Here is a 115,343-nt window from a genome sequence, read left to right on the forward strand (position 1 = left end):
TGCTGCTGTTGCTGCTGTTGCTGCTGTTGCTGCTGTTGCTGCTGTTGCTGCTGTTGCTGCTGTTGCTGCTGTTGCTTCAGTTTCTCCTCTACAACCGACAGGTTCTTTTTCGCAGCTTCAAAGTCAGGTTTTTCTTGAATTACGTTTTTATAGAGCTCTGCCGCATCCTCAAGTTGTCCGTTCTTAGCAAGTGCGTTTGCCAAGTTGTAACGGCCATCAAGGCTTGGATTATTGGAGAAGGCTTCAATCGCGCTTTCGTAATCTCCAGCTTGGTAGCTTGCTGCACCTTTCCAGTTAGGATCAGTGAAGGTACTTTGGGCTTTTTCGTATTCACCTTTTTGATAAAGCTGTTCACCTTGTTGGTTCTGATTCAAGAACGCATTCGCTTCTGCTTTCGGTGTCCAACTCATCGGTAGTACGGTCGCTACCAATACCCAAATCATGCCGCGTCGGAAGAGTAGGGCAGCAGGAATCAACAGCAGAGGTAGCAACCAGAAACCACCGTTCAAGCGAGAGTCGGTTTTCACATCTTCACTTTGCTTGGCAGCAAGGTTGTTACTCGCGTTATTAGTAAACGCGGCAATGTTCTCGACATCACGGTTATTGTGTTGAATTGGCACAAATAATCCGCCGGTCTCTTTGGCTAACTTCTGTAAGTTTTTCAGGTTAGTCTTCGCTACCACTGTGTTGCCTTGTCGACTCTTCATTAAAGAACCATCCGGAAGAGCAATTGGTGCGCCAGTTGATGTGCCGATAGCAAGTACTGACACACGAATGTCTTTACCGCTTAATAACTTTAATGAGCGAGATAGTTCGGAGTCATCCAAATCATCTGCCAGCACGACGATGTCACCTTGATTTACGCCCGCTTGAGTAAACTGACCAAGCGCGGTTTCAATCGCTGATGGTAAGTTGGAGCCTTGATACGGCATTAACTCAGGAGACAAGTTTTCGATGATGCCAGCGAGTGTGCTGGAGTCAGTCGTCAGTGGGCTTAACGTATAAGCATCGCCCGCGTACGCGACCAAACCTGTTGAGCCTTCTTTCCATTTCGGCAGTAAATCCAACGCTTTATAGCGGGTTTGTGACAGGCGATTTGGCTTCACATCCGTTGCGTACATCGAGCGCGACATATCCAGAACTAACACTCGGTTTTGGTTTAGTTCAAAGCTTGGGCGTGTGTTGGATTGCCAACTTGGGCTTGCTAAAGCGATACAAGCGATTGCCCATGCTAACCCCCAAATGGCGAAGTAGTGTTTAGTCTTCACTGAGTGACCAAGCATTTTTGCCAAATGAGGCGCAATCAACGATGACTTTTTGGTTCTGTATTGGCTGTTAACCGCGAGGACGACAGGAATGACGAGCAAACCCAACAACCAACAAGGATTTAGGAAAGTAAACTCAGCCATGTTTTCTCCTTAGAACAAACAGGAACACGGAAAGCACAAGGGCAGCGCCTAGTGGGTAAGGGAACCATTCCGACTGAGGACGCCAAGTTTGCGTATCGGTTGAAACTGGCTCTAGTTGATTAATGGTGTCGTAGATCGTTTCAAGTTCTTTAGCATCACGCGCTCGGAAGTATTTACCACCTGTCATCTCTGCAATCTTGGTCAGCGTTTGCTCATCAAGGTCTGAGGCGGTATTGACTTTGCGAGTCATGAAGAAGTCTTTCACCATCATTTCACCAGCGCCCACTCCTACGGTGTAGATGGTTGCGTTGTATTTTTTAGCGATTTCAGCGGCTTCAAGCGGATCAAGTACACCAGCAGTATTGCTACCATCACTGAGCAAGATCATCACACGTTGTGGTGCGTCACTGTCTACAAAGGTTTTAGTGCCTAAGCCGATACCATCACCAATCGCGGTGCGCTGACCAACCAAGCCAATGACGGTTTGATTGATCTGTTGCATCACGGTTTTACGGTCAGCGGTTAGCGGCGTTTGTAGATAAGCATGATCACCAAATAGAACCACACCTAAGCGGTCGCCTTGGCGTTTTTCTACGAAATCAGATAAGACTCTTTTAACGGCGGTTAGACGGTCTATGTATTCACCGTTGTCGTTCATGTCTTCTTTCTGCATAGAGCCAGATAAGTCGACCACTAACATCATGTCGCGGTATTTCGGTTGGAACTCAACCGGATCGCCATACCAAACCGGGCGAGCACATGCGACAACCAACAGAGCCCATACGCCAATAGACAGGAATTTTTGTACGACCTGTTTTGGTTTGTTGCTGTGTGTATTGTCTGGCAGGTACGCCAGCTTAATTTCAGCTTGCTGAGTCTCTTCAGGGAAGAACTTATAAATCAGCCAAGGTAGGGGCAGTAACAATAATGCCCACCACCAGACAAACTCAATGTTCAACCACTGAGAGAGGCTCGAAACGAGAGTTGCCTCAGTCACGAGTTTTTGCCTTTTTCTTTGGTGGCAATGCGGTTTCAATCCAGAAAGCGCAATCATCAATTAATGCTTGATGTTGCTCTTGATCAGACTTTTGATACAGCGCCGCTTGCCACTGTTGTTGTTTATCGACAAATCGAGTTTCTTTAGTGTAACTATCAAGAAACTCGTACCAAGCAGAGCCTGTTAATGGCGCGATTTCTTCACGAGGGAAGTAACTCAAAGCCGCTTGGCGAAGAACCTCTAATGCAGAAGACGGTGTGTGTGGTGTGATCGGATTGGTCAACAGTTTCAATGCGGTCTTCTTGGCCACAAGACGCTTTGTACGCCATCTTAAGTACAGTACGACGATTAAGATGGAGAGAATTACACCGCCCAGAACAGCCCACCATCCCCAAGCAAGTGGGAACCAATCTGGTGCATTTGGCAGGATTAAAGGTTCAAGGTTTAGGCTTTGATTATTCGTTGTCATTATTATTACTACTGCTTGAATGATTTGTATGTTGTTGCTTTGATTAGCTTAACTGCTGAACCAACGGTAACCCGCTCGACAGACTGTTAAATGGAATTGCCATCGAATGACACTGCTGTTTAATGGCTTGTTGATGTTTAACGAAGTGAGACTCCAACTCCTGGCGCTGTCCTTTCGAACCGAAATTAAACCACTGACTTCGATGACCATCGGATGCTTTCGCTTGGCCTCGGAAGTCGGTTTCGCCTCGCTCAAGAGGATCATAAAACTGCACTGCACGAATGCTGTTGTGTTGCTTTAACCGACGCAGTTGAACCAGTTCTTTCTCCTCCACTTGAGCAAAGTCGCTCAGCAGAATAAGCTCACTGCCTTTCGGCGTCAGGTTGTGTAGCGTTTCAATTGCGCTCATGTAAGGCAACGTGCGTGTGCTGTCAGCTTGTTGATTTGTAAGCAATTGATTGTGAGTATTCACTATCGCGTCAAGAATTCTCAGCCCTTGCTTTTGAAGAGAAGAAGGGCGGAACTCAATACACTGAGAGCCATCATCAATCACCGCGCCGATACGGTCTTTCTTGGCTAATGTCAGCCAAATCAAGACGCTAGCGAAATGCGCCAGTTGAACCGACTTCAATACATATTGCGATCCAAAGTGCATGCTTGGGCTCAAGTCGATGTACAAGATCACCGCTTGCTCTTTGTCTTCAGCAAACAACTTTGTGTGCGCTTTTCCCGTTCGAGCCGTGACTCGCCAATCGATGCTGCGAATGTCATCACCCGCTTGGTATTGGCGCACTTCCATGAAGTCCATACCACGACCTTTTTGACGGCTGGTATGGTTACCGCTCATTTGCGACCAAATACTCTGTGCTGGTGGCAGCCAACGAACCGATTGAGTGCGATATTGAAGCAGCTCTTCAAGGGTTAATGTCACCCCATTCGCATGAGGTGGCAATGCATATGATGCAGACATGTCACCTACCTACGTTATGCGCTACCTACAAGGTTAAGAAGCTTGTCGATAACCTGATTTGCTGTAATGCCTTCTGCCTGAGCGTGGTAGCTAAGCAGCAGACGATGGCGTAGCACAGGGTAAGCCATGGCTTGAACATCTTCTGGTGAGACAAAGTCACGACCTGCCAGCCACGCATGAGCGCGAGCACAACGGTCAAGCGCAATCGTCGCACGTGGACTCACACCCATAGATAGCCACTTCGCAAGCTCTGAGTCGTAATCGCTTGGCTGTCGAGTCGCCATCACAAGACGAACGATGTATTGCTCGATTGCGTCTGCCATGTGGATGTTGAGCACTTCTTTGCGTGCAGTGAAGATGTCTTCTTGGCTCAAGCTTGGGCGTTCAATCGTCGCTTCGCCTTTTGCCTCACCACGGTTGATGCGCAAGATTGCCAGTTCATGCTCTGCATCTGGGTAATCTACATCAAGGTGCAACAAGAAGCGGTCAAGCTGTGCTTCTGGTAGTGGGTAAGTTCCCTCTTGCTCGATTGGGTTTTGCGTCGCCATCACCAAGAATAGCTCTGGCAGTGCGTATGTGTTTCGTCCTGCGGTCACTTGCTTCTCAGCCATTGCTTCAAGCATTGCGGCTTGCACTTTAGCTGGCGCACGGTTGATCTCATCAGCAAGGATCAGTGAGTTGAAAATAGGACCAGACTGGAAGGTAAATTCGCCAGTTTCTGGACGGAAGATATCTGTACCCGTCAAGTCCGCTGGCAGTAAGTCTGGTGTGAACTGAATACGGTGGAAATCACCCTCTACACAATCCGATAGAGATTTCACCGCACGGGTCTTAGCCAATCCTGGAGGGCCTTCAACCAAGATATGCCCATCGGCAAGTAGAGCAATGAGAAGCTGTTTAACGAGATCATGCTGACCAATGATCTGAGACTCTAAGTAGCTTTGAAGAGTTTCGAAGTTTGTTTTGTGCATTTTTTGGACTCTCTGGTATCCATATGATTCTTGTTTTGAGTATTGGTCACTTCTTCTAAGGGAAAAGTTCCAGTACGCACATGCAATTTATCTTTTCAATATTGGGGCGAGTAAAGTGATTGCAAGCCATTGAAAACCGTGAATTACCTTGTTCGACAGTCTGTTACATCACATTTGCATTAATTTTTGAGAATTTTCTCTAGTTTTGTAGGGGAAGGCCGATATAAGTTTCAAGCCGTGCATAGCGAGTTGTTATGCATCCAGTTTTATCCTGTTCAGAATACAGATAACGAGTGATTCTTTTTAAAGGTCCAGATATGTTGAAACTTAACTCCCTGAGTATCAAACAGAAGGTTGTCATCGGTATTACTTTTGCCGTGCTCGCTTCTACCATCATTGTCGGTGTTATGGCACAGAGACACGCACGTGAAGTGCTAAGTCATCGCTTAATCGATATCGAACTACCTGCAATGTTGCAGCAGATCAATACTGAGATTGACCGTGAAGTTGTACAAATGCAGCAAGCGGCAAAGCAACTTGCCACTAACGAATTCGTCATTGAAGCGCTCTCGACGACAGAACGCAACCCAATGATAGAGGCGCAACTCGTTCAACAGCTTAACAATGTGAAGTCCCAATATCAGTTGAACGACGCTTCCGTAGCAAATCGACAAACGGCTTACTACTGGAACCAAAACGGCTTCTTACGCCAGCTTAATCGTTCGCAAGATGCGTGGTTCTTTGGTTTTACTTCTTCTGGTCAAGACACGTCGGTCAGCGTTTTCCAAGAAGCAAATGGTGATGTGAAAATGTTCACTAACTACCAAGATTTGAATGGCGTATCGATGTCAGGTCTGTCTAAGTCGATGGATGACATGGTTTCGCTACTGAATGGCTTTAAGATTGAGAAAACAGGCTATGTTTTTCTGACCAATAGCAAAGGTGATATCCAGATCCACCGTCAGCAAGGCAAAAACAAAACCTCTATTAGCCAATTGTTCGGACGTGAAGCTTCTCAGCTACTTAACAAAGGTCACTTCAATCTAGTGACAACAGAGTTTGAAGGCCAGGACATGTTCGTGTCTAGCTTGTATGTGCCTTCGATGGATTGGTTTGTTGTTGGTGTTGTACCTGTCGATGAAGTGTTTGCGGATCTTGATGCAACCGCAGAGAAAATGTTGTTCACGACAGCCATCGTGGCACTGATCTTCATCGCAATGGGCGTTCTGTTGGCAAACAGCATTACCAACCCAATTCGCCAAATTGCAGACCGATTCACTGACCTTGGCGAAGGCGAAGGTGATTTAGCCCAACGTATTGAAATCAATGGTAACGATGAGATCGCTCAGCTATCAAAAGGCTTTAATGGCTTTATTGAGAAGATCCACGCAACCATGAAAGAAGTGTCGCTAACCAGTGGTGCGTTAAGTGAGGCTGCGGATAGTGTGTCTAGCAAAGCGACTTCGACTCATGACAACAGCCAAGAACAACGTGATCAAACGATCCAAGTCGTGACGGCAATTAACCAAATGGGTGCGACGATCAGTGAGATTGCCTCAAACGCAGCAACAGCGGCAGATACGGCAAACCAAGCATCTGACAACACGCAGACAGGTCGCCAAGTCGTAACGCAAGCGAAGGAAGTGATTAGTCGTCTTGCTGATGACGTTGAAACGACCAGCATGGTAGTGACGCAACTGGCAACCACAACCAAAGACATTGGCTCTATTCTGGATGTGATTCGCGATATCTCTGAGCAAACTAACTTACTTGCATTGAACGCAGCGATCGAAGCAGCTCGCGCGGGTGAGCAAGGGCGAGGCTTTGCAGTGGTAGCGGATGAAGTACGTAACTTAGCGTCACGTACGGCTGATTCGACCGAAGAGATTCAGAAGATGATTAACCAACTTCAAAGTGATGCGCAAGATGCAGTAACTGCAATGGAAGCAGGCAAAGCGGTGACGTTTGAAGGTGTTGCTTCTACTGACGAAGCGGTTGACGTTCTGATGAATATTTCTGAGCGTATTGCGGATATTTCAGATAGAAATACACAAGTTGCGACAGCGACAGAAGAGCAATCGACAGTGGTTCACACTATCAACCAAAACATTGAAGAAATTAATGCGATCAATGAGATGACAACAGCAACAGCAGAAGAACTGGCTGGAGCAAGCCGAGATCTACAAGAGCTGTCATCTCGCCTAGATAAGATGGTTGGTAGCTTCAAGCTGTAGAGTTGGATAGAATAGGGCTAGTTTACAAGTTTAATGACTCGATATTTTAGGTAAGTACTATGAATGATTTCGAAAAAGAACTAGAACTGATCTCACAAGAAGCTGGTGATGAGCCAGAGGTAAAGCTGCCATCTCTTGAAGAACAACAGGAAATCGTAGCAGAGCTTAAAAAGCTAGAGGCTGAAGGAAAGCTGACACCAGAAATCCTTGAGCAATACTTTGGTAAGTTCAATCAGAAAAGTTCGGTGCCAGTGCACTAATAAAGAGGGAGTTTCATACTCCCTTTTTTAATACCCGCCATTTAACTCATGCCTTGCAACTATTTACTAATCAATAAGTTATTAGTTGTTACTACTTTTTTTCATACTTGACAATACTGCCGCTCTAACTAAATCTATTGCTTATTTCAAACAAAATGACTAAGGACTGCAAACGAGATGGCACATAGAAATACAGGGAACGTAATTTTAATTACTGAGGATAGTTTGCAGTCTTCTTTGTTGAAAGATGTCCTTGAAACCAAACTCAACATCAACGTCAGCCTGATTGCCCCTGAAAAGCTAGCCGATTACACCGTTCCAGCCTTACCCGTACCTGCAATTCTATTGGATTACAGTGTGATAACTGATGAAGTGTTCTCCCGTTATATGGAGTTTAAAAAGGCAGAGCTAAAAGATTCGATTGAAGTACTCCTAAACTGCGATAAGGCCATCTCGACAGAAGAGCTTTTTGTATGGCAAACGCTGGCGGGAATATTCTACACGTCGGATGACATTACTACGTTACAGGTCGGAATTGGAAAAGTATTACAGGGTGACATGTGGTTTAGCCGCAAGTTTTCGCAGCAATATATTACTCATCTACGCAGGCACAGCAGACCAGTTAATAAGAGCGTGTCCGCAATTTTGACTAAGCGTGAACAGCAAATTATCACCTTCTTATCTATGGGGGCTTCGAACCAACAAATCGCAGAACAGCTATTTGTGAGTGAAAATACTGTTAAGACCCATCTCCACAATATTTTTAAGAAGATTGACGTAAAAAATAGAGTACAAGCATTAATTTGGGCGAAAGAAAATATTTCTGGATTGTCGATAGCGGTATAAAAATTAAGTGAATTAGGTCGACGCAAGTTAAATTGCGATGCAGATCTTGTATAAATTATTTGTATGTAAGAAGTGTTTCTTTTATGAGAAACACTTTTTTTGTTTATGAATTTAACGAATTTGCAATTTAAAAAAGTAGCAAATGAATCTACTCTATCGTCTAGCACTTAGATATGAGATTAAGTGCTGATTAATAGTTATTAAATTCAGAGTGTTAAGTTAGTGAAAGTATGAGAAACATTATGGAACAGAATATTGATAGGCCTGAGATCCTAATGATCACTCAACAAAGCCTGCAGAGTGAAAACTTCAAGGAGATGCTTTCTAGAAATACAGCAACCAAAATTACAATTATCGACAGTAAAAACCCAAGCTACCATGAGCTTATTCCAGAACAGTATTTCTTATTGGTAGATTTCTCAGTAGATACACCATCCGATACTTTAGTTTACTTAAAAGATAATGAAAAAGTATTAGGGACAATAATGTTGAATTTAGGACATGAGCTCGATACTGAAGAATTAGCATCATGGCCTCATGTTAAAGGTATTTTTGGCCCTAGTGATTCAATGGACAAATTGTGCCAAGGCTTAAAAGCCATTATTGATGGTGATAATTGGTTATCGCGAAGATTGCTGGAACAGCTATTAACTTATTATAAAGGTAAGGAATCAACCTACTCGATTGAGCCAGCTGAAGAAGTCGAATTAACACGACGAGAGGTTCAAGTTCTTCAAATGTTGAAAGATGGTGGTTCTAATATGGAAATAGCAGATTCACTATTTATTAGTGAGCACACCATCAAATCTCACCTTTACAACATATTCCGAAAAATAGAAGTTAAAAACCGAACGCAAGCCACAAGTTGGGCGAAAAGAAACCTGTAGTACTAGATTTAACCTTATGTTTTAAATGCCTTTTATATCTAAAAGTACCAGTTTTTTATGTGCTAATAAAATTGTTAGTTTGAAATATCAATCCATATTCAAACTCGTTCTTATGCTTTTGTTTATTAGACTTTCTCGAGTCTGCTGGAGTTAGTTCAGACACAAAAGGTCTATTCAAATAGAAAGCCAAGAGGGACATAAAATGAGCACAAATGACACTTACTATGGTGATGCGGGTGATAACCATCAAGTCGCTGACTTTGACGGTGGCGATGACGTATTTATCGGTTTTGGTGGCAACGATTCTTTCGTTGGCGGTGGTGGTAACGACTTCGTTGTCGGAGGTGCGGGAAATGACCGTCTAACCGGTGGTGCAGGTGACGACATTCTAATGGCTGGCACCGGTAACGACTACCTCGGTGGTGGTACGGGTAGTGATTTGTTACTCGGCTTGCTAGGTGACAACAAGTTAAACGGTGGTAAAGATGATGACCTACTGGTTGCTGGTTCTGGTGACAATGTAATGGTTGGCGGTAGTGGTGCAGATAAGTTTATCTTTACCGACAAATTTGGCGGTCATGGTGAAGCGAAAGTGGTTGATTTCAATATTGGTGAAGATTCACTCCATATTATCAGTGATTCTGTTACGTCATATGCCGACCTGACCTTTACTTACGACGCTAAAGGCAGTGCTGTCTTTACTGATGGCGCAGATCTAACGGTCAAATTGATTGGTGTTACGCAAGAGGACATCGACTCATACGGCGCCGACTTATTCATTATCTAAGTCACATTTTTGGGCGCTAGCGAGTCTAGCGCCTAATGTATAAAAATATGTGGAAATAATCGTGCAACAAACGGTTTTCAAAGAAGTTAGACAAAAACTATGCACGCTCATAGGCTTGCTGGTTGGTTTTAGTTTATTTATAAATTTATTAGTACTTGCTATTCCTCTGTACATGCTCCAAGTGTACAACCGCGTTATATCTTCCTATTCAATCGATACACTTTTTTTACTGACGGTTATTGTCCTTGCTGCATTACTCACGATGTCTTTGATAGATATTGCTCGTGCACAAATGAGTAAGTCATTTGGCTATTGGCTGGATGCAAAACTGTCGGCATTTATGCTCAAGCGCAGTATCCAATATCAAACCCATACTGGTAAAAGCTACACATCCCAAGTACTAAGGGATATACAAAACATTAAGAGTTTTTTAAGTGGTCAGGCGCCTTACCCTTTGCTGGACGCGCCTTGGACACCTGTTTTTATCCTTTTCGTTTATTTGCTGCATCCTGTTTTAGGTCATATTGCTTTAGGCGGTTCGATTGTTCTATTTAGCCTTGGAATCATCAATGAATTGGTGACCAGAAAGGTGTTACAAGAGAGTGAAGTTCGCTCAATTTCACATATCAATCACGCTGAAATCGCCACTCAAAACGCAAACTCGATTGTCGCAATGGGGATGATGAATGCGTTCTTAGAACGATGGTACGCGAAAGCAAACGAATCCAACTTGTTAGAGCTGACGGTGGTAGGGAAATCGATCTACCTCGCTAACTTTTCGAAGTTCGTACGTGGCTCCCTTCAGATATGCTTATTAGGAGGTGGTGCATGGTTGGTGATCCAGCATGAGATTACCGCTGGTGCCATGATTGCCAGTTCCATTTTGATGAGCAGAGCGTTATCGCCAATGGAACAAGCCATAGGAACATGGCGCAGCGCGATGTCTGCTAGGAATGCTTATAAGCGGTTGTGGGAAATTGATAGGATCGTTAAACAAGATGAATCGGACATGCCGCTACCTCGTCCGAAAGGACATTTTGAATTTACGGGTTTAGCTTATCGTCACCCTGGTGCGACAGAGCCTGTTTTATCATCCATCTCTTTATCAATACCTCCCGGTGTCTCCGTGGGGGTCATTGGCCCCTCTGGTACAGGAAAGTCGACCTTTGCAAGACTGCTTCTCGGTAACATCAAACCGCTCGCGGGCAAGGTTACTCTAGATGGGATGGAAGTTTCTTCGTGGGCTTCTGAAGATAGAGGAGCCCACTTTGGTTATCTCGCGCAAGAAGTGGAACTGTTTCCGGGAACGATTAGAGATAACATCGCGCGATTTAAGGATGAAGACCCTGCAAAAGTCATTCGAGCTGCTCAGTTAGCCGGTTGTCACGAGCTTATTCTTAAGAAAAACAAAGGCTATGATTTTGTCATTGGCGAAAATGGACGTGGATTGTCCGGTGGAGAGCGCCAACGTATCGCTTTGGCTCGAGCCGTTTACGGCAATCCATCCGTTGTTGTATTTGACGAAGCCAATGCGAATCTCGATGGGGAGGGTGAAGCGGCATATCAGCGTTTGATCGCACACCTTAAGTCGGAAGGGGCCACTGTCATTGTGATTGCTCATAACCCAAGTACGTTGCGCCAGATGGACCGATTACTGTATCTCGCAGAGGGTCGCCTCAAATTGTATGGCGTGAGAGATGAGGTGTTAAAGCGCTTAATGGGAGAAGAAAGAACAGATATACCGAGGGTGCGAAATGAGCAATCAACTGCCAAACGATAACAAACTGACGGCAGATAGCGTTTTCCGTTTTATGCCAACGGCCGAACTTAAACTTAAAGGTCCCATTCTACTTGGCGTGTTGACGTTAAGTTTATTTTTGGGCGGATTAGGCTACTGGGCGGCCACATCAAAACTAGAGAGTGCTGCCATCGCTTACGGTGATTTATCTGTATTGAGTAAGCGCCAAGAGATTCAACATTTGGAAGGTGGCATTATTGAAAAGCTTTACGTTCAAGAAGGTGACTTGGTAGAAAAAGGACAGTTACTTATCCAGCTTTCGAAGCGTCAAGCAAATGCAAAATTAGATTCTCTTGGTGGTCAGTACATTCATACTCTAGCCAAAGAAAATCGATTGAATGCCGAACTCGATGAATTGCCTGAGATTAATTGGGCGCAAGATATCGAGACGATTAAAAACGCAGAGATTGTCGCTGAAGCGAAATCGGTACAACGTAAGATCTTTGAGGCGAGAAAGCGCTTTTTCGACAGCAAACTAAACATCATTGCGCAGAGCATCTCAGGCGCGAATTTGGAATTGGATAACCTCAATGCAACGAAAGTCATCGAACGTGAGCGCTTGAAATTCATTGACGAAGAAATTGCCAGTAATCAGGCGTTAGTGCAAAAAGGCTTTTCAGGAAAGTCTGCGCTACTTCAGCTTAAACGTCTTGCCGCAGAAGTTCGCAGCACACTCAGTCAATTGGATCGTCAATCTTTGACCGTGGCCAAGCGATTAGATGAGAACCAAGCAAAAATAGAAGAATTGAAGCTAGAGCGACTCAATCAAATTGTCGAAGAGTTGCGTAACACTAAGACAGAGCTTGTTTCGATCAAAGAGGAGTACGGCTCTGCAAAAGATGTCGTAGCAAGAACAGCGATTGTCGCTCCAATCTCCGGCAGAGTAGTGAACATGCAAGTGTTTACTGAAAAAGGGGTGATTGGCTCGGGCGAGACCTTGCTTGAGCTCGTTCCTCAAGATGACAAGTTGCTGGTGGAGGCTCGTGTGAGTCCACAAGACATCGATTTGATTACGCCAGGTCAGCATGCTCAAGTTCGTTTAACGGCTCTGAATGCAAGAACGCTAGCACCTCTCGATGGCACCGTATTAACTATCTCCGCGGATAAGCTCTCAGAGCAAAACCAAGATGACTTTTATCTTGCTCGTATTGCTTTAGCTCAAGAGGACGTTGCTAAACATCGACTGACTTCCGGCATGAATGCTGAAGTGTTGATTCTATCGGAGCCAAGAACACCGTTGAGTTACCTTGTTAAACCATTAACCGAGAGTATGAATCGCGCATTCAGAGAAGACTAACGGATAACTTCTGTTTGAAATCTCATCATCGAACGCACGTAAATAACGTAAATAAATGATCCATTAACAAGGTCACATTTTGTGAGATTGGGATGTGTTTTTATGCGCCTTTATTTTGTGTGAGATGACCTGAACAATGAGAACAGAAAAAGGAAAAATGTTGGCTGGTGAACCTTATGATGCTTGGGATAAGGAACTATATCAAGCACGTATTGAGTGCAGAAAAGTACTGCAGAAAATCAACAACAGCATTCCAGATACTGAGGAATGGCGTAATGCAATTGATGCACTTATTCCAGACTCTGAAGGGGCGTATTTAGAACCGCCTTTCCGATGTGATTATGGCTCAAACATCAAACTAGGAAAGAACTTCTACGCGAACTTTAACTGCGTCGTACTAGACGTTGCGGAAGTACATATTGGAGATAATGTTCTATTTGCCCCTAATGTGCAGATTTACACTGCAGGGCATCCTTTGGATGTCAAAGGCCGTGTAGAAGAGGGCGTTGAGTTTGGCACGCCGATTAATATTGGCGATAACGTATGGTTAGGCGGCGGTGTGATTGTTTGCCCAGGTGTGACTATCGGTGAAAACTCGGTGATTGGTGCGGGAAGTGTTGTTACGAAAGATGTGCCACCAAACGTTGTTGCTGCTGGTAATCCATGTAAAGTGATTCGTCCAATCGAACAAAAATAATCGAATTGGTAACTTATCTCAGGGCGGGACAGCGAATTAAAATTAAGAAGCCGACATTCAGTCGGCTTTTTAGCATTTTAAAGATACGTTAAAGCATGCTGGAGTGAACTTGTTGCCCTTGCTCTGTCAGCGAGTAAATTCGCCCATCTTCTTTAATAACCAAACCGCTGTTAACCAGTTGTTTTAGGTGGAAGTTGAACTTGGTGTGGTCTTCAATACCGACCACACGACAGAGGTCCATGAACTTCATTTTTCGATGAATCTTAAGCTGCTTGATAACCGAGCGACGAATCGGGTTGGAGAGCGAACTAAAAATCTGGTCATGCTTTCTTTCATCAAGCGGTGACTTTGGTGACCGCTCTGCGTGGACCCGCTTCAACGTGACAGACAATGCAGCAAGGTTGAACGGCTTAGTAAGAAATTCATCAGCACCTTTCTTCATCGCATCGACGGCGACATCAACAGTGGCAAAAGCGGTGGTAATGATGATGCCAATGTTTGGATGTAGGCGTCTTAGGGCAGAAAGGGCTTCAATTCCTGTCATTCCTGTCATCACGACATCAAATAAAGCTAAGTCAAAATTTTGTTCGCTGGCAATATCCAATGCGTCTTCAGCGTTATCACACGCGACCACTTCAAACGATTCCAAGGTTAATGCCTCAATGAGGACCTCTCGCAATTCAACATCGTCTTCTGCAAGTAAGAGTTTTAGTGTCATTCAATATTCCTTGGTAAGCGGATTTCAACTGTTAAGCCAGTAATGTGGTCACTCTTCTTTGAGTTCCTCAAGTTTAGCTCGCCACCGTGTTGTAAGATAATTTGATTACTGATTGCCAATCCCATACCTGTGCCTTCACCCCTTGGTTTTGTGGTGTAGAAAGGTGTTTTCGCTTTGGCAATTTTGTCCAGTGGCATGCCAGTTCCCCAGTCAGAAATGGAGAGAATCGCCACCAGTTTGTCTTGATATGTTTCTATGTAGAGTTGCTTGTGTTCTTGGCTAGCGTCAATCGCGTTGCCGATGATATTGGTCACCACTTCTTCTAGTTGGCCTGCATCGCCTAAGACATTAAGCGTGTCATCAAGGGAAGTACTTACAATGAAGCCCTCTAAGCGGTATTGATTTAAGGAAAGTGCTTGGTCCACGATCTTTTTCAAAGAAACCACTTCGCGTTGGACTGGCTTATGGTGAGCGTAATTCAGCACTTCATGGCTAATCTCTGCAGCGCGTTCTAGACCGTGACGGATGCGGGCTAGATGTCTATGACTGGCCTCGTTGTCGGGTAAGTGTTTCTCCAACAAATCGCAACTCATCGTCGCACTGGAGAGCGGCGTTTTGATTTCATGAGCGACCGCGGAAGTCAGTTCACCAAGTTCTTTAAGTTTGGCATCTTGTTGAGAGAGTTGGATGTTACTTTCGAGCTGCTTGCTTTTTTCATCGTCAAACACGCGGAGTGCAATCCATAAGGTGCATAAAATACAAATGGCACAAACCATTCTAACGCCCAGCACCCAAAGCCCTAAATCGTAAGTCAGTACACCTGCTGCAATGCCATAAGCTATCAAAGCAAGGCCGGTTAACTTAAATGGGAGTGATGCGCCATGGCCTTCTTTTTCTAGGATGTTCGCGTAGCTCATCATTGCTAACCCAGAGATGGCGCCAGCGCCTAAGCCGAATATCCATCGGACTTGGTTTGCTGTGTTGTGAATGTAAATTGCGTACTCTTTACTTCCGAACCGAACGATTAAGCTGATAACAAACAAGGTAAGAACAGTGAGTGCACCATATTTGATGGCTTTAATGTACTTCCAGTCCGTGAGATCCAGCATCTTCCATGCAAAAGCACCAAGCGCAATAAATGAGAACCAGAGCTTGAATACCTTAAAAGTCTCTATTCCCTTAGTGAGCGTGAACTCATGCTCATACATTACCAAGTAAAGTTCTGACCATTCGTGGAAACCGTGAATGAACCCAAATAACGCAAGAATAGGTAAAGCAGAAGCGATAGCGATCCGGCTTTTGCGTAAGTCTCGAAAAAGAATGGCAAAAAAGATGGCGAAGAAAGCTAAGCCATAGAAGAGGTAGATCTTAAAGATGAGTAACATGTCCATTGTTTGAGTCTAAATGACTCCTTACCCTTCATCAATATTTAATATTTGCAATCTTATTATGGTGCATTGCATACATATCCTTTTACATCTGAACTTACTTTATAAAAGTTGTGTGAAGTTTTCTTATCATAATTTATTCTGCCGAGATAATTGTTATTCACATGGTGCGCTTTAGTTTCGATATTTAATAAAACTGTCATATTGAATTTCTAATCTGCACTCGTCGATTGGTGAGCACCGATTGATTGTTGGATTTATTTCAATACCTAGTTTTACTTGAACACTAAAACTAATCTGGGCTAATTAAATGTTGCTTTTTTATTAGCCCAACTTAATCGCTAAATTATATCGGAGATATATTGTGAAATTCATGAAATCAGCTCTAGTGTCTTCTGTTCTGGTTGCAGCATCATTTGGCGTTGCTGCCAAAACAACGATCAATGGCGCTGGTGCGACATTCCCTCATCCAATTTATGCGAAGTGGGCTGAGCAGTACCAAAAGGAAACGGGCGTTCAGATTAACTATCAAGCGATCGGCTCTGGTGGCGGTATCCGTCAGATCACAGCAAACACGGTAGACTTTGGAGCAACAGATGCGCCCTTGACTATTGAAGAGTTGAACAAAGAAGGCATGATTCAGTTCCCTATGGTAATGGGGGCAATTGTTCCTGTAGTAAACATCCCAGGCATCGATGCTGGTGAAGTTAAGCTAACAGGCAAAGTGCTGGCTGATATCTACATAGGCAACATCAAGAACTGGAATGATCCGGCGATTAAAGCGCTAAACGAAGGCGTTGAAATACCAAATCAACCTATCTACGTAGTGCACCGTTCGGACGGTTCTGGTACGACTTACAACTTTACTGATTACCTAGACCGTGTGAGCCCTGAATGGCACGAATCTATTGGTGTTGGTAAAGACATCACATGGCCAAAGAAAGCAACAACAATTGGCGGTAACGGTAACGCAGGTGTCGCAAACTTCGTAAACCGTACTCGTGGAGCAATCGGTTATGTGGAATACGCATTTGCTAAGCAAAACGACCTTGCTTACACGCAAATGCAGTCTAAAGAAGGTAAGTTCTTAAACCCAAGTATGGACACTTTCCAATCAGCTGCAGCTAACGCCGATTGGGAAAATGCACCGGGTTACCACCTGCTACTAAACGACCAGCCAGGTGCAGATTCTTGGCCAATGACGGCTGCTACATTCATCCTAATGCACACAGACCAATCGGATGCGAACAAAGCACAAGAAATCGTGAAGTTCTTTGAGTGGAGCTATGAGCAAGGTGAGCTTGCTAAAGAGCTAGATTACATCCCAATGCCAAGCAAGGTAGTTAACATGGTTAACGAAACTTGGAAAAATGGTTTGAAATCAGACGGCCAAGCGATTATTCAATAATTAATTAAGTTGTCTGGGGAATATATTCTCCAGACAACTGAATAAAACATTATGACTACATTAGCTATTAAAAATAAAGTAAATGGTGATTCGGTTTTTAATAAATTGAGCTTCGCGAGTGCTTTATTAATTTTTGTGACTCTAACTGGTATTTTATTATCACTAATTGAAGGTGGATGGCCTGCTTTTAAAGAATTTGGCCCTGGCTTTGTATTTAGAGATATTTGGGATCCTATTAATGGTCAATTTGGTGCTGCCTCTGCAATTTACGGCACACTTATTACTTCTTTCATCGCTATTGTTATTGCTGCACCTATCGCATTAGGTACGGCAGTGTTCCTCGCTGAACTAGCACCTAAATGGCTAAGTCAGCCAGTGAGTAAGGCTATTGAGTTACTCGCTGCCGTACCAAGCATTATCTATGGTATGTGGGGATTGTTTGTCTTTGTTCCTTGGTTCTCTGAAGGGTTCCAAATGTGGGCAGGCATGCATTTAGTTGATATTCCTTTGATCGGTAGCTGGTTTAATGGACCACCGATTGGCATCGGTTTGTTAGCGGCGGGCATTATCCTTTCATTTATGATTTTGCCAATCATGACGTCATTGACGCGTGACGCACTTAAATCGGTTCCGGATGTACTTCGTGAAGCGGCGTATGGAACAGGTGCGACGCCATTTGAGGTGATCACCAAAGTTCTTATCCCAAAAGTAAAAAATGCAACGGTGAGTGCAGGCATCTTGGGCCTAGGGCGAGCGCTTGGTGAAACAATGGCGGTGGCTTTTGTTATCGGTGGTGCGAGTCGTATTGAGTTCTCATTCTTTATGCCAGCGAGCTCAATCTCATCGACGATTGCTCAGCAATTTAATGAAGCGACAGACCCAATTCATATCGCTTCACTGATTGGGCTTGGTGTCGTGCTCTTTATTATCACTTTCTTCGTGATGGGCTTTGCTCGACGTTTACTAAGGAAGTCATCATGAATACTAGAAAATTAAAGAACTTTAGTTTCTTAGCGTTTTGTTCTTTGTCGGCTGCATTCGGTGTCTTTGTTCTTGCCAGTATTTTGTACACGCTTGTCGGTGAAGGTGTGAAGGGCTTGAGTTTGGCTATCTTCACTGAACTGACGCCAGGTCCTGGCAGCCAAGGTGGTTTGAAAAATGCACTAATTGGTAGTTTGATGCTGACAGGTTTGGGCATTTTAATCGCAGCACCGATTGGTGTTTTGGCTGGTACTTGGCTTGCTGAAGCAGATAAAGACAACAAGATCGCTGAGTCGTTGCGCTTCCTTAACGGCATGCTAATGAGTGCACCATCGATTCTCGTCGGTCTGTTTGTTTATGCTTTGATTGTTGTTCCAACTGGTAGTTACTCGGGTTGGGCGGGAGCAATTGCACTCGCGGTCCTTGCATTGCCGGTGATTGTTGCTTCAACAGAAGAGATGCTTCGCCTTGTTCCACCAACATTGAAAGAAGCGGGCAGTGGCGTAGGCGCACCTAAATGGCGTGTGATTACCCAACTAAGCTACCGAGCTGCGGCGCCGGGTATTATTACCGCGATTCTATTGTCCATCGCACGTATCTCGGGCGAAACAGCACCTTTGTTGTTTACCGCGCTAAACAGCAGTTTTATGACCACGGACATGAGCCAACCGATGGCAAACTTGCCAGTAACGATTTACCAGTTTGCGATGAGTCCTTACACATCGTGGCAGGAGCTAGCATGGGCTGGCGCACTGATTATCACGACCTTTATTTTGATTGTTAACGTACTGGCGACTTCGTTGCCGCAGCTATTTAAAGCGAGAAGAGCATGAACACGGCAACTTTAAACCCAGTCACTACAAACAACATGAACGGGCCTACTATGAGCACTTTGGTAGACAGCATTAATACCAACGATGTGACAGCAAATCTGACTCATCGTATGGATATTCAAAACTTAAATTTTTACTACAACAAAGGCGCAGATGCAGCACTGAAATCGGTATCCATGCCGATTTACAAAAACCGCGTGACGGCACTTATTGGCCCTTCGGGTTGTGGTAAATCCACGCTTCTTCGTACCTTGAACCGAATTTACGATTTGTACGGTCATCAGTATGCAGAAGGTGAAATCCTGTTGGATGGCGAAAGCATCTTTAACAACACCGATGTTAACGAGCTGCGCTCTAAAGTCGGTATGGTTTTCCAAAAACCGACACCATTCCCAATGTCGATTTACGAGAACATGGCGTTTGGTCTAAAAATCCAAGGTAGGTTCAGCAAAGCAGAAATCAAAGATCGTGTTGAATCTGCATTAAAACGCGCGCATTTGTGGGAAGAGGTGAAAGACAAACTGGATGCCGATGCAAATGGCTTATCTGGTGGTCAGCAGCAGCGTTTATGTATCGCTCGTACGATCGCTCTAGAGCCTGAAGTAATCCTAATGGATGAACCGACTTCTGCGCTTGACCCAATTGCGACTGCAGCGATTGAAACCTTAATTACTGAACTGCGCGAAAAATACACCATTGTCATCGTTACGCATAACATGCAGCAAGCGATGCGTATCTCTGATTACACCGGTTTTATGTACCTCGGTAAGTTAGAAGAATATGGCACGACCGATAAAATTTTCCACCGCCCAGATAATGATCGTACTAAGCGATACATCTCTGGTGATTTTGGATAACCAATAACAACAATAGCGGCTGTTGACTCAGCACTCTTTAGGCACGATTTTGCGAGAATCGTGCCTATTTTTTTATGCGTTTGGGCTCTAAAATTGGGGTTATTAAAAACAATTAAGAACTCTGTATGTATAAAGATAAAGTGGTCGTGATTACCGGCGGTAGCCAAGGTATCGGTCAACACCTTGCTCTTGCCTACCTTGAGCAACAAGCAAAAGTTATCGTGCTAGACATTGCGCCTAATAAGAATCCAGATATGGATTTTCACCTCGTTGATTTAGGGCGACCAGAGCAGATTGAAAAGGCTTTTGATGAGATCCAAGGAAAGTACGGCAAAGTCGATGTTCTCATCAACAATGGTGCGATCGCCAACTTTAACAAACCCATTCAGCAGCTGACTTTTGAAGAGTTTTCACGTGTGATTGACGTTAACCTCAAAGGTGCGTTTGCTTGTTCCCGACGATTTATCGCATTGAATCATGCTCAGCCTTATGGACGAATCATCAACATTGCTTCTACGCGCTGGAATCAAAATGAACCTGGTTGGGATGCTTACGGCGCATCTAAAGGTGGTGTGGTCTCTATGACACAATCGATGGCCATTTCGTTGTCAGATACGCCAATTACCGTCAACGCGGTTAGCCCCGGTTGGATTCAGGTTGAAGGGTATGGTGAGCTTGACAGTTTTGACCATCAGCAGCATCCATCAGGTCGAGTAGGGAAAGCAAAAGATATTGTTAATGCGTGTCTTTTTTTAACGCACCCAGAGAATGACTTCGTTAATGGCCATAACTTGGTTGTTGATGGTGGAATGAGTAAAAAAATGATTTACCAAGATAGCTTATTAGGTTAACCCCCCGTTTCCTAAGGACTTCTCTAATGACTCTGTTAATGATGTGTCTAAGCATTTGAAGTCTCTTAGATATGTACGCTGCGTGGACTTTTCTATGTTCTCTTGTGTTGTCCAGCTTATACCGTTTTACTCGATGCGGTAGAGTACACCTTCATTCTCCTTGCTAATCTATACCTTCCGCCTGACTTTAGAGCATGTAGGCATATGTAAAATTATTTAGTGCTCTTGTGCTCAATTGAGGCAAATCGAAGTGAGTTAGCATTGACGGCACGGCCTGTTACTAGAAGCTGGACGAATTCTCCCCGCGTTTTGTGATATTCATTAAGAAAATACTTTTCCGGGTAATAAATTCATTTTAAAATCATGATTTTGTGAGAAATATGAACTAAATTTGATACAACACCCTATAGCTGACGTTAGGTATCAAAATGAAAAGGATTTTATTACTTGCGAGTCACGCATTATGTGTACTTGTCGGCTTTGCTGCCGGAGTCTATGCTCTACCTATCCTGATACAACCTACTTCACCTGATATTTCTGCTGTATCCAAAGGGGCTGACGGTATCCTTTATCAAGGAACGTTCGATCGTAACAGAGCAGATAGTGACTTTTTACACTGGGGGGAGGGGGGTATATGGTTAACCGAAAACACCCTTGCTTTTGAAGGGATGTTAGCTCCAGGCCCAGACTATAAAGTTTATCTTTCTCCTACTTTCGTTGAGACCGAAGCAGATTTTCAGCGATTGAAGTCACAAATGATTAATGTCGGGGATGTAAAAACCTTTGACCGTTTTGTGGTCACTTTTCCAGCAGACTTACCGTTGGACGACTACTCGTCGGTGATTGTTTGGTGCGAAACGTTTGGAGAGTTCATTACTTCTGCACAGCTTGAATCTGTCGCAAACCTGAATCAAAACTGACGACGAAACAGTTTTAACTAAGTTCGAATTAAAACTGACAGAAACGTGACAATGTAAAATCTTCCGTCGACAAAATCTCGGCGCCTAATTTTTGATAATTGCGTTTGCATTGTCATAAGTCTATGAATAATTAATATTTTATATGAGTTGGAAAAGTATTGTGCCAATTGTTCAACGTTATCTAGCTATATTGCTACTGACATTTTTCGCCTCTGCAAATGCGATGGCTGCAGGGGAAATAGAAATATCTTTCAGCCCTTCATCTGGAACGCCTTATGAGAATGGAGAAGTTATCAATTACTCTATTGAGGTTCGAAATACTACGGTTAGTACCATAAGCGATGTTTCGGTAACGAACGCTATTTGGGATGTTATGTCGGGGACGAATAGGGCATTTAGTGACGTCACGATAACCGATTCCCATACCTTAGGAACTGATCCTGGTAGCTACTCGGCAAGCAACAGCAACCTTGATGTGACAGGAGCAAACTTATTGCCTCTTGGCCGAATCACCTATCAGATTGAGGCTACGGTCGCAAACAATGCCGCAGAAAACATTGTTTTGGGTAACACGGAAGTGAAAGGAACGGTTTCCGGCACAGAAACAACTTTTTCTAACACAGATACCATCACTTTCACGCCGGCCGAGTATGATTATACCCTTGAAGCTTTTGTAAGTCCGGAGGAGTATAGCGTTGGAGGCCTTTTAACTTACAGTCTTACTGCGACCAATAATGGTACATACTCGGTAAAAGGACTAGATATTGAACAGGAATTTGCTTCCCTGACAGGACAGAATTCCGGTGGTTCAACTGTGGCTGCATTTAGCGGTGTTACGATCAGCGCTTTGGCATCTTCCGGCAGTGATGCGGGCTCGTTCACAACAACTGGAGATTTATCGGTTACCGATGCGGAGCTCTCTGTTGGCGGGTCTATTACTTACACCATCCAAGCGATTGTCGCCGCAGATTTAGTTTCTGATATTGATACCAAAGCAAGCTCAACGACTCGTGCAGGAACGGTAGAGAGTAATACGTTGTCTACACCGCCGGTGGCTCCGGATGTTGAACTTACACATATGTTGAGTTCGACTTCTCCATACTTGATAAACGGAGAGGTTGATTTTGAACTCAAAGTGAGCAATAACGGTGGATCAATTGCTCACAATTATCAAGTAAAACAAAATATTAAAGATCTTGTTAGTCGGAACGGCTTAGCAAATGATTTATCTCCTAGTTATAACAATACCGATGTAGACGGCAACCCGTTTGCGACTTGGGATATCACGGTTTCAAGCATTGGCAGTAACTCACTTTCTGATTACCAAGGCAGCACGCAAACAGATGTCGATTTTGACGATACCGTTTCTATCTACCCGGGTGAGTCGATCACTTACCAAATTAAAGCAACCCTTACCCCAATCACGATTGGCACTTTGCAAGGTTTTACAGCTTCAGTAACGGATGACTCGGGTTCTTTGGTCGAAAGCTCCAGTATTTCTGATATGGTTGACGCAGAAAAAGTACTGCGTGCGACGGACTCGGATATATCCATCTCTAAAACCACTTCTGCATCGGAATATGTGCCAGGCGGTGAAATTGAGTACGAAATTACCGTTACAAATGGTTCATCAAAATACTTCGCTAACAACCTGTTAGTCCAAGATAACCTGACGTGTGTTAAGACTGAGCAAGCGGGTGGAGCAGGGGATGGCCAAGCTTTTGAACAGTGGAAAGTTGAGGTTATTTCGGGTGAGGATGCTATCGGTTCCGATCCTGGTTCGTTTAACTACGGAACTTGGATCTCTAGTCCTATTTCTCTGACACCAGATATTGCTCCAGGGAAAACCGTTAAGTACAAACTAACCGCGAAAACTAATGAGACCAGTACAGGTTTGATATTGGATGACAGTCTCAGTTGCTCCAATGATAACGTGATAGAGGATGGCTCTGGTGTACAAACGCCGGATGATAACTTGCGAGCGAGTAAGAATGTTGACAGTCGTTTTTATTCATCTGGCCAAGCACTTACTTACACGATCACTGTGACTAACGATGGCGATGGTTTTGCCAACCAAGTTCAGGTATTGGATGATTTGGCGTCTGTAAAAACTGCAGATATATACGGCAACACAATTGATGCTTATTTAAATTGGAAAGTCACAGCTCAAGCATACAAAGAGGATGGAACTCCTGCTAAGGCATCAGATACTGGCATTTCGGGGGAGATCAATTTTCCAGATAATTTAAATGTCATTGCTACTTTGCAACCGAAGTCTTATATAGAATACACTATTGTTACTGAAACCAATCCACTGGCGAATGGCCATATTGAAAACTATGTGACAGTCGACGGAACAGTCTATGCAGACCGAGGTTCGGACCCTCGAGACTTTGTTATTGGTTTGAATAAACGTGTAAAAACCAATACCGACACCTCTTTCCACCAAGAGCAAACGGGTTATTCAAAATTAGACACAGAAGTTACTTACCAACTTAGTCTGAAAAACGCTGAAGAAAATGGTTACGCCACGAATGTTTCAGTGAAAGATACGCTATCGACCATAACGGCTAAGATTCTTGAACCGGATGGCCAAACGAAACCAGTGTTTAAGTCTTGGACAATTAAGGCCGAGATTATTTCTGATGATCCTCTACTAGATGGCAACCCTGCGTATACTAACGTAGGTACGTTCTCTGATAATTTGGATTTGGATACGACAGCGCAAATTCCACCAAATGTAGAAGTCCTCTACACGATTGTCGCTCAGATCGATAGAAGCGATGAAAACGAGATTATTTTCGGTCGCTTTGACAACACTGCTGAAGTGAAAACTCCAGACTCTCAACTTCAATCATCCGTATCTGATACTGCGATTGTATATCCAAAAGATCCTAAAGTTGTTGTGGCTAAAACTACCCCAGATGATGACTTTGATCCTGGGCAATGGGTGAATTTTAAGGTTACGATTTATAACAACGGTGCTGGCTATGCTAATGAAGTGCACGTGACCGATGATATCATTGGCCTGAATGCATTTTCAGAATGGAGTATCACTAGTAGTACTGACTCAAATAATTCCCCTTTTAAAACAGGTAGCTATGCTGGTGAGAAGTCTGGTTACCCTGATGGCGGTAATATTAACAGCCGTATTGACATTGACCCTAAAGTGAATGGTAAAGCGGGTTTTGTTGTTTATGACATCAAAGGTAAAGTTAAAGATGATTATGCTGAAAATCAGATATCGAATACTGCTGAAATTTACGACCCGTCAACCAACCTAAACCAATCGTCTTCAGCTGAAATAGGCGATACAGTCACGGACTCTTTAAATGTCTCAATTCTAAAAACCGCGGACAAAGTTAGATTTGTACCTGGTGATGATGTTATCTATGAAATAAGAGTGTTAAACAACAGTTCAAACTCAGAGACGGGCTTAAAGGTTGTTGATTATTTAACTGAAATTAAATCAGTTTTAGCGAACGACAAAGACAATCGATATGAAGATTATCCCGATCAGTCGCCTTTTGAATACTGGCAGTTTGATTATGCAGATGGCTCAGGTTTTCAACCAATAACAACCGAGGACTTTGTATACCCTCCCGGTAGTGATGCGAACACATTGAGCCTCGAAGCTGGCGAGTTACGCACGTTTAGAATCAAAGCTCACGTCAAGGATAATGTTGTTGGTTCTTTAGATGGTAGTGGGAATTTAAATAATAAGATTGAAAATGATGCTTACGTTTACCGCCTTTCCGCAAGCGGTAATAAATCTAATGTTTCGCATCATGAAATGGAAGCGGCATTCAATGGCGGTGATGTTGAACGTAAACTACTAGTAAATGGAGTGGAATCTCGATTCTATTCTCCTGGCGACACGCTGACTTACCAAGTGACCGTGTCTTCAAAAACCGGTTATGTCAATGATCATCGTGTGAGTGAAAACATCACAGGTGTGACGACTCAGTTACTTGATGGCTCGCTAGCCACTCCATTTGATACTGGCTTTACTGTTGATGTTTCTAAAAATGACACGAATGGCGGCGAGGGGACTACCGATGGGACGCTGGACGGTACGGTTTCTGATAACCAAAATATCTCAACAACGATAGATGTTGCTGGTAGTGATTCCGTCACATTCGAAGTTGAAGGTGTAGTGCGTGAAGATGCTGCAGGAACCATTACCATTGGCGGTCTTACTGTTATTCCGAACAGTTATCATCTTGTGTTTACAAAAACGGTAGATCAAGCCAGTTACGAGCCAGGCCACTCATTAGTCTATCGCTTAACTATTGAAAACGATGGTAAAGGTAACGCATATAACATTCCAGTCATAGATCGACTTTCAAATATTGCGGTAGATCTTATCGATGGAACAAGTGGTCAGGCATTTGATTCAGGTTGGACTATTACTCCGAGAGTTGTAAGTGGTAGCTCTAAGGCTCTTTTTGACTTGGATGGCACACTGGTAAGCAATGCTGATATCGACACCCACGCTTCAATTCCCGCTAGTACCAAGATTGAATACAAGGTGACTGCGAAAGTTAATGATAAGGCTGTTGGGAAGATACTTAACTTACTGACTGTTGATGGTGATACCGTTAGTGCTGAAACCAAAGCGTCAACTGAGAAATTTGATTTTTCAAAACATGTTACAAAAATATACGACCAAGACGGCATCACTGAGCTCAGTGGCGGATATACGCCGGGTGGTTACATTGAATACGAGATTTCGCTGAAGAACTTAAATAACGTTCATATCGATCAAATGCCAATCAAAGATGAAATTAGCAAGATCAAAACTGATTACTTTAGTGGAGGTAAGGGGCAGGCATTTGATTCTTGGACTATTGTAAGCAGTGTGGATTCGAGTGGTATCAGTAATGCGGGTTCTGTCAGCAACAACAGTGATATCAACACTAAGTTTAATTTAGCAGCAAATAGATTCGCGACAGGCGGAACCTTCGTTAAGTACACGATCAAAGCGAAGATCAGTGAGCAGGCTGTTGGTCAAATCCTTAACGTTGCTGTGGTAGATAGCAGTCACAATTTACCGTCAGAACCTGTGAACATGTTGCCATCTAACATTGCCAAGTCGCACAAAGCCTATACGGATACATCGTTGGCAACGGCGAAAACAACCTACAACCATACAACCAATGGTGAGAAGATAGTTTATCACTTGCGCATTGAAAATACGGGTAAGGGTCTGGAATACAACAAGTCTTTGCAAGAGCTATTTTCAAAAGTCAAAGTTCGTGTTGCGCAAAACGCTGCTGGGGAGTCTGATGCGCAGACACTTCCTGCGTTTGATCAATATGGTTGGACGGTAACCGTGGCGACATCCGGTGAAGCGACGACGCTCATTGATGGTTATGCAGGTGGTGCGAATTCCGACATCGATATATCTACACTTTCGATTGCTCCGGGCGGTTGGGTTGATTTTGTGATGGAGTCCCAGATCCGTCAAGATGCACTCGATCAAATTGTATCAACACCTAAGTACAACGGTAGCAACTTTAGCTCTGTAACTGTCACACCAGAAAACCGCGAAATCTCGGTGGTTAAAGATATCGTTTCTATTGGAGGTAAGCCCTATGTTGTGGGGGATACTTATAAACCCGGAGACGAGGTGATTTATCAATTTGTCGTGACTAATAAGAAACCAGTGTGGCGTGATCAAACGGTAATTCAAGATCTCATTTCTAATGTACGTGTTGAGGTTATCGGGGGAACAAGCAAGTCTGCATTTACAAATACTGAGATTTCTCACGTGTTTACCTCAGCAGGTACAACTGGTACGCAAGATACTTACATTGCCCCTTATGATCCTACTGATGATTTGGACTTACTGATAGATCTTGCGCCTGAAGAAGTTATTGAGTTTACGGTAAAAGGAACTGTTCGCCCTGATGCAGTAGGTGACATTGATGGGAACAAAGCGACTGCTGCGGTTAGAACAGATACAACGGATGTGATTCCACCAGTTGCTCCTGTGCTAAATTTTGAAAAATCTGTTCTGAATACAACGGCAGACAGCGGCACTTGTACTTTCCCATCAACTACGGGTACTGATTGTCACTACAATCCAAATGGCCAAGTTCAATACCAAGTTATTGTGACTAACGTTGGTGAGAGTATTACGAATGGTGCAACTATCGTTGATGAGTTGAATACTATCGATACGTCTGATGGTAAGCCTGCTTTCCAAGACTATAGTGTTGCTATCGTGAGTGCGCCTGATCCAGACCGATTCTCAATTACGGGTAATTACCAAGGAACCGTACCACTTAATGCAGCGTTCGACTTGATGCCGGGTGATACGGTTGTGTTTGAGATTGACGGCACGGTAGCGGCGGATGCGTCTGGCACAATCACAAATATTGCAAAAGTGAATGATGTTGATAGTAATGCGATTGTGTTGGATCCGGGTACTTCAAGCTTAACGGCAGAGAAGTCGACCAGCACACCAACTTACACACCAGGTTCCGAGATTCGTTATGAAATGCGTATTCGAAATGAAACGCTGCTAAACGAAGAGATTGATGTTCGAGATTTGATCTCGACGTACAAGGTTGAAGTTGCTGATGGCTCTGAACAGACAGCACTTAAAGATTGGGCAGTAACAGCAAGTGTGGTGAGCGACGGTAACGCTTCTGGCTTCCGTGACATTACGCCGCTTCAATCTATCGCAGCTAATACTGACATCGACGTTACCGTGAAAATGAATGGTAAAGTTGATGGCGGTGCAGAAAGTGAAATCCTAATTGAAGTCGTTGGTCATGTTCGCGATGATGCAGTTGGTGAGTTTACAAACCAACTACAAGGTAAGCTGAATTCAGGAACTAATTACTTCACCTACAACCTGAAAGAAAAAGTCATCGTCCCTGAACCGGGAACACTGACCGTTTCGAAAGTCACTTCAATTTCTCCTGCGATTTACCATCCGGGCGATACCATTGGCTACGATATCGAGGTGAAAAATACCGGTACAGGTTATGCGACCAATGTTCTGATTTCAGACCTTTGGAAGACGATTCGTACTGAAAAAGCAGGGGCGACATTACCTGTGCGTGCGTTTGATTCTTGGTCAGCAACATCAGTGAGTGTTGATGGTACCGACCCAACGCTGACTCAACCAATTCCGGGCTCTGAGGTAACTGGCGACAATGGTTATCAAATTCGCTACAACATTCACCCAGACCACACAGTGAAACTCCATGTCGAAGGTGTTGTAAAAGACGATCTTGTTGGTGACATTACCAATACTGTTGAAGTTAGTGACTCAAGTGGCACTCAATCAGCTGATGCGACTTATGTGGCTGCGACGGCAGACTTGACGGTCGAGAAAACGGTCGATAAGAGTCAGTACGAATCTGGCGATACATTGACTTACACTATCAAGATAGAAAACACCACCGCAAATTGGGCGAGCAATGTAACTGTAGAAGATCTGGTCAATGACATCACATCGACAAGTATTACAGGTGCAACAGTTAAGGCGTTTGAGTCGGGTACTATTTTCTTTAATGCAGCTTCGCAAACCGGTGATACTAAGTTCCCTTCAGCGACAGGCGAATTCTTAGATGGGAGCTTAGATATTGCGCCAAATGATGTCGTGACGATTACGGTTGAAGGGGAACTCGCCCCTGAAGTGGTAGGAGATGTGACAAACAAAGTTGAAGTCACTTACAACGGAACGACAAAAACAGCTGAAGTAACCAGCGCCGCGAAGATCCCAGATTTAACCTTCACTAAAGAGCCAATGGTAGAGTTCTATAGCCCTAACCAAGCAGCAGGTTACATCCTAAAAATTGTCAACGAAGGCAACAGCTACGCGAATGACATCAACTTAAAAGATGAAATTGGTGCGCTAACCGTGAACACCATTGATGGCTCGGCGAACCAAGCCTTCCTACAATGGGCGGTTCAGTATGTTACGGGCAGTTCACTGACCACAGTCGATGCTAACTCACTCGTTGTCGACAAGGATATCGATTACAACATCGACCTCGCACCGAACGACACCATCACTCTTTACGTTATTGGCCTAGTCAATACGGAAGCGACGGCCGACATTGTTAACACCGCAACGTTGAATTACAACAGTAAAGACGTGACGGCAACAGCAACGTTGAAACCGCGTCCGGGCGATATCGTTCTAGAAAAAACCACCGATGAGCGTTACTACCAGCCGGGAGAGTTCTCTACATTCCGTGTCAAAGTGACCAACAATGGTTCCGGTTTTGCGGCCGATGTAAAAGTCGAGGACATCATTTCGTCACTTGAAGTGGAAACCTCTGGTGGTGCAATGGAGCCAGCGTTAAATGATTGGACGATTGTTACCAGCAAGGGTGACCCGCGCACTGACATTGAAACGGTGCCGGGGCCAAATGGTGATATTTCTACCAACCTTGATATCGCACCAGGCGACACGGTTGAATTTGCCATCACAGGTACGGTGAACAGTAGCGCGGTTGCAAACATCGTGAATACCGCAACGGCAGAGTTTGGTGGAGCAACCATCGATGCAACCGCAACGCTAGAAAGCTTACCTGAAGAAGTTTGGATTGAGAAAACCGCAGAGTCACCAAACTATATTCCGGGCGAGGAAGCGGTGTTCCATGTTCGTGTTTACAACGGCACCGATGGTTTCGATAACGACATCGAACTGGATGACATCCTATCGGGCATCAAAGCGACCAATATCTACGGTGTTAATGAGCGAGCGTTTGAAAGCTGGACGATTAAAACGACCAACACGGACAGTCGTACCACGATCACCCCAATGCCTGTCGATAATCAAGACATTCGCTCAGTGATCGACATCGCGCCTCACGACATTGTTGAATTCACCATTACAGTGAAAACAAATCCATTAGCAGCGAGTGAAATCACCAACACGGCTATTGCGGACTTGAATGGCACTGTTCAGCAATCGAGCGCGACCATTCAACCTCAGTCGCAAGGTATCTCAATCGAGAAAACGGCGGACACCGAGTATTACGTACCAGGCAAAGAAGCGACGTTCCGCGTCAAAGTGAAGAACGAAGGTACGGTGCCAGCAACAGACGTTGAGGTGAAAGATGCCATCAGTGATCTTGAAGTGGTTCGCTTAGATGGCACGACAGTAAAAGCGTTCGACTCTTGGCGTATCGAAGTCAATAAGGGCAGTTCAGATACTGATATCACAAACATTCCGAGCGTAAATACGGACATTGATTCAACACTGACGATTGCAGCAAATGATGAAGTGGAGTTCGTCATCACAGGCTTGGTGAATCAGTACGCAACGGGTGAGATTGAGAACACGGCAAGTGCGTTGTTCCGCGGCGAAACTCAAGAAGCGACCGCGATGCTATTGGCGATGCCAGAATCGGTCAAGCTAGAGAAGACCGTCGATGATGAGTACTACCGTCCGGGTGAAAACGTCACTTACCACGTGGTGTTAAGTAATGAATCTGGCTCGTTTACCGAAGAGATAGTGCTTAAGGATATTATCTCTGAGTTGAAGGTGAATACGATTCATGACACCGAAGCGTCAGCGTTTACCAGTTGGAGCATGACCAGCTCCTACAGTGACGATCGCACCATCGTGTTACCACAGATTCAAGGTGACAATTTGGATGTGAATAGCCGTGTGATTATTGCGCCAAACGATAAGTTGGAGATTGAAATCACAGGTGTTATCAACGCGGATGCGATGGGAGAAATCACCAACCACGCGTATGCCTACGACAAGTCAGAAAGCGATGTCCTAGCAGATGATTTCGCAACTATCAAACCACTGCCGATCATTTTGTCGGTGACCAAGGTGGCGGATAAAGCGGAATACACCAACGATGACGATGAAATTACCTTCACGATGACGGCGACCAACCGAGGCTCTGCGGATGCAGAAAGCGTCAACCTGTTGGATGAAATCGATAAGCTTATTGGTAACAACGGCAATCCATTGTTCACCACATGGAAATCGACCATCACTGAGCTTAAGTCTGGTGTGGTGGTTTCTGTCGATTCAGATAGCAACGTCGATTCAAACCACACTATGAAGGCGTACCAAGGCAATGAATACGAAATCGTAGTGACGGGTGAAATCAACCAAGGCATTGATGACAACTTCACGAACGTCTTTACCGCGAAAGCATCAACAGGTGAAGTCGCTTCCGCCAACGTCACGATCAAGGTTAAGAAGCAAGCTTACAACGAAGGCATGCTGAAAGTGACCAAGGTAGCGAGCAAGTCAGAGGCGAGCGTCGGTGAAGTTGTCGAATACGAAGTCGTCATTACCAATGAAAACGACAACCCATTCACGGGTGTACGTTTGGTTGACCGCTATCCGGGAGGTTTTGCTTACATCCCAGACTCGACTGAGATGGTCAACAGTGGTCCTGATGGCGTATTTGATACCTCAGATGATATTCAAATCACCGTAGAACCAACGAAGACCAATCAACTGTTCTTCGAAGTGGGCGACATGAACATCTACGGCAAGGGCGATTCGAAAACCGCTGATGCTGTTCGTATCCGTTACCTAATGCGTGTAAGTGTAGGTGCTACCTTTGGCGTTTACACCAACACCGCATGGGCGGAAGCGCCACCGGCAGAAAGCTTCTCGGCACAAAACACCACGACCAACTACGTTGTGAAGTCGAACCTCGCCAGTGCGACGGTCGAAGTCATGCCAGACAAGGTATTCGATACCGCTTCAATCATCGGCAAGGTGTTTGAAGACCACAACGGTGACGGTTTCCAAGCAGATGCAACGGCAGATGACATTTACATTGATGTTGACCTTGCCGCGGGCGATTACGTACCGGGGTCGACCTTCATTACTCAAGATGGTGTTGAAACCCAACTTAAAGATGTGAAGGTGAAACTCAAAGGCCAAGACGTCGTGATGTCGAGTGTGGACAACGGTTATGAAGTCGATGAGCTGTACGGCCTATCTCGCAACCGTACCCTCGAACACAGCAACAAAGTGGTGTTCCAGTTTAATACACGAACTCACCAAGGTTTCCCGTTCAAGGTGACAACGGATAACGGCACGCACATTGAGTTCGACAAGCAAGGTAACGCGATTACCAAGCACAAAGGAGATAAGAAAAAAGGTCTGTCGGCAGAGAACATCGACGTGGTGAGAAACCTCTACCGAGATGGGGATATGTACCTATGGGAAATCATCGTAGAGAACAAAGGATTTTACGAGGACGGTATCCCAGGCGTTCGACTGCTAACGGTCGAAGGCATCATTATCGAGACAGATCAATATGGTCGATACCACGTTCCAGATCAGTGGGTGTTGAATAAAAAAGGTAAGCAGTTCTTGGTCAAAGTCGATACAGACTCGCTGCCGACAGGCATGAGGGTAGTCAGTGAGAACCCGAAAGTACGCCGAATCACACCAAACAAACTGACGAAATTTAACTTCAGTATTCAAAGCAGTGGGGATGATTAACCGTTCGCATTACAGACGCAGGCTGGGCCAGTCCCAGCCAACCACTCAAGCGGTTAAGCAGGATTATTATGATTAGATTTAGACAATCAAAACTGACAATGTGTATCGCGGCTGCGTTGCCGATACTTTCGTACGCGAAAGACACCAGCCAATTGGAGAAACTTGACAGTGACTCACTGGGTATTGAAGTAAAAGCTCACGAACAAACGGATAACTCACGTATCTATCTAGACCAAGGTGCGATTTGGGTAAGCCGCGACATCATGCGATTTGACCCAGTTCTCGACCTGAGTATTAGCAGTGATGTTGAAGTGAAAGATGGCAAGCCATTGCAAGAAATGAGCTTCGCTATCACAACCAACTTCAGCTACTACGTTGACCATTACCAACTGGAAGTCTTCCGTGGTGGTGACCGTGGCTTGGTTGCCCCTTTAGCAGTGGTAGAAGGCCAGCAATTTGCGAACGATTTCAACATTGTTTGGGATGGCACGACCGATCAAGAGTATCAATTTGAATCCAACACGCAGCTATTGTTCCGTTTAAAAGCTTTCGATAAAGACGGCAATATGGACGTGACGACGGTTGGTGTAATTGACCTTGTCGAGCCAGATTCTGAAGTCGATATCGACAAGAACGACGGTGAAGAAGAGCAAAGCCGCAAGCTCGGTAAAGCTCAGTTGATGCGTCACAACATTCCTACCTCTGCAGGTCTGGCAAGATTCATGGGTACAGGATTAAAAGGCGTCGATAAAGTCGTGATTGGCGAAGACGAGTTTGATGTGGAAGAGGGCGAGCTATACGCAGAACAATACTTGCCAGCAGATGCGTATCTGTTCCCAACTCGTGTGGTATTCGACAGCGGTGAAGAGCGCCGTTACCAACTGTACGTGCGTATCCCTGATGAATATTGGGTGCAAGCCGGTCTTGCAGACTTCTACATTGGTAAAAACAAAGTAACGGGTAACTCTGCGGCATTGGCCGTCGACGACCAATACCAAGATGATATCTATAACCAAGGTCGCTTGGCGTACTTTGGCCAAGGTAAGTTCGGTGACAAACTTAGAATTACTACTCATTTTGATACCAAAGAGAGCGACGTGCGAGACATGTTTAAGCACCCGTTTGCCTCTGATTCTTCCAGCGTATTCGACATTCTCGAAGACGACGATGAGATGTATTACGGCAACTATGGTGACAGCTCCAACATCTACAAAGTGGTGAACACCAAAGGTAAGGTTTACCTCAACGTTGAGTACGACAAATCCAATGTTTTGTGGGGTAACTACAACACTGGTATTACTGGCACCGACAACAACGACTACAACCGTAGCTTATACGGCTTCAAAGGGGATTACCGTACGCGCTCAACCACCAAGTTTGGTGAGGATCGCCTAAACGTTGTGGGCTTTGCCGCTGAATCTGACTCACTCTTCGCTCACGATGAATTCCTAGGTACTGGTGGTTCGTTGTATTTCTTGCGTCATGGTGAAGTGGTGCCGGGCAGTGACAAAGTAATGGTGAAAGTTGTCGACCCAGACAGCAGCATCACTGTGCAAGAAATGCCGCTGCAATCGGGGCGTGACTATGAAATCGACCCGTATCAAGGCCGCATTATTCTGACCAGACCGCTGAACAATATCATTTCGGATAACTTTGGTACCGTCATTAACGACCAACCAGCATCTGGCTATGACAACTACCTTTCGGTGGACTACGAATACGTTCCCCAAGGTAGTGACGCGCTTGACGCAATGACCGCTGGTGGTCGTGTGAAAGGTTGGGTGAACGACTACATCGGTGTGGGTGCAAACTACCAAACCGAAGAAAAAGACAACCAAGATTACGAAGCGTACGGTACGGACTTAACTTTGCGTGCATCAGAAGGTACGTATTTGAAAGCCGAATTCGGACACAGTAAAGGCCGTCAAACCGATTCCAACTACGTTTCTTTCGATGGCGGTTTGACCTTTACTCCGATTGGTAGCAACGCGGAAGATCGTGAAGGCGATATCTACCAAGTGAAAGGGGTGATGAACCTCTACGACTTAGCACCAAACGTATTCTCTGCGGTGGGTAACGACGTTAAAGCTTGGTACAAATCCAAAGACGCCGGTTACAGTTTTGCTAGCCAAGATGACGACTTAGAGCAAGAGTCTTACGGTACCGAAATTCGTTTCCAAGCCACTGACCGAGTTGCGGTGAAGACGCGCTTTACCTCGGTTGAGGAGCGTGAATCCGATGGTGATCTGCGAACCGATACCCAGCAAGCGGAATTGGAAACCCAAGTTAAAGTCACCAAACACATCAAGATCTCGGCAGCGGGTAAACAAGTCGAAGAGCTAAACAACCAAGATGAAAAAGGCAAAGGGACGTTAGCGGGTCTGCGTGCTGACTACATCTGGGACAGCGACAACAACGTGTACATCAAAGGCCAGAAAACCGTGGGCCAAACCGACGAATACGATGAGAACGACAGCGTTACACTAGGTGGTGAAACCCGTATCCTAGAAGACTTTGTGGTTGGCGCGGAATACACCACGGGTGATCGCGGCGATGCCGCAGAAGCGAGCGTGACGTATGACGTAACGGAAGATTACAGCACCTACTTAACCTACGTAGACGACACTTACGAAGGCAAAAACAACGTGATTGTCGGTCAACGTGCAGACCTGACTTCAACGGTCGATTTCTACCAAGAAAACCAATTTGTTGATGAGAACAACGGCAAAGGTCGTATTGACTCGTTTGGTTTTGGTTACGACATGAACGACGATATCGACATGGGTATCGGCTATCAAAAAGGCGAAATCGAAGACGACCAGAAGATCACCACAGAGCGCCAAGCGGTGAGTGTAAGCACTTCGATTGATGTGGATGACGTATTGTTCAAGAACAAAGTCGAATACCGTGTCGACAAGACTGATGATTCCGCCGACCCAGATAAGAAACGTGTCGATCAATGGGTGACGACTAACCGTTACACGCATCATCTAACGGAAGAGTACACCTTATTTGGTAAATTCAACTACTCACGCTCAGAAAGTAAATCGAGCGATAAAGTGTTGGCTCGTTTTATTGAATCCACTGCAGGTTTAGCATATCGCCCGATCTACAACGACCGTTTAAACGTACTCTCTCGCTACACGTATTTGGTGGACTTCGACCAACTTAACCGCGATGTGGATTACAAAGATGAAGAAAGCCACATCATCGAAATCGAAGGTATTTACTCGTTGGATGCAAACTGGGATTTAGGCGCGAAATACGCTTATAAGGACAAGCATGAAATCTTCACTCGTCAGTCAGGCGAAGACATTCCAGTCGACAGTAAAATTTCTCTCTACGGTTTGAGTGCCTCTTATCGTGTTATGAAAGATTGGGACGTGACCGGTGAGTACCACTGGAAGACGGACAGCACCTACGACGAACTAGAGCAGGGCGCATTGGTTTCGGTTAACAAACATTTGAGCGACAACTTCAAAGTCGGCGTGGGTTACAACTTCTCAGGCTTTGATGGCAACCTAGCGAATGATGACGATTACGACGCATCAGGCGTGTTCATTAACCTAGTTGGTAAGTTATAAGAGGGCGATATGAAAACGACGATTCGTTTGTTAAGCGGTATGATCGCAGGGGCAATATTGGCAGGGTGTTCGGCGGATGCGTATGTAAGCCAAGAGAACCGAGAAAAGTTTGCCGATGTCAATGTCTCCAAGTTTCTGATCAGTGAATGTTTAGCACCGCAACGCGAAATCCATATTGCGGTTGCCGAACATTTCGACTTCGATAAATCGATCATTCGTGAAGCCGATGCGGCAAGCCTAGATGCGTTCATCAGTGATATTCAAGACTTGGCCGGGCGCATTACGATTGTTGGTCACACCGATTTTAAAGGCTCTGACGAATATAACGAGAAGCTGTCTATGCGCCGCGCTGAATCGGTAGAGGCGTATCTTCAGCAACAACTCGACCCAGAGCAATACGATTGGGAAGTGAAGCACTTTGGTGAGTCGCAGCCGCTAGCGTTGGGTAAATCGGATCAAGCGCGTGCTGAAAACCGTCGTGCTTACGTGATGTTTGAAGAGGCGAAGAAGTACGAAGAGATGCCTTTCTGTGAGCCGCCAAAACCAGAACGTAAGATCTACATGGCGATGACGCCGCACTTTGATTTCGATAAGTCGGAGTTAAAACCGGAAGACCTTTCACAATTAGATGATTTCATCGCAAAACTGCAAGGTTTAGAAGGTAGCATTATGGTGGCTGGTCATACCGACCAAGTAGGTTCACTCTCTTATAATGAACAATTGGCGGAGCGAAGAGCGCAAACCGTGGTGGCGTATCTCAAGACGAAACTCGATCCGTCGCAGTTTGTGTGGGAAGTAAAAGCCTTTGGTGAGCTTCAACCTGTGATCAACGAAGAATCTCCAGAAGCCAATGCTTTAAACCGCCGTGCGTTTATCGTATTTAAAGAGAGTGAACTGGGGCAACCGACTGAATAATTTGGTAAGGTTGTCCTCTCGCAAGCTAGCTATCAGTTTTCTGAGTGATAGTTAGTATCAAAGGTCAACCTATCCAAACCAAACAGGGAGTCGGGTAATGGAGAAAGTGCAGTTAGTCGTCGATTTTCTTCTCACTCACAAAATTTTATTTTCCGCATTAATCCTGCTGTTCATCATTGTTCTGCGTCGTTTGATTCTGTCTCGAATTCGTGGCGACGATGCCTTCATTACGGAAGAACAACGCAGTTGGATGTCGAGAACCAAAAACGGCGCATTTGCTCTCACTCTGATTCTGTTGTTCATCTTGTGGCAATCCGAAATCAGCGAGTTTGCCCTAAGTGTTACGGCGATTGCAGTGGCGATTGTGGTCGCATCTAAAGAGATTATTCTTTGTTTTACTGGTTCGATTCAACGAGCCAGTTCGCGTTCATTCCGCATCGGTGACTGGATTGAAGTCGGCAAGCTGTGTGGTGAGGTTATTGAGCACAACATGATGGCGACAGTGATCCAAGAAATCGACCTGCATCATGGGCAATACCACTTCACGGGGAAAACTGCGACATTGCCCAACAGCATGTTTTTCACCTACCCAGTGAAGAACCTCAACTTTATGAAGCGTTACGTCTACCATGACTTTTCTATTGTGGTGAAAGACTTCGTCAATCTTTACCCACTTTTGCCGTTGCTGACCGATAAGATTGACGAACATTGCAGTTACTTTTCCGATGTGGCTCACCGTTACAACGCGATGATCGAGAAGCACGCTGGTGTCGATCTTCCGGGTGCAGAGCCACACATCCATATCTCAAGTAACATCAATGGTGAGCAAATCGTGCACATCATGATTTTCTGCCCGACAGACAAGGCAAACCATTTAGAGCATTTGATTCGTAAAGACTTTATGGAGCTTTATGAGCAGCGATTTCCAATGAATACAGAGCATTAAGTTTTCGCTCAATAATCATCTGGCAAATGTTAACCCTCGCTTTTTACAGTGGGGGTTATTTTTTATGTATTTGCTGATCGTGACGATAAAATACCTTGATGGATCGGGGCGCATATAATCGCTAAATTACGCCTCGCAACCTATCCGCACAACTTACGTTTGCTGCTAAGAACTAAAAATGATTACTAACTAAGACTACATAGATGGTCACGTCTAAAAAGGCACAGGTTGCAATTACGGCTGTTCGTTTAACAGCTCAACCCCTCATTTATAATAAGATGCTCCATGCAAACTGGCTTTTCACTCATATTTGCACCCGCCCAACGTTTATTGGCAGTGGTGAGTCAATGGCGAGCGAGCTCCAAATCCTATTTAACGGATTTGGCGTCTATTGCTTTGCTGTTACTGCCGCTGACTTTGTCTAATGCGTTGGCCATATTTCTCGGACACGTTTTCAGGCTTACTGGTTTGGCTGATTTGTCGCAGCTGTTATTCCACGTCTCCGACATTTTGATCAACCTCTATCCGAGTGCGTTTTGTGTGGTGGCAGGGTACTACCTTTCCCACAAAACCAATGTCTCAAGTGCGCTGTTCATCATCTATTCGCTGATCATGTTTTATTTGGTCTCGATAGAAAACAGCAGCTTGTCAGCGACTTATATGCTGCCAAACAATCCGTTGATCGCTTTATTGAGCGCGACCATGACGTACGTGTATTGCAGCTTATTCAAGATACGTTTGCTAGAGCCGCAAGCCCTCGATTTCTCGTCCCGTTTGCTCAAGCACGTGGTGCACTTTTTCTTGTTTGTGCTGGTGGCCTTGGTCATGTCTCACTTCACCGCGATTTTTATGGCGTTGTTTGGTGGCATGGTCCGTGATTTGGGTGTAGACCCACTTACGCTCTCCGGCGGATTGATGTATCAAACCGTGCTTGGTTTACTTGGCTCGATCGGTATCAACGGACACAACTTGCTGTTTGCGATTAAACAGCAGATCTTTGCCGCCACAGAAGCCAATATGATGGCTTGGCAAGCAGGGGATGAGCCACTCAACGTCATTAGCCAAGGCTTTTATGACGCGTTTATGTCGATGGGCGGCTCTGGTAACTCGATTAGCTTGCTGTTGTGTGTGCTGATATTCGCAAGAGAGCGTAACCATCTGATGCTTGCTCTCGCCGCAATGCCGCTGGTGATTTTCAACATCAATGAAGTGTTGCTGTTTGGCTTGCCGATCATCTTTAACCCGATCCTGATCGTACCTTTTGTTCTGGTGCCTTTGGTGAGTTTTGTTATCACTTATTCATGTATCTCGTTTGGCTTAGTGCCACCAGTAGAGAACATCGTAAACTGGATGACGCCACCCATTTTCAGTGGCTACATTGCAATGGGAAATCAAATTGAAGGCTCAATTCTACAAGTATTGATCATTGTGTTGGGTGTTTTCATTTACCGACCATTTTACTTGGCATACGCAGGGAAGTTTTCAGCGCAGTTTCGTGCGAACACCGCCTATACCGGTATTGAGAGCTCGATATTCAAATCATTGTTGAACAACGTAAGAGACTCCAATAACTCCAGCATCAGCAAATCAACGGCACAAAAGCGTTTAACCACGATATTGCGAGAAGGTGAGCTGGTGATGTTTTATCAAAAACTTCAATCGACGAAGAAGGTTAACGTGTTCTCTTATGAAGCGTTACTGCGTTATATCGATAAAGAAGGAAACCTTTGTCCACCGACGTTTGTGAGTGACTTCCAAATGCTCAACTCGATGCCGCTGTTGGATAAGTTGGTCATTGAAAGAGTGTTGGCAGATATGCAGCAAATGACGCTGTCGAAAGACCGCCGTATTGCCATCAACATCGCAGTGGCGACCATTGAGCAAGAAGAGTTTGTTCCGCACTTACTATCGCGCTTAGTCCACTACGGGATTTCTCCAGAGTGGCTGGAAATCGAAATTACCGAAGAAGCGATTCTTAGCAATAAAGTGTTTTTGATTAAAACTATGGAAGCGCTGCAAGCTCAGGGCATTCGTATTGCTATGGATGACTTTGGTACAGGCTATGCGTCTTTCCCGCATTTGCTGAAATATCCGTTTGATAAGATCAAGCTCGACCGTTCTCTCTTGCTCGATGCCAACGATCAAAAGGGCAGAGACCTCTACGAATTGGTCGCAAAGTTGGGCCACATTACTCATTGCGAAGTAGTTGCAGAAGGGGTAGAGACTCAACAAGAGTACGATTTTGTGAAAGGCTGCGGTGTCGATAAAGTACAAGGCTATTTCTTTGCTCGCCCGTTGCCACTGATGGATATCCTTGATGAGCAACTAGACAAGCCACTTTTATCGTCACAATCACAAAGTCGAGTGGAAATATAGACTTGCTGACGCTAATGTGCGCCTCCTTGCTTAAATAGCAGGCGAAATAACAAACGACGTTGACCCAAGAAACAACGCGTTTAACCAGACTAAAAGAGTACGAGGGTCCTAGCTTGTGCTCTTTTTGTTTGGATGATTACAACAAGTTGGCTATGGCTACCTTTGTTGAGTGACTATTCGCAACGTTAAACGATCAACGCTTTGTTACTCGAATGATACCGTCCTCGACGAGCATGTCGAAACTCTCCCTCATTGCGAAACAAACTAAACGGATTTAATTGCGGCGAACTTCCTGAACGGCTCTTTGAGTCGTACTTTGATGGATTTACTTAGCCAAATGAATAATCGATACATTAATCGGCTTTTTACTTTAATTTCTTCCAATTCATACATTAACGGTTTGTGTAATGTCCTTGTGATGTTACTGCCCGTGTCGCTTATTTCAGCATTTAGTACCTTGCTGAGTAACTTATTCATGATTGCTGGTTATGAGCAACTTGGCATCACGATAGGCACGGCAAGCGCGATCATTTGGAAGCTTTTCCCGATCTTACTGTTAGTGTATTTCTCGCAGTTTCTTTCTTCTTTGTTGAAAGTCTCTCGTGTAAATGTCATCACGCCATCGCTGATGGTTTACTTTATCGTGTATAACGAATGGGGTTTGTTGCAAGAAGGCACCGTCGTTCCGAGTAACTATCCACTGGCGATACTTATACCAACAGTGATCGCTTGGTCTGTACGTGTGATGCAAAACCGCAGATGGTTCATGCGTTCAGAGCTGCCAAATGTGGTGGATCAGTCATACAACCTTGTGATGGCAACCGTTGTATTGGTGGTTGGATATTCGGCTCTTGGTTACGTGCTAGGCAAAGCGGTTTGCGCAGCGGATATCGCGAGTTTTCTGCTGCCAGAACTTGATCCGAACTCTTTGCTTGATGGCATTATCTATGAGTTTGTACGTAACCTGTTTTGGTCGATTGGCATCAATGGCCACATCATCTTTGCTCCTTACAAAGCAGAGTTGTATGAGACAACGCGTGTCGCGATAGAGAATCACGAAGCACTCGGCACACCACTGCCAATTTTAACCACCAATTTCTACGACTTTTATGCGGGAATGGGGGGGGCAGGAAACACCATTTCTCTGGTGCTGTGTATGCTGTTTCTGACCAAGAATCGCAGTTACAAAGCATTGGCGGCGACGGCCTTAGTACTCAGCTTGTTCAACATCAACGAACCGATCATTTATGGCTTACCAATCATGTTCAACCCGGTCATGATTGTGCCGTTTCTGATTGCACCTATTATCGGTCTTATCATTGCATACATTGCCACGGTGATGGGCTTAGTTGCGCCGATAACAGAAATCATGAGCTGGATGACACCGCCATTAGCCAGTGGTTACATCGGCACAGGTTACACTTGGACGGGCGCGATATTACAGCTGATCATTATTCTAGTCGGCATCGTGATTTACTATCCGTTCTTTAAGCAGATGGACAAAATTGGCAGCTCAAACGCTTTGTTTGCGAAGTCAGTCTCAGATGATTTCTTCAACTATGAGGGCTTAGACAACGGCAAAGTCGCGGGGGCTTTCTTCCCAGAGATCACCAATAAATTTGCTGCTCAGAAACGCATCAGCGATTTGAAGAAACATGGTGAGTTCGTGCTGTTCTACCAACCCCAGGTAAACGCTCGCACTGGTGAGATTCGTTCGCTTGAGGTGTTGATTCGTCATCGTTCTGAAACGGGTGAGATCACGCCTCCGACGTTTCTAGAAGATTTTGCCAAACTGGGCTTGATGAGTGAGTTGGACTTGTGGGTGGTAGAAACGACGCTACGAGAAGCTGCACCGTTAGCGAATCGTCCAAGCTTTAAGGTGTCGATCAACCTGTCTCCAGAAACGTGTTTGGTGCCAGATTTCACAGAGAAAGTGTTGATGATGATTAACCAAAGTGCACTTTCTTACTCGCAAGTTGAGTTTGAAATTACCGAAGACATGTTGATTCAAGATGAGCATCGTACCCACCGTGTGTTGAGTGAGTTACGAGAAGCAGGGGTGAAGATCGCGCTTGATGATTTTGGCTCCGGCTATTCGTCTATCGGCTACTTGTCGAAATACGATTTCGATAAGGTAAAAATAGACCGCTCTTTAGTGCTCAACCTTGATAACAAGAACGGAAGAGAGTTGTTCAGACTGACAGCTAAACTGGTGAAAATCACTGGGGCAGAAACCGTTGCGGAAGGTATCGAAACGGAGCGTGAGTTAGAGTTTATGGCCGAGCAGGGGATTGATTTGATTCAAGGCTTCTACTTCTATAAACCCATGCCGTTTGATGACATTACGAAACTTGAATACACCCAATCAGACGACAGTTCAGAGTACGATCATTTCGCGTTTTAACGTTTGAACTACAGATACAATTAAGGGAAGCCATCGTGCTTCCCTTTTCTTTTTCAGAGGCTTAAGTTCGAGCGTGAACGCTTATTTGAACTCAAACTTGCCCTGCATGATTGCCCAGTGACCAGGGAAAGAACAGAAGAACGAGTAGTCGCCCCCTGGAGTCATTTTCTCTGTGCTGAACGTGATGGAGGTGCTTTCACCGCCGCCGATCACTTTAGTGAAGGCATAAACACGGTCATCGTTAGGTTTCACGTAGTTGTTTTCAAGACCTGCTGACATGCCTTCTGTGCCGACTGCTTGTAGGTTAGCCGTGTCTGCAATGACTACGTTGTGACCCATTGACTGCGCTGGCATCTTACCTGTGTGGTTCAGCGTCAGTTTTACTTCTTTACACGTTGCTGGAACACTCAAAGTTTTGGTCGAAAACTGCATCATATCGTTTGCATCGATAGACACTTCACACTCTGCGCTCGCTTGTGCGCCAAAGCTCATTCCAACTAGTGCAAAGGTTGCTGCTACTAAACGTAAAGACATATAACACTCTCCATATTTTATTTTGGGCTGACTTGGATTCAAACCGATCCAATGCATCTCATTATCATCGAATATTCAATCTGAAACCGTGCTTCAATCCGGATATTGACGTTTTGTTGCAAAGTTATACTTATCGTTTTCACTGGATGATCATTCGTATACCTTATTTTTCGCGCTTCAATTAAGAAGTGTGAAGACGATCTTGATAACCGCTTTAGGCGCTTCATTTATGTCTTAAGAACGCCCAAGTTTTGGTGCTTTTTTCGCTAACATGTAACTAAGTATTTCAAATGTATTTATTCTGTAACTTATTGATTTTCAGATGCATAAAGGTGTGAAAAATACAAATTCCACTATTTGTAGAAACGGATAAATTGATTTGTTTTATCTCGCGCACACTTTCAGAAAATTGAACTAGAGTCCCAGATTTATGTTTGCTTATCGATTGCGTGCGAAATGTCGTCAAATTGACGTAAAAAGACGCTTTATTTTTGGCACTTTTACACCTGTAAGTTGAGTTACATTTGGTTACATCTGTCCGCTGCGGCGCGAAAAAAGTCCCCCTCTATAATGCTGTTCCTTTTTATTGTTGTTTGTATAAGTCCTTAATTATGAGAAAGAATACGCTAGCGATCATGCCAAGTGTTTTAGCACTGGCGATCGGTGTGGGGTTGCCTGCTGCACACGCAGGAGTGATCACAGACGCAACTATCGTCGGCTCAGAAAGCCAGTGGTGGAACACTTACAAAGTGATCCTAACGAACGACGGTTCAAAGCCAGTTGAACTGCGTGATGCAAAAGTGACGTTTGATTCGAACCTATCAATGTCGACACCATCTTGGTCTGCGACTGGCATCAGCTACCCGGGAATGAAGTTCGCCAGCGACGCACAAGGTAACGTGTTCAAGAACACACTTGCGCTTGCTTTTGATAGCGGTAGCTGGGTGAAATCTCAACTTCCGGCAGGTGAGCGTATTGAGCTAACTCTGGGTGTGAGTGGCGTATTGGATCTGACTCTTCTTCAAAATACCATTCGTCTGATTGCTGACGATGAAGGCGAAGTTGGCGAACCAGAAATTTCTCTTCAATTAGCTTCGCCAGTGAACGGTGCTGAGTTTGAAGAAGGTCAAGCGGTTGCTATGCTAGCAAACGTTACGGCAACCAACACCAGCGTTAAAGCTGTGACTTTCTTTGTCGACAACAAACAAGTTGCTCGTGTAACGCAAGCCCCATTCCAAGCAACTTGGACTTCTGTTGGCGCAGGCACTCACACGATCAAAGCTGTAGTAGAAGACACCTCTGGTTTAACCCAACAACAAGCGGTCAGCATTTCAGTAAAAGAAAAGCCAGTTGAGCCACCTGTGGAGCCAGAAGTGCATGAGCTGACGTTCGTCGCGCCTACACAAGGTCAAACATTGATGGTGGGTCAGGCAACGATGATCAAAGCACGCGTTGATGGTGAATTGATCTCTAAATTAGAGTTCTGGGCAAATGACCGCAAGCTAGGTCAACGTAACATCGCTGCAGGTCAAACGACGTATTCTCAATCTTGGACACCAAATGAAGTGGGCAATGAGACACTTAAAGTGGTGGTTCTCGATCAAAACAACCAAATGGTTGAACAACGCAGTATCGCAGTTGCTATTGAAGCAGCTCCAAGCTTTGTTAAACCAGAAGTGAGCTTCTCTTCACCTTCGAACGGTTCTAAGTTTGAAAAAGGCGAAGCGGTATCGATTTCTGTTCGTGCAACGGATGCTGATGACGATTTGTCTCGCGTTGTCGTGAAAGCAAACAACAAGCAAATCTGTGACTTCAACGCAGCAACCACAAACCAGTTCTCTTGTAACTGGACGGCGTCAGAAGTTGGTGCAGTTGAGCTAGAAGCAATTGCGACAGATGCTGAGAACCTAACGGCAACAGCTCGTGTAAACATCACAGTTGAAAAAGTGGAAACACCGACACCTCCGCCAACAGGTGGACTGTGTGCTGACTTTAATGTGTACCCTGACTGGACTCGTGGTGATCACGCGACAGGCGGTGACATTATGGTTCACAAGAACATTGCTTACTCAGCGGTGTACTGGACGCAATCTGTTCCTGGCAGCGATAGCTCATGGTCATTGCATCTAAACTGTGATGGTACTGAGCCGGGTACAGCGCCAGCGCTATCATTGCGCAACCCAATGGATCCAGTGCGTCTAGAAGTAGCAGGTTGGCCAAACACATTCGTAGTGGCGAGCCCATCCACTCAAGCGCCAAGTACGCTAACTATCGCAGCAAGCAGCAGTGATGCGCTCACAGACCTAGAGCTGCTTACACGTTCGTTTGTGTCAGCTATCGAACAAGCAGAGAACGCGGGTACAGCATCTATTGTGATTCGATCGGATGTTCTGGATCTCGCTACGCAAGACAAAGGTGCATCGTTTGGTGCCGTTGCGGTTAAACAAGCACTGACGAATGCCATTGATATCACGGGTAGCCGTATTGATATTGATGCGATCAACGCACTGAGCGATGACGTGAAAGGCTGGGCACATGCTTACAACTTGATCTTCACAACGCTTGCGCCACAAGCGACATTTGGTTGGTCACTAAGCATTGGTGAGTTTGCTTACGATACCCACTCTGGTCGTCAGTCTGTATGGGATGAAGCGTCCGTTTTCACAGCCGATCTACTTGATAGCTTCGAGCTTTACAAAGCAGATGCTGCGAACAAAGCTGACTTTGTGGCGTTTACTAAATCAAACGCTACCGCTGCGCTAACTAGTGAGCAGTGGCATCACGCACTTGAGTACGTAAAACAGGTAACAGATTACGTTGAAGCGCCTGCAATGCTATCGAACATGCCAACAGAGCAAACCGCAAATTACTTCATGGGCAATACTCAAACCGATCAGCAAATCCGTAAAGCCGCGTACAGCAACGTATTTGCATTGATGTTTGATCAAGACTCTCAAGCTCTAACCAGCAAAATTGAGCTTTACCAAACGGCGAAAGTGCCACTGTACTACGTAGGTGAAGAGTTAGAGAAAGGTTCGTTGACTCGCATTGAAGAGCTAAACCAAGAGTTAGCAGATGCTGAAAGCGTGATGGATAACGAAGCTTTCCTATACGAAACGCCACAATCTCAGTGGGTTCCGTCAACGGTTTACAAGTGGAACGACTTCCTAGATGGCTTGAACGCAATGCACAACATTGGTGTAGCGGGCAACAAGTTCTGGTTGATGAACGATGAAGTTGATGATGCAACCAACATCAAATACGCGAAAGTCGCGATTGCTGCGTTCCTTGCGCAAAGTATGCAAGAGACCATCCGCTACAACGCGTGTGATGAAAACAACTGGTCTGAAGTGAAATACGGCGCGCCTGCGGATTACCCAATGACAGCAAGTTGTGGTCAATTGGGTCAGAAATACGCAGATTACGGCGTAAACCCAGTTTCTGGTTTGGACCATGCGTACTCTTGTCCTCGTGATGACAAAATGGAAGTCAGTGCGTTGACTCATGCGAAATGGTATGGCGCACCAGCTCCAGTCTTTGCAGCACCTGATGCAGTACTTGAAGAGCGCGGTCTATTGGTGAACGGTGCAGCAGGTCGTTGGACAAACAACGGTCACTGTAACGATGTTCCAGAAAGCGTAGATACGTCTAAGCAAGTGTGGGAACGCGACGAGTGTAAGACGTACGTTGGTCAGAAAGCAGGTAAGTTCATTTGGGACGGCAGCAGCCAAGAAAGCGTTGAAGGCTGTGGCTGGTGGGGGCGTGGTGTAATCCAAACCACAGGTCGTCAGAACTTCGGTACGCTTAACCACTACCTAGGTCGCTCGCACGTTGATCCATCAACCATTGGTAAGACAATTGATGGCGTAACGGTAGAAGCGCCACCGGCGAACCCACTTTATGCTGAGCTAGACTTCTGTTCTAACCCAGGTCTGATTTGTAGCTCGGAAGAGAACAAAGAGATCAAGTGGATCGCAGGTCTGTTCTACTGGGTAACGTCAGTTCAGGCATACAACGATGAAGGCGGTCAGTACGCTGATTGGAACTACCACAATGAGCTGAAGAAGTATGTAGATAGTGGTCTGCAAGGTTCTCAATTTATCGATGACGTTTCAGGCATCGTTAACCGTGGTTGTCCGGACCTGACGTGTTCGACAGGTGATGTTCACAATGTGAAAGAGCGCCGCGAGAACTTCAAACTGGTACTACAAAAGCTAGGTCTTGATCCTCGCTAATTAAGACAAAGCAACATCAATGAAGAAAAGCCATCACCGAAAAGTGGTGGCTTTTTTGTTTTTTATCAGAGCTTTCCCGTGTTTGTTAGCAAGCTAATGAGTAATGTGCTTTTAGTGCTAAACAATGAGTCGCTTAAAAAATGATAATAGGTAGATATGCATCCAAAGCCTTGGCGTGTGTTGGTGGTTTTATTGGTGGTGTGCGGTTTAGCTCAAATTTAAATTCTACGAGTATTGGGAAAGCACTTTTATCTAGCTCTGTTTCTTTCCCAAATACAGCTTACCTTCCGTCTAACGAGCCCACTCGCGCAGATTTAAGAGGCGATTACTTAAGTGTGAGTTCTATGCCGATACAAAAAGTAAATAGTTTAAAGAAATGGGTACGTACACTTCTACCTCTAGGTTTACTTCCTATCTTAGTTGCGTGCGGTGGCGAATCTGATTCAGGAAATTCAAGTGAAATATGGCCTGAAAACCAAGTTGACCAATATGTTTCTGTTCATGCGGAAGACTTTTATAGTGTCGTTCAAAGTACTGACTCGGAAGAAATCCGAGTTAATGTAGTCGATAAAGTTGCGCGTTCAGGAGGAGAGCGTATCTCCCTTGCTGAAGTTGAAGTTTTATCATCAGATCCAAGCTGTCAACTTGTTGATAGTGATAATGAAAGCTTCCAAATCATCTCTGATCACGCAATGGTTTGTGACTACCAATACACGGTTGGACTTGATGGATACTCAAGTGGTTACCAAATGATTGGTAAACGAAGTGGTGTGAGTCGTGTCGTGGTTGCAAACAATGCGCAACAAGCAGAATTGGTTCCATTTGGTGTTGCTGGTTATCAAGGTGAGACCTTGGAAATCAACATCGAAAATGAGCTCACAAAAGTTGGTGATAACACGTCTTTGTCTGGTTTCTCTTTGACTAATGATGTCATCTTAATGCCAACAGGTAGTTCATCAACTGTCTCTCTCGATAAAACAAATAACAAGATTTCATATACTCCTGCAGCAACGTTCAAAGGCAATGAGCGTATTTTATACACGCTAGAAAATAGTAACGGCAACGTATTGGTTGGTTCTGCTGTGGTGACGGTTTCTGAACGTAGTTCTGTTGGTATAGATATTCCTGACAAAATTGAAATCCTCGATACCGTAGAAGTTGGCAAAATGGCAACTATCGATATTTCACCATACGTTATTGATAAGCAGGACGGCAACTTCCAATTAATCCAAGTTGTTGCGTTTGATTCAGCAGTTGCTTTGTCGGATGCCTCAGATACAAAGAACAAAACCTTCACTTTCAAAGTTGAGCATGCAGGTCAGTATTATGTAAATGCCATTGTTACCGACCATCATGGTGGTTTTGATGTTGCATTGATGAAGGTTGTCGCGATTAACCCAAGTCAAACAGGATTGTGGGAGGATTACTTCTATAACAAACAAATTTACAGTGCGCCTTTGACAAAGAGCGAGGCAGATAGTGGCGGTATTCGTAATGAGGGTACTTACTTTGATTCTGCGCATTCAGCAAAACCGGCTGTTGCTGTGTTTAGGCAAGAGAATGCGACTCAGTATTGTGGAACGTTAGGGCGACTACCGACAAAGTCTGAACTTCAAGCTGTTTGGGCAAGTGACAAAGCGAATAGCAAAAGCTGGCCTCTTTCACGTGGTTACATAGCATTAGATGCCTCAACTTACAGTGTAGTTAGTCTATCTAGTGGACAAGAGCTTACCGATGACGGACAAAGCTACTATGTTACCTGTGTGAGTAACGGTGCTCTTTCTATAAGTGCGATTGATGGCACTGTAGTAGCGGATGATATTGACAAAGCTATTGTAGAAGCAACCTTCCTAATCAATGGGAAAGCGGCTTCAGGAATTACCATTGATGCTTCAGTATCTGGGCGTGCGAAGCTAGTTAAAGCCTCACAGGTTACAGACAACAATGGTAAAGTTAGATTTGAAGTAACCAGCACCAAAGCGGAATCAGTCAGTGTATCCGTAGATGTTGGTGGAACGTTTTCTGTTTCTCAACAAGTCACTTTCATTGCGGACGTAAGCACTTCTGTTTTGAGGCAGATATCGACTTCCGAGAACAATGCCTTGGCGGATGGTATTGAGCAAAACCAGATAACTGCTCTGGTTGTGGATCGTTACTTTAACTCAGTTCCTGATGTAACTGTTAACTTTGCTGCTACGAATAGCTCAACAGCCAAATTAAACAATACAACAGCTGTGACGGATGAAAATGGCAACGCGGTTGTAAATTTCACAAACACGGTTGCGGAATCGGTTGGCATCCAAGCAACTTACAAAACGATAGGGTTAACTTCATATGCTCGTTTTGTGAACGACTATAGTTACGGAGTGCTAACAGTCAAGGCGTTGACAACATCGGCGGTTGCAAATGATAGCGCCAAAATTGCTGTCGAAGCCGAGTTTAAACAACATGGACTGCCTGCTAAGGATGTGGATATTAAAGGTGTGACGACAGGTAGCGCTAAGTTTGTCAGTAATGTTGTCAAAACAGGGGATGATGGCAAGGCAAAATTTGAGCTAACTAGTACTAAAGCTGAAAATATTAATGTGACTTTATCTGTAGGTTCATTCTCACGTACTGTTACCGTTGCATTTGATGCAGACCCCGCAACAGCTACTATCACAACATTAGAAGTTGTTAAAAATAACGCAAAGGCTGATGGTGAAGAAACCAACCAAGTCAATGCTGTTTTAAAAGATGCCTACAGTAACATTCTTTCTAATCAAACGATCGAGTTTGCCGTGTCGGGCTCCGCTAAAATAACAAGCTCGACAAAAACAAATTCAAGTGGGGTAGCTTCTGTTTATGTATCAAACACTGAAGGTGGAACAGTTACGATCTCGGCAACCTTTGGTACTGCGACTCGTAGCGTTGACTTGCAGTTTAATGATAGTGAAATTACGTTGCCTCTTGGTGCTAAAGTAGAGATTATACGATGGGGCCACACTGGTACCCGTTGTGCCCCATATTCTACATTAATATTTAGGGCAACAGAACAAAAAGACAAGTTCGATTTTTCAACGGTAGATTTTACGCTAAAATATGAGTCGTGTAAAAATCACTCACAATCAACATCTTATTATAGTGACTCTGTATGGTTGAATCTTGAGGCAAATGCTGCTAAGTTTATAAATATCAGTTCCCCCCTTGTCATACCGGGTTCTAGTAATGATCGTGAGATATCGTGCTCTGCTACTGGAAAAGGAATTGCAACAGTTGTCAACACTCATGAACAAGCGTTTTTTGAAGTGACCTGTTATTAACAAATCATGCGTTAGATATGTAAAAGCCCACCATTTTTGAATGTTAGGTTTTTAGATAAAGACCCCTAGTTAGGCTGGGGGTCCTTAAAACTAGCAGCTACAAGTCAGTTATATAACCTCTTTTAATTGGTTCATCGCGGATAAGCGGGAACTTAAAGCAAAAACGGTAGTAAGTGATAGAGTTTTATCGCCAAACAAAACCTACACAAACTACCGTTTTCATGTCGAATCATACTTTCCTACCTTCATTCTGGGAAGGCTTTCATATAGTAAAGTCTCATCAGACTACTTCATTAATAAAGCTCACTCTCAAACCTAACTCTATCGCTAAGTGTCCGTGCAGGCTTAAAGCTCAAGTTGTACATGAGTATCAATGGCGTAACGTGAAGGAAGCCACACTGTTAGGATCTCCCGTTGAACTGTCCATTCAAACCCGACGCATCAAGTGCAGTCACTGCGGCATTAAAACAGAACAACTATCTTGGTTGGAGCCTTATGCTCGTATCACTAATCGTCTACGAAGCTATATAGAACAGTTGTTGCCTCTACTACCAATTAAACATATAGCCCAAGTGACAGGCGTTCATTGGCACACAATCAAAGAGATAGATAAGCGTCGGCTTCAACAAGTAGTACCGCAAGTTAAATGGGGTGAATTAAGGCAACTCGTCATGGACGAGTTTGCCATTTTTAAAGGGCACCGTTACGCGACAGTTATTGCAGATGCGAAAAGTCATCAGATTATCTGGATAGGGCTAGGTCGTAGCCGCAAGGATATTCGACCGTTCTTTGAACAACTAGGTAAGCATGGCAAAAATATCGAAGCAGTAGCAATGGATATGAATACGGCTTTTGACCTTGAAGTCCAAGCGCATTGCCCAAATGCCCGTATCGTTTATGACTTGTTCCACGTTGTTGCTAAGTTCGGTCGTGAAGTGATGGGTAGAGTTAGAGTCGACCAAGCCAATAAGCTAAAACAGGATAAAAAAGCAAGGCAATGGGTCAAGCGTTCGCGCTGGGTGCTATTGAAAAATAAGAATAATTTAAATACACAACAGGAAAGCTACCTCACTGAAATATTGAATATGAATCAGGACTTGATGACAACCTACTTACTGGGTGCGCAATTAAAGAAACTGTGGCGTTGCGGCTCTGAACTTCAGGCTAAAAACCTATGGCAGGTATGGTTGGAACAAGTGAATGAGAGTGGAATTAAACCGTTGAAAGAGTTCGCTCGAAAGCTCCGCCCATATCTTCATGAGATCACGGCTTCAGCAAGCTATCCGCTGAATACCTGTACGCTTGAGGGGATAAATAACAAGATAAAGTTAATCAAGCGAATGGAATATGGCTCTCGAGATACTGATTACTTCTTCTTAAAGATTAAGGCAGCTTTCCGAGGAAAGCCGCGATGAACCTTAAAATGTTTATCGCTGTTAGCACGGGTGGGTGAAAGTTAAACTTAATGCTAATTCAAAAAGAGAAGGAAATACTACTATGCATCTCGTGGAGTGAGGGTGGGGATTAATTTTTCAACCTTTCCATAATTAAATATTTAACAGGATAGTGAGAGTAATAATATGAAAAAGACAATGTTATCTGTAGCGGTTTTAACTGGACTATTTTCTTTTGGTTTATCTGCTGCTGAACCAGAAGCCGGTGATATCGATACAACAAGTGCTACGTTAACTTGGGAAGCAAAAGTGCCGACGGTAGTGAGTGGTGAGTGGGTCACGATTACTGGTCAAAATGGTGGAGCGCTTGCTGATGCGGGTCTAAAGGTCAATCCAGACGGCAGCTTTACTTCTGAAAATGTACTCGTTGAGGTTCGTTACTACGATTCTGAGACCAATGAAGTTGGCTTACCTGTTGTTGTTGGTACAGAAAGTGCAGCGGGTTCTGGCGTAGCACCGGATAGCATTACTTATCGTGTAGATGTGCCAGCGTTTACGTCGGAGAAGGGGGTAGATCTATCTGACGTAGATGTAAGTGTGTTTAAAGACGGTTCTCCTGTTGCAACCAATGCGTCATTGAAATCAACGGCTGCTGATGCTTGGAAGACTGAGTGGAAAATTGCTAATGCACCGGGCACTGGTATGAGCAACGTTACTGCTGGTGACGTAATCACCGCTACAACTGTGTTGCGTGCAGATGTTGAATTTGCAGCCTTCACGACGCCATAAAGTGGAACGCGCGGCCTAATACCTAGGCCGCGCACATTACGCCTATGAAGAAAGTTATCACAATATTGCTACTTTACCCTTCTATTGCTCTGTCTTCCAACTCTATAACCAAGGTGTTACCGCTGTCGGCAGAGATCCAAAATGAAAAATTTTTCTCATACAGAATTAAAGAATTCAAGTTCAAAGAACCTAGCTTAAAAGTTGATGTAAATAGAGCGACAGGTGAGCTGAAAACTATTGATACCAAGCTTATCGTGACGACGGATGTTCCAAGCAGTTTTTCTGCTGGTTATAAAATATCGACCAACGTTCTTCTGAGTGAATGTTTTGATCATAAAGGCAACCCAACTAAATCCAACTTCGCTGAGCACACGCTAGATGGTGAAGTATTGAGTGTAGGAAAAGAGATCAGGTTGGACGATTTCTTTACTGATAGAGACACACTATGGATAGAGAAGGGTTTTCGAATCGACTTTGATAACAACGTTCAAGTTAATGTTGAGGATGAGCGATGTAGTGGAAAAGTCACGCTCTCCATTGGATTAGATTTTTAATAAGTGACCCGTTTACTTAGTGCTATGAGAGTTCATGTACTGAGGTTTGGAGGTATTTGGTTTGTTGTTTTTCTACATGAATTCCAAAACAAAAAATAGAAAAGAATTAGAAGGAATAGGTGTTTGCTCGATTAAAACTGCAATGCTGGTTCTTAGTGTTACGTCTGCGTTTTCAGCGTATGCTAATTCAAAGTTTATTCCTCCAGGTTTTGAGCACTTTTATGAGTATCAATCAAACCAAATAGTATTTGTCCTACCAAATGAGACACGTACATCTATTTCAGTTGTCTCCAATTTCGATGGCATTAAGAGCCTTGAAGAACCAGAAAAATTAAAGCAAGCACTCAGAAGGTCGGGTGTTGCTAGCGCTCATATTGATGCAGTTTTACAAACGGTTGTAGAAGAGCAGAAAAGTGACGAGAATATCCTATACGTTTACGACCATTCACAGAAACAAGCCTTAATTGAAGTACCTGCAAGCTACCTTTCAGAAGGAATGACAGATCTAGGTTTTACTCAATTGAGTGAAGATCGTCGCGCTCTGATCTCAACCAATCGTCTTTTCACCACTCATTATCAAAGCTCAACAAGTGCTACACTCACTAATAACTCGACAATTGGTTTTGGTCGTTCTCACGTTGATCTAGAAGCATCACTCTATGTTGTCGACAATAGTTCCAGTCAGTTCGATGTTGATGAATTGGCGTACACCTATGATTTAGAAGGTAGCTCGATAAAAGCGTATGAGACTCATCGTGGAAACACAGCAGAAAACTCGACCTCTATTTTCAACTTTAATAGAGAAGAAGAAACGGTAGGGATCAGTTATTTCTCGAATGACAACCTACTGGTTAAAGATATTGGTAACACTAAAAAGCTGTTTTTCGATATGAAAGCTAGAGGTACGATTGAAGTGTTGAGAGGCGGCCAAATCATTTATACGAACTCGGTGTCAAAAGGGCAACACAGCGTAAGCTACCGTGACCTTCCGCGAGGAAACTACGAGGTATCAATCGTCTTGAAAGCGGTTGGCTATCCAGAAGAAGTTTCAAAGAAAATCATACACAATAATAACTCCGAAACATCTCAAAGAGGCTACGATTATTCTGCCTCGGTCATGAAATCAAGCAATACGTTCAACCGACGTGACTATGAGGAAACTTATCTCGATTTAGCGGCTACCTATTCGTTGTTAAGTGACCGATTGTTAATTGGTAGTAATACTCAATTTACCAATCAAGAGGCTTCTTTTGGCGTAGGCGCAAACTATACAGACTCAGATTTAGCAGTGGCTGGTTATATCAATAAGTTTCAGGGCGGCTACCTGCTCAATACAAACTTTCGGGTCGCTGATGTTAATTTTGATTATGAAATGTTAGATGCGAATAAAGCGCTTTCAGAATCATCCCAGTTGGGGAGCATCCGATACGGAAACAATGACTATACACAAGCCACAGTTTCTTATTCGTCTCGAATCTATGAGGGGACGCTTAGTTTTTATGCTAATAGATACCGAGAGACATATGAGGACTCTGGTTTAGAGGTAAGTAATTTAAATTTATCGACAAATTACAATAAGAACATTTTTAATAATGTATACGTCGATTTAGGTTATAGCTATCAAAAAGACTTTAATAACTCGAGATTAAACGAGCATATATTCTCACTTAACGTTAACTTAGATCTAAATGATAGTTTTTCATATATTTCTGGTATTGATTATTCAACACGAAGTAAAACACGGTTTAGTAATACTTTACAATATTCTGCGCCTCAAGTTGAAGCGGGTGGAGTGATGTTGTCCGGAGGCGCGGATTTGTCTCAGTATGTTGATGGCAATGACTCACAATCTGTCTACGGTGTAAGTGCAAATATCCACAATGATAAATTTAGTGCAAATTTATATGCGAATGGCACCACTGAAGATTATCAGAATTTTACCGCTAACATTGAATCAACAACCATCGTTACATCCGATGATGTATACGCATCTAGAGAGCGAGCACAATCCTATCTGGTCATAAAAAACGCGAAAGCGAGTACCCAAGATCAGAATGATTTGGGGCTAGTTAAGATCCGAAGAAACGGGCAAAACAATCTACGAGAAACGATTCAGGGTAAATATACCTTGATTGAGTTGGAAGAATACAATGAATATGGATTCAACTTGGATACTGAGCTAAGTGGCTATAAACACAAACAAATAGAAAATAGTGACATGTTTAGTTACCCAGGAACACTGAAAGAGATCACTACCGAGTTTGAAGAAGTGGTCTCCGTTTTGACTTACTTTGAAGATTTCAATAGTCGCCCAATTAATAATGTAGAGTGCAAAGGATGTTCGTCTATCGCGAAAGTTGGAGATGGCGTCTATAACATTTCAGTGCAAAGGGGTGAAAAGTTTCTGTTAACGGCAAATGAACAGATTTGTGCGTTACGTGAAGGGTACCTAGATAGTACTTATGGTAAGAGTAATTGTTTCCCACAAATAGAAGAAGACGAATTAGGTTTGCAAATTGTTGTAAATGGCTTAGGTGATAAAGGCGAGCACATCTATTACCTAGGTGCTTTTGATGACAATAGTATTATTGAAAAGTATAAAAATTTAATGTCGGATATGGAGGTAATACAAATAGCCTTTAATGGGAACCGTCATTATTTCGCTAAGTTATACGCGAAACCTACATTATCAATAGCAAAAAATAAACAAGTTATTCTTGAGTTACAAAACTACGCGTTATCAACATCTGATTCCAATAAATTTACTAAAAATAGGTAATAGTCATGAGAACATTATTATTATTAATTACTTCATTAACGAGTTTCTTTACCCATGCTGTAGCAGTAAGCAGTCTGTTTGAGGTGGCGAACGAAGAACATTATGCTGACTTTTCTATTACGAATAATGATGGTAAGGATATGTTCATTAACTTAGAAATTGCAAAAGTCGCTTATGCTAATGGAGAAAAAGTCGTCACTAAGGTAAACAAAGATAATTTATCAACTTGGACGTTTTCAGTTTCACCAAGCCAGATCATATTAAAAGATGGTGAAACCAGAACGGTTAGGATGCGAAATGATTGCGCGAAGCAAACATGTGATTTTGACGAAGATCAGGTTTATGCGGTTGATGTAAACCCTTACCCCTATGTCGGTGAAGGTCAAGATTCTGCAGTTTCCGTCGCTTTTGGATACAGAATTTATTTCATGGACCCTGCGTCTGAAGTGAAACTAAATTACGAAATTAAGCGTGTAAATAACAAAGAGTTTAGATTCTCCAACAAAAGTAACACCATGTTAAATGCTGTAATTAATACCTGTGAAAAGGGCTTCTCTAGTAACTGTATTTACCAATACAAGTTATTAGCGGGATCTGAAAAGGTGTTTAAGTTGCCTGAAAGTTATGTCGGGAAGAAAAATATTAATATCACGGTGATAAATGCAAATGAAAGTATCAATGAACAAGTATCTATGTAGCCTATCACTTTCTGTTTTAGCTGCTGGATTAAACTTAGAAACAGCATATGCATCCAATAACATTACGGCAAAAGTTGTTGGTAGTGAGGTTACTTGGATGAATGCAAATGTTGTTGGTGGAGAAGTGGTGCAACAGATTTGGCAACCAAGTAGCTCATTCAATCTATTGCCTGTTTATAGCTGGAGTCCAAGTTTTCAGAAGAGTCCAACTTCGACGATCACTTTTAGTTCGACCACTGGTGTACAGGTATCCACCTCTTTTCAGCACTCGGGGATTCAATTTAGCACTGCAAGCCCTTTTACCGTCGCAAAAAACTCGAATGCTGATACGTGCAGTTATGAGAGCTCGGCAGGAAGCCAATACATTCTTCGAGATAATAACACTTGTCGTGCAAGTTATGATCTGAACGCGACTAGAAAGTACAAGCCATTTGATTTTTATAGAAGCGCTTACAAGTTGGATAATCTCGTTGATGCATTTAAAGCTGCCAACGCTCCTACAGGTATTTATTATGCAACGGTGAGCTTACCTGTTACTTATTACATGAAGTACGGGACAGCGACAACTTACCAAACTTACAATGACACGACGGTATTTACCATTGACTATAAACCGTCGTTCATCTCAGCTGTTGACGTGACAGGTGATGGTATTTTTTCTCTTTCGTATGATACAGCTAATCACAGTGTTGAGGGGGCTGCAACTTATAAAGTTAGTATCTCTGGACATATAGAGCCAGGGATAAAAATGCAGTTTTTCTCTTCTGGGACTGCGGATAAGTTTGAGTTAGAACACTCTACGTCAAATGATGTTATTCCTTATAGCTTAGTTTGTTCGAAGTGTGAAAAGAGTAATATTGTCGAAGCTGGAGAGTTGAAGCAGGCAACATCGAAGATTCCTTTTGTTGGAAAAACGCTAGATTTTGATTTGGCCTTTTCTTTTAAAGAGCTTTATTTTGGTGATGTAAATGAAGGAGATTACAGGGATGCAGTTACCGTCCGGTTTGAGTTGGATTTATAGCCTTTGTGCACTTATCGCATTTTTTCACCAACCTGCACTTGGCAATGAAAAATCGGCGAGTATTGGTATCTCGACGGGTTATTACAATATCAAAGAAGATCAAAGCACAGACAAAAACAATAACTATTACAGTTACTTCTTAGATTATACGCTAGGAGATTATTTGCTTAAAGGACAAATGCATCATTCACCTAATAGCTACTTTCAACGATATTTTGGCTTGCAAGCCGGATATCTGTATGAGTTTGATGATGTGTATTCGATCTACCCAATAATCGGAATGGATTTTATTGATAGTGGGGTAGATAGCAAGTTAGGGCTTGGCTTTTCAGCTTCAGTATCAAACTACTTTGATTTTTTTATTGAGAGTAAATTCAATCGTTCCAATCCTTATGGTGATTATTTTGTTGAAGCCGGATTAAAGTTTAAACTTTCTGAATTTGACAGAGGTGTTTCGGAAACTGAATATGTTGAGGAATATTCTTCGCTAGAAGACGTTTTGCTACCAAACAATGACTTACCATTGAACAACGAAATACATGATGTTGCCCAATATAAAGAATGTGTTGACCCGTATGTCATCGTCTCTGGTGATACATTATCTAAAATTGCACGGAACTGTAAGGTATACCTTAGAGAGCTCATACACTGGAATCCAAAGTTTAAAAAGAACCCAGATTTGATCTTTCCAAATCAGGTGGTTGTCTTCAAGTAGTATATATTTGTTGGTTCTATTTTATCAGATTGTTATTGCTTGATGATAAAGCGCAAAAGATAAGCAACTAAATTTTAATTTTAAAGGATATAGTAGGGGCATTCCTGTAGTCGACGTTGTATTTTCTTACGTTGACTGTAGGAATGCTCCTTTTGTTATATTTTTCTCTGCCTTTTCTGGTATTCACTCTTTTGCTTATTGATAATCGTGGTTTCCGATATGTCATGAACTCTGAAGGGCACTTTAATGTTAAAGTTTCACGAATTCTTAAAAGAAGTGGTTTTTAAAAATATTCCTAGAAAGGAATTGATGATTAAACTTCACTTAAAATATGATGAATTTCAAGGACTGGATAATATTACGATGAGTCGTTGGACAAATGGTGTAACGAAACCATCATCTTGTCGTCAATTACTTATTGCTCATGCAGCTAATTGTTTAAATATTTTTTTAAATCAATGTTACGCGCCAAAAATTCCGGTTTCTTTGGAGTCGCAATATCGAAAATTTCTAAACCAATTTAATAGCTATTATCATGCTATTTTTCTCAATCAAGAACGTGATTCGAGGGTATGCCACTTCAAAGGTAGCAATTACGAAGCCCGTGAAATATATGGTGATTTCACTTCTAAAATTAACCTGATATCGGATAAAGAAAGTAGTTTTGATGACTATAATAAAAAATATAATGTTGACGTTTTTTATAAAGGCGATATAAAAAGTAAAATTCCTGAGTCATATATGTACTTCCATCAAGAAGTTAGCGCTTTGTTTGATGTTTTAGGTTTGTCCATTGACCGTTACACAAGTGATCCAAACAAAGATGCTTTATTTTTTGGGTTGTCTTTCTTCAAGAGTTCTGATGATTATGAACTTCTGTTTGGTCTGGTCCTAAATTATATTATTCGCCACCATTTTAACGTGAAAAATGCTTTTTTTACCGCAAGAGGCAGGGAAGATGTTTCCTTGTATGAGACGTTGGGAGCTGAGCAGATAGCATTGATTGATTGTTCGAAGGATTACGGCAACGTTTATCTTTATCATATCGATTTGCAGAAAGTTCTTAGTCATCCAATATTCCTTGGACTCATTATAGCGTACAACCCTATATATGAACGGTCTTACGAAAGAATTAGAAGTAACGGGATTGATGCTGCTCTCATCAGTAAAAACCAAGATATTTATTGACTTATATCAAGCAATGCACTGTTACTAAACAGTGCATTTTATTTAACCTACGTCCATCAACTTAGTTAATGAAATCTAAATAAGAGATAACTGTTGCTCTAAAAAAGTCTTTCCCGTATCTGAAAAATTATGTTTGTAATTCACTAAACCATTCCTCACGGTTTCAATTGTATAATCTAAGTCGGATCTTTTATGATTAACACATACTGAGAATCGAGCACGAGGTTCTTTAACTGCTGGTGGATATATGATGTTAACGTAAATACCAGCATCATTTAGGTATTTAGCCATAAAATATGACTCATCTAAAGAATTAAATATAACAGGAACAATAGCTGTAATACTATCTGTAGTTTTTATTCCTAATTTCTTAAAAGAGTCTTTTAAGTAGTTTGACTTTTGAAGGAGAGAAGTCACTAACTCTGGTTGCTCTTGAATAATATCAAGGGATGCCGATAGTGCGGCTGCAATACCTGCAGTTTGGTAAGTACTATAAATTGCAGCCGTAGAAGCTGCCTCGATATAGTCAATCACTTCTCTTGATCCTGCAGCAAAGCCACCATTTCCACCTAGGGCTTTTGCGCAAGAACCTGTAATTATATCTGGATGCACATTGAAATATTTATGCGTGCCCTTACCATTTTTTCCAATAACTCCGACACCATGAGAATCATCTACGATAAGTGTAGAGCTGTTTTGCTTACACAAAGAACTGATCTCATCAAGTTTACTGACAGTGCCATCCATACTGAATACACCGTCAGTGATTACAATAGTTGAACCTTCGGCAGTTTCTAATGCTTGTGTTAATCCTTGGATATCATTGCTTTGATATTTTTTATAGCTAATTCGCCCTTTCGAAGTAGCGTTTAAAGCTGAACAAGGTAAATTGATACTTAAGTGGTTTTTGTTGTCTCCAATTATGCTATCACCAGGCCGAGCTAATGCTGTTAAGACTGATTCGTTAGCTGTAGAACCAGAGGGGAATAGAAATGCAGATTCCATTTCTAAGTAATCCGCAAGTTTTTCTTCAGTCTCTACATGAAGCTGAGTTTTTCCGCCAATAACAGATGACGCACAAGAACTAACCCCCCACTCTTTCATTGCTAAGTGAGATTTTTCAATGACTTTTGGATGTGATGCAAGATTTAAATATCCATTCGATGCAAAGAATAAATATTCCCTCGGTTTCCTCTCATTTAGTGTGTCAATTGCTCGAACTATTCGATCCGGCTTCGTTAATAAGGTTCTTCTGTAGGTATGAATTTCTAAATGTCTTCGTACCGCCTCCCATTCAGCAGCATATTTTGCTTTCTGAAAGATACCGCCATTAGGGCCGTGTTTATTAAAAGGATCTAAAATGTTTATATACGATTTCTCTACAATATCTTTAACTTTTTTCTTGTCTTTAATTAAATTGTTCATTTTATTTTCTCATTTGACGGTTTTTATTGATTCTGTACTAAATAAAATTATTTTTATGAGAGTTTATTCATTAAAATCGGTTTATATTATTATTGATATGTCAATATCTAGTAGATACTCTCGAATAACCGTTAAGATAATGATTGATTTGTTTTTATAAATTTTTTAATTATTATTTTTTTTACGATTGTTAGCATTCTTTCGAATATTTTAATGCCCTTGCTAGTAGTAATTAAGGTTTATGTATAGCATGGTTAATATTGAGAAATTGTTAATCGCAATAAAGGAGTACGGTTGATGCCTAGTACAAATCGAAGAGTATTTTTAAAATCTTGTGTTGCTACCTCAGTTGCTGCTGGTATGAGTGCCACCTCTCCAAAGGCTCAGGCTTTCTTCTTTCATCCAGAAAAAGAAAAGCCGATTGATAAGTTTAAAGGCTTACCTGTTTTAGAAAGCTATTTACCAGAGCTTTTTGAACGCCCTCCTCAAATCAATGGGCATTTACCTGTTGTTATTATTGGAAGCGGCTTTGGTGGTGCAATTAGTGCGTATCGACTTGGTCTTGCTGGTATTAAAACGGCAGTAATTGAAAGAGGAAACCGCTGGCCTAATGACCCTAAGCGAGCGGTATTTGCACATGATATGTTGGCTGACAAGCGGATGTTTTGGCAAAGAACAAAGACCACCTTTCCCGCACTCACGTTTGACCTACCATTCCTCCAAACTATTACTCCACGTAATATCGAAAAATTCGGTGGTGTTCTTGATATTGTCGACAAGCCGGGAGAAAACAATCAAGACGGGTCTGACCTATTGTTAGGAACTGCAGTAGGTGGCGGCTCAGTGATTTATACCGGCGTAATGGTTATACCAAAGGAAGAACATTTCAAAAAACTTTACCCTAACGAACTTTCTTACAAAGAAATGGTGGACGTTTATTATCCAAGAGTGAAATCCATCTTAAATTACAGCAACATGCCTAAAGATGTTTTTGCTAGTGCTCCGTTTAAGCATTGTCGAGATTGGAATAAAGAAGTTTCAAAAGCCGGCTATTCTCCTTATCTTATTGAAGGTAACTGGAATTGGGACGTTATTAGGCAAGAGCTCAAAGGGAAAAGCCTACCATCAGCAACTATTGGCTTAACGAACTTCGGTAATAGTAACGGTTGTAAGAACGATCTTGGGCAAAACTATATTCCGTTGGCGGAGGCTACAGGGAATGTCACCTTCCACCACAAACATGAACTGGTCAACATTCGAATGAATGGTGATATTTATGAACTAGACATTCAAGAGCTTGATGCTCACGGCAATGTTGTTCAACAAAAAACGATTACGTGCGACAAGCTTATTCTATCGGCGGGTTCTTACCACACAACACGTATGCTTGTTAGAGCAAAAGAGAGAGGAGACTTGCCGGAGTTAAATGAATATGTCGGCAAGAACTGGGGCGATAATGGCAACCGAATGGCATTTAGACAGTCGTTATTTGGATTACCTGCTGGTATTGCTCAAGCTTCTCCTTCTCCTACGGCGATTTATGTTGATGAAGCCGGAAGAAGCCCGGTCGCAGCAGAAAACTGGGCAAATGCTGGTATTGCTGACGTAGGGATTTCTATGATGCTATCCGTGACTGCGGACTTTAAGAATCGAGGTCATTTTTATTATGATGCCTCTATCGATGATGCAGTTCTTCATTACCCGAAAGAGAACGAGAAAGATGCAACGGATGCGTTAAGAGCAGTAAACAACAAAGTTGCAAGAGCCAACTGGCAACGAATAGGAGCTCAGGGTTTCTCCGACGTTATTTTTACTGGTGCGCACCCAGTTGGAGGAATGGAAATGGGGAAAGCGACAGACCTATTTGGGCGTGTAGATGGATACAATGGTCTTTATGTTATTGATGGAGCCCTTATTCCTGGAAACAATGGATGTGCAAACCCTGCGTTGACCATTGCGGCACTAGCAGAAAGGAATATTGAAAACATTATCTCAAAAGATTTTTCATAACCAACCATGTATCGATTGGAGCCATCACTGAAAAGTGGTGGTTTTCTCTATACAACAAATAAAACGCACTCCCAATCGAGAGTGCGTTTTTTGTTGTTTTGAACTTAGATGAGCGAAAACGGGTTATGCCTGTTTAACTCAGCTAATGCGTGATGCAAGGAAGGAACAATCGCATGGCCAAAGGCACGAACTTCCTCGCAAGGTTCTACAAGGTCTGGGATTTGGAAAGTAACCATGTTTGCCGCTACTGCGGAACGTACGCCATTGTTGGAATCTTCAAACGCGATACATTTGGTTGGATCTACGTTTAAACGACTTGCTGCAAGCAGGTAGATCTCTGGATCTGGTTTGCCGTGTGACACTTCACAGCCTGTCGTTAAGTTGTCGAAATACTTGCTTAGGCCCGCCAGTTCCAACTTCTTCAGTGCTACTTCTTTCGCTGTTGATGTTGCCACTGCGGTAGGAATGCCTTTTTCCCTCAACCACTCTAGCAATTCAACTACGCCATCTTTCACTGGTATCGCTTGATGTTTTACCACTGCATCGTATCGGTCACGCCACTCTTTGTGCAATCGGTCAAGATCATCCCCATAAGCTTTGCGGAAAATGACCTCAATGCCCGCCGCGTTGCGGCCAATGATTGAAAGGTAAACGTCTTTGTAGAATGGGAGGCTTTGTGCTTCACACGCTTCTTGGAAAATGCGCATGCACACTCGCTCCGTATCGAGGAGCAAACCATCCATGTCAAAAATAGCAGCTTGAAAATTCATTACGTTATGACTTGTCGATTGAGATGGCGCATTTTGACACAAGCAACATCGATTTTCCTGCGGAATTCCACCATCTCACACGCTTTTTACCCAATCCCTATTTTATCCCTAGGCGTTTCGCTAATCGGTGCAAATTGCCGTTATCTATTTCAAGCTGACGTGCCGTTGCTGCCCAGTTGCCTTGATTCTCTTCCAGAGCTCGAACAATCATCGCTTTTTGGAAGGCGTCAGTGGCAGGCTTTAGTCCGCCTTCTGGTTGCTCAAGCCGAGCGTTTTGTTCCGTCTCCTCCACGTTCTTGATGTTCTGATTCGGCGTTCTAATATCAAAATCTTGCTCAACTAACTCAATGTCCATGGCGTGAGTACGCGCTTTTGCCAAAACACCGGCACGTTTAATGACATGTTCAAGTTCCCGCACATTGCCTGGCCATGAATAGTCTTTAAGTGCCTGCACCAAAGTAGGAGACAAACGAATGCTGTTTAATCCCAATTTGCTTCTTAAGCGTTCGACAAAAAAGCCTGCTAATAACACCACATCGTCTTCACGTTCACGAAGTGGTGGAACATGAAGCGGGAAGACACTTAAACGATGATACAAGTCGGCTCTGAAGCGACCAGCAGTAACTTCTTCATGCAATATGCGGTTGGTGGCGGCGACAATGCGTGTATTGACTCGAATATGGCGATCATCACCCACACGTTGAATGTCGCCGTATTGTAGAGCTCGAAGTAACTTAGCTTGCAGTTCTAATGACAGTTCACCGACTTCATCCAAAAACAGTGTGCCGCCATCGGCTTGTTCGAATTTACCCTTACGATTACTGATTGCGCCCGTAAATGCGCCTTTGATGTGCCCAAACAGTTCGCTCTCTGCTACGGACTCCGGCAGTGCTGCACAGTTTAGGTAAACCAAGGTATTGTTAGAGCGGCTAGAGCGATGGTGAATAGCGCTGGCAACCAACTCTTTACCTACGCCCGTTTCTCCCATGACCAACACAGACAATTCCGTATCGGCGACTGCATCAATCTGCTCTTGAAGATTCTTCATGCCCTGAGAGTTGCCAATGATTTCATTACTTAAGGTGCGCTTCTCGGCGTAAGAATCACGTGGCAGGCTCGCTTGTGTCTCTAGTTGTTCTAGTAAGAGTGCAGTGTGTAGGCCACCTGCTGCCAACGCGCTGACAAAACGTAACTCTTGGTTGCGTAGCCCATCAAATTGGTTAGGGTCGAAGGCGTCAATCGTAATGGCACCAATCAGTTGATCGTCGATCAGCAAAGGTAAACCAATGCAGGAATGGACATGCAGTTTGTCATCGTGGTTTGGAATTAAGCCGTCGTATGGATCAGGTAAGTCGCTGTCAGAGGGAAAGCGCACGATGTCGCCTGCTCGGGCAATGGCTTCTAACCTTGGGTGCTGCTCAATGGAGAAACGGCGTCCCAGCACTTCTTCTGCCAAACCATTGATCGCTAATGGCTTAAAGTGCTGATCTTCATACAAAAGAAGGGCCGAAGAGTCACACTTTAATACCTCTCGAATCGTGGTCAACAACGTATCAAAACGAGCTTGCTGAGTGAGTGCCGAGTTAAGGTCTTGCGTGATGTGTAGCCACTGCGCGATTAAAGAAGTCATAACCAATACCAATTGTGTCAATATGACTATTGTAGTGTCTTAATGACAATTTTCAACTGTGTCTTAATGACAGTTACAATTGTTGATTTTGTTTTAACTTGTTGAAAATAAAGGAAGTAAAAAGTTGGCATGCCCGATGCAATATAAAAGTCAGTTCTTCTTATTTATTTCGTCATTCAAGGTAGTAATTATGACAATTCACGTAAAAAACAACATTCATTGGGTAGGTCAGCGCGATTGGGAAGTTCAGGACTTCCATGGTACAGAATACAAAATGACAAAAGGTACCAGCTACAACAGTTATCTAATTCGTGAAGAGAAAACCGTATTGATTGATACGGTCGATCATCGATTCAGTCAACAATTCATCCAAAATTTAGAAATGGAAATCGATCTTAAGTCTATCGACTTTATCGTGGTAAACCATGCAGAAGAAGATCACTCAGGTGCATTGTCGGCATTGATGGAGAAAATTCCGAACACACCAATTTACTGTACAGAAGCGGCGATTGATTCGATTGTGGGTCATCACCACCATCCTGAGTGGAACTTCAAAACCGTAAAAACGGGCGACAGTATCGATATTGGTAACGGTAAGCAATTAGTCTTCGTGGAAGCTCCAATGCTGCATTGGCCGGACAGTATGATGACTTACCTAACTGGCGATGCAGTGTTATTCAGTAACGACGCATTTGGGCAGCACTACTGCGATGAACGTCTGTTCAATGATGAAGTGGATCAAAATGAGTTGATGGAACAGTGTTTGCGTTACTACTCAAACATCCTAACGCCATTCAGCAGCTTGGTAACCGCCAAAATCAAAGAAGTGCTGAGCTTCAACTTGCCTGTCGACATGATCGCAACGTCACACGGCATTGTATGGCGCGATAATCCCGTTCAAATAATCGAGCAATACTTGGCGTGGGCAGACAATTATCAAGAAGATCGCATTACGATTTTCTACGATTCTATGTCAAACAACACTCGAATGATGGCCGATGCAATCGCGCAAGGCATTCACGATGTCGACCCTGGCGTGGCGGTCAAAGTCTTTAATGTCTCTAAGCATGACAAGAATGAAATTCTCGCCAACGTATTCCGCTCAAAAGGCATCTTGGTTGGTTCTTCTACCATGAATAACGTCATGATGCCGAAGATCGCAGGCATGCTAGAAGAAATTACCGGTCTGCGCTTTAAAGCGAAAAAGGCCGCTGCATTCGGCAGCTACGGGTGGAATGGTGGTGCGGTGGATCGTATCCATGCTCGATTAACTGACGCAGGCTTTGAAACCGCAGTGAGTTTGAAAACCAAATGGCGACCAGATGGTAAAGCGATGCGTGAATGTCGCGAACATGGTCAGAACATCGCGAAATTGTGGGCAAAGCATGATCTCACAAGTCCTGTTATTTCTCCGGCGATTGCTGCGTCTGCACGACAAGTTCAATCACAACCCGCTGCGCCAGCGACAACACAGGCGGTAGTAGATGCTGCTCCTAGCAACCCTAGTACTGAGGCGCATCCCGCAGATTGTCAATGCATGGTTTGTACGGTTTGTAATTGGGTATACGACCCAGCTAAAGGCGAGCCTAATCAAGGTGTTGAACCGGGTACGGCATGGTCTGAAGTGCCAGATTACTTCTTGTGCCCAGAATGCCACTTGGGTAAAGACGTCTTTGTCGAATACAACGGGTAAGGGGGCGAATATGCAAGCACCTATTGTGATTATTGGTAGCGGCTTTGCGGCTTACCAATTGGTGAAAACAGTGCGTCGAATGGACGCACATATTCCGCTGCAAGTGTTTACTGCTGATGATGGCGCGGAATACAACAAGCCCGATTTGAGTCATGTATTCAGCAACAAGCAAACCGCCCAAGACTTGGTAGTTAAAAGTGGTGAGGCGTTCGCACAGGAACACAACATCGAACTGTTCGCCTATACCATGATTGAGCATGTCGACGTACAAGCTCAGCAAGTGGTCGCTAACGGCCAAACCTATCCTTATTCCAAACTGGTGTTTGCGACAGGCGCGAAAGCCTTTGTGCCGCCAATATCTGGCGATGCAGCACCTGAGGTGATAACGCTAAACTCGCTACAAGAATATCAATTAGCGGAAGAGCAAATTAGTCGTGCGAAACGAATTCTAGTAATGGGTGGTGGTTTGATCGGCGTTGAGATCGCCATGGATCTCGCAACCAGTGGTAAAGCAGTTACGGTGGTTGAGTCAAATCCCCGTTTGCTCGCTAACTTGATTCCTGAATTCGTTGCATTGCCGCTTGAAAACCAACTTAAGCAGCAAGGCATTCAACTTGCCTTGGAGACTGGAGTTGTCGCGATAAATCACTCAGATGATTCGCTGGTGGCAAGCTTGAGCAAAGGTAAAGCAGTCGAAGCCGACGTGGTGATTTCAGCAGCGGGTTTACGTGCTAACACTTGGTTAGCGAAGGCTTGTGGGTTGAGCGTGAATAAAGGCATCGAGGTGGATGCTCAATTACAGACATCAGCAGCCAATGTATTTGCATTAGGTGATTGCGCCGAGATTCAAGGTCGAATGATGCCTTATCTGCAACCGATCGTATTGAGTGCCAATGTGTTAGGTAAGCAACTATTGGGACAAGAAGCAGAGTTGAAGCTACCGCCTATGATGGTGAAGGTGAAAACGCCGAGCTACCCAATCCAATTGGCTGGCGACTTTAGTTCAGTTGCTACTTGGAATGTGCAGATTTCTCAAACAGGTATCAAAGCCAAAGCAGAAAGTGAAAATAGCCAGTTAATGGGCTTCGTTGTGACAGGAGATCAAGTCATACAAGCATTCCCGTTACTCAGGGAGTTGTCTCAAGCAGCTCAAGCATAATGAATTAAAACCAACAGAATTTAACTAGAGAGGGTATCACTATGTCACATCTACGAATTCCGAAAGATTGGACGATCCAGCGCTCAACGCCTTTCTTCACTAAAGATAATGTACCGCCAGCGTTGCTTACTCATCACAATACCGCTGAGAGTGTATTTGGTCAGCTGTGCGTCATGGAAGGACAAGTGACTTACTACGGCTTTGTTGATGAAAATGCTACAGAGCCAGAAGTGGTGATTGTGATCAACGCAGGTCAGTTTGCTACCAGTCCTCCGCAATATTGGCACCGAATTGAGATAAGCGATGATGCTCAGTTCAATATTAATTTCTGGTCGAATAAAGACAAGAGTGGGCAAGTGATGTTCCACGCGAAGAAATAGCACTAGTCACGATGAGTGATCAGATAAAGCGCTAATTTGTCGGGAAGAAGCGTTAATTATCAAGTCATTAAATATAAGTAAAAGAGCAGGGATTCGTCGCTGCTCTTTTTATCTGGGAGTTTATAAACATTGTAATAGACAACGAGGAAGCGCCGTTTTATCCATCCAATGATTTGGAATCGACATTGGCGTGTCGTAATAACTTGCCCCAAGAATGGCACCGAGTGGAATAGCTCGACCACTTGAATCGCCGCCACAGTATATGTTCTCACGCATGGTGGTTTCGTAACTTTCTGAGTTCATCAACAAATGACAAATCACCACAAATGAAGCGTCTAAACCGCAATGCATCCCAATCGACTCCGCAACGCTGGTGGCGTTTCTGCCGCTCATCGCTTCTGCACGTTGAATGTCGTTGGCAATCGTCGGAGAAACCGTCTGAGCTGCCATCACACACGCTTTGGGCGCAGCGCCTTGCAACGCCATCTGAATCATCACTGCGACAGCTTGGGCATACATAACTGCGGTGTCGTTGTTATTGGTAACCCGCACCGCGGAATCAACCAGTTTAGCGAGTTTGTCATCATCAGAATGAAAAGCCACCAACGGCGGAAGCTTGGATAATGCTGGGTTCTGTGTGTCGTCAGCCCCGCACAAAGTTACGCGTAATTCTTTGTCTTCTAATGCATGAATGTTGAGTAGTGTTTGCTTGGTGGGTTTGTCTGTGTAGCCCTGCCATTTACCACCAAAATCAAACCATTCTCTAAAGGAGCGAATGTAACGCGCCTCGTCGTAGTGTCCGGTTTGAACCAGGGCGTCTAACATGGCAATAAGCTGTGCGCCATAGTGGGTGAGGTCACCAACTTGCTTGCTACCGTGGGCAAAATAACCTTTGTCATGGTATTCAGTTCGGTTAGGTTGATGAAATTCCGGATGCGGAGAACCAAACTGCCTGATGAGCTCTTGATCGTAAAGCCAATGAAATCCGAGAGATGCTGCATCACCGACGAGTGCGCCGATAATGGCATGAAGAGAGCGAGCGTTTCTATGAGTCATCTTGCCACCTTTATCAACAGGGCTACTCAATAAGTCTTACACAGTTTCTTGGTTTTGTAGGGAAATTTTTCTGTTTTGGATCAAGACTATAGTGCTCAATTAACCATTGCTTTACTAGGGTTAAAAAGACTAGGGTTAAAAGCAAAACGCCCCGCGAGTCGCGGGGCGTTGGTTTTAGTGGCGTGCTATTAATAATTACGATTAGCTGTAAGCGCGTGCGACACGACCTTCACAATCCAAAGTGACCTGTTTTGCGTAAGCCGGAATGAAAACTGATTGTCCTTTTTCAACCACGCACGTTTCGCCGTTTGCGTGAGTTAGCACAAGCTTGGTATCCAGAGGCATGAGGATCTCAGCGGTTTGCACTTCTAGAGTACGCTGGTGAGCTTGCTTAACGATAGCGAATTTGAAATCGTCTACAGGAATTGGGTATTCCAACATATCGTCGATTTCAGTCGGTGCAAGCAATAGGCTGTCGAATGGCTTCTCATTGAAGCGTGTACACGCAACGAGCTCTCTCACGTCCATGTATTTTGGTGTCAGACCTGCGCGCAGTACGTTGTCTGAGTTTGCCATGATCTCAAGACCTGTACCTTTTAAGTAAGCGTGTGGCGTTTCTGCATCCAAGAACATAGCATCACCCGGTTGTAGGGTAATCACATTAAGCATCAGTGGTGCAAACAAACCAATATCGCCAGGGTATTGCTTCTCTAGCTCAAGAATAAGGTTGAACAGAGGTAAGTCGGTGATGCGAGCTTGAGCCAATAGCACCGTCAACGCCATCTCTTTCTGTTCGCCCTCTAGTGACAGTAGACCCGAGAAGAAGGTCGCCAAGCCCGTTGGCGTTTGGTTTGCGATAAGGTCATCCACCAAGCCTTGCAGCTCAGGAATCGCTAGTTCAGAGAAGAAGCTGATGATTTCACTTGTTGGGCGGAAGCCATTCATCGCTTGGTATTCGGTTAGCGCGTAAACCAACTCAGGTTTGTGGTTTGGATCTTTGTAGTTACGGTTTGCAGCAGTTAGGGGAATACCTTGTTTTTCTTCCAGTGCAAAGCCTAGCTCTGCTTGTTGTTTGTTTGGGTGAACCTGAATCGACAGTGCTTTCTCAGCGGCAAGCACTTTAAACAGGTATGGAAGTTCACCAAAACGATTTGCGACTTGTTCACTCAGAAAGGCATTCATGTCTTGAGTAATCAGTGAAGAGAGTTTGGTCTCCTCACCGTTTACCATCACCAATGAGCAACCGTTTGGATGCGCGCCCATCCATACTTCTGCTTGTGGTTCGCCCGTTGGGTTTTCAATGCCAAACAGTTGGTTAACAGAAGTAGTACTGCCCCAAGCGTAGTTTTGAATCACGTTGTTCATCAGGAAAAACATCGGATGCTTAGCTTGAGTTTGAATCGTTTGTGTATCGGACATCGTTAAATCAGACATAGAGTGTCACCATGAGAGAAAAACATGGCTTGGGCGACATTACCCAAGCCACAGGAGCCATTTGGGGGTAGGGGTGATTAAGCGGCTGCTTGCATCATTTTCGCTTTGCGAACTTTCTTCAGAGTTACACACGTTACTGCGGTAACTACTGCGCCAGCTGCCATACAAATCAGAGCAAGTACTGGGTGGTTCATCGCGCCAAGTAGAGCGACAACTGGACCGCCGTGAGCAACACTGTTGGTAATGCCGAATGAGAACGCCATTACTGCCGCTACCATTGAGCCAAGTACGTTTGCAGGAATCACTGACATTGGATCTTGCGCTGCGAACGGAATTGCGCCTTCAGAGATACCAACCAAACCCATTGCGCCTGCTGCTTTACCCGCTTCGGTTTCTGATTCTTCGAACAGGTCGAACTTACGACCCAGTGCCGTTGCCAGTGCCATGCCTAGAGGTGCAACAGGGATTGCACACGCCATCGCACCCATGAACTGAGTTTGACCACTCGCAATCATGCCCACAGAGAATAGGAACGCGACCTTGTTGAATGGGCCACCCATATCGAAGCCAGCCATACCACCAAGTACGATACCCAGTAGAACGACGTTACCTGTGCTCATGCTCGTTAGTAGCGCAGTCAGACCGTCCATTAGGCTTGCGATTGGCGCGCCGATAACGAAGATGAAAAGACCAGCGATGAATAGCGAACCTGTTATTGGCGCAATCATGATTGGCACCAAAGGTTGAATGAATTTGTGGTAGTTAATCGATGTAATCCACTTCACGAAGTAACCCACAAGCAGACCAGCGATGATGGCACCGATAAAGCCTGTACCTGCGTCTGCGCCGTAGAAAGAACCGTTGTTTGCAATCCAACCACCGATCAAGCCAGGAGCTAGAGCAGGGCGGTCAGCAATCGCGTAAGCAATGTAACCCGCTAGGATTGGGATCATCAGTGTAAAGGCAACTACACCAACATTGAGGATTTGGTTCCACATGCTGCCTTCAGGAATTGCCATGCCCGCTTCACTTGGCTGGCCACCGACTGCAAGAGCAAGTGCAATCAAAAGACCACCCGTTACGACGAATGGGATCATGTGTGATACGCCGTTCATCAAGTAGCGGTATAGGTCAGAGCGAGCCTGAGAGGCTTTGTTCGCAACAGAGGTTTGTGCATTGCTGCTCGCTTCTGCTTGGAGTTGTGGTGCGTTTAATGCCTCGTTAATCAGACCTTGAGCATCGCGAATAGGGGCTTTTACATTGGTTTGAACTACGCGCTTACCCGCGAAGCGGTTCATGTCGACTTGTTTGTCACATGCCACGATGATTGCGTCTGCACGCTCGATTTCTTCTGCGGTTGGGCTGTTTTTCACACCGATTGAACCGTTCGTTTCAACCTTGATTTCGTAACCCATCGCCGCTGCACCTTTCTCTAGTGCTTCTGCTGCAAGGTAAGTGTGTGCAACGCCAGCAGGACAACCAGTAACACCAATGATGAAACCTTGGTTTGCTGGAGCGTCCGCCACTGGTTGCGGCTCTTCTTTAGCAAGCAGGAGTGCCAGTGCGTCTTGGCTGTTTGCTGCACCTAAGAACGCATCAATGAAACCATCTTCAATCAGTTTTGAAGACAGCTCTGCAAGTACTTCGATGTGGTGGTTATCGCCACCGTCTGGAGAAGCGATCATGAAGAACAGTTTTGAAGGCAAACCGTCTTCAGCGCCGTATTCGATACCTGATTTGCTTACGCCGATCACAACCGCTGGTTCAATGACCGCGGCACTTTTGGCGTGTGGGATAGCTACGCCATCTTCAAATCCGGTATTACCTAATTCTTCACGTGCTTTTATATCTGTTAGAAATTGCTCTTGGTCTGAAATACGACCTTGGGCGTGTAGAACTGCAACCAGTTCTTTAAATACGTCTTCTTTTGAAGTCGCTTGAAGATCAAGATTAATCAAGTCTTCATTTATTAGTTTGGTGATCATTGTCGAACCCCTATAAATATAATTTTTATTTCAGGGGTATTTTGAAATTAACCAAGCGGAGACAGTAGTGAAGAAAAAATGCATTTACTGGAGGATTGTAACTGCCCGACTAGAGTGTGACGTAGATCGTCTACTGGATAAACTTACTGCATATCTGTGACATCATGTGGAAGTCGATGAATCATAGGTGAAATGTGTTGCTGCTCCCATATATAATGGATTGAAGACTTTGTTGATGATTTGCTAGACTGGATAATTGATGCGTTAACTAGATTTTTGTAACCTTAAAATGGAAGTGTGATTTTGCTCAATAGCACAAAAATCCAGTAGGGTGTATATCTATAGGTATAGCATCATGGATGCGTGTTTAAGAGTACGTAAAATGATTTTTCATGATTTGATTTCATCAGTATTAAACGAGCGAGAACCATTCCACAATATATGGTTTGCTGGTGATTTTCATACACCACCTGAATTTAGCTATCAGGTTAATTTTCCTCGGTTAGAATTAGTCTTGTCTGGTGAATATATTAATGAAATGGAAAGTCATGATCGCAAAGTGACGCATATCGTGGCGAAAACTGGTGATGCGATATTTATTCCGCCTAACTGTTGGAATAAACCTGACTGGGATACAGACTGCTCGGTATTAAGTATTCTCTTTGGTCGCCGTCAATTGGGTTTGAGTCTCGTGTCCAAACGTAAAGGGGAAGCGAGCTTTTACGATATTCAAAAACACAGTATTCAAACTCGTTCTGGATTCGCCATTGATAATATCTTGGAAGCGCTGAGTTCATTGGCTCGTGAGTGTAATAAGAAGCCAATGGATGAGTTGTTGCTGCAAGCCTTGTTGCAATACGCTAAGTCGATGTTAGATGCACCTATAGAGACGCAGGCGCACAGTCGAGTGCAAGATCTGTATCAGGGCATTTGTATCTACATCCAAGAGAATTTCCACCGCCCAATCACACGTGACAGTATTGCGTCGAGGTTCAGCATCTCTTCTAACCATTTGTCGCGTTTGTTTCGTCAGCAAGGTCACATGACGTTAGCCGATTACATTACGTGGGTACGGGTAGACCGCGCGAAGTTCATGCTCAAGAAATACAACTTTAAGTTGAATGAGGTATCGGTGCGCTGTGGATTCAAAGATGTGAACTACTTCTGCCGAGTCTTTAAGAACCGCACGGGCAGAACGCCAACGGAATATCGCGGTTCAATCTAGAACAGACCCTAAGCAAGCAGCCTCGACATGGCGTACATCAGAAGCGCCTGTAAGTCGACGCTGCTTTTTGTTAGCAGTAAACGCTCAGCCATTTGGTCGGTCAGCAGGTTACGGGTTAAGTTGGTTGCCGCAATGATGTGTTCGCGAGTCGGTTTCGCTGGCATTACTAATGCGATAGCAAGATGTACTTCACCCATTTTTGATGCCCAATCCATCGGAATCTCGTTAGCGATAACCGCAACAGAGATGTGGTCCACACCTTCGAACATGACATGTGGTAGAGCAATGCCCGGTGTTACTGCGGTTGAGGATCGTTCTTCGCGTTTGATAAAGGCGAGAATGAGTTCGTCTGGGTGAATCGGATGAATAAGTTGCGCTAGCCCTTTCAAGCACTCAAATTTGGTGAGTTCAGTGTGCGCTTTGGCGTAATGCCATTTAATTTCACAAGGCGGGCAGATTTGCGGAAGACGCTCAGCAAGTTGGCTTGAGAACTCGTAGTTGATGTGAGAACCCACAACGGTAAAGTTCTCAGCAATGATGTCTTTGATAACGAAACAGGCAAGCTCGGCATCAATACCGATGGCAGTGATTTGGCACAGGTCGCCTTGCTGCAAGCCGACCTGTAAAACCGCGACTGACTTGGTGAGTTCAGCGATGCGGTTTTGGGTTATGTTGATGATGTGTATCGTGCTTTTGAACTTTTTGGCGACGCGATTGAGGGGCTGCGCTACGTGAGCACTGGCATTAATATCGTCGACAAAAAAGGTGATTTGGTATTCGTTCATCAGCACAGCGTATCATCGACAGTGCACGAGGAACACTTTATCAATATTGAGTAACACATCTTCAATTGGGATTTGGACTTTGTTGGTGCCTTCAAAGCGGGCTGGCTGTTCAATCTCAATATCGGACACAATTAGGACACGATCCGCCTGTGCAATGTCGTGGGGAGTGAGCTGATTCTCAATACCCATCGCACCTTGCGTCTCGACCTTAATTTGTACGTTATGCTTAGGCGCAGCTTTCATAAGAGCATCTGCTGCCATATAGGTATGAGCGATGCCTGTAGGGCACGCTGTCACCGCTACGATTTTCATGTTCTATCCACTTTATATTTTTGTGGATATTAGCATAGTGGTCGTCGAAAAGATGGATTTAAAGCAGATAATCACAAGAGCTCTATCACAGTTTAAATCTCATGTTACATTAATCCAGTTAATGCACTTTTTGTCCTGTATTGAAAAGGACGAGTGTTGGTTACTCTGTACGCAGTCATAGATGGACAAACTTAACTCATGACTCACGAGCGTGAACATTGCAAGGTACAAACAATGGACATATTAAACCTTATTGAGCCGGAAACCATTTGCTTGGATTTGCAGGCTCAAACCAAAGATGAAGCGCTCAAAGAGCTCGTCGAATTGTTGGACGCGGCGGGCAAGCTCACGAGCAAAAGTCAGTTCTTGGCGGACATTTGGAAACGAGAAGAGATTGGCAATACCGGCTTTGACGAGGGTATTGCCATTCCTCACGCCAAAAGTAATGCGGTCGCTAAACCCGCAGTCGCAGTGGGCATCAGCCGAAAAGGTATTGATTACGGCGCTGATGATGGCGAACTGTCTGACGTATTTTTCATGCTGGCTTCTCCGGATGGGGATGATCACCACCACATTGAAGTCTTGGCACAAATCTCCACAAAAATCATTGAAGATGGTTTCGTTAATAAGTTAAAAGCGGCGAAATCAGTGGATGAAGCGCACGAACTACTCACTGACATTCAGTCGAACGCAAACGACTCAGGTTTAGATCCTCTGGAATTCGCATCTGAACCCCTTAGCCCTTGGGCACAAAAGCTCGGCAGAATGAAAGAACACTTGCTGTTCGGCACTTCACATATGATCCCGTTTATTGTCGCGGGCGGTGTATTGCTATCTCTCTCTGTGATGATCTCAGGTCATGGTGGGGTTCCGAAAGAAGGCATTCTGGCTGATATCGCCAAAATGGGCATTGCAGGTCTGACACTATTTACCGCGGTATTAGGTGGTTACATTGCCTATTCGATCGCTGATAAGCCCGGTCTTGCTCCGGGAATGATTGGCTCTTGGATTGCGGTTAGTCATTACAGTACTGGCTTCTTGGGCGCGATTGTCGTCGGATTTTTCGCCGGCTTTGTGGTTTGGCTACTGAAGAAGATTCAATTGCCGGACAGCATGAGCTCCCTCGGCTCGATCTTTATCTACCCACTGGTTGGTACGTTTGTCACCTGTGGTGCAGTGATGTGGGTGATTGGTTCACCTATCGCCAGCGCAATGACGACTATGAACGATGTACTTACAGGTATGGCGGGCTCAGGTAAAGTGATGTTGGGCACCGTACTGGGTGCAATGACCGCGTTTGATATGGGCGGTCCTATCAACAAAGTGGCGACCTTGTTTGCTCAGACACAGGTGAATACTCAGCCGTGGTTGATGGGTGGTGTCGGTATCGCGATTTGTACCCCGCCTTTAGGTATGGCGTTAGCAACTTTTCTATCGCCAAGTAAGTTTAAACGTGATGAACGTGAAGCGGGTAAAGCAGCGGGCATCATGGGTATGATTGGCATCAGCGAAGGGGCGATTCCGTTTGCTGCCGGAGACCCAGCTCGCGTCCTGCCTGCGATTGTTGCTGGTGGCATTGTCGGTAACGTGATTGGTTTTATGTTCCATGTGATTAACCATGCCCCGTGGGGCGGCTGGATTGTACTGCCAGTCGTTGATGGCAAGATTGGCTACATTGTTGGCACAATCGCAGGCTCGTTTACCACAGCATTGATTGTTATTGCGCTTAAGAAGACGGTCACAGAAGACGACAGTCCGGTTGGTCAATCTCAAGCTTATACGTCTGTGCAAGGTGAGGGCGAAGCAGACATTCTTGCTGTGACGTCTTGTCCATCAGGTGTGGCACATACCTTCTTAGCGGCGAAGTCATTAGAGAAAGCCGCCTGTGCGTTAGGCATTAAGATCAAGGTCGAAACGCAAGGGGCGAACGGCATCATTAACCGAATCACTGACAAAGATATCGCCAAGGCGAGGTTTGTTATCTTCGCTCACGATGTTGCCATCAAAGAGCCGGAGCGATTTAGAAAAATGAAGGTGCTGGATGTCAGCACTAAAGACGCGATGCTCAATGCTGCAGCACTGTTGCAGGCGAAAAGAATCCCTTAAGTATGTAGCCCCCTAACTAAGGCTATCTGCTAGTTAGCTCCATCATTTTTGATGGAGCTTTTTTTATTCCTGAGAAAAGTGCCGCTATGTTTTTGGTTGGACTGGTTGAGGTAACGGGTGCAATTTTGATGTTAATTGGCTTGTTATCGACGAACAACTTATTAAGTGCGATAGGTGCAAGTTTTATTGTTTTCACCTCAGTTGGCGCGATGTTTTTTCATTTTCGTTTTGATACTTGGAAAGATGCGATTCCCTCCATTGTGACGCTTTTATTATCACTTTTGGTGGCTTCGCCTTTGATTGAGTTTGTTGCGCTTATTTAAGACGAAATTATTGCAAGTAATGTTCTGAAATCTTTAGTAACATGTTTCAAATATTAACGGTTTCAAATAGTAATAGTTTCAAAACGTCACTTATTTCGAATTCAAGGAGGCTTGCAATGGAAAAACTAAGAGTAGCATTTATTGGTCTGGGTGTGATGGGATACCCAATGGCTGGTTACCTAAGTAAAGCGGGCTTTGAAACCAAAGTATACAACCGCACAAAAGCGAAAGCCGACAAATGGGCTGAAGAATACCAAGGTGTGGCTTGTGAAACACCACGTGAAGCGGCAGAAGGCTGTGACATCGTTTTTACCTGTGTGGGTAATGATGATGACGTTCGTAGTGTTGTTTACGGTGAAGAAGGCATTCTGGTTGGCTTGAAAGCGGATGCAGTGTTAGTGGACCACACGACCACTTCTGCAGACCTAGCGGTTGAGCTGGCTGAAGCGTGTGTTAAGTACGGCAATCACTTCATTGATGCGCCAGTTTCTGGTGGTCAAGCGGGTGCAGAAAATGGTGTTCTAACCATCATGTGTGGTGGTGAACAAAGCATTTTTGATCGTGTCTCTCCAGCGATGGATGTGTACGCGAAGCAGATGACACTACTGGGTGAAAACGGTCAGGGTCAACGCTGTAAGATGGTAAACCAAATCTGTATTGGTGGCGTTTTACAAGGGCTGAGTGAAGCTTTGTTGCTGGCACAAAAATCAGGCTTGGACATCGCTCAAGTTGTAGATACGTTGAAGCATGGCGCTGCAGGTTCATGGCAGATGGAAAACCGCGCAAATACGATGGCGGAAGATAAGTTCGATTTTGGCTTCGCTATTGATTGGATGCGCAAAGACTTGGGTTTCTGTCTGCAAGAAGCAGAGCGAGTGGGTCTAGAGCTTCCACTGACTAAGAAAGTGGATGAGCAATACGCAGACCTTCAACGAGATGGTTTAGGTCGCATGGATACATCAGTACTGATCAAAGCGGTCGCTAAAAATCAGTAGTTGATGAATCAGTAATAGATAAACAGTTCTTTGGTATCAAAGAGCTTAAAGAAATCTAAGTTAATCATAATGAATCTCCTTGAGCATTGGTTGTAGCTAGTAATTAAGGATTAGTGATTTGAAATCAGGAGGTGCTTTAGAGCACCTCCTTTTTTATGTCTTTTAATCACACAGTGTGATGATTACAGCGTTCGCTTACTTGTTTAAGCCTAGCGCAATCTCAAGACCTTTGCCGTACGCTTCGTCTGCTTGGTATGCGTGTTGAACGTGGCGCTGTTGGATGAACTCTGGCACACCGTCCATTGCGCGAGCTGTGTTGTCGAACAGAGTTTGACGTTGCTCTTCACTCATCAGACGGAATAAGTCACCCGCTTGGCTGAAGTAGTCTTCGTCTACACGGTGATCGTAGTGATCAGCGTTGCCGTTGATGCGTAGAGGTGGCTCAGAGTAATCTGGTTGCTCTGCCCATTCTTGTTTGTAGTTTGGCTCGTAACCTAGTGTTGAACCAAAGTTGCCATCAACGCGCATTGCGCCATCGCGGTGGTAGCTGTGAACAGGGCAACGAGGTGCGTTCACTGGGATTTGATGATGGTTGACACCTAGACGGTAACGCTGAGCATCGCCGTAAGCGAACAGACGACCTTGTAGCATCTTATCTGGAGAGAAGCCGATACCAGGTACGACCGCTGCTGGGTTGAACGCTGATTGCTCAACTTCTGCGTAGAAGTTTTCTGGGTTACGGTTCAGTTCAAACTCACCAACTGGGATCAGTGGGTAGTCTTTTTGAGACCATACACGTGTAAGGTCGAATGGGTTGAAGTTGACTTCATCCGCTTCTAGCTCAGGCATGATCTGTACGTACATCTTCCATTTAGGGAAGTCTTGACGCTCAATCGCTTCGTAAAGGTCACGGTGATGGCTTTCGCGGTCTTTACCTACGATCGCTTCTGCTTCTTGGTCAGTCAGGTTCTTGATGCCTTGCTGAGTTTTGAAGTGGAATTTCACCCAGTAACGCTCGTTTTCTGCGTTGATGAAGCTGAATGTGTGGCTACCAAAACCATGCATATGACGGTAAGAAGCTGGGATACCACGGTCACTCATTACGATAGTCACTTGGTGGAATGCTTCTGGTAGTGATGTCCAGAAATCCCAGTTGTTGGTAGAGCTACGCATGTTAGTGCGAGGGTCGCGTTTTACTGCGTGGTTTAGGTCTGGGAATTTTAGTGGGTCACGTAGGAAGAATACTGGTGTGTTGTTACCAACCAAGTCCCAGTTACCTTCTTCAGTGTAGAATTTTAGTGCGAAACCACGGATGTCGCGTTCTGCGTCTGCTGCACCGCGCTCACCAGCTACGGTAGTGAAGCGAGCGAATAGTTCTGTTTTTTTGCCAATGTCAGAGAAGATCTTAGCGCGAGTGTATTTTGTGATGTCATGCGTTACTGTGAACGTACCGTAAGCGCCAGAACCTTTTGCGTGCATACGACGCTCTGGGATCACTTCACGATCAAAGTGTGCTAGTTTTTCAAGGAACCAAACGTCTTGTAGTAGTTGAGGGCCACGAGGACCAGCAGTCATAACGTTTTGGTTATGGGCGACAGGGCAACCTGCTGCTGTAGTCAGTTTTTTGCTCATTTGAGTTTCCTTGCAATATAGTGATTATTTAGCGACTTTTCGGCAACTGCTCGAAAGTTATGCGAGGAGAATAGCGCTGCAACTGAGAATAAAAAAACTGTTATTAGCAATCAGTGTGATAGGTATCACCTATGCTTTAAGTGGTTGTTAATTAATGGCTTTGTGTCAATTAACATTATTTGTCGTATGGATTAAATATTACTTCTAACTGTGGTCTGTGTGAATAATTTCTGCCTATTTTAAATTGTTCAAAATAGGCAGAAATTCTCAATGGTTTGAGAAGGCCTCAACTCGATTAACCGAATTTCACTTCAAGTTCTTCTGCTTTAGTAAACGCAGAATGAGTCGCGAGCTGTGCACTATAACGTTGGATGTTTGGGAAGCGCTCAATGACGCCAAACTTGTTTAGGACATCGACGACAAAAGACATCATGAAATCCGCGCCTGTTAGTCGCTCTTCTACAAAGTAGGTTTTCCCTTCTAGGCTTTGATCAACGTAGCCCATGACCTTCATGGTTTCCGCATCGGCGTAGTCCGCAAGGAAATTGGTCTGTGCGCCATCTTTAGCAACAAACATCTTGAGCAGCAGGGGAACCATGGCTGAGCTCTCTGCAAAATGCAGCCATTGAATGTACTGTGTGTAAGCTTTGCTGCCACGCTCTGGTGCAAAACGTCCATCTGCATACTTTTCAATTAAGTATTCAGTGATAGCACCAGACTCTGTAACGATCTCGTCGCCATCTTCCAATACAGGTGACTTGCCGAGTGGGTGAATGCTCTTGAGCTCAGGTGGTGCAAGAAAGGTGACGCTGTCACGAAGGTAAGGCACGATCTCGTAATCTACACCTAGTTCTTCTAATAACCAAATGATGCGTTTTGAGCGAGACTGATTTAAATGATGCAGTTTAATCATAGAAGAATCCTTTCTTATACAGGTTGATTGGTTTGAATAACAAGTTTGCCGAAGTTTTTGCCTTCCAGTAGACCGATGAATGCCTCTGGCGCGTTTTCTAAACCTTCTACTAAATGTTCGCGATAGTGGATTTTTCCTTCTGCTAGCCATTGGCTTACATCTTTGACGAAGTTTGTGTAGCTTTGCTCATAGTGGTCAAAAATGATGAAGCCTTGCATCTTGATGCGTTTAACCAGAATGTTACCCATCAGCATCGACATACGATCTGGACCTTCTGGTAACGCTGTCGCGTTGTATTGAGAAATCAAACCACAAAGTGGCACGCGAGCGCCGACATTTAGCAGAGGTAATACCGCATCAAAGACTTTACCGCCTACGTTTTCAAAGTAGACATCAATACCTTTGTCGCATGTTGCTGCTAGCTGCTCTGCAAAGTCATCAGCGGTGTGATCAAGACATTCATCAAAGCCTAGGGTCTCTTTTGCGTACTGACACTTCTCTTCGCCGCCTGCGACACCGATTACACGACAACCTTTTAGCTTACCGATTTGACCAACCATGGAGCCAACCGCACCGGTTGCAGCAGCGACAACTAGGGTATCGCCAGCTTGAGGCTGACCAATTTCCAATAAACCCACATAAGCGGTAAAGCCAGGCATACCAAGCACACCAAGGGCATAAGACGGATGCGTCGGTTCACTACCTAATTTAAACAGACCTTCGCCGTCAGATAGCGCGTAATCTTGCCAGCCTGTGTAAGCCACAACCCATTCGCCAGTTTGGAAATCAGAGTTCTTCGATTCCACCACCTGACAAACGGTCCCGCCAACCATCACCTCGTTTAGCTCTACCGGATCAGCGTAGGATTTGCCTTCATTCATACGGCCGCGCATATATGGGTCAAGAGAGAGATACACGCAACGCAAAAGCACTTCACCTTCACTCGGAGTAGGGATGGCAGTTTGTTCTAAACGGAAGTTCTCTAGGACAGGCGAACCTTTTGGACGGTTAGCCAATACGATTTGACGGTTGAGCGTTTGGGTCATGGTAAGTTCCTATATTTAATTATTAGACCAGTCGTCTAGTTTTAATTCCTAAAAAATCCGCCGTACTTTTTGGGTAAAGATAAGGCGGATTAAGTGTGGTTCGTTATTTGCCTTTTAGCATACTTTGAGTGCTCTCAAAGCTACGCATAAAACCGGAACGATCCTGATACAGTTTGTTGAGTAAGCTTGCGCCAATCCATTGATGGTAAATCAAATGGGCGGTTTGTTCTGCTGACTCGACTTGGATAGAGCTGTCTTCAATGCCCGCTTGGACACAATCTTCGATGGCTTTCACTACTTGAGTGGCACCCGAAGCCAGTTTTGCGCGCATTGCTTCTGAAAGATCAGAGACTTCAGCACTCAACTTCACGACCAAGCATTTGTTGGCGTTACATTGGCCATTTTCAATCGCCATCCAGCGCTCAAAATAGCTCAAAAGGCGGTCGCAACCAGAGCCTTCACTTTCAGTAAAGTGGGCTGTGATCATCTTAAGGTAGCGAGAGAAGTAATCTTCAATCAATGCCTCACCAAATTGCTCTTTCGACTTAAAGTAATGGTAGAAAGAGCCTTTCGGCACATCCGCTGCCTTTAAAAGTTCTGAGAGCCCAACACTGGTAAAACCTTTGGTCACTACCAATTGGTAGCCGACATCGAGAATGTGTTGGCGTGTATCGTTCGTTTTTGCGTTCATGAGCAATACTATAAAAGCGATTAGACCAGTCGTCTAGTAAATTGTGGTTCTTACTTGATCAGTTCGTATTCAATCACATACAGCTCATCGATGTTCGGGTAGATCTCACGGATAAGCTCTTTCAGTTTTGGCAGTTCAATCGCTTCTTGTTCTGCGTGGAACTCGTTGATGTCATCAAACTTCAGTGGTGCAACTGATAGGATTTTGATGTCACATACTTTGCGGTCTGTTTCTAGGGTAAATACTTCCACTTCGGTGTTTGGCACGTAGTGGCTTTCTGATTCATCACGAATCGTGATCGTCTTTTTACCTGCAGTGATAAGTGGCGTTAGGAATTCAAAGAACGTGATTTTAGTTGGATGTGAAGACATAACCGATGCTCATATTGATGTAATAGGGCGAGAGTATATCTCGCCCTTTAAGAAAAATATCCAAAAAAAGTGCTAACCGAGGAAGCCAGCGCTGAGTCGCTATCTCGAGGCGTGTAGTTTGTCGATTTAGAGTGGTGTGTACGCCGGAAAAATCACTGACTAGCAAAGAGTTTTATCAGTTTTGCACAGAAATAGCCCAGAATGATACCTATCCAGTTGGTGCTTAAGTCATCAAAACTGAATGAACGGGTTTCGATAAACAGCTGACTAAACTCCTCAAGAGAAACGATACACAACAAAACAATCAACAGGCGGATACCAAACATGTCTGCTTTCGTTGCTTTCACCCATTTAGGAAAATTAAATACAGCAAGAAAGCCGATTAAAAGACTAAAGGTGAAATGTAACGTACTCGAACCGCCAACATAGTTCTCCATGCTTTGATACACACTATGGTCGATATCGGAACTCTTCCAAAGTGATAAAGAGACAGTAAGCAGAAGTACTAAGATAAAGCTGTATCGAGCAATGGTATTGGTCATATTCACCCCACAGGAAAGAAGCCTAAGTAACGTTTCACAAAATACAATGCTGCAAGATTTTGAATAGCTAAGCCAACAGCGATCGCCCAAGCCGCACCAAGCACACCGTGTGACTGAGAGAGCACTATCAGCAGCGCAATAGAAATGATACCGGAGACAATAGTGATGTATTTCATTGCTTTCTCATGGCCACTCATCAGCAATAGAAAGCCAACCGAACCAGTGGCAACATTAATCAGTTGCCCTAATGACAAAGCAATAAGCAGTGGTGCGGCAGCAATAAACTCTTTGCCAAATAACTGCATAACAAACTCTGGGAACAGTACGCAAATAATCACGGGGATAATTGCAGCAGCGATGTTGGCTCTGCAGGCAAGGCGGCTGAGGTTTCGTAGGCGATCCATTTTTCCTTCTCTATAGAGAGAGGCAAACATTGGAGCAACGACAAAGTTAATTGTGATGAGGACAAAACCGATCAGCAAAGAGGTACGCTGTGCAGCAGCAAGAAGCCCAAGCTCAGAGGTAGAAATAAAAAAGCCTGCGATCACTAAGCTTCCCCACTGGACCAAATTGGTGAAGATACTGCCGATCCAGACTTGTTTGGCTGAATAGGAGAGTTCGCTGTTTGCACTCGTTTTCCCATGCTGATATTCGCCAGAACAAACCCATTGAAGCGTTGACTGTAACGCAACAATCGCTGCCGCAATTAAGAGTAACGTCATCAATGTATCTGTAGTGATCAGTAATGATGGCCTTGCAGCAACAATCAACAGCACCATAAGAAAGCTGACGCCCAATTGCAGTGCGATAAGAGATGAAACCATTCTCTTGCTTGCTTGGAGTACTCGACTGTTGGTTTGACCGATCACGAGGAGAGGAATAGCCGCAAGCGCGAAGATAAGGGAGAAATCAGATACGTTAGTGGTGTTGAGTTGGCGTGGGAAGGTGATAAACGCCAAGTAAATAAGAGCACATGCGACAAAGCTGAACAAAAGGCTGCGCACTAAAGCAATCCGATAATTGTTACTTTGTTCGCTCCTGTTTTGGCTTTTAAACGCGATGGCATTGAACTTAACCAGAGATATATTGAAGCCCAATTGAGCAATAATGGCGACTAAGGAAACAAGGTTAAACAGATAAAAGAATTGTCCAGCTGTCGCTGCATCAGAATACCTTGATACTACAAGCGTCAACAAAAAAGCGAAGAAGGCTGCAAGTGCTTTAACGATCCCCGTAGCAGCGCCAAGTGAGAAGAATTGCTTCTTTTCACTTGGTAGGCTTTGGATTTTTTGGTTGATGGATTGAAGCATGGAACCCTCTAGCTATAAATGCTGTTGAGTGCTAGACGTTGTTTTTCTTCACTAAACGCATCATTGAGCCCAATTGTGTATCGATAGAAGTCGATGTCGTGGTAGTGATTGATACAATGGCTCATCTGTTTGGCCATTTCTTCTGGAGTTGCCGCTAAGAAAGGATAGTTAAGATCCTTCGTGGCACCGATAGAGCGAATAACCATAGGTAAGTGCAACTTTGCGGCTTCCAAAATAGTGAGAGGCATGCCTTCCCAGGCGGCTGTGTGAAGATACAAATCCGCGTCTTTGAGTAGATTCACGACGTCATCGCGAGGAATCATTCCTGTTACCGTAATCCCCTGAGAGCGAAGCTTATTTTCAAGCTCTGCCTCACCACCGCCAATCCAAGTAATGTCAAATTTCCGCGCCAGCTGCGAAGGGTCAATATGATTCAATGTATCCAGTAAAAACTGAGGATCTTTTTGTGGCGCCACGCGGCCGAGTACCACAAGTTTTAGTGTGGTTTGTTGTGAGCTTTTTAGACGCTCTTCACTGTCATATGTCACGTAATTGTTTAGTAAATCAGCACGTTTAGCGCCTATGCTGATGGCTAAATCACACTCGCGTTGGCTGCAACCTGCCACCACATCAATCCTCCTGATTGCCATTTTTTCTAATGTTTTGTAGACCTGTTTAGCAAAGCCGGAAATGTCTTCACGTTCAAAAGCGTAACAATGAGGCGTATAAACTAAACGTGCTCCACCGAGCTTTAAAAAGCGACCTAAAAAGCCCGCCTTGCTTGAGTGTAAATGAACAATATCTGGTTTTAGCTCAGCGATAAATGCGTTGGCGTCTTTCATAAATTGCAGCAGATTGCCCTCAACCCATTTTGCATGACTAAAAACATGGTTGCTCGATTCATTGGTCATATCGTTTGAGCGCGCGCGCGCGAGCAGTGAATGTTCATAAGGCTCTGAACGTGATGAATGGACGTAGCTGTAAAGTGCCGTTTGAACGCCTCCACCGAAGGCTTCAGTAATATGTAGTACTTTTTTCATCACGACTTCGTCCCTGGTGTTTGTTTCCACTTGTCTTTAAATGCCTCGCGTTCCTGTTCTGAGTAAACATGGCGATAGAGGGGCAGGTCGTACATGTAGAAAAGCTTCGAGAAGTCGTAGTGTTCTTTAAAGTACTGATGGATGTTGGAATACCACTTGTTCTTTGCTTCATTACTGTTTTTAAGAACGAAGTCATCAAGCTGAAGAAACTCACCAATCTCTTGATCGAGTGAGCTAAGTTGTTCACATTTAATTAGGATAACGCTGGCTCGTTCGTTATTGAACGTATAGAAAGGTTGATTATTATCAATCTCTTGCCTAAGAACATCGATGCCAAAGTTACGCTTAAGTTCATTATCGAACCAGTTAGCGAAGTAATTCAGGTTTATATAGTTATCGAAGCAGTGCTCTAGATGTTTGTAGGTCACATCCATATCACGATGAATAGCATCATTTTTCTTCCCTTCAATAAATTGAAGGTGTAAGTCTTGGAAGAAACGAGAAAACACGGTCGCGATAGGGTCTCGGACTAGTGTGACGATCTTTATATGCTCACGCTTTTGAAGAATGCGCTTACGCTTATTGAGCACTAGGCGATACATGGTGCGGTTCTTTAAATCAAAGAATTTACTCACGTCCTTTTTGTTGTGATACATGTGGAACTCTTCATGATCATCAAAGGTATGGATGTGGTAGCTCGGGATCTTTCTTTCGCCAAGAGTGTGCTCAATAGATGACGAGCCCACTTTGCCCATTTGATAAACCAATACGAAATTGTCGGCTTGAAGTTCTCGGTTTTTTTCAAATTGTCGAGAGATTGAATATTTCATTTATCCTATCCTTGATAACTATAAATTCATTGTTCCGCAGCGTTTATTGATTGTTTGTTATTGGCGGAATCGGTAATTCAGATTGATGGTGATGATCAGTTTGTTTTTGATGTTCTGTCTGACGACTATGATGCCGTTTTTTACTGATCATGACGGGTAGTAAAAGTATTAAAATGATGGTGGTATTCACGGCAACGAAAAACACCATGATTAGTGCATAAATGGAGAGTAAGAGGCTTTTTTTGTTGTCTATCAATGTATTGAAGCAAAATTTCATAAATAAGAAATAACTACCAAACAACAAAGCAATACCAAGTAATCCATATTCGATCGAGGTGTCGAGTATGAAGTTATGGGTATAGATGGCTAACTCATCATAATTGAAATAGTTGATCATATAGTTAGGTAGCATCTTTGCCCCAACGCCTAAAATAGGGTGTTGAAGTAAGATGTCTAAGCCATTTGCTAGCAGTAATTTACGGTGTAAATTGGAGACCCAACGAGCTTCACTTTGATTCGCAAACAGGATGTCTTCTTGGGTGATTTCAAGCTTGTCTGCGAACTGATCAAATCCAAAATAAAGAGTGGCAGAGACGGTTGCCAAGACAATTGAGGCGCTCGCGATTAACACTGTCCATGTATAAGTTTCGCTGATAGTCTGGCGTATCAGCCTTTTAATAAGTAATTGATCAACAAAGACTAATAAACAGAAGCCGAGTAGTGCTTTTCTCTCTTGTGAGAGTAGAAGAAGTGCAAAAGCAAACAGCATTAAGAAAGGGAATGCTCTAATTCGGTCACGATACAAATAGAGTAGGGAACAGAGTACGCCGAAAGCATACTTACTTACGCCAAGTAGCTTAAAACCGCTGTGGTAACCTTGCACGAAGTGCCATGCTGCCACCAGAGAGCAAATCAGCACAAGACAGTAAGTGAGGTATACCATTACCCGTTCATCATCAAATACCCCATACGCAAACAATACTCCTAACAGACTGAGGATCGCTATCCACTGTACCGTCTCAGTAATCAACGGTAGTAAGGGGACACGGTTGAACAGGCCATTGATAAATACATAGCTGGTAAACAGCAGTAAGAAGCCGATACAAGGATGAAACAACTTATTCGCCTTACCTTCAATCACTACAAGCGCTGCTAATCCTAATGACAGCAAACTCGCAATATCAGAGGGTGCTAATGCGACTCCACCGGCTCTAACTTTTACTGGAACAAAGAAAAGCGCCAGAGTTATCGCCGCCAGTAGAGCGATGCGGTTACTTGCTGGCGCAAAGTTGTTGGTAAATGCCATAGTATCCATCTCGGAACTTGTCGATAGTGTAGAGCTTGGCGCGATTCACTGAATATTCGCTTGCTTGTTGGTAAAGCTCTGCGGTGTTACATAGCTGCGTGAGCTTCTCGGCTAGTTGGTCTGGTTGACCGACTTTAAAGAGGTATGTATCGCTACCCATGACTTCATCTAGCCCAGGCACATCAGAAGAGAGAACAGGTAGACCGGCAGCCATGGCTTCAACCGCTGCTAAACCGAAGCCTTCAACATGTGAAGACTGAACGTATACGTCCATATCAGACAAGAAGGCGGGAATGTCCGAGACAACACCATGGAAGTTAACGCGCTGAGTCATATTGAGCTCTTGGCTTAGAGATTCGAGTTCAATTCGCTTAACGCCATCCCCCGCTAAGTGGAGATGATAGTGTGAGGGGAGTTGGGCAGTGGCGCGAATCAGCGTCTCATGATCTTTGTGTTCATGCAGACGGCCCACCATTCCGATGTTGATCGTCGGTTTACCCATAAGTTGACTGCCTGATTTTACCGTAAGAGGAAAGCGAGCTAAATCCACACCGTTATGCACGACACGGTATTTATGTTCAAAATGCGGCATGAACTTAACCAGCTCTTCTTGTACTTTTTCACTGATGCTCACTGTAAGGTTATGGCCGCGATAAAGCAGGAACTCCATAAACTTAAACAATGGATAGTCACGACGGCGATTATATGAGCAATGCTCGGTCTGAATTCTCTTTTTACCAACAGCGAGTAATGCAAGATAAATTGATGGGTATAAATGCCCATGCACGAGATCTGGCCAGCGCAACAGCGTCCATTTCTCTTTGAGGGAGAGGGTTTGCCAGTTAAAGCATTCAATGTTCTTGGAAGTGAGTTGCTCTAAATAATCATTGTCATCACAGAGTACGAGAACTTTGATCTCATAGTCAGATGTGTGCTCCATAACCAAATCAACGAGAAACTTTTGAGCGCCACCGTTCTTGGATAGATCATTGATAATGTGAAGTATTTTGGTTTTCATGACTTGGTCGCTAGATACTTTTGTTTGAACTTTTCAATTTCAGGCGCGGTAAAGAAATGCCTAGTCAGCGTTGACGAAAGCATTTCCTCAACAAACTCGGACTTTGGCTGGTATGAGCCTTTAAACTCTTTAATCAATGGCGAATACCACTTGTTGTCGGCTTGGTTTTCGTGAGCGACAGTGACGTCTTGTTGCAGGAATTCACTAATGGCCTGTTGTGACAGGTCTAGCTTATCGATACGAATCACCATGAGTGAGAAATTACGATTTTGGTAGGTTTGATAGCCAAGCTCTTGATCGAAAGGCTGAGCGAAAACATCGATGCCTGTCAGTGCTTTGATTTCATTATCAAACCACTGGAGCGGGTATTGGTGATTTACATGTTCTTCAAACGCTTCATGAAGCAATTGAGGATGTTCGGTACGCACGGCACTGTCGTCTTTCAGGTACTTATCCACCATCCAAAACGGCAGTGATTGAAAAAACATGGAGATGTTTCGACCAACAGGTTCTCTCACGAGGGAGATAATTCGTACCTGCTGTTTACGTTTAAGCATATTGATCATGATGGCTCGCTTCAAAATGCGTTTCACATGGTTAGTGATGGGTTTATGCAGTTGAGCTCGAACGGGTGAAATCTGTTTGCCTGCTTCAATCGACATCAAATCGTGTAGGTGAAGCGAATTTGGGATCGACTTCTCCAGTGCGCTAGAGCCCACTTTACCCATTTGATAAATGAGTACAGGCTCTGCTTGGCTTTTGAGAAGCTGATACCACCGCATGCTTTTACTAGTAGGCGTATTTTTGGACATAAAGCGCCTCTCCTTCCTTAGATTTTGCTTGAGTGATCAGAACGCCAAGTGATGGTATTGAATGTTGAATTTGTTTGGATAACGCTACGTTAACCAGTGATGCTTTGGTAGATTCAGAACGAATGACTGTAATCAGTCCGTTGGCTTTTCGACCAAGGATTAACGCGTCGCTCACCGAGAGCAGTGGTGGGGTATCAATGATAATGCGGTCGTATTTACTCTTGAGATATTCAAGGAGTTTTTCGAATCGCTCGGAAGCTAATAATTCTTGCGGGTTTGGTGGAATAATGCCTGCAGGCAACACATCCAAGTTCGCTTCGTCACTACGAACAATACACTCACTCAAAGGCGTATCCATGGTGAGGATATTGGTCAGTCCCGGGTTTGATTCAGGAAGATTGAATCGCTTAGCCAATGATGGTCTGCGTAAGTCGCAATCAATAAGTAGAACCTTTTCCATCGTCGAGAAAGAGACGGCCATATTGATGCTGGTGGATGTTTTGCCTTCTTCCGGTATAGCAGAAGTAAAGGGCAATACTTTTTGCTTCGTGTTAGTCAATCTCAGCAATAGTGAGGTTCGAGTCGAGCGACAAGCTTCACTAAATAGCTTTTCATCCTGATCTAAGTATGCCGAATAGGTAACGCCGCCTTGTCTTAAGTTACGTTTTTTCACCTTTGGGATAGTGCCAAGGCAAGTGACTCCAAGTTTGTCTTGTACATCCGATGAGGTGCGAATCACTTCTCGCAATGTTTCCAAGATGATCACAAGCGCACACGCGATAGCGAAACCAAAGAACGTTGCAATCAGGACTAACTTCATGCGTTGAGGTGCAATAGGGAAGAGTGGCACGATTGCAGGATCGGTAAATCGCGCCGTAACGTTTTTGTAATCACTAGTTGCGTTCGTCTCTTTTTCGCGGTTTAAGAATGCTTCGTACAAGTCTTTGTTTGATTCCACTTCGCGCTTGAGTTGCTCGTAACGCGCTTTTTGTGAGCCCAACATTTGGAAGTCAGACTTCTTGCTGTCTAGTTCTGCTCGTAACAAATCTTCTTGTGACTTAGCAGCGAGTAAGTCTTGTTGTTTACTAAAGGAAATTTCGCTAATCAGTCGTTGTGTTCTTGCTTGAATCGAAGCTAACTGTGCTTTCGCTTGAATCATACGATCGTGTTTTGGACCGTATCGTTGAGAGAGTTCAGAGACGTTTTTGGCCGCTTGGGCTTCTGAAAGCTTTAAATCACGGATCTGTGCTTGGTTGGCAAATTCGTCTATCGACAATAGGCTATCTAAGTCTTGAGATGACTTACGTTTTAGCAATTCAATCAGAGTTTGGGCTTCGATACGTTTATTAACTGCAGCGTTCAATTTACGGTTGAGCTCTTCGAGTTCATTGGCGTAAATATCATCAATGCCATTAATATCGATGAGTCCTTCCTGCATCAAGAAGTCTTGTAAAGCTTGTTCAGAAGCTCTCAATCGTTCTTCGAGCTTCTGTGAGTTATTGGTTAACCAAGTCGCTGCATTTTGTGTGACAACGAGTTTCGCTTCGAAGTTAGCGTCGATATAAGCCTGACCGACGGCGTTTGCGATGGTTGTCGCTAATTGAGGGTCAGTCGAGCGGAAACGAATTCTCACCAACTGTGTATTGCGTACAGGCTCAATCTCAAGCTTTCTCTTGAAGGTTTGGAGCGCTTGATAGTAAGGCTTACTATGTTGCGAGGTTTCCTTTGGATTCGGTGCAACATGTAGTAAGTCCTGAACAAATGGGATGGCTTTTATTTCATCTATCTTCTGTTTTAAGCCACTGGAACTGGTGAACTCGGGGTGCTTGGTTAAGTTCAACTGTGTGATCACTTTGTCTGCGATATGGTTTGATTTTAGGATCGCAATTTGAGTTTGGAAGTACTCTTTTTTGGTCGTATCTACACCGTAAACTTCTTCTATTGAAAGGGCGCTTTTTTGCTCTTCTTGGATAAGAAGGGTTGCAGTAGCTTGGTATACCGACTTCTTAGAATAGATATACCAAGTGCAGGTCAAAGAAAAAATGATGGTGAAAGCGAGAATGCTCAACCAGTTTTTTTTGAGTGTTCTAAAGTGGTGCCCAAAACGAATCAACTCGACGTGATTCGAAGAAGGGTGAGTAGAATGAGTTCCGTTCATTGAATTGCCTGTCATTAGAAGAAGCTCTGATCGATAAATACAATGTCGCCAGGTTCTACAGAGCGCTGCATGCTGACGCTTTCCACGGTTTTACCCGTGTTGTGTTGGGTTAGGTTAATGCTCTTGCGAGAGGCTCTATCGGTTAAGCCACCCGCAAGCGCGATAGCTTTCTCTATGGTTAATCCGGGTTGATATTCAAATCCACCAGGCTTTCTCACTTCGCCATTAACGTAGAAAAGTCGAAAACTATTGATGGTTACCATTACCTTCGGGTTAATCAGGTAGTCGCCTTTTAATCCCGTTTCTATTTCGTATTTAAGCTGTTTAGGGGTTTTGTTGATGGCCTTGATGCGTCCAAGGTATGGGTAATCAAAATAGCCGTCTGAAGTGATCAGGATATTCTTTATGGAAAGATCTTCCTCACCGTAGACTTGAACCGAGATGGTGTCACCAGTATCGAGTAAGTAATCTTGCTCATTGGCACTGGCAAAAGAAGGTGTGCTAAGAAGCACAAGTACTAAGCCAAGTAACGTTGCTAGTAAGTTCATTCATATTCCTTGTTACAAAGAGAGTCGAGCACTAATAGACCAAACGTTTTGGTCAAAGCTGTAACCTTGCCAGTTGGAGGTCTTATCTTGATAGCGCCAATCGGCTTGAAGTAAAACCCATCGTTTGATTTGGTAATCGAGCCCTGCTGAGAGGGCATAGAGGTCTTCTTTACGAGTGACGCCGGTGTAGTCATCCTCTTGATAAAGCGCGCCTAAGCGTGTTGTGAGATAACTATTCCAATCGTGCTTGAGGTTTAACAGATAGCGAGTCTGTAAGTCGTAATCACCATCTTGATCTGGGCTCACTGCGGCTTGAGTGGTTTTAAGCGTAATCAATGAATGTTCTTGGGGTAGCCACTCTAAACCGATGTCCCAGCTGAACCCGTTAAAGGTCTCGCGTTGATGGCTGTCAAAGTCTTTAATTTGATAACCTAAACGGGCGATACCTTTGGTTTTCCCTGTGACTTCCCACTGTGCGCCGGTGTAGTAGAAACCAGAGTAACTGTTTTTTGATGGCACTGAAGGGTTGTCTGAAAGGTAATCGGTGCTCATTTGTTGAGTGCCAATCAGCCAATATGTTCTTGTTGTTGCTCGAAGATAAAACTCTAGGTGCGCGTTTGGGGCGCGAAAGTCGTTGTATTTGGTCTTGGCGACAGGTTTTCCCGGCAAGCCATCGCGGTAGTTTTGGTAAGTTTTTTCTCGATAGCCAACACCCAATTCCAGCCTACCTTTTGAACCTTCAGAGCCAAATCCATAGTTTGTTCTCAGATCGTTAAGATGAAACTTAATGGGCTCGTTTAAGAAGCTGCCTTGCCCTTCGGTAAAGTCTTCCCCTTTTTCTTCATGCTGTGCACGAAACTGATAGTCAACCACTAAACGATTGCGGTGGTTGAACTCGAAAAAGTTGGTAAATTGAAAGGTGTGGTCGTCGTAATCATTCTGCTCATCGGAAGAGAAACCGGCACTCAGCTTGTACAAGATATTTGCTCGATATTGATTACGTTCAATCTTAGCGAGTAATGCAGGCTCTACTCCCCAAATGTTGACCGATTCGATGTTCTCTCCACGATCGGCCTTGTTGATGTTGTCATCACCTTCGTAGAACACGCCTAAGGTCGGGATGAACTCAATCCCAGAATCCGTTTTATAAGCCATTGGGTCAGCGTTCGCAGAAAGCGAAGCCAAAGCAATCGACACAAAACCGGCCGCTTTTGTCATGTTGATGAACTTAGTACGCATTGGAACCAGTAAACCCTTTGAAAATCGTAAGGAAGATGATCTTGATGTCCATCCAAACTGACCAGTGATGGATGTAGTCCAAGTCGAACTCGACGCGTTTTTCCATCTTGTCGAGCGTGTCTGTTTCACCACGATAGCCATTGATTTGCGCCCAGCCAGTGATGCCCGGTTTGACTTTGTGGCGAAGCATGTATCGGTCGACTATCTGACGGTACTCCTCGTTGTGCGAAACCGCATGAGGACGTGGGCCTACGATGGACATTGTGCCTTGAAGAACGTTGATAAATTGCGGTAACTCATCAAGAGAAGTTCGGCGAAGAAACCCACCAAAAGGCGTGATACGTGGGTCATTCTTGGTGGCTTGTTTAACGTCGCTGCCTTGTTCCATCGTGGTCATTGAGCGAAATTTCCAGACCTCGATTTTTCTTCCATCCAAACCGTAACGGAATTGTTTGAAGATAACCGGACCTTTAGAGGTCGCTTTTATGCCGATAGAAATGGCGAGCAAAATCGGAGAGATAAGTAGCAAGATGATGCTAGATAAGATGATGTCTTCTAATCTTTTTACCCATGATGAGATACCTGCAAATGGGGTATCAAATACACTCAAGGTTTGAACTTGGCCGATTTGATCCCAGCGCGAATGCAGTAAGTTGTAAGTGAAGAAATCAGGGATGAGATAGGTATTAGCAGTAGTATCCGAGAACTGATTCAGAAACAGTGCAATACGCTCATTAGCATGCATGGGCATTGCGATGTAAACGTAATCGACTTCGCCACGCTTCGCTCTTTCAAGTGCTAGCCCAACGTTGCCTTTGATTGGGTACTCCGACTCAGGTAAACGCTCTTTAGATCGCTCGTCATAGAAACCATCAAACAACACACCATGCTCAGCATGATTCTTTAATTCGTTGGCAAGGGTGAGGCCATGAGGTGTTTGACCTATGATGATGGCAGTACGTGTGTTGTATCCGAGCTTTCTCATATAAGCCAGCGCTACTCGAAATAGTGTGCGCCATGAGAGGAGAAGTACAGGCGTAATCAATAGCCAAGTCGCAAGAATATAACGTTCAAATAGAGTATGGACGTGCGAGAAATAGAGAACCATAAATAAGAATGCGCAAGTCACAAGCCATGAGACACAAACAATGAAGACTTGGTCTTTGAATGAGCTGGTTCGCCAAGAACGGTAGAGCTTGCCACTTTCAGCAATGATGAAGAAAGTCACGCTGCTGACGAAAGACAGAATAACGTAGTCCTTTTCAATCGATGTGTTGGCATCATTCAGAATTAAAAACAGCATGAATGAGACGATGACTGCAAGGTCGGTGAGGCGATAGAGAAATGCAAATTCCACCTCATGAGAACGAATAAGTCCTTTATGTTTCATATCCTAATTTCCTTTTCGGTACGTTACCTTTCCTCAGCGACCGAACTCGATAGTGTTGATTTAGTGTTTGAATAGACAGAGAAGTACTCAGGCGACTTGCTTCCGACGTTATAAACTCAGGCTCTTATAATTTTCGAGATAAGTTTAAAAACTCACGTTATTTCGGTAAGTGGAAATAAGAATGAAATTTAGAGGTTGGGCTGACTTTGGAGGTTTAAGACAAAGTTGGTACTTAGGCTGTAGGAATGAGAAAAAGTATTATATGGATGGATTTTCCATAAAAACTTAGGCTTATGTGGAGGCTTATCGAATGTATTATTTCTCTTCAATAAAAATAATACGTTAGTGGCGGGATAAAAAAATCCCTCTCGAATGAGAGGGATTGGTAGCAAGCAAAGGTGAAAGAGTTTTTACTCGAAATCTACGCCGTTTTCTTTGTGTAGTCGGCGGCATGCACGGCCATCGCTGTGGAATAGATGACAACGATACGCAGGGATACCAATTTCAAGTTTGTCACCAGTTTCAACTGGTAGTGTGTCTGGTTGACGGTAAATAACGTCAGCGTCTGCGCCTTCCAGGTTTAGGTAAACCTGAGTTTCGTTACCTAGTTTTTCAACGATCATCACTTCACCGTGAATTGTCGCGTCAGCTTCAACCGCTTGAACTAAGTGCTCAGGGCGAATACCTAGTGACATACGGTCACCACGGTTAACTGTTGTGCCATCGACTGGAATCCAGAACGACACACCGTTAGAAAGTTGTACTTTTACGCGCTCTGCTTCGGCTTCTTCAATGAATACACTCATGAAGTTCATTTTTGGAGAACCGATGAAACCAGCTACAAAACGGTTTTGTGGGTAGTGGTAAAGCTCAAGAGGCTTACCAACTTGCGAAACGTAACCGCCGTCTAGAACAACGATTTTGTCTGCCATGGTCATTGCTTCAACCTGATCGTGCGTTACGTAGATCATGGTACAACCAAGTTGGCGCTGAAGTTTCGTGATTTGAGCACGCATGTTCACACGCAGTGCTGCATCCAAGTTTGATAGTGGTTCATCAAGAAGGAATACGTCTGGCTGAGACACTAGCGTACGACCGATAGCAACACGTTGGCGTTGACCACCAGAAAGTGCTTTTGGTTGACGGTCCAGTAGGTGACCAAGCTGTAGGATTTCAGCAGCGTGTTCTACGCGCTTGTCCATTTCCGCTTTATCAGCTTTTGCCAGCTTCAGACCAAATGACATGTTGTCATATAGGTTTAGGTGTGGGTAAAGAGCGTAAGACTGGAATACCATACCAACACCACGTTTGGATGGTTCTACGTCGTTCATGCGCTGGTCACCAATATACAAATCACCTGAAGTAATGTCTTCAAGACCGGCAATACAACGTAGCAGGGTAGATTTACCACAACCTGATGGACCTACGAAAACCACGAATTCACCTTCGTGGATTTCCAGATCTACGTTCTTAGAAATCAGTACGTCGCCATACGCTTTACAAACATTTTTTAACGTGACACTCGCCATGTAGCTCGTCCTCGATCAATTTTTATTATTCACCGCTCATCATTATATGAATTATCTAGCGAGCAGTAACAGTAGGAATCGGTAAGTTATTGTGATTGGTAAGAAAAACAGGGTAGTACTCCAAATGTCCTGAACTGGAGCACTACCCACCATAGCCAAATACGAGTTTCTCTCCCCCACATTATTCGTGTTGTCTCCCCCGTGAAATAATTACCACAAACAACACCAATAATGACATTCCACTCGTATGGCAATGAAAAACCAGCAAATCTTTTTTACCTATAGGGTAGGTACTGCTGGGAAAGGGTTCTTACCATCCACTCTTGGATGACTGCAGTTTCTAAGATTGTGTTCACTGCTACATCCTCCTAATCGAAATAATTGTAGGGGGAGTAGGCAGGGAGGAGGCAAAAAGTAGGAGTAGAGGTGGAGTTGGGCGGAAGTCACATTATTGCGTGACCTAAAGTTGAAATCGATCACAGGAAGTATTCATTTTGTGATTTGAGTCTCTAACCCTTGGCGATTCAGATCACGAAAATACGTCATAATTGCAAGGGCGTAGGGATTAGGAGGATGAGACATATGGGATTATTTCAGATGATATATGTCGAAATACGGCTGAACCTCAATGGACTAGCCCTACATCAAAAATATAAAAAGGATACGAACATGAAAAAATTAAGCGCTGCAGCACTAGGTACTCTTGTTGCTCTGGGCTCTTTCGGTGCAAACGCTGCCATCGAAGAAGGACAACTTACTATCTGGATCAACGGTGATAAAGGCTACAACGGTCTTGCAGAGGTTGGTAAGAAGTTTGAAGAAGACACTGGTATCAAAGTAACAGTGGCTCACCCAGACGGCCTACAAGATAAGTTCCCTCAAACTGCAGCGACAGGTGATGGTCCTGATATCGTATTCTGGGCACACGACCGTTTCGGTGGTTATGCAGAAGCTGGTCTACTTGCTGAAATCAAACCTTCTAAAGAGGTTCAAGAAGGTATCGTTGATTTCGCTTGGGATGCAGTACGTTACGACGGCAAATTGATCGGCTACCCTGTAGCGGTTGAGTCTCTATCTCTTATCTACAACAAAGATCTAGTTCCAAACCCACCTAAGACTTGGGAAGAAGTTGCTGCGCTAGACGCAAAACTTAAGAAAGACGGTAAGTCTGCAATTATGTGGAACCTAAAAGAACCGTACTTCACATGGCCACTAATGGCTGCTGATGGTGGTTACGCATTCAAGTACACTTCAACTGGCTACGATGTTAAAGATGCTGGTATCGCGAACGAAGGCGTGAAAGACGCAATGAACTTCGTGAAAGGTCTTGTAGACAAAGGTGTTATCTCTGCAGATATGGACTACTCAGTATCTGAGTCTGCGTTCAACCAAGGCACTGCGGCGATGACTATCAACGGCCCATGGTCATGGGGCAACATCGAGAAGTCTGGTGTGAACTACGGCGTAACAACGCTACCTAAGTTCCAAGGTCAATCTTCTAAGCCATTCGTTGGTGTTCTAACAGCTGGTATCAGCACTGCATCACCTAACAAAGACCTAGCAGTAGAGTTCATCGAGAACTACCTACTAACTAACGACGGTCTACGTATGGTTAACAATGATAAGCCACTTGGCGCGGTTGCTCTAAACTCATTCCAAAAAGAGCTAGATTCAGATACTCGTATTGCTGCAACAATGGACAATGCGATGAACGGTGAAATCATGCCAAACATCCCACAAATGAACGCATTCTGGGGTGCTGCTAAGAACGCTATCATCAACGTTGTTGACGGTCGTCAAACTGTAGATGCTGCACTAGCAGATGCAGAAAAACAAATGACTAAATAATTCAGTAATACCCTTTTAAGGAGGGGGCAACTCCTCCTTACTTTTCTATTTTTATCCTATATTCGCTAGCAGGTTCCCTATGCAGTCAGTTCAAGGTACAAATGCTATGACAGCACCAGACGCCAGCCTTCCGAGCAGCAAAAAAGTGTTTATCAAGTGGGCACTATTGGGCACAGTCGGCATTATCAATGGCTACGCTACAATCCTTATGTATTCTCGTGGTGAGATTGCGTTTGCACTCCTTACGCTCATTCTTACCGCTTTAGCGCTATTTATTTTTGGTAGTAAAAAGACCTACGCTCATCGCTATATCTACCCAGGTATTGCGGGGATGATCTTATTCATCCTTTTCCCTTTGGCTTATACCATAGGTCTTGCATTCACTAACTACAGCGCAAAAAACCAACTTTCTTTTGACCGTGCGCAGACCGTTTTGATGGACAGAACGTACCAAAGTGGCGACAGCTACCCGTTCACTCTGTACAAAACTGAGCAGGGTCACCAAATTGTAGTGAAGAAAGGTGAAGCGCTTTTAGCAACACCAACCTTTGAATTGCAAGGTTTCTCTGCAACGGATTTAGACTTAACACCAATCACAGAAGTGACGGGCGATAAAGAACCGATTAAAACGATCGTTAAAAACCGCAGTGCTCTAAGTGGCGTTGATTTACACATGCCAAACGGCGATGATATCCGTATGAGCGGTCTTCGTAAGTTTGCTGCTGTAGTTCCTCTTTACACGCTGCAAGACGATGGTGAGACGCTATACAACAATCGTACTCAAGAGACACTACGTCCTAATATGGATGTGGGCTACTACCAACCAGTAGACGAAAATGGTCAGTTTGTTGGTAACACAGTTTCTCCAGGCTTCGTAGTAAACATCGGTACGCACAACTTTGAACGTGTTTGGAAAGATGATGGCATTAAAGAGCCGTTCATCAGTATCTTTATCTGGACGATTGTTTTCTCTGCGTTGACCGTTGTTTGTACTCTGGTTATCGGTTTGGTACTTGCAAGTGTCGTTCAGTGGGAAGCCTTGAAAGGCCGCTCTGTATACCGATTACTGCTGATTCTTCCGTATGCGGTACCAGCGTTTATCTCTATCTTGATCTTTAAAGGTCTCTTCAACCAGAGCTTTGGTGAGATCAACATGTTGTTGGAAGGGCTGTTTGGTATTAGCCCTGCGTGGTTCTCAGACCCATTCATGGCGAAAACCATGATCCTAGTGGTCAACACTTGGTTGGGTTTCCCTTACATGATGATTCTTTGTATGGGGTTACTGAAAGCTATTCCTGAAGATCTGTACGAAGCATCGGCTATTGATGGCGCAAACTTCATCACTAACTTCACTCGCATTACATTGCCGATGATGCTGAAACCATTGACGCCACTGCTGATTGCTAGCTTCGCGTTTAACTTCAACAACTTTGTACTTATCCAGCTATTGACGGGTGGTGGTCCAAACATGATTGGCACATCAGAGCCAGCAGGTTACACGGACTTACTTGTAAGCTACACGTACCGCATCGCCTTTGAAGGTGCTGGTGGTCAAGACTTCGGTCTAGCAAGTGCAGTTGCAACGCTTATCTTCCTATTGGTTGGCGCACTAGCACTATTGAACCTACGTGTTACTAAAGTAGCTCAGGATTAAGGAGACAGAACAATGGCAATGGTACAAGGCAAGTCATTAAAATATCGTGTTTGGGCTACGCATATCGCAATGTGGGCGTTCCTAGCGCTGATTATCTTCCCACTGTTGATGATCATTGCGATCTCATTCCGTGAAGGTAACTTTGCAACGGGTAGCCTTATCCCAGACAACCCAACGCTAGACCACTGGAAACTGGCGCTAGGTATATCAGTAACAAACGCAGATGGCTCAATTACACCACCTCCATTCCCAGTCATGACTTGGTTGTGGAACTCAGTAAAAGTTGGCGGAATCTCAGCTATCTTGATTGTGGCGCTATCAACAACATCAGCTTATGCGTTTGCTCGTATGAAGTTCAAAGGCAAGAACACTATCCTGAAAGCGATGATGATCTTCCAAATGTTCCCTGCAGTATTGGCATTGGTTGCCCTATACGCATTATTTGACAAGCTAGGTCAGTACATTCCGTTCCTAGGTTTGAACACGCACGGTGGTTTGATCTTCGCTTACTTAGGCGGTATTGCGCTTCACGTATGGACAATCAAAGGCTACTTTGAAAGTATCGATTCTTCATTAGAAGAAGCAGCAGCGCTTGATGGTGCAACGCCTTGGCAAGCATTCCGCCTGGTACTACTTCCACTGTCAGTGCCAATTTTAGCGGTAGTGTTTATCTTGTCATTTATCATGGTGATAGGCGAAGTTCCGGTAGCATCACTACTGCTATCTGATGTAAACTCGTACACTCTTGCGGTTGGTATGCAGCAGTACTTGTACCCTCAGAACTACTTGTGGGGCGACTTTGCGGCAGCAGCAGTGCTCTCAGCTGTACCAATCACAGCAGTATTCTTACTGGCGCAACGCTGGCTTGTTGGTGGTCTAACGGCTGGTGGTGTGAAAGGTTAATCTTGGTTGGTCACTAAGATACAAAAGAATAACTAGAAAAGGGCGACCATTAGGTCGCCCTTATATTTAGCATCGATATTACACTTTTGGTTTGGCCGCCGATCAGTAATATCTCGCTTTCATTGGCGTTACGCATAGCTGGCTGTTAGCTTAGTTCCTTACGCTTTAATCACTAACAGTTTCTTGTAACCATAACCTGAGTTTAGACTCAGGTTTTTTTATGCCTATAGATTCATTTTGTATTTATAACAGACACAGACTAACCAGTTTGCAATGCATTACACAGTGGCATCCGAATGACGTGCGTATCACTTCACATAATTAGTGTAGGGGTATTCGAAAGGGAACGGTGATGTAATCAGGGGAGGGCTTTAAAACTCGCGGCTAGATGGCGCACAGCCTACATATTGCAGCAGTGTGTACAAACTCTCTTGTTGCAATGCGACACGACGAAAAAGATCGGCGAATGTGGTATCGCCACCAAAGCAGGTCTGGATGTAGTGGTTAATTTCGTCTTCGTTATAACCTTCCACATACATGGTGCGCACCCATTGGTACTCGACCGCCTTTAAATTGGTCAATGTCTTTTCACTTAATGTGGTCTCTTTTAATCTCAAGATCCAAACTCTATCCAACGCTAAAATTGTGCGTGGATTTAATCAAATCAAAGTGAAAGATTTATGACAATTTGAATCTAGTGTGAAGTGAATGACAGAACCATGACATTACTTCACACGGATGGGGAGCAAACGATTATTTGATAATCAGTTTGGGACCTTGTGGTGGGACAAGTTATTTGAACGGTTTGATCTATTTGAGATATTTGACGTGCGCTTCCATCTCTTCGCCAATTTGCTTACGCATGTTCATCAAGCGAATAGCCGATTGTTCTAATGCTTTGTCCTCATCCGACGCAGGAATCCACTTTGGTACATCGGTTGGCTTTCCGTCTTCATCGACCGCAACCATGATGACGATACAATGCGTCGTTAGGCGGTTTTTTAACTCTTTTGGATCGCTCGCTTGCACATCAATCGCGATATGCATTGAGCTACGACCTGTGTAAATGACCTTCGCGCTGACTTCGACTAAGTTACCGACATGAATTGGCGCAACAAAGCGAATACCACCCGCATACGCTGTGATGCAGTACTTGCCACTCCAAGCCGCGCTGCACGCGTAAGCTGCCAAGTCGATCCATTTCATCACGGCGCCACCGTGCACTTTACCACCGAAGTTTACGTCTCCTGGTTCAGCAAGAAAACGAAGGGTAATATCTCTTTGACCACTGCTCATCTGTCATTCCTTTGTGCGTTGTTACTAACTTCAATGTATCAATAAGGAATCGATACTGGAATAGCTAATGCAACAAAATATTAACTTTTCTATCAACGTTTCAGATAAAGCCGTCAGATACAAAAAGCCACGCTAATGACCGTGGCTTATGAGATTGAATTATGATGTCGCTGGTGGTAAATCTGGGCTTGGCGATTGCATCTTCTTGCGAATCTTAATTTGCGACAAGATAACGCCAGAGATAACCAGCATGCCGCCAATGATGTGGTAAACATGCACTTCTTCGCCGAGCATAGTCGAAGCTAAAGCTACCGAGACCACAGGCATCAGGTTCATGAACATGGCACTAGAATCCGCGCCAATCAAATCAATCGCTTTCACCCACATTAAAGGCGCGAAGATAGAGGCAGCAATGCCCGCATAAGCAATCAACGGTAGCGCACTTTGGTTAGGTAGAAGTTGCTCACTGCTCAACCACAAGGGAGTTAGCATAACCAGCGAGAAAAAGCCCTGCATATATACCAAGGTCATGCTGCTGAAAGGCATTTTCCAGCGCTTTAGTAGCACACAGTAAATCGCGTAACAAAGGGCGGCTAACAGCATCAGACTATCACCTTGCGTCATGTCTTGATGTAGGAAGTAGGTAATGTCACCGTGACCCAGCATAAACGCCAAACCGCCTAATGAAATCACACCACCTGCCACACTCAGCATGGAAATTGACTTGCCCAACAAAGGCACACTCAAGAAAACGCTGATCAAAGGAACCAGAGAGGTGATCAGTGCCATGTTAGAAGCGGTTGTAGTAAGACCTGCGTAATACCCTAGCGATTGGTTTAGTACCATGCCCAGTAGTGCAAGACATGCTAGCTTACCAAGGTATGGACGAATCACATGACGCAGTCTGATCACCGCAGGTAAGCAAAATGGTGTTAGAAGCACCATGGCAACAAACCAACGGTAGAAGCTCATTGCGCTCGGTTCGATGGCACTTGCTGCCATTTTATTTACGATGGAATTCCCACCCCAAATCATGACAGTAAAAAACGGAAGCAAATAAACCATGAGAACCTCATCGCAGAATAATTGATGGCGCTAGTCTGACAGGTCTTTATAATGAAAAGTATCTCTGGAAAGACATAGTAAGCGATAGGAAGACAAATTTGAAAAAGAGCACTAGGAATCTTCATCCGTCATTATCGATTGATAGAGCACCATCAGATGTATTTATGAATTTTGAGGCCTTCCTGTCGAACACGGAAACTCGTATTCATAGTCATCCATGGGGGCAAGTTCAACTAATCAGTGGTGGTATCTTAGAAATGGATGCGGAGGATACTCGCTTCTTAGCTCCTCCTCATCTTGCGATTTGGGTGCCAGCGGGTATTCGACATAAGAGCTATAACCGCAAACCATTGGAATACTGCTCTTTAAATATTGCACCAGAGTTGACGAAGCACTTCCCTTCCAAAACCAGTTTGATCAAAGTGACGCCCATTGTCTCGGCGATTGTAGAAGATTTCCGTCAGCGCGATATTAATGTTGCTCAAAATGAAGAAGATAAGCGTCTTGTCCAAGTCCTTCTCGATCAGCTAGCCAAACAAGAAGTTGAGCATCACTTCTTGCCAACCACTGACAATAAGTACTTAGAGCCAATCTTAAAAGCTGTTGAAGAAGCACCAACGGATGAAATTAGTTTAGGAGAATGGGCGGAGAAGGTTCATACCACCGAGCGTACGTTAGCTCGCCATTGCCAAAGTGAGTTAGGGATGAGTTTTACTGAATGGCGATTGCGAGTTCGTTATCTGCACTCGATGGAGCTATTAAGAAAAGGACAAACCGTGAAAGAGGTGGCGTTGACGTTAGGCTATAACCAAGCTAGTCCTTTCATCGCAATGTTCAAAAAATACTCCGGCATTACACCGGAGCAATATAAGAACCGCTTGTTATAGCTGAGCGAGCACGTAGTCTAAGCCGCCTACAACTGCTGCAACTTGAGCGTCGTTACACTCTTCATCAGTCACTTTCGGGCTGTCTGGGTAAACTTCCGTAGTGGTGCCGTAAGTGCAGTTGGTTACGCCGCCACACAAACCCAGTTTCACCATTGGGTAATTAATCACACCAAATTGCACCACTGGCGAGCCAATGATTTCGCCTTTATCGTCAGCAGGTGCAATATGCGTTACCTTCGCTACTGACTCGATGACTGCTTTTTGGAACTCAGGTTGCGGGTTTTCTGTATCACCAACTGTGTAGAAACCGTCTGGGATCATGCCTTCGATGTATTCAAGACCATCACGTGCTGCAAGTGCAGGGCGGAATTCGGTCTCGTCAGAATCGGTGGTTTCGTGCAGGTCGATGTGCATTAGAACATCACCTAAGGTCGCAACAAGCTTAATCAAGTTAGCTGACTCTTCCGCAGGGCTATTTGCGTAGAAAGAGCGGTTTGGGTCAATCGCATTTGGATTCCAGCGGTTGATCACCTCGTACCCCCAAGGGCTGACACATGGTGCAACGACAATATTGAAGTGTTCTGCATAACGTTCAGCTTGTGTATCAACAAACTTCAGTGCGCCGTGCACACCACTTGTCTCGTAGCCGTGTACGCCGCCAGTGACCAAAACAACAGGTTTTGCTGCATCCCAGTTACGAGTCTTGATACAAAACAGAGGGAAGCGTGCCTCGTCGTAAGAAAGTGCGTCGTATTGCTCAACATCAAAACGCTCGCGAAGGGCATCAATCTTCGTCACGACTTCTTCTTGGTAGCTACGTTTTACGTCACGTTGCTCACACCAAGCTTTGCGTTCTGCTTCGCCCCATGGCTGACCTGGGGTACCGATTGGGTAAGTGTATCCGCTTTTCATCTATACTTTTCTTTTGTGTGCTTGAAAGGTAAGACAAGACTAGTCCTGTCTCAAAGCCACATCAACACAAAACACAATTTGTGACTTTATTCTTTGCAGAATCATAACTTTGCTGAGTGATTTAATGGTGTTACATTTTGTTACTTATTCAATTCCATAAAAGAGATAAATAAATGGCTGGAGCAAGCTTACTGACACTGTTGGATGACATTGCAGCTGTATTGGATGATGTCGCATTGATGTCAAAGGTAGCGGCGAAAAAGACCGCAGGTGTATTGGGCGACGATTTAGCGCTAAACGCGCAGCAAGTATCGGGTGTTGCTGCCGAACGAGAAATTCCAGTGGTATGGGCAGTCGCGAAAGGTTCATTTAAAAACAAGCTGATACTGGTGCCTGCGGCGTTGCTCATTAGTGCGTTTATTCCTTGGCTGATCATGCCATTACTCTTGATTGGCGGTTTGTTTCTCTGCTTTGAAGGTGCAGAGAAGATCTTAGAGAAACTGTTCCCTCATGCTCATCAGCATGAAGATAATGCGGGAGAGTCCTCTGAGACGGGCGAATCTGTGGAAGAGTATGAAAAGAGAAAAGTGGCGGGCGCGATCCGTACTGACTTTATTTTGTCAGCTGAAATCATCGTGATTGCGTTAGGCACCGTCACAGGAACAAGTATCGTGACGCAGATTTTGGTAGTAAGCCTAATTGCGATCTTAATGACCATTGGTGTCTACGGTTTAGTGGCTGGCATTGTTAAGCTCGATGATTTGGGTTTCTATCTAGAGCGTAAATCCAATGGCGAAGGTCTGAAAGCCAAACTCGGTGGTGCGTTAGTGGCGTTCGCCCCGAAACTGATGAAGATGCTTGCGATTGTTGGTACTGCAGCAATGTTCTTGGTTGGCGGTGGTATTGTTGTTCATAACGTCCCTGCGATTCATCACCTGATTGAGCCTATCATTATGGACTTCCGTGGTCACACCATCGCTACTGCGATCGTACCGACACTGCTTAACGGTGTGATTGGTCTCATTGCTGGCTTGATTGTAGTTGCTGCTTGGACTGTGGTTGAAAAGGTTCGCGGTAAATAAGCGCGAGTTCAGTTTGTTGGGGCTGTATTAAAGCCAAAAGAAAAGGGTCATGCCTTTCCATATCGAATATGGTGGCATGACCCTTTTTCATTTCTTGAGGGTGATTACTTCACTTCCCACTCAATTTTTTCATTTGCGCGGATTGGCACAACGATGTCGCTGCCAAATGGCATCGTTTCTGGTACATCCCACGCTGCTTTTTCTAGCGTGACTGTATCTGTGTTACGAGCAATGCCGTAAAAATCAGGGCCATTCAAGCTTGCGAATGCTTCTAGGTTTTCTAGCTTGCCTTCGTTCTCAAACACTTCTGCATAAAGCTCTAGCGCTGCGTGTGCAGTGTAAGACCCAGCACAACCACATGCCGACTCTTTTGCGCCTTTTGCGTGTGGTGCTGAATCCGTACCTAGGAAGAATTTCTTGCTGCCGCTTGTTGCTGCTTCGATAAGCGCTTGTTGGTGGGTATTGCGCTTAAGAATTGGCAGGCAGTAGAAGTGTGGCTTAATGCCGCCGACTAGCATGTGGTTACGGTTGAACAGCAGGTGGTGAGCGGTGATAGTTGCTGCAACGTTGTCGGAAGCGTTGTTTACGAAGTTAGCCGCATCCGCAGTCGTGATGTGCTCAAGAACGATTTTTAGGTTAGGGAAGTCGTTGACGATAGGAGCAAGAACCGTGTCTAGGAATTCCTTCTCACGGTCAAAAATATCAACGTGGTTGTGAGTCACTTCACCATGAACCAAAAGCAGCATGCCAACTTCTTCCATCGCTTCAAAAACGTGGTAGATGTTCTTTGCGTCGGTTACGCCAGAATCAGAGTTGGTGGTTGCGCCTGCTGGATAAAGCTTTGCTGCAACAATTTTGCCTGTCGCTTTAGCTTTGCGGATTTCGTCTGGCGTGGTGTTGTCTGTTAGGTAAAGCGCCATAAGAGGTTCGAATTGCTCACCGTGTTGTTCAGCAAGGATGCGATCACGGTAGGCTAGCGCCATTTCAGTATTAGTCACTGGTGGGACGGTGTTTGGCATGATCAGTGCGCGGCCGTTATAACGGCTAATATCGCGAACGGTATCTTTTAGAACTTCACCATCGCGTAAATGAACGTGCCAGTCGTCAGGACGAGTAATAGTCAGTGTTGTCATTAATTGCTCCCACCATTTAAAAGTTATGTTTGGAGCCTAAACGCTGCATTTACCTCAAGAGCAAACGCTTGCGCTTAGGCGACAGGATGATAGTGGAATTGCACTTTCATTTCATCCCATTTTTCACATTTCTTTTCGGCAGGAGCTCAGTTGATTACTTCATCGTCAACCAAAGCGCGTGAATGGTGCCAGGTAGGAAGAAGAAGAACGTTAGGATCAGGTTGATGAAGAAGTCTTTCTCTAGACCTTTTTCCATGTAAACCGCCACTGGTGGAAGGAAGATACAAAGTAGAATTAGAATCAGTTTATTAGTATCCATGGTCTATGCTCCGGATAGGTTATGTTTAGTGTCAAAAAGTTGGCGAATTATGTGTGCGATGTCACGTTTTAGCAATCCTTATTTCGTCAATACTGTGCAAAATTATGGAACTCTGTTCATAAAGTGAGACAAAAAAGACCGCTAAAGAGGGGCAGCGCCAACCACCTTGGGAAGATACCTTATAAAAATTGAGTTTTTATAGGCACTTGGGTCATCAGTCTTATAAGGATATGATAGTCCAATAATGAGAAAGTACCTGTAGGAAGAAGGCTATGTCGCAATCAGTTTTGTCCCAAATTAATGTTTTTCCAGTTAAATCTGTCGGAGGTGTTGCCTTATCTTCCGCTTGGGTAGAAAAACAAGGATTGAGTTTTGATCGTCGATTTATGATTGCGACATCAGATGGTTCAATGGTGACCGCTCGAAAATTCCCTCAAATGGTGACCATTAAGTCAGCGTTGTTGCCCGATGGCGTGGTGTTTACCAGTCTTGGTGAAGAGCCACTAAAGATTTGTTATCAAGATTTCAAAATGCAGGAAGCGCCCGCAACGGTTTGGAAAGACAGTTTTACGGCATACACCACCACGGACGAAGCGGATGATTGGTTTAGTAAAGTGTTAGGTCTTCGCGTTGAGTTACTTTTTACTGGTGAGCAATCCAATCGTGTAAGAGAGAAGTTGGGCCACAACGTTAGCTTTGCTGACGGTTATCCAGTGCTTGTTATCAGTGAAGCATCGCTGGAAGAGTTAAATCGCAGAAGCTCTGAACAGCACTCAATGGATCAATTTCGAACCAACCTAGTGGTATCTAATACCAAGCCATTTGAAGAAGATTCATGGAAACGTATTCGCATTGGTGAAGTCGAATTTGAATCTGTAAAACCTTGTGAGCGTTGCATTCTAACCACCGTTAACACTCAACGCGGTACATTCCGAGAAAGCAAAGAACCACTTAAAACACTGCAAGAGTTCCGTGCGAATGAGCGTGGCGGGGTGTTCTTTGGCCAAAACCTTGTTGCTCTTAATGAAGGCATTATACGCTCTGGTGACAAAGTTGAAGTACTTGAATACAAAGAGCCAGAGTTTTATCCAGACAATTCTCCTAATCGAATGACGCTAACTTGTGTGGAACGAGAAGAGATTGCGCGAGACTTCGTCACCTTATGGCTTGAGCCAAGTAAAGGTCAGTTACCAACGTACTTACCGGGTCAACATTTACCTATCGAAGTGGATATAGAAGGCAAGAAAGTAGGGCGTCGCTACACCTTGTCATCTAGCCCATCTCGCCCGGGTCGCTACGCGATTTCGGTTAAGCGCGTTTCTGGTGGGCGTGTGTCTAATTCACTGCTTGATAATCTGCAAGTTGGGGATGTGCTGGAAGCTGAAACGCCAGATGGTCAATTTCATCTAAAAGAGCATTCCGTTCAGCCTCTGCTTCTACTGTCTGCGGGCAGCGGTGTAACACCAATGCTGTCAATGGTTCGTTACTTAGCTGATCACAACCAACTTGATGATGTGGTGTTCTACCATCAGTGCAGCAGCGAGATTGATATCCCATGTAAAGATGAGCTCGATGAACTAAAACGTCAGCATCCGGGATTAGATGTGAAGATTTGCTTAACTCAACCTGCGGTGGATTGGTTTGGTCTTAAGGGGCGAATCAGCTTATCCCATATAAAACAGATCAAAGATGTTGAACAACGACAAGTGTTCGTTTGTGGTCCAGATGGTTTTATGCAAAAGGCGAAAAACCTTCTACTCAAAAAAGGTCTACCAGAAGATAACTATCATCAAGAAGCATTCGGCGTTGCGGCTACCACAGCGAAGCCAGAGAAAAGTGTGGAGATTGAATTCAACGGCTTTAAGTTGATGGGTAACAACCAGCAAACGCTACTTGAGCAAGTAGAGAATGCAGGTAAAAGCATTAGCAACAGCTGTCGAGCAGGCTTGTGCGGTGCTTGTAAGGTTCAATTAGAATCAGGGTTGGTCGATCACCCAGATGTACCTGCTATCAGCGCAGAGGAGCGTGCGATGGGTAAAGTGTTGGCATGTTGTGCTATCCCACAAACGGACGTGACACTCGTAGACTGAACGCCTTAAAAATAAACCGTAACAAACAAAAACGCCGCTAACTTAGCGGCGTTTTTCTATTTAACTCAGAGCGGTTTCAAAAACAGATCGCTCAGGGATACAATCATAAACTAGTCGTAGATCGTCGGGATCGGCTGACGTTTGTGCTGAGTCATTTTGTAGATAGCTACAAGACGATCACTCACTTCTTGCGATACAGGCTTACCTTCTAGGAAGTCATCGATCTGCTCGTAAGTCAGGCTCAAAGCATCTTCATCTGCTTTTTGTGGCGCAAGTTCTTCTAAGTCTGCAGTCGGCACTTTATTCACCAGTTGTTCAGGTGCACCTAATGTTGCAGCCACTTCACGGACTTGACGTTTGCTTAAGCCGAATAGCGGTGCCATATCGCACGCGCCATCACCGAACTTAGTGTAAAAACCAGTGATGTTTTCTGCTGAGTGATCAGTACCAAGAACCAAGCCACCAACGTAACCAGCGATTTCGTATTGAGCGACCATGCGTGCACGCGCTTTTACGTTACCCTTCACGAAGTCCACTTTTGCAGCATCCGTTGGAAGAAGGTCTGTTCCTTCAAGTGCGACGTGAGAAGCGGCATGGAGACCATCGACACCAGCTTTAATGTTTACTGATACAGAGTGCGTTGGTTGGATGAAAGAAAGTGCGAGCTGTGCTTCGTCTTCATCTTTTTGCTCACCGTAAGGCAAACGAACGGCGATAAACTGGTAGCTATTGTCGCCAGCTTTTTCGTTCAGTTGGTCTACAGCCAGTTGAGCCAAACGACCACATGTCGTCGAGTCAACGCCACCGCTGATGCCAAGAACAAGAGACTTACAGCCTGCTTCTTGCAATTTACGCTTGATAAAAGCGACACGGCGTTCAATTTCGAAATGCGGATCGATAGAAGGGAGTACTCGCATTTCATCGCGGATGGATTGTTCCATTTAGGGTTCCTTTTCCTGCAAATATGTACGACACCAAATGAGTGTGAATAAATTCATACTGCGGCAGGCGTTTATAGCTCAAAAATGGTGAGAAACCATGCAGTTGATATTCATAAACGTCGCTTTAGTGTCAAAAAGCTCTAAAGATTAGTAGTATCATACCGAAATCATCGGATTAGAAAACTCTCTTCAACCAGGTAATCACCGGATATGAAAAAAATCGCCGTTTTTGGCAGCGCATTTAACCCGCCAAGCTTAGGTCACAAGAGTGTGATCGAGTCACTGAGCCACTTTGATCTCGTGCTACTTGAGCCAAGCATTGCACACGCTTGGGGCAAAAATATGTTGGATTACCCAATTCGGTGCAAACTGGTTGATGCCTTCATTAAGGACTTGGGGCTTTCTAATGTTCAACGCTCTGACCTGGAGCAAGCTTTGTACCAGCCTGGACAAAGTGTGACGACTTTTGCGTTATTAGAAAAAATTCAAGAAATCCACATGCAAGCCGATATAACTTTTGTCATAGGTCCTGATAATTTTTTCAAATTTGCTAAATTTTACAGAGCAGAAGAAATAACCGAACGTTGGACTGTGATGGCGTGTCCTGAAAAAGTCAAAATCAGAAGCACGGACATTCGTAATGCACTGTTAGAGGGTGAAGACATCAGTGCATTCACGACACCAACGGTCAATAAACTATTACTAAGCGAAGGCTTATACAAACAATCGTAATCTGAAAACGAAGAGGTCAGATTTTCATGGTCAGAGTTGTGGTACTTAGTGCATGCGCGCTGCTTGTGGCAACACAGGCTAGCTCTGCTTGTAACTATTTATCTGATCGTTCCGTCGTGTTTGCTGATAACACCATGCCTATCTGTGAAGATATTTTTGATAGCGTGGGTGTGTTAAGTATGGACACGATCAACTGGTACATTGCTGAAAAGTCGATTGAGGGGCCTACAGAGAGCTATTGGGATCAGTGGGCAATCAAATCGGAAGACACGCCGATTCTTACTCAGAATCTAGAAAGTAACTACTTTGGTCTTGGGCTTTGGATGCCAGAAGAACTGAGGGATGAAGAGGCGAAGATGAGCACAGAAGAGTGGCTAAAAAGCCATGGTTTGATGTTCAGCGTCGGTTTTGGTGATAAGAGCGGTGATGAACCAAGAATGCGTTTTGATTACCGCTGGCACGAATACTACGACGCCGATTGGATGATGCAGATAGAAGTGCCGTTTTAACCGAATTCAAAACAAAAAGGACGTACTGAGCACGTCCTTTTTTACATTCTTTTCTTCATTAGCTTTTATAGCGCTTCCCCAAACACTAAAAAACACAACTGTTCGTATTCTTCGTCGTTGTTGTTGAACAATTTCGCGACGATGTCCGCTTGCTTTTTGCCTGACAACTTCATCTTACGTGCTTCTCTTAAGGTCAAGACAAGACAAAGCTCTATCGAAATTGAAGAATCACAACCCGGCTTCCACTTATTAATCGAGTCTGTCAGTGGAGAGCTGGTCAACATTGGCTTTAGTGTCAGAACTTCATGTCTAACAACTGCCAGTAAATCCATCTGGTGTTCGCTACGTGCTTTTGTTGTCACCAACTTTTCAATCAACGCTGACAATAGAGCAGATGGCTTCACGTAACCTGCTTGTTGAGCAAATGCGTCAGTTAAGCGCACAGAAAAGTCACAGCGAGTTACTCGCGTGTTAGGCAAAAAGGTGAGGGAGCTCAAACATCCCTGAGGAATCCAGAAATACTGGCCCGGTTCAATGGCATACTCATGTTTACCCAATTTAATGATCGCCAAACCTTCTACTACTGATAGTAAGCTGTGTTTTAGCGCTTTTTTACGCGCAGCAACATTAAGAAAAGGGTAATTAGCGTCGTGAAATTCAATTGCGTAGTTCATTGTGAATACCAGAGTTTTTGGGGCGCTAAGGGTAACGCTAAACCCCTAAATTGCCAACCGGATAACAGATTTTTTTGCGAATAGAAATTGTAATGGTACTGGTATGACCATGTTAAAAGTATGGTCTGAATTGCTGCGGGTTGGCAAAACAATGCGTAAAATGTGCCAGCTCTTTTTGAAATGAATTGAATAATGACTGCCAATACCGATCCTTATATTGAAATTCGTCCATATAACGACGAAGAAATCCCAGCTGCGCTGGACCGCCTGATCAAAGACGATGAGTTTATCAGCGCGATTTTAAACCACCGTTTTGCAAACAAAGCGGCGTGGTTCAAAACTCTCATGAGTCCGATTATCCGTGTCTACTTAAAAGCGAAGTGGAGCAAATTGGATTCTGTAGAGGCAATTCAGCTGGAAGTGAAGAAGTATCTTCAAGATACGCTTAATCGCACCACTGATGGCGTGACGTTTTCTGGTCTTGACCAACTGGACAAGAATACGTCTTACTTATTTGTTTCTAACCACCGTGATATCGCGATGGATCCTGCTCTCGTAAACTACGGTTTGCACCAAACGGATCATCGTACAGTGCGTATTGCAATTGGTGACAACCTGCTTAAGAAGCCTTGTGCGACTGAGCTAATGAGACTGAACAAAAGCTTTATCGTTAAACGCTCGGCGAAAGCGCCGCGTGAAATGATGAAAGCGTTAGGCTTGCTATCAAGCTACATCAAGCACTCTCTTGATACCGGCAACTCGATTTGGATTGCGCAAAAAGAAGGTCGTGCCAAAGATGGTAATGACTTTACTGATCCTGCCATCTTAAAGATGTTTCATGTTGAAGGGCGTAAGCAAAAAGTAAGCTTTGGTGAATACACGCGTTCATTGAAGATTGTGCCTGTTTCCATCTCTTACCAGAATGACCCTTGTGACATCGCAAAAGCCAAAGAGCTGTATGAGAAAGCAGAGAATGGTAGTTACGAGAAAGGCGAATTCGAAGATATCGAAAGCATCATCCAAGGTATCGTTGGTTACAAAGGTAAAGTGCACGTTGCATTTGGTGATGTGATTGATCAAGAGTTTGAGACTCCGGACGAACTTGCGAACGAAATCGATCGTCAGATTCACAATAACTATCGTGTGTTCCCAATCAACCTGCTTG

Annotated in this window: 87 protein-coding genes and 1 pseudogene (1 of these 88 running past the window's edge); 47 read left to right on the forward strand and 41 right to left on the reverse strand. The window is 44.2% G+C overall.

Annotated features, from left to right (window positions below; genetic code table 11):
- The 5 genes from QTO06_RS06085 to QTO06_RS06105 all read right to left on the reverse strand — a co-directional run.
- The coding region (locus QTO06_RS06085) for a vWA domain-containing protein (RefSeq protein ID WP_331407178.1) at nucleotides 1-1,409 on the reverse strand (1,409 nt) is incomplete at its 3' end.
- Complete coding sequence (locus QTO06_RS06090) at nucleotides 1,402-2,406, reverse strand: vWA domain-containing protein (RefSeq protein ID WP_331407179.1); 1,005 nt, start codon at nucleotides 2,404-2,406, stop codon at nucleotides 1,402-1,404. The genes QTO06_RS06085 and QTO06_RS06090, both read right to left, overlap by 8 nt.
- On the reverse strand, nucleotides 2,399-2,875 hold the full coding sequence (locus QTO06_RS06095) for a DUF4381 domain-containing protein (RefSeq protein WP_331407180.1): 477 nt from the start codon (nucleotides 2,873-2,875) through the stop codon (nucleotides 2,399-2,401). Before QTO06_RS06095 ends, QTO06_RS06090 begins: the two co-directional genes overlap by 8 nt.
- A gap of 43 nt (nucleotides 2,876-2,918) precedes the next feature.
- The gene (locus tag QTO06_RS06100) at nucleotides 2,919-3,845 is read right to left on the reverse strand and encodes a DUF58 domain-containing protein (RefSeq protein WP_331407181.1); all 927 of its coding nucleotides are present in this window, start codon (nucleotides 3,843-3,845) and stop codon (nucleotides 2,919-2,921) included.
- A 14-nt stretch (nucleotides 3,846-3,859) separates the two neighbouring features.
- Nucleotides 3,860-4,816, reverse strand: a complete 957-nt coding sequence (locus tag QTO06_RS06105; protein ID WP_005432145.1) for an AAA family ATPase — start codon at nucleotides 4,814-4,816, stop codon at nucleotides 3,860-3,862.
- A 317-nt stretch (nucleotides 4,817-5,133) separates the two neighbouring features.
- Here QTO06_RS06105 and QTO06_RS06110 point away from each other — a divergent pair, with 317 nt between their 5' ends.
- The 8 genes from QTO06_RS06110 to QTO06_RS06145 all read left to right on the forward strand — a co-directional run bounded on the left by QTO06_RS06110 (nucleotide 5,134) and on the right by QTO06_RS06145 (nucleotide 13,622).
- Complete coding sequence (locus tag QTO06_RS06110) at nucleotides 5,134-7,050, forward strand: methyl-accepting chemotaxis protein (protein WP_331407182.1); 1,917 nt, start codon at nucleotides 5,134-5,136, stop codon at nucleotides 7,048-7,050.
- Nucleotides 7,051-7,109: 59 nt separating this feature from the next.
- Nucleotides 7,110-7,310 carry a chromosome segregation ATPase gene (locus tag QTO06_RS06115; protein ID WP_009704926.1) on the forward strand — a complete coding sequence of 67 codons (201 nt, stop codon included), beginning with the start codon at nucleotides 7,110-7,112 and terminating at the stop codon, nucleotides 7,308-7,310.
- 177 nt (nucleotides 7,311-7,487) lie between these two features.
- Nucleotides 7,488-8,156, forward strand: coding sequence for a LuxR C-terminal-related transcriptional regulator (locus tag QTO06_RS06120; RefSeq protein ID WP_331407183.1), 669 nt, complete (start codon nucleotides 7,488-7,490; stop codon nucleotides 8,154-8,156).
- A 230-nt stretch (nucleotides 8,157-8,386) separates the two neighbouring features.
- Nucleotides 8,387-9,043 (forward strand): LuxR C-terminal-related transcriptional regulator, encoded by a 657-nt coding sequence (locus QTO06_RS06125; RefSeq protein WP_331407184.1) that lies wholly within the window; start codon nucleotides 8,387-8,389, stop codon nucleotides 9,041-9,043.
- 202 nt (nucleotides 9,044-9,245) lie between these two features.
- On the forward strand, nucleotides 9,246-9,830 hold the full coding sequence (locus QTO06_RS06130; protein ID WP_331407185.1) for a calcium-binding protein: 585 nt from the start codon (nucleotides 9,246-9,248) through the stop codon (nucleotides 9,828-9,830).
- Between the two features lie 61 nt (nucleotides 9,831-9,891).
- Entirely contained in the window at nucleotides 9,892-11,610 is a 1,719-nt protein-coding gene (locus QTO06_RS06135; RefSeq protein ID WP_331407186.1) for a type I secretion system permease/ATPase, read from the forward strand.
- A complete protein-coding gene (locus QTO06_RS06140; RefSeq protein ID WP_331407187.1) occupies nucleotides 11,585-12,925 on the forward strand; it encodes an HlyD family type I secretion periplasmic adaptor subunit in 1,341 nt (446 codons plus the stop codon). Before QTO06_RS06135 ends, QTO06_RS06140 begins: the two co-directional genes overlap by 26 nt.
- Nucleotides 12,926-13,061: 136 nt before the next feature.
- Nucleotides 13,062-13,622, forward strand: coding sequence for a sugar O-acetyltransferase (locus tag QTO06_RS06145; protein WP_331407188.1), 561 nt, complete (start codon nucleotides 13,062-13,064; stop codon nucleotides 13,620-13,622).
- Between the two features lie 88 nt (nucleotides 13,623-13,710).
- Here the strand turns inward: QTO06_RS06145 and QTO06_RS06150 are convergent, their stop codons facing one another.
- Together QTO06_RS06150 and QTO06_RS06155 are read right to left on the reverse strand one after the other, a co-directional pair.
- A complete protein-coding gene (locus QTO06_RS06150; RefSeq protein ID WP_331407189.1) occupies nucleotides 13,711-14,340 on the reverse strand; it encodes a response regulator in 630 nt (209 codons plus the stop codon).
- On the reverse strand, nucleotides 14,337-15,731 hold the full coding sequence (locus tag QTO06_RS06155; protein WP_331407190.1) for a sensor histidine kinase: 1,395 nt from the start codon (nucleotides 15,729-15,731) through the stop codon (nucleotides 14,337-14,339). The genes QTO06_RS06150 and QTO06_RS06155 overlap by 4 nt, the downstream gene beginning before the upstream one ends.
- 370 nt (nucleotides 15,732-16,101) lie before the next feature.
- On the opposite strand from QTO06_RS06155, the gene pstS reads away from it, so the two are divergent.
- The 12 genes from pstS (at nucleotide 16,102) to QTO06_RS06215 (ending at nucleotide 43,261) form a co-directional block, all read left to right on the forward strand.
- Nucleotides 16,102-17,136 carry a phosphate ABC transporter substrate-binding protein PstS gene (gene pstS, locus QTO06_RS06160; protein ID WP_331407191.1) on the forward strand — a complete coding sequence of 345 codons (1,035 nt, stop codon included), beginning with the start codon at nucleotides 16,102-16,104 and terminating at the stop codon, nucleotides 17,134-17,136.
- Between the two features lie 51 nt (nucleotides 17,137-17,187).
- Nucleotides 17,188-18,117, forward strand: coding sequence for a phosphate ABC transporter permease subunit PstC (pstC, locus tag QTO06_RS06165; protein WP_331407192.1), 930 nt, complete (start codon nucleotides 17,188-17,190; stop codon nucleotides 18,115-18,117).
- Nucleotides 18,114-18,950 (forward strand): phosphate ABC transporter permease PstA, encoded by an 837-nt coding sequence (gene pstA, locus QTO06_RS06170; protein ID WP_331407193.1) that lies wholly within the window; start codon nucleotides 18,114-18,116, stop codon nucleotides 18,948-18,950. The genes pstC and pstA overlap by 4 nt, the downstream gene beginning before the upstream one ends.
- Nucleotides 18,947-19,807, forward strand: a complete 861-nt coding sequence (pstB, locus tag QTO06_RS06175; RefSeq protein ID WP_331407194.1) for a phosphate ABC transporter ATP-binding protein PstB — start codon at nucleotides 18,947-18,949, stop codon at nucleotides 19,805-19,807. Before pstA ends, pstB begins: the two co-directional genes overlap by 4 nt.
- 125 nt (nucleotides 19,808-19,932) lie before the next feature.
- Complete coding sequence (locus tag QTO06_RS06180) at nucleotides 19,933-20,658, forward strand: SDR family NAD(P)-dependent oxidoreductase (protein ID WP_331407195.1); 726 nt, start codon at nucleotides 19,933-19,935, stop codon at nucleotides 20,656-20,658.
- Between the two features lie 428 nt (nucleotides 20,659-21,086).
- Nucleotides 21,087-21,578: a DM13 domain-containing protein gene (locus tag QTO06_RS06185; RefSeq protein ID WP_331407196.1), complete on the forward strand. Its 492-nt coding sequence runs from the start codon at nucleotides 21,087-21,089 to the stop codon at nucleotides 21,576-21,578.
- A gap of 142 nt (nucleotides 21,579-21,720) precedes the next feature.
- Nucleotides 21,721-33,036 (forward strand): hypothetical protein, encoded by an 11,316-nt coding sequence (locus QTO06_RS06190; RefSeq protein ID WP_331407197.1) that lies wholly within the window; start codon nucleotides 21,721-21,723, stop codon nucleotides 33,034-33,036.
- A gap of 68 nt (nucleotides 33,037-33,104) precedes the next feature.
- Nucleotides 33,105-36,620 carry a hypothetical protein gene (locus QTO06_RS06195; protein ID WP_331407198.1) on the forward strand — a complete coding sequence of 1,172 codons (3,516 nt, stop codon included), beginning with the start codon at nucleotides 33,105-33,107 and terminating at the stop codon, nucleotides 36,618-36,620.
- 9 nt (nucleotides 36,621-36,629) lie between these two features.
- Entirely contained in the window at nucleotides 36,630-37,535 is a 906-nt protein-coding gene (locus QTO06_RS06200; RefSeq protein ID WP_331407199.1) for an OmpA family protein, read from the forward strand.
- A gap of 97 nt (nucleotides 37,536-37,632) precedes the next feature.
- Nucleotides 37,633-38,481 carry a mechanosensitive ion channel family protein gene (locus QTO06_RS06205; RefSeq protein WP_331407200.1) on the forward strand — a complete coding sequence of 283 codons (849 nt, stop codon included), beginning with the start codon at nucleotides 37,633-37,635 and terminating at the stop codon, nucleotides 38,479-38,481.
- Nucleotides 38,482-38,766: 285 nt separating this feature from the next.
- Nucleotides 38,767-40,857, forward strand: coding sequence for an EAL domain-containing protein (locus tag QTO06_RS06210; RefSeq protein ID WP_331407201.1), 2,091 nt, complete (start codon nucleotides 38,767-38,769; stop codon nucleotides 40,855-40,857).
- A 337-nt stretch (nucleotides 40,858-41,194) separates the two neighbouring features.
- Nucleotides 41,195-43,261 carry an EAL domain-containing protein gene (locus QTO06_RS06215; protein ID WP_331407202.1) on the forward strand — a complete coding sequence of 689 codons (2,067 nt, stop codon included), beginning with the start codon at nucleotides 41,195-41,197 and terminating at the stop codon, nucleotides 43,259-43,261.
- 81 nt (nucleotides 43,262-43,342) lie between these two features.
- Here the strand turns inward: QTO06_RS06215 and azu are convergent, their stop codons facing one another.
- Nucleotides 43,343-43,795 (reverse strand): azurin, encoded by a 453-nt coding sequence (azu, locus tag QTO06_RS06220; RefSeq protein WP_005441233.1) that lies wholly within the window; start codon nucleotides 43,793-43,795, stop codon nucleotides 43,343-43,345.
- A 611-nt stretch (nucleotides 43,796-44,406) separates the two neighbouring features.
- Here azu and QTO06_RS06225 point away from each other — a divergent pair.
- The 10 genes from QTO06_RS06225 to QTO06_RS06270 all read left to right on the forward strand — a co-directional run bounded on the left by QTO06_RS06225 (nucleotide 44,407) and on the right by QTO06_RS06270 (nucleotide 60,470).
- Nucleotides 44,407-48,030 carry an Ig-like domain-containing protein gene (locus tag QTO06_RS06225; protein WP_331407203.1) on the forward strand — a complete coding sequence of 1,208 codons (3,624 nt, stop codon included), beginning with the start codon at nucleotides 44,407-44,409 and terminating at the stop codon, nucleotides 48,028-48,030.
- A gap of 140 nt (nucleotides 48,031-48,170) precedes the next feature.
- Complete coding sequence (locus QTO06_RS06230; protein WP_331407204.1) at nucleotides 48,171-51,332, forward strand: Ig-like domain-containing protein; 3,162 nt, start codon at nucleotides 48,171-48,173, stop codon at nucleotides 51,330-51,332.
- A 221-nt stretch (nucleotides 51,333-51,553) separates the two neighbouring features.
- Complete coding sequence (locus QTO06_RS06235) at nucleotides 51,554-52,747, forward strand: ISL3 family transposase (protein ID WP_331407258.1); 1,194 nt, start codon at nucleotides 51,554-51,556, stop codon at nucleotides 52,745-52,747.
- Between the two features lie 165 nt (nucleotides 52,748-52,912).
- Entirely contained in the window at nucleotides 52,913-53,515 is a 603-nt protein-coding gene (locus tag QTO06_RS06240; protein ID WP_331407205.1) for a hypothetical protein, read from the forward strand.
- A gap of 44 nt (nucleotides 53,516-53,559) precedes the next feature.
- Nucleotides 53,560-54,069, forward strand: coding sequence for a hypothetical protein (locus tag QTO06_RS06245; protein WP_331407206.1), 510 nt, complete (start codon nucleotides 53,560-53,562; stop codon nucleotides 54,067-54,069).
- A 76-nt stretch (nucleotides 54,070-54,145) separates the two neighbouring features.
- A complete protein-coding gene (locus tag QTO06_RS06250) occupies nucleotides 54,146-56,848 on the forward strand; it encodes a TcfC E-set like domain-containing protein (RefSeq protein WP_331407207.1) in 2,703 nt (900 codons plus the stop codon).
- Nucleotides 56,849-56,853: 5 nt separating this feature from the next.
- Nucleotides 56,854-57,546: a pilus assembly protein gene (locus QTO06_RS06255; RefSeq protein WP_331407208.1), complete on the forward strand. Its 693-nt coding sequence runs from the start codon at nucleotides 56,854-56,856 to the stop codon at nucleotides 57,544-57,546.
- Nucleotides 57,527-58,567, forward strand: coding sequence for a hypothetical protein (locus tag QTO06_RS06260; RefSeq protein ID WP_331407209.1), 1,041 nt, complete (start codon nucleotides 57,527-57,529; stop codon nucleotides 58,565-58,567). Before QTO06_RS06255 ends, QTO06_RS06260 begins: the two co-directional genes overlap by 20 nt.
- Entirely contained in the window at nucleotides 58,515-59,282 is a 768-nt protein-coding gene (locus QTO06_RS06265) for a LysM peptidoglycan-binding domain-containing protein (protein WP_331407210.1), read from the forward strand. The genes QTO06_RS06260 and QTO06_RS06265 overlap by 53 nt, the downstream gene beginning before the upstream one ends.
- Before the next feature lie 246 nt (nucleotides 59,283-59,528).
- Nucleotides 59,529-60,470, forward strand: coding sequence for a hypothetical protein (locus QTO06_RS06270; protein WP_331407211.1), 942 nt, complete (start codon nucleotides 59,529-59,531; stop codon nucleotides 60,468-60,470).
- Between the two features lie 75 nt (nucleotides 60,471-60,545).
- Here QTO06_RS06270 and QTO06_RS06275 read toward each other — a convergent pair whose 3' ends face one another.
- On the reverse strand, nucleotides 60,546-61,895 hold the full coding sequence (locus QTO06_RS06275) for an aminotransferase class I/II-fold pyridoxal phosphate-dependent enzyme (protein ID WP_331407212.1): 1,350 nt from the start codon (nucleotides 61,893-61,895) through the stop codon (nucleotides 60,546-60,548).
- A gap of 297 nt (nucleotides 61,896-62,192) precedes the next feature.
- Between QTO06_RS06275 and QTO06_RS06280 the strand changes: the two genes are divergently transcribed.
- Nucleotides 62,193-63,905, forward strand: a complete 1,713-nt coding sequence (locus QTO06_RS06280) for a GMC oxidoreductase (RefSeq protein WP_331407213.1) — start codon at nucleotides 62,193-62,195, stop codon at nucleotides 63,903-63,905.
- Nucleotides 63,906-64,009: 104 nt separating this feature from the next.
- Here the strand turns inward: QTO06_RS06280 and QTO06_RS06285 are convergent, their stop codons facing one another.
- Both QTO06_RS06285 and norR read right to left on the reverse strand, forming a co-directional pair.
- Nucleotides 64,010-64,675 (reverse strand): HAD family hydrolase, encoded by a 666-nt coding sequence (locus QTO06_RS06285; protein ID WP_331407214.1) that lies wholly within the window; start codon nucleotides 64,673-64,675, stop codon nucleotides 64,010-64,012.
- Between the two features lie 97 nt (nucleotides 64,676-64,772).
- Nucleotides 64,773-66,305 carry a nitric oxide reductase transcriptional regulator NorR gene (gene norR, locus QTO06_RS06290; protein ID WP_331407215.1) on the reverse strand — a complete coding sequence of 511 codons (1,533 nt, stop codon included), beginning with the start codon at nucleotides 66,303-66,305 and terminating at the stop codon, nucleotides 64,773-64,775.
- Nucleotides 66,306-66,495: 190 nt separating this feature from the next.
- Here norR and norV point away from each other — a divergent pair, with 190 nt between their 5' ends.
- Genes norV through QTO06_RS06305 form a run of 3 tightly spaced genes read left to right on the forward strand, consistent with a single transcriptional unit; the run spans nucleotide 66,496 to nucleotide 69,537 of the window.
- Nucleotides 66,496-67,998 (forward strand): anaerobic nitric oxide reductase flavorubredoxin, encoded by a 1,503-nt coding sequence (gene norV, locus QTO06_RS06295; protein WP_331407216.1) that lies wholly within the window; start codon nucleotides 66,496-66,498, stop codon nucleotides 67,996-67,998.
- A gap of 10 nt (nucleotides 67,999-68,008) precedes the next feature.
- A complete protein-coding gene (norW, locus tag QTO06_RS06300; protein ID WP_331407217.1) occupies nucleotides 68,009-69,157 on the forward strand; it encodes an NADH:flavorubredoxin reductase NorW in 1,149 nt (382 codons plus the stop codon).
- A 41-nt stretch (nucleotides 69,158-69,198) separates the two neighbouring features.
- The gene (locus QTO06_RS06305; RefSeq protein ID WP_331407218.1) at nucleotides 69,199-69,537 is read left to right on the forward strand and encodes a DUF1971 domain-containing protein; all 339 of its coding nucleotides are present in this window, start codon (nucleotides 69,199-69,201) and stop codon (nucleotides 69,535-69,537) included.
- Between the two features lie 120 nt (nucleotides 69,538-69,657).
- Here QTO06_RS06305 and QTO06_RS06310 read toward each other — a convergent pair whose 3' ends face one another.
- The 3 genes from QTO06_RS06310 to QTO06_RS06320 all read right to left on the reverse strand — a co-directional run bounded on the left by QTO06_RS06310 (nucleotide 69,658) and on the right by QTO06_RS06320 (nucleotide 74,012).
- A complete protein-coding gene (locus QTO06_RS06310) occupies nucleotides 69,658-70,593 on the reverse strand; it encodes an ADP-ribosylglycohydrolase family protein (RefSeq protein ID WP_331407219.1) in 936 nt (311 codons plus the stop codon).
- Between the two features lie 201 nt (nucleotides 70,594-70,794).
- Nucleotides 70,795-72,027: a mannose-6-phosphate isomerase, class I gene (gene manA, locus QTO06_RS06315; protein WP_331407220.1), complete on the reverse strand. Its 1,233-nt coding sequence runs from the start codon at nucleotides 72,025-72,027 to the stop codon at nucleotides 70,795-70,797.
- A gap of 77 nt (nucleotides 72,028-72,104) precedes the next feature.
- Nucleotides 72,105-74,012 (reverse strand): fructose-specific PTS transporter subunit EIIC, encoded by a 1,908-nt coding sequence (locus QTO06_RS06320; protein WP_331407221.1) that lies wholly within the window; start codon nucleotides 74,010-74,012, stop codon nucleotides 72,105-72,107.
- Between the two features lie 382 nt (nucleotides 74,013-74,394).
- Between QTO06_RS06320 and QTO06_RS06325 the strand changes: the two genes are divergently transcribed.
- Nucleotides 74,395-75,237 carry a helix-turn-helix transcriptional regulator gene (locus QTO06_RS06325; protein WP_005451367.1) on the forward strand — a complete coding sequence of 281 codons (843 nt, stop codon included), beginning with the start codon at nucleotides 74,395-74,397 and terminating at the stop codon, nucleotides 75,235-75,237.
- Nucleotides 75,238-75,245: 8 nt separating this feature from the next.
- Here the strand turns inward: QTO06_RS06325 and QTO06_RS06330 are convergent, their stop codons facing one another.
- On the reverse strand, nucleotides 75,246-76,022 hold the full coding sequence (locus QTO06_RS06330) for a PTS sugar transporter subunit IIA (protein ID WP_331407259.1): 777 nt from the start codon (nucleotides 76,020-76,022) through the stop codon (nucleotides 75,246-75,248).
- Between the two features lie 12 nt (nucleotides 76,023-76,034).
- Nucleotides 76,035-76,334 (reverse strand): PTS fructose transporter subunit IIB, encoded by a 300-nt coding sequence (locus QTO06_RS06335; RefSeq protein WP_331407222.1) that lies wholly within the window; start codon nucleotides 76,332-76,334, stop codon nucleotides 76,035-76,037.
- Between the two features lie 234 nt (nucleotides 76,335-76,568).
- On the opposite strand from QTO06_RS06335, the gene QTO06_RS06340 reads away from it, so the two are divergent.
- The 3 genes and pseudogenes from QTO06_RS06340 (at nucleotide 76,569) to QTO06_RS06350 (ending at nucleotide 79,758) form a co-directional block, all read left to right on the forward strand.
- Nucleotides 76,569-78,440, forward strand: a complete 1,872-nt coding sequence (locus QTO06_RS06340) for a fructose-specific PTS transporter subunit EIIC (protein ID WP_331407223.1) — start codon at nucleotides 76,569-76,571, stop codon at nucleotides 78,438-78,440.
- Nucleotides 78,441-78,520: 80 nt separating this feature from the next.
- A pseudogene (locus QTO06_RS06345) lies at nucleotides 78,521-78,763 on the forward strand (DoxX family protein); the annotation flags it as partial.
- A 116-nt stretch (nucleotides 78,764-78,879) separates the two neighbouring features.
- Nucleotides 78,880-79,758 carry an NAD(P)-dependent oxidoreductase gene (locus QTO06_RS06350; RefSeq protein ID WP_132699177.1) on the forward strand — a complete coding sequence of 293 codons (879 nt, stop codon included), beginning with the start codon at nucleotides 78,880-78,882 and terminating at the stop codon, nucleotides 79,756-79,758.
- Between the two features lie 195 nt (nucleotides 79,759-79,953).
- On the opposite strand, the gene QTO06_RS06355 is transcribed toward QTO06_RS06350, so the two are convergent.
- From QTO06_RS06355 to malK, 17 genes are all read right to left on the reverse strand, one after another.
- The gene (locus tag QTO06_RS06355) at nucleotides 79,954-81,390 is read right to left on the reverse strand and encodes a catalase (RefSeq protein ID WP_009704876.1); all 1,437 of its coding nucleotides are present in this window, start codon (nucleotides 81,388-81,390) and stop codon (nucleotides 79,954-79,956) included.
- 295 nt (nucleotides 81,391-81,685) lie between these two features.
- Complete coding sequence (locus tag QTO06_RS06360; RefSeq protein WP_081233935.1) at nucleotides 81,686-82,303, reverse strand: glutathione S-transferase family protein; 618 nt, start codon at nucleotides 82,301-82,303, stop codon at nucleotides 81,686-81,688.
- A gap of 14 nt (nucleotides 82,304-82,317) precedes the next feature.
- The gene (locus QTO06_RS06365; protein WP_331407224.1) at nucleotides 82,318-83,349 is read right to left on the reverse strand and encodes an NADP-dependent oxidoreductase; all 1,032 of its coding nucleotides are present in this window, start codon (nucleotides 83,347-83,349) and stop codon (nucleotides 82,318-82,320) included.
- Nucleotides 83,350-83,452: 103 nt separating this feature from the next.
- Nucleotides 83,453-84,040, reverse strand: coding sequence for a TetR/AcrR family transcriptional regulator (locus QTO06_RS06370; RefSeq protein WP_331407225.1), 588 nt, complete (start codon nucleotides 84,038-84,040; stop codon nucleotides 83,453-83,455).
- Between the two features lie 50 nt (nucleotides 84,041-84,090).
- Nucleotides 84,091-84,411: a N(4)-acetylcytidine aminohydrolase gene (yqfB, locus tag QTO06_RS06375; protein WP_005432046.1), complete on the reverse strand. Its 321-nt coding sequence runs from the start codon at nucleotides 84,409-84,411 to the stop codon at nucleotides 84,091-84,093.
- Nucleotides 84,412-84,563: 152 nt separating this feature from the next.
- Nucleotides 84,564-84,953, reverse strand: coding sequence for a VanZ family protein (locus QTO06_RS06380; RefSeq protein WP_331407226.1), 390 nt, complete (start codon nucleotides 84,951-84,953; stop codon nucleotides 84,564-84,566).
- Between the two features lie 2 nt (nucleotides 84,954-84,955).
- The gene (locus tag QTO06_RS06385) at nucleotides 84,956-86,263 is read right to left on the reverse strand and encodes a lipopolysaccharide biosynthesis protein (protein ID WP_331407227.1); all 1,308 of its coding nucleotides are present in this window, start codon (nucleotides 86,261-86,263) and stop codon (nucleotides 84,956-84,958) included.
- Between the two features lie 8 nt (nucleotides 86,264-86,271).
- Complete coding sequence (locus QTO06_RS06390; RefSeq protein ID WP_331407228.1) at nucleotides 86,272-87,303, reverse strand: glycosyltransferase; 1,032 nt, start codon at nucleotides 87,301-87,303, stop codon at nucleotides 86,272-86,274.
- Nucleotides 87,303-88,133: a putative capsular polysaccharide synthesis family protein gene (locus QTO06_RS06395; RefSeq protein WP_331407229.1), complete on the reverse strand. Its 831-nt coding sequence runs from the start codon at nucleotides 88,131-88,133 to the stop codon at nucleotides 87,303-87,305. The genes QTO06_RS06390 and QTO06_RS06395 overlap by 1 nt, the downstream gene beginning before the upstream one ends.
- A gap of 43 nt (nucleotides 88,134-88,176) precedes the next feature.
- Nucleotides 88,177-89,439: an O-antigen ligase family protein gene (locus tag QTO06_RS06400; RefSeq protein ID WP_331407230.1), complete on the reverse strand. Its 1,263-nt coding sequence runs from the start codon at nucleotides 89,437-89,439 to the stop codon at nucleotides 88,177-88,179.
- Entirely contained in the window at nucleotides 89,405-90,457 is a 1,053-nt protein-coding gene (locus tag QTO06_RS06405; protein ID WP_331407231.1) for a glycosyltransferase, read from the reverse strand. Before QTO06_RS06405 ends, QTO06_RS06400 begins: the two co-directional genes overlap by 35 nt.
- Complete coding sequence (locus QTO06_RS06410; RefSeq protein WP_331407232.1) at nucleotides 90,454-91,269, reverse strand: putative capsular polysaccharide synthesis family protein; 816 nt, start codon at nucleotides 91,267-91,269, stop codon at nucleotides 90,454-90,456. The genes QTO06_RS06405 and QTO06_RS06410 overlap by 4 nt, the downstream gene beginning before the upstream one ends.
- Nucleotides 91,247-93,442, reverse strand: a complete 2,196-nt coding sequence (locus QTO06_RS06415; RefSeq protein ID WP_331407233.1) for a GumC family protein — start codon at nucleotides 93,440-93,442, stop codon at nucleotides 91,247-91,249. Before QTO06_RS06415 ends, QTO06_RS06410 begins: the two co-directional genes overlap by 23 nt.
- Nucleotides 93,442-93,975 carry a polysaccharide biosynthesis/export family protein gene (locus tag QTO06_RS06420; RefSeq protein WP_331407234.1) on the reverse strand — a complete coding sequence of 178 codons (534 nt, stop codon included), beginning with the start codon at nucleotides 93,973-93,975 and terminating at the stop codon, nucleotides 93,442-93,444. Before QTO06_RS06420 ends, QTO06_RS06415 begins: the two co-directional genes overlap by 1 nt.
- Nucleotides 93,976-93,987: 12 nt before the next feature.
- Complete coding sequence (locus tag QTO06_RS06425) at nucleotides 93,988-95,214, reverse strand: outer membrane beta-barrel protein (protein WP_331407235.1); 1,227 nt, start codon at nucleotides 95,212-95,214, stop codon at nucleotides 93,988-93,990.
- Complete coding sequence (locus QTO06_RS06430; RefSeq protein ID WP_039985258.1) at nucleotides 95,204-96,604, reverse strand: undecaprenyl-phosphate glucose phosphotransferase; 1,401 nt, start codon at nucleotides 96,602-96,604, stop codon at nucleotides 95,204-95,206. Before QTO06_RS06430 ends, QTO06_RS06425 begins: the two co-directional genes overlap by 11 nt.
- Nucleotides 96,605-97,014: 410 nt before the next feature.
- Complete coding sequence (malK, locus tag QTO06_RS06435) at nucleotides 97,015-98,133, reverse strand: maltose/maltodextrin ABC transporter ATP-binding protein MalK (protein ID WP_199438001.1); 1,119 nt, start codon at nucleotides 98,131-98,133, stop codon at nucleotides 97,015-97,017.
- A gap of 669 nt (nucleotides 98,134-98,802) precedes the next feature.
- Here malK and malE point away from each other — a divergent pair.
- The 3 genes from malE to malG all read left to right on the forward strand — a co-directional run bounded on the left by malE (nucleotide 98,803) and on the right by malG (nucleotide 102,538).
- Nucleotides 98,803-99,981 (forward strand): maltose/maltodextrin ABC transporter substrate-binding protein MalE, encoded by a 1,179-nt coding sequence (malE, locus tag QTO06_RS06440; RefSeq protein WP_033006399.1) that lies wholly within the window; start codon nucleotides 98,803-98,805, stop codon nucleotides 99,979-99,981.
- A gap of 79 nt (nucleotides 99,982-100,060) precedes the next feature.
- Entirely contained in the window at nucleotides 100,061-101,635 is a 1,575-nt protein-coding gene (gene malF, locus QTO06_RS06445; protein ID WP_054823703.1) for a maltose ABC transporter permease MalF, read from the forward strand.
- Nucleotides 101,636-101,647: 12 nt separating this feature from the next.
- Nucleotides 101,648-102,538, forward strand: a complete 891-nt coding sequence (gene malG, locus QTO06_RS06450; protein WP_005441164.1) for a maltose ABC transporter permease MalG — start codon at nucleotides 101,648-101,650, stop codon at nucleotides 102,536-102,538.
- Nucleotides 102,539-102,909: 371 nt separating this feature from the next.
- Here malG and QTO06_RS06455 read toward each other — a convergent pair whose 3' ends face one another.
- The 3 genes from QTO06_RS06455 to QTO06_RS06465 form a co-directional block, all read right to left on the reverse strand.
- Entirely contained in the window at nucleotides 102,910-103,155 is a 246-nt protein-coding gene (locus QTO06_RS06455; protein WP_027726536.1) for a hypothetical protein, read from the reverse strand.
- A 193-nt stretch (nucleotides 103,156-103,348) separates the two neighbouring features.
- Complete coding sequence (locus QTO06_RS06460; RefSeq protein ID WP_331407236.1) at nucleotides 103,349-103,834, reverse strand: acyl-CoA thioesterase; 486 nt, start codon at nucleotides 103,832-103,834, stop codon at nucleotides 103,349-103,351.
- 159 nt (nucleotides 103,835-103,993) lie between these two features.
- Entirely contained in the window at nucleotides 103,994-104,899 is a 906-nt protein-coding gene (locus tag QTO06_RS06465; RefSeq protein WP_331407237.1) for a DMT family transporter, read from the reverse strand.
- A 98-nt stretch (nucleotides 104,900-104,997) separates the two neighbouring features.
- On the opposite strand from QTO06_RS06465, the gene QTO06_RS06470 reads away from it, so the two are divergent.
- Nucleotides 104,998-105,786 (forward strand): AraC family transcriptional regulator, encoded by a 789-nt coding sequence (locus tag QTO06_RS06470; RefSeq protein WP_010452704.1) that lies wholly within the window; start codon nucleotides 104,998-105,000, stop codon nucleotides 105,784-105,786.
- Here QTO06_RS06470 and QTO06_RS06475 read toward each other — a convergent pair.
- Nucleotides 105,781-106,698 carry a M14 family metallopeptidase gene (locus tag QTO06_RS06475; protein WP_331407238.1) on the reverse strand — a complete coding sequence of 306 codons (918 nt, stop codon included), beginning with the start codon at nucleotides 106,696-106,698 and terminating at the stop codon, nucleotides 105,781-105,783. The two genes, QTO06_RS06470 and QTO06_RS06475, sit on opposite strands and share 6 nt — an antisense overlap.
- A 173-nt stretch (nucleotides 106,699-106,871) precedes the next feature.
- Between QTO06_RS06475 and QTO06_RS06480 the strand changes: the two genes are divergently transcribed.
- Entirely contained in the window at nucleotides 106,872-107,780 is a 909-nt protein-coding gene (locus QTO06_RS06480) for a DUF808 domain-containing protein (protein WP_331407239.1), read from the forward strand.
- A gap of 104 nt (nucleotides 107,781-107,884) precedes the next feature.
- Here QTO06_RS06480 and pyrC read toward each other — a convergent pair whose 3' ends face one another.
- Both pyrC and QTO06_RS06490 read right to left on the reverse strand, forming a co-directional pair.
- Nucleotides 107,885-108,913 carry a dihydroorotase gene (pyrC, locus tag QTO06_RS06485; RefSeq protein WP_020194060.1) on the reverse strand — a complete coding sequence of 343 codons (1,029 nt, stop codon included), beginning with the start codon at nucleotides 108,911-108,913 and terminating at the stop codon, nucleotides 107,885-107,887.
- Nucleotides 108,914-109,067: 154 nt separating this feature from the next.
- On the reverse strand, nucleotides 109,068-109,232 hold the full coding sequence (locus QTO06_RS06490) for a YqaE/Pmp3 family membrane protein (protein WP_005453437.1): 165 nt from the start codon (nucleotides 109,230-109,232) through the stop codon (nucleotides 109,068-109,070).
- A 272-nt stretch (nucleotides 109,233-109,504) separates the two neighbouring features.
- Between QTO06_RS06490 and QTO06_RS06495 the strand changes: the two genes are divergently transcribed.
- The gene (locus tag QTO06_RS06495; RefSeq protein ID WP_331407240.1) at nucleotides 109,505-111,322 is read left to right on the forward strand and encodes a hybrid-cluster NAD(P)-dependent oxidoreductase; all 1,818 of its coding nucleotides are present in this window, start codon (nucleotides 109,505-109,507) and stop codon (nucleotides 111,320-111,322) included.
- A gap of 110 nt (nucleotides 111,323-111,432) precedes the next feature.
- On the opposite strand, the gene nadE is transcribed toward QTO06_RS06495, so the two are convergent.
- Nucleotides 111,433-112,263, reverse strand: a complete 831-nt coding sequence (gene nadE, locus QTO06_RS06500) for an ammonia-dependent NAD(+) synthetase (protein ID WP_331407241.1) — start codon at nucleotides 112,261-112,263, stop codon at nucleotides 111,433-111,435.
- A gap of 210 nt (nucleotides 112,264-112,473) precedes the next feature.
- On the opposite strand from nadE, the gene QTO06_RS06505 reads away from it, so the two are divergent.
- Together QTO06_RS06505 and QTO06_RS06510 are read left to right on the forward strand one after the other, a co-directional pair.
- Nucleotides 112,474-112,995 (forward strand): nicotinate-nicotinamide nucleotide adenylyltransferase, encoded by a 522-nt coding sequence (locus tag QTO06_RS06505; RefSeq protein WP_331407242.1) that lies wholly within the window; start codon nucleotides 112,474-112,476, stop codon nucleotides 112,993-112,995.
- Between the two features lie 26 nt (nucleotides 112,996-113,021).
- Complete coding sequence (locus tag QTO06_RS06510) at nucleotides 113,022-113,504, forward strand: hypothetical protein (RefSeq protein WP_005441137.1); 483 nt, start codon at nucleotides 113,022-113,024, stop codon at nucleotides 113,502-113,504.
- 65 nt (nucleotides 113,505-113,569) lie between these two features.
- Here QTO06_RS06510 and QTO06_RS06515 read toward each other — a convergent pair whose 3' ends face one another.
- On the reverse strand, nucleotides 113,570-114,178 hold the full coding sequence (locus QTO06_RS06515; protein WP_054823708.1) for a hypothetical protein: 609 nt from the start codon (nucleotides 114,176-114,178) through the stop codon (nucleotides 113,570-113,572).
- 192 nt (nucleotides 114,179-114,370) lie between these two features.
- On the opposite strand from QTO06_RS06515, the gene QTO06_RS06520 reads away from it, so the two are divergent.
- Nucleotides 114,371-115,343, forward strand: the 5' portion of a protein-coding gene (locus tag QTO06_RS06520; RefSeq protein WP_005441135.1) for a 1-acyl-sn-glycerol-3-phosphate acyltransferase. 134 nt of this gene lie beyond the right edge of the window; only the first 973 of its 1,107 coding nucleotides appear in the window; its start codon is at nucleotides 114,371-114,373; the stop codon falls past the right edge of the window.

It is taken from the genome of Vibrio sp. M260121 (assembly GCF_036533715.1).
GTDB lineage: Bacteria > Pseudomonadota > Gammaproteobacteria > Enterobacterales > Vibrionaceae > Vibrio.

Coding starts and splice junctions, on each gene's coding strand:
- pyrC (WP_020194060.1), bottom strand. CDS start 108,913: ATGACAACACTGACTATTACTCGTCCTGACGACTGGCACGTTCATTTA.
- QTO06_RS06420 (WP_331407234.1), bottom strand. CDS start 93,975: ATGAACTTACTAGCAACGTTACTTGGCTTAGTACTTGTGCTTCTTAGC.
- QTO06_RS06380 (WP_331407226.1), bottom strand. CDS start 84,953: ATGACCAATACCATTGCTCGATACAGCTTTATCTTAGTACTTCTGCTT.
- QTO06_RS06210 (WP_331407201.1), top strand. CDS start 38,767: ATGCAAACTGGCTTTTCACTCATATTTGCACCCGCCCAACGTTTATTG.
- QTO06_RS06095 (WP_331407180.1), bottom strand. CDS start 2,875: ATGACAACGAATAATCAAAGCCTAAACCTTGAACCTTTAATCCTGCCA.
- QTO06_RS06200 (WP_331407199.1), top strand. CDS start 36,630: ATGAAAACGACGATTCGTTTGTTAAGCGGTATGATCGCAGGGGCAATA.
- QTO06_RS06230 (WP_331407204.1), top strand. CDS start 48,171: ATGATAATAGGTAGATATGCATCCAAAGCCTTGGCGTGTGTTGGTGGT.
- pstA (WP_331407193.1), top strand. CDS start 18,114: ATGAATACTAGAAAATTAAAGAACTTTAGTTTCTTAGCGTTTTGTTCT.
- QTO06_RS06225 (WP_331407203.1), top strand. CDS start 44,407: ATGAGAAAGAATACGCTAGCGATCATGCCAAGTGTTTTAGCACTGGCG.
- QTO06_RS06285 (WP_331407214.1), bottom strand. CDS start 64,675: ATGAATTTTCAAGCTGCTATTTTTGACATGGATGGTTTGCTCCTCGAT.
- QTO06_RS06120 (WP_331407183.1), top strand. CDS start 7,488: ATGGCACATAGAAATACAGGGAACGTAATTTTAATTACTGAGGATAGT.
- pstS (WP_331407191.1), top strand. CDS start 16,102: ATGAAATCAGCTCTAGTGTCTTCTGTTCTGGTTGCAGCATCATTTGGC.
- QTO06_RS06145 (WP_331407188.1), top strand. CDS start 13,062: ATGAGAACAGAAAAAGGAAAAATGTTGGCTGGTGAACCTTATGATGCT.
- QTO06_RS06275 (WP_331407212.1), bottom strand. CDS start 61,895: ATGAACAATTTAATTAAAGACAAGAAAAAAGTTAAAGATATTGTAGAG.
- QTO06_RS06495 (WP_331407240.1), top strand. CDS start 109,505: ATGTCGCAATCAGTTTTGTCCCAAATTAATGTTTTTCCAGTTAAATCT.
- QTO06_RS06465 (WP_331407237.1), bottom strand. CDS start 104,899: ATGGTTTATTTGCTTCCGTTTTTTACTGTCATGATTTGGGGTGGGAAT.
- QTO06_RS06415 (WP_331407233.1), bottom strand. CDS start 93,442: ATGACAGGCAATTCAATGAACGGAACTCATTCTACTCACCCTTCTTCG.
- QTO06_RS06320 (WP_331407221.1), bottom strand. CDS start 74,012: ATGATCACCAAACTAATAAATGAAGACTTGATTAATCTTGATCTTCAA.
- QTO06_RS06400 (WP_331407230.1), bottom strand. CDS start 89,439: ATGGCATTTACCAACAACTTTGCGCCAGCAAGTAACCGCATCGCTCTA.
- QTO06_RS06430 (WP_039985258.1), bottom strand. CDS start 96,604: ATGAAACATAAAGGACTTATTCGTTCTCATGAGGTGGAATTTGCATTT.
- QTO06_RS06310 (WP_331407219.1), bottom strand. CDS start 70,593: ATGACTCATAGAAACGCTCGCTCTCTTCATGCCATTATCGGCGCACTC.
- QTO06_RS06235 (WP_331407258.1), top strand. CDS start 51,554: ATGTCGAATCATACTTTCCTACCTTCATTCTGGGAAGGCTTTCATATA.
- malF (WP_054823703.1), top strand. CDS start 100,061: ATGCAGTCAGTTCAAGGTACAAATGCTATGACAGCACCAGACGCCAGC.
- QTO06_RS06385 (WP_331407227.1), bottom strand. CDS start 86,263: ATGCTTCAATCCATCAACCAAAAAATCCAAAGCCTACCAAGTGAAAAG.
- QTO06_RS06125 (WP_331407184.1), top strand. CDS start 8,387: ATGAGAAACATTATGGAACAGAATATTGATAGGCCTGAGATCCTAATG.
- QTO06_RS06255 (WP_331407208.1), top strand. CDS start 56,854: ATGAGAACATTATTATTATTAATTACTTCATTAACGAGTTTCTTTACC.
- QTO06_RS06405 (WP_331407231.1), bottom strand. CDS start 90,457: ATGAAAACCAAAATACTTCACATTATCAATGATCTATCCAAGAACGGT.
- malE (WP_033006399.1), top strand. CDS start 98,803: ATGAAAAAATTAAGCGCTGCAGCACTAGGTACTCTTGTTGCTCTGGGC.
- QTO06_RS06280 (WP_331407213.1), top strand. CDS start 62,193: ATGCCTAGTACAAATCGAAGAGTATTTTTAAAATCTTGTGTTGCTACC.
- QTO06_RS06340 (WP_331407223.1), top strand. CDS start 76,569: ATGGACATATTAAACCTTATTGAGCCGGAAACCATTTGCTTGGATTTG.
- QTO06_RS06370 (WP_331407225.1), bottom strand. CDS start 84,040: ATGAACGCAAAAACGAACGATACACGCCAACACATTCTCGATGTCGGC.
- QTO06_RS06250 (WP_331407207.1), top strand. CDS start 54,146: ATGAATTCCAAAACAAAAAATAGAAAAGAATTAGAAGGAATAGGTGTT.
- QTO06_RS06355 (WP_009704876.1), bottom strand. CDS start 81,390: ATGAGCAAAAAACTGACTACAGCAGCAGGTTGCCCTGTCGCCCATAAC.
- norV (WP_331407216.1), top strand. CDS start 66,496: ATGACAATTCACGTAAAAAACAACATTCATTGGGTAGGTCAGCGCGAT.
- QTO06_RS06110 (WP_331407182.1), top strand. CDS start 5,134: ATGTTGAAACTTAACTCCCTGAGTATCAAACAGAAGGTTGTCATCGGT.
- QTO06_RS06105 (WP_005432145.1), bottom strand. CDS start 4,816: ATGCACAAAACAAACTTCGAAACTCTTCAAAGCTACTTAGAGTCTCAG.
- QTO06_RS06260 (WP_331407209.1), top strand. CDS start 57,527: ATGAACAAGTATCTATGTAGCCTATCACTTTCTGTTTTAGCTGCTGGA.
- QTO06_RS06330 (WP_331407259.1), bottom strand. CDS start 76,022: ATGAACGAATACCAAATCACCTTTTTTGTCGACGATATTAATGCCAGT.
- QTO06_RS06350 (WP_132699177.1), top strand. CDS start 78,880: ATGGAAAAACTAAGAGTAGCATTTATTGGTCTGGGTGTGATGGGATAC.
- QTO06_RS06245 (WP_331407206.1), top strand. CDS start 53,560: ATGAAGAAAGTTATCACAATATTGCTACTTTACCCTTCTATTGCTCTG.
- QTO06_RS06505 (WP_331407242.1), top strand. CDS start 112,474: ATGAAAAAAATCGCCGTTTTTGGCAGCGCATTTAACCCGCCAAGCTTA.
- QTO06_RS06190 (WP_331407197.1), top strand. CDS start 21,721: ATGAGTTGGAAAAGTATTGTGCCAATTGTTCAACGTTATCTAGCTATA.
- QTO06_RS06240 (WP_331407205.1), top strand. CDS start 52,913: ATGAAAAAGACAATGTTATCTGTAGCGGTTTTAACTGGACTATTTTCT.
- QTO06_RS06510 (WP_005441137.1), top strand. CDS start 113,022: ATGGTCAGAGTTGTGGTACTTAGTGCATGCGCGCTGCTTGTGGCAACA.
- QTO06_RS06325 (WP_005451367.1), top strand. CDS start 74,395: ATGATTTTTCATGATTTGATTTCATCAGTATTAAACGAGCGAGAACCA.
- norW (WP_331407217.1), top strand. CDS start 68,009: ATGCAAGCACCTATTGTGATTATTGGTAGCGGCTTTGCGGCTTACCAA.
- QTO06_RS06140 (WP_331407187.1), top strand. CDS start 11,585: ATGAGCAATCAACTGCCAAACGATAACAAACTGACGGCAGATAGCGTT.
- malK (WP_199438001.1), bottom strand. CDS start 98,133: ATGGCGAGTGTCACGTTAAAAAATGTTTGTAAAGCGTATGGCGACGTA.
- QTO06_RS06265 (WP_331407210.1), top strand. CDS start 58,515: ATGAAGGAGATTACAGGGATGCAGTTACCGTCCGGTTTGAGTTGGATT.
- QTO06_RS06305 (WP_331407218.1), top strand. CDS start 69,199: ATGTCACATCTACGAATTCCGAAAGATTGGACGATCCAGCGCTCAACG.
- QTO06_RS06360 (WP_081233935.1), bottom strand. CDS start 82,303: ATGATTAAACTGCATCATTTAAATCAGTCTCGCTCAAAACGCATCATT.
- nadE (WP_331407241.1), bottom strand. CDS start 112,263: ATGGAACAATCCATCCGCGATGAAATGCGAGTACTCCCTTCTATCGAT.
- QTO06_RS06515 (WP_054823708.1), bottom strand. CDS start 114,178: ATGAACTACGCAATTGAATTTCACGACGCTAATTACCCTTTTCTTAAT.
- QTO06_RS06205 (WP_331407200.1), top strand. CDS start 37,633: ATGGAGAAAGTGCAGTTAGTCGTCGATTTTCTTCTCACTCACAAAATT.
- QTO06_RS06390 (WP_331407228.1), bottom strand. CDS start 87,303: ATGAAAAAAGTACTACATATTACTGAAGCCTTCGGTGGAGGCGTTCAA.
- norR (WP_331407215.1), bottom strand. CDS start 66,305: ATGACTTCTTTAATCGCGCAGTGGCTACACATCACGCAAGACCTTAAC.
- QTO06_RS06215 (WP_331407202.1), top strand. CDS start 41,195: ATGAATAATCGATACATTAATCGGCTTTTTACTTTAATTTCTTCCAAT.
- pstC (WP_331407192.1), top strand. CDS start 17,188: ATGACTACATTAGCTATTAAAAATAAAGTAAATGGTGATTCGGTTTTT.
- pstB (WP_331407194.1), top strand. CDS start 18,947: ATGAACACGGCAACTTTAAACCCAGTCACTACAAACAACATGAACGGG.
- malG (WP_005441164.1), top strand. CDS start 101,648: ATGGCAATGGTACAAGGCAAGTCATTAAAATATCGTGTTTGGGCTACG.
- QTO06_RS06100 (WP_331407181.1), bottom strand. CDS start 3,845: ATGTCTGCATCATATGCATTGCCACCTCATGCGAATGGGGTGACATTA.
- manA (WP_331407220.1), bottom strand. CDS start 72,027: ATGTCTGATTTAACGATGTCCGATACACAAACGATTCAAACTCAAGCT.
- QTO06_RS06480 (WP_331407239.1), top strand. CDS start 106,872: ATGGCTGGAGCAAGCTTACTGACACTGTTGGATGACATTGCAGCTGTA.
- QTO06_RS06130 (WP_331407185.1), top strand. CDS start 9,246: ATGAGCACAAATGACACTTACTATGGTGATGCGGGTGATAACCATCAA.
- QTO06_RS06335 (WP_331407222.1), bottom strand. CDS start 76,334: ATGAAAATCGTAGCGGTGACAGCGTGCCCTACAGGCATCGCTCATACC.
- QTO06_RS06490 (WP_005453437.1), bottom strand. CDS start 109,232: ATGGATACTAATAAACTGATTCTAATTCTACTTTGTATCTTCCTTCCA.
- QTO06_RS06270 (WP_331407211.1), top strand. CDS start 59,529: ATGTTAAAGTTTCACGAATTCTTAAAAGAAGTGGTTTTTAAAAATATT.
- QTO06_RS06460 (WP_331407236.1), bottom strand. CDS start 103,834: ATGAGCAGTGGTCAAAGAGATATTACCCTTCGTTTTCTTGCTGAACCA.
- QTO06_RS06425 (WP_331407235.1), bottom strand. CDS start 95,214: ATGCGTACTAAGTTCATCAACATGACAAAAGCGGCCGGTTTTGTGTCG.
- QTO06_RS06115 (WP_009704926.1), top strand. CDS start 7,110: ATGAATGATTTCGAAAAAGAACTAGAACTGATCTCACAAGAAGCTGGT.
- QTO06_RS06475 (WP_331407238.1), bottom strand. CDS start 106,698: ATGAAAAGCGGATACACTTACCCAATCGGTACCCCAGGTCAGCCATGG.
- QTO06_RS06180 (WP_331407195.1), top strand. CDS start 19,933: ATGTATAAAGATAAAGTGGTCGTGATTACCGGCGGTAGCCAAGGTATC.
- QTO06_RS06185 (WP_331407196.1), top strand. CDS start 21,087: ATGAAAAGGATTTTATTACTTGCGAGTCACGCATTATGTGTACTTGTC.
- QTO06_RS06155 (WP_331407190.1), bottom strand. CDS start 15,731: ATGGACATGTTACTCATCTTTAAGATCTACCTCTTCTATGGCTTAGCT.
- yqfB (WP_005432046.1), bottom strand. CDS start 84,411: ATGTCTTCACATCCAACTAAAATCACGTTCTTTGAATTCCTAACGCCA.
- QTO06_RS06410 (WP_331407232.1), bottom strand. CDS start 91,269: ATGTCCAAAAATACGCCTACTAGTAAAAGCATGCGGTGGTATCAGCTT.
- QTO06_RS06150 (WP_331407189.1), bottom strand. CDS start 14,340: ATGACACTAAAACTCTTACTTGCAGAAGACGATGTTGAATTGCGAGAG.
- QTO06_RS06365 (WP_331407224.1), bottom strand. CDS start 83,349: ATGACCCAAACGCTCAACCGTCAAATCGTATTGGCTAACCGTCCAAAA.
- QTO06_RS06395 (WP_331407229.1), bottom strand. CDS start 88,133: ATGAAATATTCAATCTCTCGACAATTTGAAAAAAACCGAGAACTTCAA.
- QTO06_RS06195 (WP_331407198.1), top strand. CDS start 33,105: ATGATTAGATTTAGACAATCAAAACTGACAATGTGTATCGCGGCTGCG.
- azu (WP_005441233.1), bottom strand. CDS start 43,795: ATGTCTTTACGTTTAGTAGCAGCAACCTTTGCACTAGTTGGAATGAGC.